Source organism: Tardiphaga sp. 619_E2_N8_4 (genome assembly GCF_051810905.1).
GTDB classification, from domain to species: Bacteria; Pseudomonadota; Alphaproteobacteria; order Rhizobiales; family Xanthobacteraceae; genus Tardiphaga; species Tardiphaga robiniae.
This window is the reverse complement of the sequence record NZ_JBPWQJ010000001.1, coordinates 5,863,277-5,978,619: the sequence shown is the minus strand read 5'-3', so window position 1 is coordinate 5,978,619 and position 115,343 is coordinate 5,863,277. Positions and strand designations below refer to the sequence as shown.

The following is a 115,343-nucleotide window of genomic DNA, read 5'->3' as shown; positions in this document are numbered from 1 at the left end:
CACCAACGAGAACGCCGATGTGCAGGCCGGTATCAACATCGTGCTGAAGGCGCTGGAAGCTCCGATCCGCCAGATCGCCGAAAACGCCGGCGTTGAAGGTTCGATCGTGGTCGGCAAGATCCTGGACGAGAAGTCCGAGACCTTCGGCTTCGACGCACAGACCGAAACCTATGTCGACATGGTCGCCAAGGGCATCATCGATCCGGCCAAGGTGGTGCGTACTGCACTGCAGGACGCCGCCTCGGTTGCCGGCCTGCTGGTCACCACCGAAGCCATGGTCGCCGAACTGCCGAAGGAAGCTGCACCGGCGATGCCGGGCGGTGGCGGCGGTATGGGTGGCATGGGCGGAATGGGAGGCATGGGCTTCTAAGCCCTGCTTTCACGCTCAACTGCATTGTGATCGAAGGCCGCCTCCGGGCGGCCTTCTTTTTTGCCCTGATACAATGCGCCTGCGACTTATGGCCTTTCGCCTTGGTCGCCGTTCTGATTCAATCCCGTGATTAATCTCGCATGGGCGGAATCAGATAAATTCGCCCGGAGACACGTCGATAACGTCCAGGGACTTTTGAAATGCGCGCGCTTCATCTTTGTCTGCTCGGCCTTACGGTCACCGCCTCGGTTGGGACCGTCCACCACGCCTTCGCGCAGGTGAAAGCCGCGCCGAAGAGCCAGCCGGCAGGCCCCGAGACGCGCTATTTCACCTCGATCGACGGCGTCATGAACGGCAATGCCGACGTGATCCTCCGGGAGACGCGGCAGGGCAAGGCCGTCACGGCCGCGACGCTTGATGTCTGCTATCCCGCCGAGAAGGGCAGCGACCGCAAGGATCGCTTCGTCGCCAATCTCACGGTCAGCGGTTCGACGCTGACCGGCGCAACGCAGACCCAGGTCGACAAGCTGCCGGTGACCATCAAGCTGAACCGCCGGCCGACCGGCGACACGTTCGAATTCAAGGGGCAGATCTCGGTCGGTCAGACCAACAACAACGTGACCTCCTCGGACAATTCCGATCAGAGCGAGAAGGAATTCCAGGACAATCAGTCCACCGACGACAATATCGCGCCCGCGCCGAAGGATTTCACCGAAGTGTCGCCCGAAGCGATCGCGGTCAAGATCAAGCTCGAAGCCGCGCTCGATTTCGTGCGCACGCTGCGTGGGCAGAGCGTCGAGGTCGCGTTGAACAGCCTGGCCGTATCGTGCGATGCACTGCGCGCCGGCGAGCAGGTCATCAGCCTCGCCATCGATCCGGAACGCGCCGCGACGTTCGTCGCCAAAACCAAGACCTATCCCGGCGTCGTCAATGTCGGCTGGACCACGGGCGCTATCGACATGGATCGTACCGTGCGCTTTGCAGCCGCCGACTGGCGCGATGGCGACAAGATCAATCGCGACAAGGTTGCGACGGCGCTGGCGAATGTGCTCGCCAGGACCATGTCGGGCAAACCTGCCGCCGCGTCATGGGACGACGAGACCGGAAAGCTCAAGCTGACCTTCAAGCGCCCGAGTCAGGTTCTGCCCGCGCTCGAATTGACGGAGACGGTCGAGGTCAACGCGATCATCGCTCCCGACAAGCCCGGCACGACGGATAAGCTGATCCTGTGGGTCAGCACGCCGTCAGTAACAACCGCGGATGAGAACTCGGGCGCGAAGCTGGCTCTCGCGGATTCGCCGACGGCCGATGAAGAGAGCGATCCGCGCGACGACAACGGCGCGGTTGCGGCCGTCGCGGCGGAGTTCAAGGCACAGCGTTGGGATGCAGATAATTCGAACTGGAAGTGAGTGACAGCATTCTGCTCAGCCGTCGTTAGCAATGCCGAAGCGTAGGATGGGTAGAGCGCCTTCGCGAAACCCATCAACCAAAATCGTCGAAAGCGATGGGTTTCGCTGCGCTCTACCCATCCTACGCGAGCCGCTCTAGTTCGTATTCAGCCGAAACCGCAGCGACTTCGGCCCGACGAACGTCACTGCATCACCGCGCCGCTGCCAGTTGGTGGCCGCACCGAGATCGGCGATCAACTGATCGTCCATCGCGGCCTGTGCGTCCGAGCAGCTGCGTTGCTCCATCGCGCCGGCGACGAAGACGACGGTGTTGCCAGCGACCGAGAACTGGCCCTTGCCGCCCTTGCACCACAACTCCACCCGCGCCTCGCCGGCGTCGCCGATTTCGAGATTGGGAATCCGCTTCGAGCCGGGCTGACGCTGTGCATCCAGAGTCATTTCCATGCCAAATGGAAACTCGTCGGCGGCATGCGCAGGGACGACAATCAGAAACGCAGCACCGGCAAGAGCGGCCCGCAGCAAAGTGGTCATGGCAGTCATACGAATTCTCGGCGTGATGGGATCGGCGACAATGGCCGCGGTTCTACGCGCGGCCACGACGGTTGACCAGAACCGTCGGGAAACAATATGGCGCGACAACGAAAAATCCCCGCGGCCTTGCAGCCACGGGGATTCGTCATTGAGTCGTTGCGTGCGCCCTACGGCGCCAGAACCATCAGCGTGAACGGATAGACATAGGCCTGCAGCATCACGAACAGGCCGACCATGCAGGCCAGCACGATCGAGTGCCAGAACACGAAGCGCAGGATGGTGCCCTCATGCCCGAACCAGTTGGTCGCGGTGGACGCCACAACGATCGATTGCGCGTCGATCATCTTGCCCATCACGCCGCCGGACGAGTTCGCCGCGCTCATCAGGATCGGCGACAGACCGAGCTGTTCGGACGTGATCCTCTGCAGGTTGCCAAATAGCACGTTCGATGCGGTGTCCGAACCGGTGAGCGCCACACCGAGCCAGCCAAGCAGTGTGCCGAAGAACGGGTACAGCACGCCGGTGGCAGCGAAGGCCAGACCGAGCGTCGCGTCGACACCCGACAGGCGCGTGAGCGTGCCGATGGCCAGCATCGCCGAGATGGTGATCAGCGAGTAGGCACAGATCTTGATGGTGCGGCCATATTCCACAATCATCTTCGCAGGCGAAAAGCCCATGATGAAGCCGGAGATGATCGCAGCCAGCAACATGCCGCTGCCGGTATAGGAAACGTAAGTGAACGCGAACACCGCGCCTTCCGGCGTCGGCTTGGCGGCCACCGGCGGCACCTTGTTGATCATGTTGTGCAGTTCAGGCACTGGAAAATTCCAGGAGAAGATCGGGTTGACGATCCCCTTGAACCAGTTGGTGCCCCAGACCAGCAGGATGACGCAGAGGATGATCCATGGGGTCAGCGCGCTCCAGACCTGAGCCGAGGTCAGCTTCTCCGTGCTCATCGGTTTCACCGGCGGCACGGTGGACGCGGAATCGTCGTGCTGGCGCAGCGCGGCCGAGGTCCAGATCGTCTTGGGCTGCCAGACCTTCAGGAACAGGATCAACGCGCCCATCGAGATCAGCGAGGCGCCGATGTCGACGATCCACGGATTGATGAAGTTCGAGATCACGAATTGCGGGATCGCGAAGGAGAGCGCGGTAACGAGGATGGCAGGCCAGACTTCCTTCATGCCCTTCCAGCCGGCAAAGGCCCAGACCACCCAGAACGGCACGATCATGGAGAAGATCGGAAGCTGGCGACCGACCATCGCGCCCAGGATGAAGGGGTCGAAGCCGGTGACGGTGGCGAGGCCCTGGATCGGCGTGCCGAGCGCGCCATAAGCGACGGGCGCAGTATTGGCGATCAGCGACAGGCCCGATGCTGCCAGCGGCGAGAAACCGAGGCCGATCAGCACGGCGCCGGTGACAGCCACCGGCGTACCGAAGCCCGACGCGCCTTCGAAGAACGCGCCGAACGAAAACGCGATCAGCAGGATCTGCAGGCGGCGATCATTGGTGACGCCGCCGATGGCGCGCTGCAGCACCTCGAAGCGGCCGCTGTCGACCGTGAGGCGATACATGAAGATGACGTTGAGGACGATCCAGCCGATCGGGAAGAAGCCGGTGACGACGCCGAGCGCCGATGCGCGAAGCGACATATTGGCGGGCATCGTGAATGCGTAGATCGCCACAAGATTGGCCAGCACCAGCGCAATGATCGCAGCGATATGTGCCTTGACCTTGTTGGTCGCGATCAGCACCAGCAGGACGACCACCGGTATCGCGGCTACAAGCGTCGAGATCGTGGAGCTATTGAATGGATTGTAGACCTGATTCCACATGGCCGTTTTCCCCCTTTATATTATTGCAGCGGCTCGATCGTTATCGATCGGCAAATTGCTGATTGTTCACTTGCGAGGGCATCCACGATCGGTCAAAGCCGATAGCGCCCATAGGCTACGCGAATGCGAGGCCCCCATGCCTCGCTTTTCGTCATGCTAGGGTGAATCACAGTTTCGCGACAAGGTGCCGCAGGCCATCAAACCAGCTACTTTAGTCTAAACGCTGGAATTCATTTTTGATCTTAAGGGCTTAGGGCCCTCCTCCCGGAGACGACCTGTGAATAACATCCGCTCCACGCTCGCGACCGTCTGGCGGATCGCGGTTCCTTATTTTCGTTCCGAGGACAAATGGGCGGGACTCGGACTCCTCACGGCGGTGATCGCCATCGAGCTGGCGGTGGTCGGTCTCAGCGTTTTGTTCAATCGCTGGAACAACACCTTCTACAACGCACTGCAGGACAGAAACCTCGACGTCTTCACCTATCAGCTCGCTTACTTCAGCGTGCTTGCGGCAATCAACATCGCACTCAAGGTCTATCAGCTCTACCTCAACCAGTGGCTCCAGATCCGCTGGCGGCGCTGGATGACCGAGCGCTATCTCGGCAACTGGCTCGCCGACGCCAACCACTATCGCATGCAGCTGCAGGGCGACGCTGCCGACAACCCGGATCAGCGCATCGCCGAAGACGTGAAGCTGTTCGTGGAGAAGACGCTCGACATCGGCATCGGCCTGCTGAGTTCGGTCGTCACGCTGTTCTCCTTCGTGATCATCCTGTGGGGCCTGTCCGACGCGGCGCCGCTGCATGTGTTCGGTCGGGATATCCCGATCCCCGGCTATCTCGTCTGGGGCGCGCTTGTTTACGCCGTGATCGGCACCGCGCTGACGCACTATATCGGTGCACCGTTGATGGCACTGAATTTCCAGCAGCAGCGCTATGAAGCGGACTTCCGCTTCAATCTGGTGCGTGCGCGCGAAAATGCCGAGCAGATCGCTCTGCTGCGCGGCGAGCCGGTCGAGCGCCAGCGACTCTCGACCCGCTTCCAGCTGGTCGTCGGCAATTGGATCGACATCATGCGCCGCACCAAGAAGCTGACATCCTTCACGGTCAGCTATCAGCAGATCGCGATCATCCTGCCCTATGTTCTGGTCGCGCCAGCCTATTTTGCGGAGAAGGTCCAGCTCGGCGCCGTGATGCAGACTGCGGATGCGTTCGGCACCGTGCAGGGTGCGCTTTCATTCTTCGTCACAGCCTATCGCACACTGGCGGAATGGCAGTCCGGCGTGATGCGCCTTGATGGCTTCGAGACAGCCATTGCCAACGTACAGGCGCTGACGACCAAGGCCGATATCGTTCACGCCACTGAGACCGGCACCAGTGACATCGCACTGAGCGATCTGACGCTCACCCTCCCCAACGGCGCTCCCATGGTGCAGACGCCGGGCTTCAGCTTCCGCCGCGGGGAACGCACGCTGTTTACGGGCCCATCGGGCTCCGGAAAATCTACGCTGTTTCGCGCCATCGCCGGCATCTGGCCGTTCGGCAAGGGCAAGATCTCGATCCCCGCGGATGCGGCGGTCATGATGCTGCCGCAGCGGCCGTATTTTCCGGTCGGTACATTGCAGGATGCGGTGGCCTATCCTGCCGGGACCGACGCGTTCAGCCCACAGGAGGTCGCCGATGCCGTCAGGTCCGTGGGTCTGCCTGCGCTGGCGACCCGGCTTGACGAAGATGGCCACTGGAATCGCATGCTGTCGCTCGGTGAACAACAGCGTCTCGGCGTCGCCCGCGCGCTGCTGCAAAAGCCGCAATACCTCTTCCTTGACGAGGCGACCGCGTCGCTCGACGAACCATCGGAAGCGGCTTTGTACCGGCTGCTGGAAGACAAGCTGCCTGGCACGACCATCGTTTCGATCGGCCACCGCAACACGCTCGATGACTTGCATCAGCGCAAGGTGTCGCTAACGCGGTGCGGCGATCACTTCGCGCTGGGAGATGCAAAGGCCAGGACGGAAACCGCCTGAGGCGTGACACGCCCCGCTAAAGCCAGTGCCGCGGCCAGTCGCGGCCTGCCGCATAGCGATGCCAGACAAACGTGAAGCTCGCGAGCAGCAGCGCGCCGACCAGCACCGGCGCGAGCAGGAACGTCCACGGTAGTGCGTGAGACACCACCAGCAGCGGGTTGATCCCGGCGGGCGGGTGGAATGTGCCGGTGACATACATCGCCAGCACAGCGAGGCCGACTGCCATGGCGGCGGCCCAGGCATGGGGGCCGGTCAGCTTGAGCACCGCGAGCCCTACCAGCGTCGCGACGATGTGTCCGCCGACCAACGCGCGCGGCTGCGCCGGCTCGGCTTCGGGTGAGCCGATCACGAGGACGATCGAGGTCGCAAAGGGGATGATGACCAGCGGATAATGCGCAACGGCCGAGAAGAACTCCATCACACCGATGGCAATCCCCGCCCCCAGCCCGGCAACGGCACCAGCCAGCGCATTGCGATGATTGTTGCGACGGATCGTCTTCGCTGCGCGCCGCAACCAGTCCCGATTCATGGAAGCTCTATCCCAAAAGAAAAGGGGCGGCAGATTGCTCTGCCGCCCCTTCGATCTCAGTCGAAATGCTTACTTCAGGTTGGTCATCGCGGTCAGGTCAGCCGACAGCTTGACGATGCCGGTGGCGCCGCACCAGCTCGAGCCAGCGCCCGACGGGTTGATCGCGGTGAAGTTGGTGCCAGCGGCAGGAGCCGTGAAGTCCGAAGTGAAGGCGTTGCAATCACCCTTGGACAGGTTGGTGTCCGAGTAGCGCAGGTCAAGCGTGAAGACCTTGTAGGTGAAGCCGATGCCGATGTTCCAGGTGTTGTAGTCGGCGTACTTGATGCCGTTCGGGAAGGCGACGGTACCGTAGAAGGAATCCGAAGTGCCGAGCCACTGGCGACCGAACTCGCCCGAAACGTAGGAGCCGATGCCGGTCGAACCGAACCAGGTCGACGGCGCGATCACCTTACCGGTGATCGAAGCATAGGTACCTTCGGCGCCGGTGTTCAAGAAGTTCGGCGAGTAGAACGCGTTGCCGCCCAGCGAGAAGTAGTCGTTGAAGGTGTAGTTGAGCTTGGCATAGCCTTCGTAGAAGCTTGCGTTCTTCTTGGCGACGCTGCCGTTGGGCAGCGCGACAGCGGAGAGATCGCCACCGCAGAAGGCGGGGGTGTTGAAGCACTGGCCGCCCGGATAGCCGTAATAGAAGAAGCCGAAGTCGAACGCTGCTGCGCCCCAGGTCGGGCGGATACCGAAGTAGCCATCGAGTTCCATCGACGCGCGGTTCGGGAAGGCGATGCTCTCACCGGAGACACCAGCGTAGATCTGGACGTCCTTGGTGATGTTGTAGCGCGGCTCGAAATAAGCTGCGACCGAACCCTTGTTGCCGTTCGACTGGGTGATACCGCGGAACACGTAGTTGCTCATGACGGCAGCGCCGAAAGCGATGTCCCAAGGATCGTAGGCGGCCACGATCGGCGGCGCCTTCTTGTACATCTTCGCGCCCAGATCGGCTGCGGAAGCCGAGCTCATCCCCATGGCGAGCACCGCAGCAGAGGCGACAACAATTTTCTTCATGACATTCCCCATCACTTTTGAAACCAGAGGCAGTTCCGTGTCTGAAAGACGGCGAGACCGCGAAATTCATCGACTGAACGCAACTTTGAGGCGCAAAGCCGCAGTGGTGAAGGAAAAAAAACGAGCAAGTGCCGCCTAAATAGGCGTTCTGACGTTTCCGTGAGAGGTTGTGGCGCGGTGTTGCAAAAGCACAACGTTTTTGGAGGGATTCCAGCCCGAAAATACCACCACGGGGAATTACTACTGACTGGGAATTGTGGATTGCCGTCCGTGGAGCGGTTAACAGCTGCCCGTCAGAGCCTCCGGGGCCGACGATCACTCGAATCGCCTGCAAATTCAGGACACCCGGGCATCGGTTGAAATACGCATGCGCGACAGAGCCTGACCAAGCAAAAACCGCAGCGGCGAGCGCTGCGGTTTTCCGGAGTTTATTGGCGCGTCAGGAACGCGGACTTGATCCGGTTCGACTATCTGGTTTCGTCGTGATCGGGCGACGTATCGCCAGGAGATTCGATTGCCGTCGTCTCGCCTGAAGAATGCCCTTCGACCGGTGACGGATCAGGCTCCGGCGTCGCCCAGCTCGGTGTCTCAGCGATTGCCGGTGCGACCGGCTTGGGCTTGGGAGCACGCGGCTTGCGCGGCGGCTTCGGCGGCAGCGCGACCGGCGCTGGAGCTTCTGTCATAGCGGGCGCGGGCGCCGTGCTCGACAACAGCGTAGAAGGAACCTTCACTGACTTCTTGGCAGCTTTCTTCGGTGTTGCTTTCTTGGCGGCCTTTTTCGGCGCAGCCTTCTTCACTGCCTTCTTGGCGGGAGCTTTCTTCGGCGCCTTCTTGGCAGACTTCTTCGCGGCCTTCTTGACGGTCTTCTTGGTGGCTTTCTTGGCCGCCTTCTTCACCGTCTTCTTGGCTGATTTCTTCGCAGCCTTCTTGGCCGCTTTCTTCACAGCCTTCTTCGCGGATTTCTTGACTGACTTCTTGGAGGACTTCTTCGCGGGTTTCGCCGCCGTCAAAAGCTTCTTCTGCTTTTTCTTGTCCTTCTTCGACTTCTTGCCTTTAGCCATCGTGGTCCTCCTGTTGGCGCCGATCCAAAAGGGACCGGCGTTTCAAGTCTTCCGCGCCAGCGCGGGGCCAGTTTAACGCGGGGCCGTTGTCACAATTAGATCAGTTCAATCCTGGCCTGGGACCGCCTGTCGCCCAATCGAGTAGCTCAATCGTATGTACGACCGGGACTGACGTCCCTCCGGCGATCTGAACCATGCAGCCGATGTTGCCGGCAGCGATGATATCCGGCTTGACCATCGCGATGTTGGCGACCTTTCGATCGCGCAACCGGCTCGCAATATCAGGCTGGAGAATGTTGTACGTCCCCGCCGAACCGCAACACAAATGGCTCTCTGGGATATCTTTCACCACGAATCCATTCTTGGAAAGCAATTCTTTGGGAGCCTGTGTGATTTTCTGCCCATGCTGCAGCGAACACGCCGAGTGATAGGCGACGACAAGGTCGCTTTGTTTGTCAGGCTTCGGCAGATCCATGGCGCTGACATACTCGCTGATATCCTTGGTCAGCGCAGAGACCTTGGCGGCCGGCGCGGCAAACTCCGGATCCTCGCGCAGCATGTAGCCATAGTCCTTGATAACGGTTCCGCAGCCGGACGCCGTGACCAGGATGGCGTCGAGACCGCCCCGGTCTGCCTCCCCGAGCCAGACGCCGATATTGGCCCTGGCCCGCGCCAGCGCATCCCCGTCGCGGCCGAGATGATGGGTCAGCGCACCGCAGCACTGTTCGTCCCGGACCAGCACGACCTCGACGCCATGGCGGGTCAAAAGGCTGATGGCGGCCTGGTTGATCCGCGGCGCCAGCACCTGCTGGGCGCAGCCCTGCAGGAGTGCGACCCGGCCACGGCGAGCGCCGATAGCGGGAAAAATGCTGCCACCCGATGGACCGGCGGCGGGTAACTGCTTCGGTGCCATCGTCAGCATCGCCTTCACGCGGCTAAGCAGGTTCGGGTTGGATTGCTTGCTGGTCGAAGGCAGCAGCGCCGCCAGCGGCCGCGCCAGCCGGGCCATGGTCATGCTCAGGCGAAACAGACCGGGACGCGGCAGCACCCAGGCCAGCACGTCACGCAGCAACCGCTCGGAGAGCGGCCGGGTGTAGTCCTTCTCGATCTTGACCCGCGCCTGATCGACCAGATGCATGTAGTTCACGCCGGACGGGCAGGTCGTCATGCAGGCGAGGCAAGAGAGGCAACGATCGACATGCTTGACCACCTCCTGAGTCGGCTTCTGGTCCTTTTCCAGCATCTCCTTGATCAGGTAGATGCGGCCGCGCGGACTATCGAGTTCGTCGCCGAGCAGCACATAGGTCGGACAGGTCGCCGTGCAGAATCCGCAATGCACGCATTTGCGCAGGATCTTGTCGGCCTCGGCAATATCCGGATCGGCCAGCTGGGTCGGGGTGAATTCGGTTTTCATGTCGCAAGTCTTTCAAGTACCAAGGCCACGCGACATCCGGCCGCGATTAAGAATAGTCTTCGGATCGAAACTGTGACGCACGCGCTCGCCGAGCGCCGCGATGCCTTTGGGCTGCGGATGAAACACATCAATGATACGGCGCACATCTTCCGGCGCGCGGATCAGCGTCGCATGGCCGCCGGCTGCATTGACCAGCTTGCGGAGCTGCGCTGCCTGCGCATCGGCCGATGGCGGTAGTGCCGCCCAGATCAACCCACCGCCCCAGTCATAGATGACCTCGCCTTGCGAGCCCTTGGCGATAGCTTGGCCAAGTGCACCGCCGGATGCCGGCGGCGTCACGATGCGCCACACCGGCCACATCGCGCGCGGACCGCTGGCTGCGAATGGCGTCACATCTCGGACATCTGCCCACAGTGCCGCGGACTGAGTGTCTTCAAGTATCTCGGCCACGCCGAATGACTTCAGCGTCGTACTCAGTGACACCGCGCGCTGCGACGCGGACGCGGTGATGCCTTCAAGGCGGATCAGCGTGACCGACTGGTCGGGCGCCGCCATCTCGCCAAGCGCCCCGTGCGTGGTGCGCAACGCCGAGCCGGGCAGATGCGCGGCACCTGAGACATCGAAGGGCGAGCCCAGTGCCGCCGTCATTGCCTTGTTGGCTGCGATATCATCGAGCCCGCGCAGCACCAGGGTGCGCTCGCTCTCCGCCCGCGGCATGACCTTGAGGGTCACCTCGGTCATCACGGACAGCGTGCCCCATGCTCCGGCAAGCAGCTTGCAGACATCGTAGCCGGTGACATTCTTCACCACGCGGCCACCGGCCTTGTAGCTGTCGCCAAAGCCGGACACCGCATGCACGCCGAGCAGATGATCGCGGGCGCCGCCGGCCTGAATGCGCCGTGGCCCGGCGAGCCCGGCCGAGATCATGCCGCCGATGGTGCCGATATCCGCCGTGCCCAGGAGCTGTGACGTGTTCATCGGCTCGAACGAAAACTGCTGATTCTTGGAATCGATCAGCGACAGCACGTCGGCCATCGGAGCACCGGCCTGTACGGTGAGGATCAATTCGTTCGGCTCATAGGACGTCACCGCATTCAGCGCCGACAGATCGAGCACCGCATTGGTCGCAACGGGCTGGCCGACCATGCGCTTGCTGCCATGACCTATGATTTCCAGCGGCTGCTCGCTTGCAATTGCCGCGCGCACCGCCTGCTCGACGTCCTGAGCGTCTCTGACTTTCAAAATATCCACGGATGCGTCCAACTAAAATCGCGGCAGATCGGGAAACGCGAGCTTGCCGCCATGCACATGTACGCGGCCAAGTTCGGCGCAGCGATGCAGCGTCGGAAACACCTTGCCGGGATTGAGCAGACCCTGTGCGTCGAAGGCACATTTGATGCGCTGTTGCTGATTGAGATCGACCTCGCTGAACATCTCCGGCATCAGGTCGCGCTTCTCGATACCGACGCCGTGCTCGCCGGTCAGCACGCCGCCGACCTCGACGCACAGCCTCAGAATATCTGCACCGAAGTCTTCCGCGAGCTGCAACTCGCCGGGCTTGTTCGCATCGTACAGGATCAACGGATGCAGATTGCCATCGCCGGCATGAAACACATTGGCGACGCCGAGGCCGTATTTGGCTGACATCTCCTTCATGCGGCGCAGCACCAGCGGCAAGGCCGCACGCGGAATCGTGCCGTCCATGCAGAGATAGTCCGGCGAGATGCGGCCAACCGCGGGGAAGGCTGCCTTGCGGCCAGACCAGAATAGCAGGCGTTCCTGTTCAGAGGTCGATATCTGGCAGGTGGTCGAGCCGCAGCCGAGCGCGATTTTCTCGACGCGCTTGATGAGTTCGTCGACCTCGACGCCTGGGCCGTCGAGCTCGATGATGAGCAGTGCTTCGACATCGAGCGGATAGCCCGCATGGACGAAGGCTTCGGCCGCATGGATCGCCGGCTTGTCCATCATCTCCATGCCGCCGGGAATGATGCCGGCGCTGATGACATCGGCAACGCACTGGCCGGCCTGCTCGACCTCGGCAAAGCCGATCATCAGCGCACGCGCCGTTTCCGGCTTCTGCAGGATGCGCACGGTGATTTCGGTAATGACACCCAGCAGACCTTCGGAGCCGGTTATGATCCCCATCAGGTCGTAGCCCGATGTCTCCGCGGTCTTGCCGCCAACGCGAATGACTTCGCCCGACATCAACACGATCTCGCAGCCGAGCAGGTTGTTGGTCGTCATGCCGTATTTGAGGCTGTGCACGCCGCCGGAATTCTCCGCGACATTGCCGCCGATCGAACAGGCGATCTGGGACGACGGATCCGGCGCGTAGTAGAAGCCCGCATGCGCCACCGCTTGGCTGATGGCGAGATTGGTGACGCCGGGCTCGACGACAACGGCGCGATTGTCGAAATCGATCTCGCGCACACGCTTGAACTTGCCGAGACCAAGCAGCACCGCGTCGGCCAGCGGCAGCGCGCCACCAGACAGCGACGTGCCCGAGCCGCGCGGCACCACCTTGATGCCGTTCTCGTGACAATATTTCAGAACTTTTGAGACTTGTTCAGTCGTATCGGGCAACACGACGACCATCGGCGGCTGGCGATAGGCCATCAGCCCATCGGACTCATAGGGCAGCATTTCCGCAGCGCTGGAGATCACGCCCTCGCCCGGCACCAGCTTGTGCAGCGCAGCGACAATGGCCTCGCGCCTTGCGAGGACAGCCTGATCCGGCGCGGGCATCATGATGGTCATTGAACGCGCACTCCCGAAGATCGCAGCGATCACTCGGCTGCTTTGCCATGAATCAACCACGTCCGTGTGGCTTTGGGTAGCTTACCAAAGCATGACGCGTCGCATGGTGCCGGAACGCGCGGCAGCCGCTATCGCACTTGTGGACTACTCGGAGCGTGTGCAACAAACTAAGCTGGAAAGCCAACCAACAAAAAGAGCCATCCATGAAGTCTGTCACTTTCGGCGCCCTGATCGTTCTTGCCGCCTCGACCGCCTCCTCCTTCGCACTTGCACAGGACGTCGCCGCCGGGAAATCCTCCTTTAACAAGTGCCTCGCCTGCCACGCTGTCGGCGACAACGCCAAGAACAAGGTCGGTCCGGAACTCAACGGGTTGAACGGCCGCAAATCCGGAACCGCCGAGGGCTATTCCTATTCGGACGCCAACAAGAATTCCGGCATCACCTGGGATGAAGCGACGTTCAAGGAATACATCAAGGACCCGAAGGCCAAGATCCCGGGCACCAAGATGGCCTTTGCCGGCATCAAGAAGGAGTCCGAGGTCAACGACCTCTGGGCCTTCCTCGCGCAGTTCGACAAGGACGGCAAAATCAAGCCGTAAGCGCTGAAGCCTTTTGGTTTGGCGCGTTTTCTTGATGCGAACCGGTGCCCACTGCGCTTGAAAACGCGCTAGGCGCCGGCCGCCATCTTGGTCGGAAGCACGGCCTGCACCACAAGCCCGCGGGCGCGGGCATCCATCACGCCGACGGCGCGCAGGGCCAGCAGCGTGACGGTCTGCACCGCGTCGCGCAGCTTGGCTTGATCTTCGAGATTGTCAGGCGCCATCGGCCCGACCAGCGCTTCATGCAACGCGCCGAGCAGTGCGGCGGCTGCGAGCGCCGTGTCCTGCGCTGGCAAATGACCGGCGCGAATAGCGGCCGCAATGCGGGATTCGATTTCGCCGGCGATCTCGCGGCGGCTGGCCAGTCGCGACTCCGTCACATCGACTTCGACCGGCTCGGCCAGGATGCCCCACGACAATTTGCGGTGAGAAACGACATGCACGGCGACCGTGGTCACCGCAGCGGCGAGCGCCGATGACGGACCCGGCGCGGCATCCGCAGCCCGGCGGATCGCGGCGAGTTCGTCGCGCGAGACGTCAGCGATGAGTTCGGAAATCAGGTCGGCCTTGGACGGGAAATACCGATAAACCGTGCCCGCCGCGACATTGGCGCGAACCGCAACCGGCGCAATCTGAACCGCCGCCATACCACCTTCGGCACAGGTTTCGCGTGCTGCCGCCAGAATGGCGCTGCGCCGCGCCGCAAGCCGCTTCACGACTTGATGGGTCCGTCGGTAAACCATGAGCGTCTCATCCCCGGCACCCCTTGGCCAACCTGACGGCTGTCACAAATAAGGTGCGTAACTTCAAGGTTTTGAGCGAACTTCGAGGTGCTCGCGATAAGAACTGAACACTAGTTCAGACTCGTTGACAAGGTGTTTTGCGCATAGCGGGATTCAACTTTTCGGGTAGACCTAGCCGCCAAAACCGAGCGCGCGGGCGGCCGCGGCTACCGCCATGCCGGTGATGACGGCAATGAAGTCGTTGCGGCGGATGATGGTCACCGCCATCGCGGCGAGGATCGCGAAGACCACGACCGGCCCGCCATTGACGGCCACGGGCAGCGCGGCGGCGACGATGATCGAGCCCGGCAATGCATCGAGCATCCGCCGCACCCGCGGCGTGACGTTGACGTAGCCCATCAGCCAGTAGCCTCCGAGGCGCGAGGCCACCGTGACCGCGGTCATGACCGCGAAGGCGATCATCACGTCGCTGCGCAAAAATTCCGTCATGCGGACACACCCGCCGGATGCTGCGGTTCGGGTTCGTCCATGAGCCCGGCACTGATCGCTCCCGATAGCGCGCCGGCGATGATGAACCACCAGCCCGGCACCAACCAATGCACCGCGAGAGCAACGATGCCCGACACAATCCAAGGAATGGCACGGCGGGGGCCCTTCCAGGCAGGCACCAGCATCGCGGCATAGAAGGCCGGCATCACCAGATCGACGCCATACTTTCTCGGGTCAGTGAGTTGCTCGGCCAGTAGGAAACCGGGGATGGCCGAAAACAGCCAGGTGAAATACAGCACGATACCGCCGCCGAGATAGAACGACGCATCGGCCCCGCCATGATCGCGATAGCGCATCGCGGCGAGCCAGCCGCCATCGGTCACGAGCAGCATCGACGGATAGGCCTGCCAGACCGGCAGCGTGCCGAACCACGGGCGCAGCGTCGCGCTCATCAGGAAGAAACGGATATTCACGGTGAGTGTGAGCAGCGCCAGCGTCGCGATCGCACCCGGCGTCAAAACATCAGGCCATGATTGCACCGCAACAAATTGCGATAGCCCGCCATAGACCGTCGCCATCATCACTTCGACTTCGGCAAGCGTGAGGTTCTTCTGCGCACACAGCGCACCGAATGCCATGCCGAAAGCGAGCGTGCCGGGCAGCATCGGACCGATGGCAATGATGCCAGGCACGATGGCGGCCTTCGACCAATAGGCTGGCGCTTTAGGGATGTGGGTGGCGTGCATCGACTGATCCGCGTGATGCCGAAAGGCGAGATCATGCCTGCGGGCATCACGCGATCAGGTCAAGCGATGCGGATTCATATGCGCCATGCAGCGGCGGATATGAGACCAAAGACTACTCCCAGTTCAGCGCGCCGCCATTCTGGTATTCGATCACCCGGGTCTCGAAGAAGTTTTTCTCCTTCTTCAGATCCATGGCTTCCGACATCCACGGGAACGGATTTTCCGTCTCGTTGAACACCGGCGCGAGGCCTATCTGGGCGCAGCGACGGTTGGCGATGAAGTGCATATAGGTTTCGCACAGCGCCGCATTCAGTCCGAGGAAGCCGCGCGGCATGGTGTCTCGCCCATAGGCCGCCTCGAGCTCAGCGGCCGTGCGGATCATGTCGCGGATTTCCTCCTGGAACGCTTTGGTCCAGAGGTGCGGATTCTCGATCTTGATCTGGTTGATGACGTCGATGCCGAAATTCAGGTGGATCGATTCATCGCGCAGGATGTATTGATATTGTTCGGCGATCCCGACCATCTTGTTGCGGCGGCCGAGCGACAGGATCTGCGCAAAGCCCGTATAAAACCACATGCCTTCGAAGATCACATAGAACGCCACGAGATCGCGCATGAAGGCCTGGTCGGTCTCCGGCGTGCCGGTCTTGAAGTCGGGATCGTCGAGATGCTGGGTGTGCTTGAGCGCCCAGGCGGCCTTCTCGGTGATCGACGGCACCTCGCGATACATGTTGAACAGCTCGCCCTCGTCGAGGCCGAGGCTCTCGACGATGTACTGGAAGGTGTGCGTATGCACCGCCTCCTCGAACGACTGCCGCAGCAGATACTGCCGGCATTCCGGATTGGTCAGATGGCGATAGATTGCCAGCACGATATTGTTGGCGACGAGCGACTCCGACGCGGCGAAGAAGCCGAGATTTCGCTTGATCGCGCGGCGTTCGTCTTCGGTGAGGCCATCGCGCGACTTCCACAGCGCGATGTCAGCCTGCATGGAGACTTCGGTCGGCATCCAGTGATTGTTGCAGCCGGCGAGATACTTTTCCCACGCCCATTTGTATTTCAGCGGCAGCAGCTGATTGACGTCGGCGCGGCAGTTGATCATCCGCTTTTCGTCCACCGAGACACGGCCGCCGGAGCGGTCGATGGTGCCAAGGCCGGTGGCGTCGGTGGGAGATTGCGGGATCGGGATGAAGGCGGGGGTCTTGGGAGCGGATGAGGTATCGGACCAGTCGAGCATGGGGTGTTCCTTGCGTATTTGTTCGGCCCTCATGGTGAGGAGCCCGCTTCTTCAGCGGGCGTCTCGAACCACGAGCGTGGGGCCATCCTTCGAGACGCGGCCAAGAGGCCGCTCCTCAGGATGAGGTCAGTGTGTTTGGCGCACCCTTACTGGCACGCCTCGCATTCGGGGTTGTCGATCGAGCATGCCATCGCGACATTCAGCTCCGGCGCCGTGACGGAAGACTGAACGAGGATCGGCGCACCTGCTGTCTTCGCTGCTGCGCCTGTTGCCGACACCGCGTTGAGCTTCCCGTCGGTGCCCTTCAGCGTCGACTTCTCCACATGCGTCGCGCTGCGCGAGCGCAGGTAGTAGGTCGTCTTCAATCCCAGCGTCCAGGCCAGACGGTAAAGCTGATCGAGCTTCTTGCCGGATGGATTGGCGATGTAGAGATTGAGCGACTGCGCCTGATCGATCCACTTCTGCCGGCGCGACGCCGCCTCGATCAACCATGCGCTGTCGATCTCGAATGAAGTCGCATACAGCGCCTTGAGATCGTCGGGCACGCGATCGATCGATCCGACGCTGCCGTCGAAATATTTGAGGTCGGAGACCATCACCTCGTCCCACAGGCCCCTCTTTTTCAGATCGCGCACAAGGAAGGCGTTCACCACCGTGAAATCGCCCGACATGTTCGATTTCACATAGAGGTTCTGATAGGCCGGCTCGATCGACTGCGCGACGCCGCAAATGTTGGAAATCGTCGCCGTCGGCGCGATCGCCATCACGTTGGAATTGCGCATGCCCGTCGTCCTCACACGGTCACGCAGACTGCTCCAGTCGAGCGTCGTGGAGCGGTCCATCTGCACGCCACCGCGCGCCGCCGCAAGGATCTCGATGGAGTCGATCGGCAGGATGCCACGGCTCCACAGCGATCCGTCGAAGGACGGATAGCGGCCGCGCTCGGCGGCAAGATCCACCGATGCCGAGATCGAATGGAAGGCAATCGCCTCCATGCTGGTGTCGGCAAAGGCCACGGCCGCATCCGACGCCATCGCGATGCCCTGCGCCTGCAGTGCATCCTGGAAGCCCATCAGACCGAGACCGACCGGACGATGCTTGAGGTTCGAGCGGCGCGCTTCCGGGATGGTGTAGAAATTGATGTCGATGACATTGTCGAGCATCCGCATCGCCGTGGTCACGGTACGCTTGAGCTGCGCGTGGTCGAGACCATCCTTGCCGATATGATTGAGCAGGTTGACCGATCCGAGATTGCAGACGGCGACTTCGTCGTCCGACGTATTCAGCGTGATTTCCGTGCAGAGATTCGACGAGTGGATGACGCCGGCATGCTGCTGCGGCGAGCGCAGGTTGCAGGGATCCTTGAAGGTGATCCAGGGATGGCCGGTCTCGAACACCATGGTCAGCATGCGGCGCCACAAGTCAGTTGCGCGCACCTTCTTGAACACGCGGATCTCGCCGCGCGCAGCCTTCTCCTCATAGGCCGCATAGCGCTCGGCAAACGGCTTGCCATAGAGGTCGTGCAGCTCCGGCGTTTCGTCGGGCGAGAACAGCGTCCATTCGCCATCGGCCTCGACGCGCTGCATGAACAGGTCTGGCACCCAGTTGGCGGTGTTCATATCGTGCGTGCGGCGGCGGTCGTCTCCGGTGTTCTTGCGGAGATCGAGGAATTCTTCGATGTCGATGTGCCAGGTCTCGAGATAGGCGCAGACCGCGCCCTTGCGCTTGCCGCCCTGATTGACGGCGATGGCCGTATCGTTGGCGACCTTGAGGAATGGCACCACGCCCTGGCTCTCGCCATTGGTACCCTTGATATGCGCGCCGAGACCGCGCACGCGCGTCCAGTCATTGCCGAGACCGCCGGAATATTTCGCCAGCAGTGCGTTGTCCTTCACCGACTTGAAGATGCCGTCGAGATCGTCCGCCACCGTGGTGAGGAAGCAGGACGACAGCTGCGGCCGCTGCGTACCCGAATTGAACAACGTCGGCGTCGAGGCCATGAAGTCGAACGACGACAGCAGGTTGTAGAATTCGATGGCGCGGGCTTCGCGGTCGATCTCGCGCAGCGCGAGGCCCATGGCAACGCGCATGAAGAAGGCCTGCGGCAGTTCGATGCGATTGCCCTGCACATGCAGGAAGTAGCGGTCATAGAGCGTCTGCAATCCCAGGAACTGGAACTGAAGGTCCCCTTCCGGCTTTAGCGCGGCGGCTATGCGCTTGAGATCGAAGCGCGCGAGTTCGGGATCGAGCAGCTCGGCCGCAATGCCGGTCTTGATATAGGCGCCGAAATATTCGGCGTAGCGCGTGGTCATGTCGGCCTGCGACGCGTTGGTCGGAGAGCCGTGCACAAAGGACAGGACTTCGGTGCGCAGTTTGTCGAGCAGCAGGCGGGCGCTGACAAAGGTGTAGTTCGGCTCCTGCTCCACCAGCGTGCGCGCGGCCATGATGCCGGCCAGTGCCAACTCATCCAGCGTGATGCCGTCATAGAGATTGCGGCGGGTTTCCTCCAGCACCGGGGCGGCATCGACGCCATCAAGGCCGGCGCAGGCCTCGTTGACGATCAGCGCGAGACGCGCCGAATCGAGCGGGGCGCGGGTGCCGTTGGTGAGCGTGACATGCAGCACCGGTGCGGTGGAGACGAGCGCCGGCCTGGCGGCCAGTTCTTCGGCGCGAGTGCGAGCGCGCTCCTCGCGGTACAGCACATAGGCACGGGCCACCTTGTGGTGCTCGCTGCGCATCAGCGCCAGCTCGACCTGATCCTGGACGTCCTCGATATGGAAGGTGCGGCCTTCGCCGACGCGGCGCGTCAGTGCGGCCACGACTTCGCCGGTCAGTTGTTCCACCGCCTCATGGACGCGGCGCGAGGCCGCTGCCGTGTGGCCCTCGACCGCGAGGAAAGCCTTGGTCATGGCCACGGAAATCTTGCCCGCATCGAACGGCGACACCGTGCCGTTGCGTCGGATGATCTGCATCGACGGTTCGCGCGCAGGCGCAGCGAGCGTTTCCGGCGAGAGTTGAATCAGCGGCGCATGAGCCGCATCGCGTCCGTTAGACAAAACAGAAGATGAAGTAGGCATCGGCAAGACCCCGTGTGATGCATCAAGCAATGGGGGCTGGGGCCGAAAGGACGCTGCAAAATACACGGCGGAGATCCGCCGGCATTGCCTGCAAGCGACCGCTGGGACACCCCGCCCATGGACGTTCTGGTGTCGCGGCAGGTCTCCTGGCTCGCAGGTCAATGTCTGTTTCAGCCTTCCCGATGCTTGCGCATCAGTGACTTCAATCGAAACAGACTCACTGCTTACAGTTGCGGGGGCAGCGCCGGAATATGACGCAAAACAGCGTCTTTACCGGCTTCCCTCTTAGCCACCAAGTCTTGCGACAGGGCGGACCGTGACGTCTACATTTGGTGTGACCCGCGGTGAAGTGTCAAGCGAGCATTGGCGCCGAACGCAACAAATTCGGTAGGGCTGTTGGTTCAGTGGACAACCGCTTGCGTGGCGGAAACCGCGGGGTCGTTGGCGGTTTCTGCACGATGCGATTCGTTGCCGCCGAGCACCGCGAAGCGCAGAACATCGTGATCAACCGATGGAGGGTGCGATGCGCGACCTGATGACGACCACTGAAAGGATCAACTTCAACGATTTCGTGGAGCACGCAGGCGCGCTCACGGCGTTCGAGACGACGGAGCAGATCGCCCGGCGCCGCCTCGACGAGATGCTGAACGAAGCGCTGATGGACAGCTTTCCTGCGAGCGATCCGATTTCTTCGCTGCAACTCGCCTGAGCAGAATCAAACCGCTCGAAAGCTGGCCCGATACTGGCTGGGCGTCAGACCCAGCCGTCGCACGAAAACCTGACGCATATGTTCGGCGGTGGTGAAACCGGATTCATAAGCCACCACCTTGAGCGGCAGATCGCTGCCTTCGAGACGGTTACGCGCCGTGTCGATCCGGGCGCCTTCGACAAAATCCGCCGGCGTCATCTTTGTTTCCTGCTTGAATACCCGCGCAAAGGTGCGCGCACTCATGCCCGCAACCTCGGCCAGTTCATCCACGCTGTGCGCGTCACGCAGATGGGCCATCACATGCGCGTGGACCCGCGCGATCGGAGAATGCGGCTCGGCCGGCGGTACCAGATAGGGACTGAATTGCGACTGGCCACCCTGGCGCTGCGCCACCACAACCAGACGCTTGGCTACGGCCAGCGCGACATCCGCGCCATGATCTTCCTGGACCAGGGCAAGACCCAGATCGATGCCTGCGGTGACGCCGGCCGACGTCACCAGCGCGCCGTCACGACTATAGATGCGATCGAACTCCACATGCGCTTTGGGGAAACGCAACGCCAATAGCGGCGCATTCTGCCAGTGCGTCGTCACAGTCTTGTCGTCAAGCAGGCCGGCATGACCAAGCGCAAATGCCCCGGTGCACACCGAACCGTAGCGCCCCGCCTCGAGCGCCGCATTGGCCAGCCACTCTGTAAGCTGCGGGTCAGCCTCTGCCGTCGGCAGGCCAGGCCCGCCGGCCACCAGAACCAGATCCCAGGGTTTGTTCGCATCACTGAACGCCAGATCGGCAGATATCCGCAGACCGTTCGATGCACGCAGCGGCGCGCAGTCTGCAGCGACAAGTGTGATGTCGTAGCCGTCGCCCGGCGCGACGAAGCCATTGGCCTCCATGAACACATCAAGCGGACCGGCTACGTCCAGCGACTGGACGCCGGGGAATATCGCAAGAGCAACAGTCTTCATGGTGATGCTTCATTCCATCGATGGCAGCGAACCCAGGCGTTACGGAACAGATAGTCGCCTTCCGGCAGGAAATCACGGACGAATGGCAGCTTTGCAGGGCGCGGCGCGATTGTGAGGACACTGCCCGCCGGCGACAACGGGCGCATCACAACAACCCTGCAAGGAGCATCCCATGAGCAAAACGATTGCCGGCATCAAAGTCCCCGACAGCGCCCTCGCCGGCCAGGTCGATCAATTGGTGCGCGATACCGAAAGCGATCTTCTGTATCATCACTCCAATCGCGTTTTCCTGTTCGGCGCGCTCGCCGGGCAGCGCAAGGGTCTCAAGGTCGATTCCGAGTTACTTTATGTCGGCGCGATGTTTCACGACATGGGCCTGCAGGCGCCCTATGCGAGCAAGGATGAACGTTTCGAAGTCGATGGCGCAAATGCTGCCGCAGAATTTCTGCGCAGCCACAGGATCGATGAGCGCGACATCGACGATGTCTGGGACGCCATCGCGCTTCACACGACACCGGGCATTCCCAAGCACAAGCGGCCCGTGGTGGCGCTCGTCACGGCTGGTGTTGAGATGGACGTCTTGGGTCTGGAGTACGACGCCTTCACCGAACATCAGCGCCATGAGGTCTGTGCCTGCCATCCGCGCGGCCATGACTTCAAGAACGGGATCATCGATGCGTTCGCTGCGGGAACGATCCACAAGCCGGACACGACCTTCGGCAACGTCAAGGCTGACGTGCTCGACCTCCGCGACCCCACCTACAAGCGCGGGAATTTCTGCAGCATCATCCTGAACTCGGCGTGGAGCGAATAGACTCCCGCACGCGCATGGCGATCAACGCTGCCACCAGCAGCGTTGCGCCAAAGCCTGTGGGAGCGCCGAGGAACGGATAGGCGATCAGCAGCGCAGCAGCGAGACCGAGCACCGGCAGTTCGTGACGGCGAAAGCCTTCCGCGAGACCTATACGGGCGATGAAGCCGATAGAAATCGCAAGCACCATCACGTCGTACAGGAAAAGGTAGGGCGTCGTGAGCAAGGCGCCGACTGCCAGCGCAGCGGCTTTCAGTTCATAGCGCACGCTGCTGCGCCACAACGGCACCAGCACCGCTACGACGGCACCAATCATGATCCACTGGAACATCCAGGCCAGCGGCTCGCTGCCGTCGAAATAGCGCACCAGTGCAAAGATGCTCTGCATCTTGCCCCATGGCGCTCGGCCTTCGGTGAGGAAGGCCTGCGAGAACATCGGCATCCAGTGAATAAATGCCTGCCAGCTCTCGGTGCCGAAAGCGAGCCACGACACCGCGGCCAGCAGCACGGTAGTGATGCCTGCGCTGACAAACGCCTTCCATTGCGACGCTGCGATCAGCATCAGCGGAAACAGGAAACCATATTGCGGCTTGTAGCTGAGCAGACCCAGACAGATTCCCGACAGGATCGGCCGCGTCGGCAGCAGCACCAGCATGCCGCCGATCAGCGCCGCGGTCAGAAATCCATTCTGCCCGACAAGGCCGTTGGTCATCACCACCGGAAAAGCCGCAGCCAATAAAAGGCCGAAGGGACGACCGACGATCGCACGCATCGCCGCCAGATACGGCACTAAGCTGACCGCAGCCCAGCCGGCAAAAGCTACAGCATAAGGCAGCTTTGCGAGCAGTGCCGCGATGAACAGGAACGGCGGCGGATAGTGCCAGGCGAAATTGCCGGGATAGCTCTGACCGAGAACCGCAATCTGGACCTTTTTCTGGATGTCCCAGTCATAAGCCCAAGCCGGATGACCATCGAGCACCAATCGCCCGGCAGACCACACATTGACGAAATCGGTGGGCGAGCCGAGGCCGTCTTCATAGATCCAGCCGCGACCGTAGAAGGTCGGGAAGAAGGCGAGATGCAGCATCGTCAGGATCGTGCAGACGATCAGCAGCGCCGGCGGAATAGGGCCACGCTCGGGTGTCGAAGTCATGGTGAGCGGCGCTGGCATAGGGTCCCCAATGCGCATCAAGGGCGCCGGGCGACAGTGCCGATGGAAGTTTGAGGAAGGTTTAAGTGGGACGTGGTCCCCGCATCGGGCCTCGCTCCATTCGAGCTACAGATAACAAAAAACGCGGCCTTTCGGCCGCGTTTTGCATGTTTACGTGTGACGACTTTACGCCTGCGGCTGCGGCTCCAGGCCACCGTCCGGACGCGGGCGCGGCTTGCCAGCGGGCGGCACAGCCGAAGTGCGCGGACCCGACGGCTCCAGCACCGACTCGCGGTTCGGCTTCTTGCCGTTCAGCAAATCCGTGATCTCGTCGCCCGAGAGGGTTTCGAATTCGAGCAAGCCCTTGGCCAGCGTTTCGAGGTCATCGCGCTTCTCGGTGAGGATCTTGGTGGCTTCGTCATAGCCTTCGGCGACCAGACGCTTCACTTCGGAGTCGATCTTCTGCGCCGTGGATTCCGAGACCGCCTGGGTGCGGTTCATCTGCATGCCGAGGAAGACTTCATCGTTGTTCTCGCCATACGACACCGTACCGAGTTCTTCCGACAGGCCCCAGCGCGTCACCATCATGCGAGCCAGCCGCGTGGCCTGCTCGATATCGGAGGACGCACCCGAGGTGACCTTGTTGCGGCCGAAGATCAATTCTTCAGCAACGCGGCCACCCATCATGATGGCGAGGCGCGAGGTCATCTGCTCCAGGGACATCGACATCTTGTCGCGTTCCGGCAGCTGCATGACCATGCCGAGCGCACGGCCGCGCGGAATGATAGTCGCCTTGTGGATCGGGTCGGTGGCGACGACGTTGAGGCCGACGATGGCGTGGCCGCCCTCGTGATAGGCCGTCAGCATCTTCTCTTCCTCGGACATCACCAGCGACTTGCGCTCGGCGCCCATCATCACCTTATCCTTGGCCTCTTCGAACTCGCTCTGCGTCACCATGCGCTTGTTACGGCGCGCGGCAGTCAGTGCGGCCTCGTTGACGAGGTTCATCAGGTCCGCGCCGGAGAAACCGGGCGTGCCGCGGGCAATGGTCTTGAGGTTGATATCCGGGGCCAGCGGCACCTTGCGGACATGGACCTTGAGGATCTGCTCGCGACCGACGACGTCCGGATTCGGTACCACGACCTGACGGTCGAAACGGCCCGGACGCAACAGCGCGGGATCCAGCACGTCAGGACGGTTGGTGGCGGCGATCAGGATCACGCCTTCATTGGCCTCGAAGCCGTCCATCTCGACCAGCAACTGGTTGAGGGTCTGTTCGCGCTCGTCATTGCCGCCGCCGAGACCGGCGCCACGATGACGACCGACGGCGTCGATTTCGTCGATGAAGATGATGCAGGGCGCATTCTTCTTGGCCTGCTCGAACATGTCACGCACACGGGATGCGCCGACGCCGACGAACATTTCGACGAAGTCCGAACCCGAAATGGTGAAGAACGGCACATTGGCTTCGCCCGCGACCGCACGCGCGATCAGCGTCTTACCGGTGCCGGGAGGGCCAACCAGCAGCACGCCGCGCGGGATACGTCCGCCGAGGCGCTGATACTTGCCGGGGTCGCGCAGGAATTCGACGATTTCCTGCAGATCCTGCTTGGCTTCGTCGACGCCGGCGACGTCTTCGAACGTCACGCGGCCATGCGCTTCCGTCAGCATCTTGGCGCGCGACTTTCCGAAGCCCATCGCCTTGCCGGCGCCGCCCTGCATCTGGCGCGACAGGAAGATCCACACGCCGATCAGCGCGATGAACGGCAGCCATGAGACGAGCAGCGACACGAACCACGGCACGTTGTCGCCCGGAGCCTTCGCGGTGATCGAGACCTTGGCGTCATACAGACGCTTGATCAGGGTCGGGTCGCTCGGGGCATAGGTCTGGAAGCTGGAGCCGTTGGTGAAGGTGCCGTGAATCTCGGGACCCTGGATTACGACATCGCGGACGTGATTTTGATCAACTTCGGTGAGGAGCTGCGAGAACGAAATGTCCTGCGAGGCGGTGCGCTGACCAGGATTCTGGAAAAGCGTGAACAGCGCCAGCAGCAACAAAACGATAATGACCCAGAGGGCAAAATTGCGCAGGTTCGCGTTCATCGATCTTCCTTCGTCGCCGCGCGAAATCGCGGCCTTATTCCCTTGTGGGTCGCCACAAGGGTTCACCCTGGGTCGGTCGGATACAATCTAGGTGCGACCGAGGGCGCTGCCAAGGGAACTGGGATGGACTATTTAACGCATCTACGCGCATTTCCGGTTCAAATAATGGCAGTGCTGACAGGGTTTTCCCACGGTGGTTAAGGTACTGTGGGGCCACAGGTAGCTCTTTGCACTCAATCGGCGCGGCGACGCCTGGGCGGCGCCGGAACGATTCTCAGGCGGTCCTGCGTCAGCGTGATCATGGCACCGGCGAGCGTCTGCTTCAGCAGAGTACCTTTCCCGCCCGATCGCGTGGCCTGAACGATGGCGAATACAAGCGTTTCGACCTTGCCGAGCTCGGCCGGCCCTTCGTGCCCGACCTGATCGATCATCCGCAGCAACAATCGAACGCGAATTTCCTCAGCCAGCCCCGCAAATGCTCCCGCATCGATGGCTTCAGGCATCTTGCCCGGGCTGTGCAGCGCCAGAAACCGCTCTGCCCCGTCGACCATCAGTTCCAGCGCCGCGTCGGCACGCCGCAGCCGCGTTGCCAGCCGGCCGAGGTTACGCGAATCGAAGCCCTCGGACGCCAGGGCCGGCATCAGAGCCCGCAGCCGCGGGCGGGTGTAGCTTGGATCGGAGTTACTGGGATCGGTCGCGAAGTCGATTTTCGCTTTGGTCAGTGTGGCAACAAGTTGCGCCTTCGCGATGTGCAAAAAGGGACGCGCGAGCTGGATACCGTCACGCTCGGTCAGCCGCGCCATGCCCGCGAGGCCGGCAATGCCGCTGCCGCGCGCCATCCGCATGAGGAGGGTCTCAGCCTGGTCGTCACGAGTGTGCGCCGTGAGCACATGGGAGGCGCCGGCACTACGCGCGGCCTTGGCGAGCAGCAGATAGCGCGCTTCGCGGGCCGCGGCAGGCAGTCCAGTTTTCGGCTTGGCGCCAGTCCAGCGGAGAGTGCGGTGAGGAATATCGAGAGATGCCGCGAGCCGCTTCACGTCGCGGGCCTCGCGGGCGGCTTCAGGCCGCAAACCATGGTCGATGGTCACCGCAATAAGGTCGGGGCCGCGCTTGAGCGGACGTCGCCAACGCGCGGCGAGCCACATCAGGGCGACGGAATCAGGACCGCCGGACACGGCAAGGACCAATGCTGGCGCGGACGCCCAGTCAGCGAATAGCTGTTTCGCCATCTGGGCCGAAATCGGCGACTGGTCGTCGTCGGACATGCGCATCAGAACCGGTTGCGACCCGGCTGATTGTCCGAGTCGATCACCTAGCACTTAACGCGTTTTTGCTCGCGGTCCACGCCCTGTTTCACGCCGGCCGAGGCGCGGGGATATTTCCGTGTCACTTCACCGAAGGCGGCACAGGCCGCTTCCTTTTCCTTCAGCGCGGCCAGCGACTGGCCAAGCCGCAGCAACGCATCGGGCGCCTTGGCGGAGGTGTCGTATTTCGTGGTCACGCCCAGGAATGTCTCGGCGGCATCGCGATATTTCTGGCGCTGGAAGAAGCTCTCGCCGAGCCAATACTGCGAATCCGCAATCATTGGATCGCCAGGATATTTCTGGGCGAAGTTGCGCATGGTCTCTTCAGCCAGCGCGTAATCACGACGCTGCATATAGCCGATGCCGAGATCGAACTCGTCCTTCGAGGTCGCGCCCGGCGGCAAGGTCGTCAGTGCTGGCGCAGCTCCGCCCTGGGCGGCATTGCCCAGCGGGAGCGGCTCGCCGGCCCCACGACCGCCCTGTGCACCGACCGGTGCGTTTGCCGGCATCGGCTGCTGCCCGCCACCCAGCGCGCGCGGCACGCCCGGCGCATTGGGGTTCGCATTGGGATCGAACGCATCGTTACGACGGCCAGCGCGAGGAGCTGGCGCGGGATCCTGAGCAATTGGTGCAGGTGCCGCGATCTGCGGCTGTTGCTGATTGTAACCGGGCTGCGGCGCCTGCTGCACCGGGGCGGCAGCGATATTGGGCCGGCCGCCGGCAGCACCGGGAGGCGCACCGGCCGGGGCGCCGCCGGCCTGCAGCTGCCGAAGCTGATCTTCGAGCTGGCGGTTACGGAACTGCAACTCCTCGTTCTGGCCGGTGAGCTGCCGCAGTTGGTTCTGCAACCGCTCGATCTGCAAGCCCTGATCGGCATCGTCGTCGCCCGACTGCTGGCCGTAGCCCTGCTGACGGGGAGCCGGTTGACCGAACAACTGCGCCCAAACCGGCGAAGCCGTGACGAGCAGCATGGAGACGAGTGCAGCGCCGGCGAGCGAATGAGATCTGGATGACATTTGAGCCTGAAAATGACCGGTTTCGCGCCCCATTGGCGCGCATCACGATGAGGATTTCACTACGCCAAAAATGTGACTTTCGACAGCGACAAAGGCGCCCGTTGAAAACAAAAACGGCGCCTGCCCCGGGGGCAGACGCCGTTTTGTTTGATATCAGACGTCGCTTACGCGCCGGCGTTCAGCACGGTGACCGCACGGCGGTTCTGCGACCAGCACGAGATGTCGTTACACACCGCGACCGGACGTTCCTTGCCGTAGGAGATGGTGCGCATCCGGCTGGCATCGATCCCGCGCGACGCCAGGAAGGTGCGAACCGACTGGGCACGGCGGGCGCCGAGCGCAATGTTGTATTCGCGGGTGCCGCGCTCGTCCGCATGACCTTCGATGGTGAAGGAATAGCGGTTGTACTGCTGCAGCCACTGCGCCTGCTTGTCCAGGGTCGCGATCGCCTGCGGCGACAGTTCGGTCTGATCGCTCTCGAAGAACACGCGATCGCCGACATTGACGACGAAGTCCTGCTGGCTGCCCGGCGTGGCGGCATTGGCCATCGCGCCATCGGCACCCAAACCATTCTTGTTGGCGCAGGCGCCCATCGACAGCGCCACGGCCAGCACTGCAGCCAGTTTTAATCCCTGGAGGATACGCATCTGATGCTTCATTCCCGGAGCCTCCACGCTCACGCTTTACCCAACTGTCATTCGGTCTACAGGGCGTTGGTTAAGCGAACGTTCCGTCAACCTTGATGAGGTGTTGCCAAAACCGATCAAAAGCCACAGGCCGCGAAAAAGCAACGACGTGGTTAATGGTTGGCAAATGTGGCGCGACGGTGAAGGTTCTGAGAAAGCAGCTGGTTTTAGGCAGAATCCTGCGGCGGAACTGCTGGGATAGTCAGCAATGGCCAGCGATGGGACCGTCGCCCCCTCACCCTCAGGTGCGGGGCAACATCGCGGCCTGGGCGATATGGAACTCGGATGAATGAAGATCCGGCGCCAGGGGCTCGCTCTTGCGCTCGAACAGAGCCCGCTGCTCGAAGAGACTGGAGCGGAAATGCGGGTAGCGCATGAAAATGCGTTCGCGCACCGCGGCGTAGTCGGCCGCCATCAGGCATAGCGGCTTGGTCAGCGTCGGATAGGGCCGCGGCTCGCACATCGGCGTCTGCAGGAAAACCTTGCGATAGAACGCGCGATGCTCGGCGCGCACGGTCGCCGTCCCGATATCGGCTTTGAAATAGCCGCAGGCGACATAGCCCAGCCGAACCGTCATATAGGGCAGTTCAGGAAACTTGGTGCGGTTGTTCGGGTCGGCCACGAAGCGGTTCGGGTCGACGATGATCTTCCCCTTGTCCAGCTCGGGACGCAGCAAGTCTCCGAATGCATCGACGGCAGGCGTTTCCGGATTGTCCGGCGTCGCTACGCTAACGCGCAGCGAACTGGCGAGCTCGCCATCAACGAATATCCCGAAAGTCCATGAATTCGGCAAATCATCGAAACGGTCGGCGAGACGGCGATCCGCCCGAGGCTCGATGGCCCCCTCATGGAGATAGGCTCTATAGCGCAGGCTATAGATCGCCTCTTTCTCAGCTTCGGTTTCGGCAAGACGGTAGTCAACCCGGTCGAGAATATCGCTGCGCTTCGAAGCTTCAGTCGCTTGATCGGCCGAAGCCATCATTCCGTCTCCTACGCACCAACGCCATGACTACGCGAGTAAGGAAAGGTTAAAGCTTTCTTAAAAGTTGTCAAAGGTTCTGCCACAATGTGGTTAACCCTTTTGGCCTATTCGGCGCGCGAAACGAATGGAAATGGAAATTCGAGAGTGTGGCCCGCGGCTGGTCAGGCCGGTGCGCGCGTGGCCTCGACATTGGCGCCGGGCTCGATCACGCGACGTCCGTGGGATGCGTCCAGGAGCTGCCTGATCCGGGTCGCAGGCACCGGGCGGCTGAACAGATAGCCCTGCGCCTCGCTGATCGTGCCGTCGGCACTGATCAGCTCGAGTTGCTCGTTGGTCTCGATGCCTTCGACGACAACCGTCATTCCCAGATCGGCACTGAGGCGCGCAACGCCGCGCAGCAGCGTCAACGGACGGTCCGTATCGATCCCTTCGAGGAATGAGCGATCGATCTTCACCTTCTGCAGCGGGAAATTGTGCAGATAGCTCAGGCTCGAATAGCCGGTACCGAAATCGTCGAGCGAAATCCGACAACCTGCTGCGTGAAGCTGCGCGAGGGCATCGTGGGTCCACTGCGTATTACGCAGCAGCGACGATTCGGTGATCTCGATCTCGAGACGACGCGCCGGCAGCCCGGACACATCGAGGGCGTAGCGTACCTCGCTCAACACATCGCGCTGATGAAACTGCTGCGACGAGAAGTTGACGGCGACGCTGACCGCGTCCGGCCACTTCATGCATTCGATACAGGCCTTGCGCAAAATCCAGCGGCCAAGATCGACGATCAGGCCCATGTCTTCTGCGACGGGAATGATATCGACCGGCGAAACAGTGCCGCGGACAGGATGATTCCAGCGCAGCAGCGCTTCGCAGGTCGAGATGCGTCCCGACTTCAGATTGACCAGCGGCTGGTAGTAAATCTCGAATTCTTCATTGGCGAGCGCCTGGCGCAGATCCAGTTCGAGCACGCGGCGCGCCTCGACCGTCTGGGCCATCTCGTCGCGGAAGAAGCAGAAGGTGCCACGGCCTGAGGCCTTCGCACGATACAACGCCATATCGGCGTTCTTCAAAAGGTTGTCAGCGCTGACATCGGGTTCCGTCAAGGCGATGCCGACGCTGGCGCCGATCTCGACCTGATGATTGTCGACCTCGTAGCGCTCACTGAGCCGTTCGACGATGCGACGCGCCAGATCGGCTGCATCATGATTTGTCTTGATGGCACGTTGGAACACGACAAATTCGTCACCGCCAAAACGAGCCACGAAGTCATCCGCGCGCAACATTTCGCGCAGCCGATCGGCGACCATGCACAACAGCTGATCGCCGCATGGATGACCAAGCGTATCGTTGACCTGCTTGAACTGATCGAGATCGACGAACAGCAGGGCCGACAGCGTGGATTGGTCCGAGCTCTTCAGCATGCGGCCGATTTCGTTCCGGAAACTGACCCGGTTCGGCAGCCCCGTCAATTCGTCGAAACGCGCCATGTGGCTGATACGCGCTTCGGAATTGCGGCGCTCGGTAATATCTTCAAGCAGAACGACCGTGCCGCCGCCGACCATCGGCTGAAACTTCCACGACAATGCACGTTCACTCTCGTGGGCATGATCAAGGGTCGTGATTTCGGCTGCCTTCGAGCTTTCAATCTCGGTGATGATGGTCATCGCGCTGGCCGATGACACTGTCCCTGCATTGACGCAGAGCGAGACGACTTCGCGAGCAGTCACGCCGCGCTGCACGAGATCCTCTGAAATCTCCATCATCGCGGTAAAGCGATTGTTGAGCACCGCCAACCGACCATCGGCGCCGAACATGCACAGGCCGTTGGGCATATTGTTCAGCGCCGTATCGAACTGGCCGGCGATGGAGCCGACCCGCTCGGTGGCCAGCAGCGCTTTGACGTAGACGTCATGCAGACGAAGCGTGATCCGGCGCAGGCCGACAAAGAACAGGACGTTCAGAAACGCAAAGCCGATATAGTAGAAGTCACCGTGGATAATCAGCGCCAGCGCCATCGGACCGCACGCCAGCAGCACCTGCAACTGCGCGATCTTCGGACGGCCATAGGTTCGGCCGGCGCCGGCCGCGATATAGGCGACGGTCACTGCCGTACCCAGCATATGCGCGACCGGATCATCGCTGCCGAGCAAAACGACCCAACACCACAGGCCCAACGCGGCTGCATAGAGCGAGCCGCCAACCATGTAATTGAATTCCCAGCGGATCGCCTCGTCAGGCGTCAGCGCGGTCTCGCGCTTTTCATAGCGGCTAAGCTGAAGGGCCCGCAAAGCGCCAATGACGATGATCAGGGCGGCGCATGGCCACAGCAAAGGGTTGCCGGTCTTCACCGCAGTCATGACTGCGCCGGTCCCGGCGCAGACCGCACCGGCCAGCATCGGAATCGGGTTTTCGAACAAGGAATCGACGAGCGCCGTGTAGATCGACGGCGACATCGATTTGCTGTTCGTCCGGTTGTGGTCGGCGAGCTGCATCGGGCGTAAATGCGTCCTGTTCAGGCGCACATTGGTACCGGGTCCTGATGAAGTCTTTCTGAGGGAACATCGTTAGCGAACTGTTTACGCATTCGCATAAACAGCAAATCTGCTCGTGATTTCAGCGCGGTGGGCAAAGTTTGCCGGGAATAGCCGGTAATCCGCCGGTCGCCGCCAATCGTTTGTTTACGATAGCAACGGCGACCAGGCCGGGTCGGACGCGAAGCCGGGCGTCGGGACCTTGAGTTCGTTACGACCCGAAACGTCGACCGTAAACAGGGACGGGCCCCCGCCCGTATCGCGGAAGAACATGATCACGCGGCCATTGGGCGCGAAGGTGGGACCCTCATTATGATAGCCGGACGTCAGCAGCCGTTCGCCGGAGCCATCGGGCTTCATGATGCCGATCGAGAACTGACCACCACCCTGCTTGGTAAAGGCGATATAGTCGCCGCGCGGCGACCAGACCGGGGTCGAATAGCTGCCTTCGCCGAACGAGATGCGCTGGGCACCGCCGCCGGTTGCCGCCATCGTATAGATCTGCGGTTTGCCGCCGCGATCGGATTCGAAACAGATCCGTGCCCCGTCCGGCGAATAGGACGGCGAGGTATCGATCGCCGGCGTATCGGTGAGCCGCGTCGTGGACTTCGACCGCAGGTCCATGACGAAGAGGTTGGAATTGCCGCCCTGCTGCAGGCTCATGATGACGCGCTGGCCATCCGGCGAGAAACGCGGCGAGAACGACATGCCCGGGAAGTTGCCGACAACCTCGCGCTGGCCTGTCTCGATATTGAAGAGATAGACCTTGGGATCACCCTGACCGAATTCCATATAGGTGATCTCTTGCGTGGACGGCGAGAACCGCGGCGTCAGCACCAGATCCGCCCCGCGCGTCAGGTAACGCACATTGGCGCCGTCCTGATCCATCAGGGCCAGTCGCTTGACGCGGCGCTCCTTGGAGCCCGTCTCGTCGACAAAGACCACGCGGCTATCGAAATAGCCCTTCTCGCCGGTCAGGCGCTCATAGATTTGGTCGGAAATGATGTGGGCGATACGACGCCAGTATTCCGGCGAGGTGAAATATTGCTGGCCAGCCAATTGCTGACCGGTGGCGACGTCCCACAGCCGGAATTCGGCCTTCAGGCGACCATCGCCCTGTCGGGTCATGCGGCCAGTGACCAGCGCCTGCGCATTGACGGTCTTCCAGTTCACGAAGTTCGGCGGCGCGTCGATATTGATGGCCTTCTCGACGAAGGCGGCCGGATCGATCGGCGCGAACAGGCCGCTGCGCTTCAGATTGTTGGTGATGACCTGGGAGACGCCGACGCTGACTTCGTTATCCGCACCGGTGCCGGCGGAGAAGTTCGGGATCGCGATCGGCAGCGGCGCGACATTGCCTTCCGTGATCTGCACGCGCGCCTGCCCGAAGGCGGTTCGCGCACTGGTGCCCATCAGCAGACCTGTCGCCGCCATTCCTGTGATGATCTGTCGGCGGCTCGGGCGAAACAACATCGGGGGCAATCCATTCTTGTCGGTCATTATTGCGGGCTTTGCTCGGTATTCGTGATCGTCACCAGGAGTGACGTGCTCATGACCGTCGTTCGGTGAAAACGGGTTCGAAAAACTTCCATTCGTCAAAAAACGCCGTAGGCAGTTTATACGGCGCACATTCGATAATCGCACGCAGCGCGCTCTCCTGATAGACGCGGAAATACGGCGTCGTTGGATTGCTGATGGCAACCGGCGTCGTTTCCAACGACCCGTCACGCTTCAGCTTGACGCTGAAAATCGACTCGGTCATCTGCGCTTCGATGCCGCCATAGGGCTTCTTCCAGCAGCGCTCGACCTGCGACTTGAACATTGCGCCCCAAGTGGCGACGTTGTTGCTCGCACTGCCTTTCGCCAAACCCAGAGCCTCGTTCGGATTGAGGTCGGACCCCGTCACCGAATTCCGGGTCGGATCGCGCTTGTCGATCAGCGCCGCGATCTTTGACTGATCGAACACGCGCTCGGCCTTCTTGGCCTCTGCTGCCTTGGCCTGTGCTTCGGCCTTGGCTTTCGCTTCGGCATCAGCCTTGGCTTTGGCCTCAGCCTTCGCTTTGGCTTCTGCTTTAGCCTTGGCTTGCGCTTCGGCCTTCGCCTTGGCTTCTGCCTGCGCCTTGGCGTCAGCCTCGGCCTTCGCTTCAGCCTCTGCCTTGGCGTCGGCAACCGCCGCCGCTTTGGCTTCTGCCTTTGCCTTGACATCGGCCGCGGCTTTCGCTGCAGCCTCGGCTTTTGCCGCAGCCTCCGCCTTCGCCGCTTCGGCCGCCGCTTTCTCGTCAGTCTTCGGCTGTTCCTTCGGCGCCGTCTCGGTGATCACCGGCGGCTTCTTGTCGTCGATCTTGCCGACGGTATCCTCGACCGGCGGCTTGGCCTCGGCGACCTTCTCCACCTTCGGCTTCGGATTTTCCTTCTTGCCGGTCTTTTGACCGACCATGGACTGGCTTTCGACGCTGATGTCGACCCCGACGGAATCCTCCGGCATCACTTCCAATGCCCTGGAAGAGAACGTGAAGAGGCCCCACCCGATCACGAACACATGGAGGATCACCGATGCGACGAGTGTCTTGTCGACTCTCGCGATCAGCTCTCCAATCCTGCTCGTCTCCGGTTGTTGCTCCACGATCTTAAGTCCCCTGCTCCGGCAGGATCACGATATTGGCCTTGAACCCGGCCGCCCGCACTGTGCCGAGCAATTTCATCATGTCCGTGTAGCAGACGTCGCGGTCGCCGCGCAGAAACACGGTATTGTCCGTCTCCGACCGCGTGGCCCGGATGGCCGTGATCTTGGCGGAGAGTTCGCTTGCCGGTACCAGAGCATCGCCAACATAGGTTTCGACAGCCGAATTGCAGCCGCCGCCGGTACGCTTCACCGATACGGTGAGCGGCGGCGTATTTGCTGACACCGACTTGCCGCCGCTTGCGATCGGCAGGTCGATATCGATGGTCGAGGTCATCAGCGGCGCCGACACCATGAAGATGATCATCAACACGAGCATGACGTCGACCATCGGGGTGACGTTGATCTCGGCCATGACGGCAGCACGCCGGCGCCCGCGCCGACCTCCGCTACCACCGCCCGAGCCCATATTCATCCCCATGACAGGGTGCTCACTTCAAGGTTCAATTCGTCATCCATCAGACGCGCTCGTCGATCTGGCGCGACAGGATCGCTGAAAACTCGTCGGCAAACCCCTCCAGGCGCTGGGCCTGTTTGTTCACTTCTGACGTGAATTTGTTGTAGAAAATAGTCGCCGGGATGGCGGCGATAAGGCCGATGGCCGTGGCAAACAGCGCTTCGGCGATACCAGGTGCGACCACGGCGAGCGACGTGTTCTTCGAGGCGGCAATCGCCTGGAAGCTCGACATGATGCCCCAGACGGTGCCGAACAGGCCGACGAAGGGGCCGGCCGAACCGACGGTCGCCAGCACCAGAAGGCGGCGCTCGAGGCGCTCGACCTCGCGGGCGATGGAGACGTTCATCACCTTGTCGATGCGCATCTGCAAGCCGGTGAAGGAGCGCGCCTGGCTTTCGAAAGACCGCTTCCACTCGCGCATCGCCGCGACGAAACACGCCGCCATCGACTGCGTCGGCTTGGCGGACAGCGCGCGGTACAGATCCTCGATGGACTCGCCGGACCAGAAGGCCTGCTCGAACCGGTCCATGGCGCGGCGTGTGCGCGCATACAGGAACATCTTGTCGATCGCGATCGCCCAGACCCACACCGAACAGCCCAGCAGTCCCAGCATGACCGCTTTCACGATCCAGTGGGCCTGCAGGAACAGCGCGATCAGCGAAACGTCGGATGAAGCCAGCGGCAGGGCTGACTGCGCCACATCGGCCGGATTCATGAACGGTATCCTCTCAACGCAAAAATCCTCAATTTGCCAGCGACTTGCTCATCGCTGATGCCGCGGCCACGCATCGCGCGCGGCGCGGAACGCCAGTGCAATGTTCTTGTTGTGTCGCATGGAGGGCTTGTCCGAAGCCGAGCCCTAAATTCCCTGCCAACATGTCAAAACAAGGGCTTGCACGCGTTTCTGCGGCTTTTACCAGACGCCAGTCATGGTTAATGCGGAGTTACCAAAGCGTGTTTTGGCCGAGAAATGAAGCGGTATTCGCTTGTTCGTGAAGGGCCCGTGACAAAGCAAAACCGCCCGCCTGAATGATCAGACGGGCGGCGATGTCGGCATCGGGCGAAGGGGGCGCTACCGCCTGACGCCTATCAGTTCCGGGCTGTTAGCCCTGCGGCTGATTGTTATCCGATGGCGGGGTCGGCTTTGGGCGGTGCTGCGCCATGAACTGGTCGAACTCTTCCTTGTCCTTGGCGTGACGCAGACGATCGAGGAAGTTCTTGAACTCGTGCTGTTCTTCCTCAAGGCGGCGCAGGGTTTCGACGCGATATTCGTCGAAAGCGCGGTTGCCCGAGGTCGGCGGGCCGAAGCCGAAGCCCGACCCGAAGCCTGAGCGCTCCATGCGGTTGCGCATGCGCTCCATCTTGTACTGCATCCGCTCCATCTTGTTCTCGAAACGGCCGTGACGATCCCAGCAACCCATTTTTCTGCTCCCGAGTGTGAAGAAGAGAAGTGCGAGGCCAACCGGCCACCAGATGATAAAACCGAGCACGATCAATACGATGTGCCATGGTGAGCGCATCTGGTAGGACACCCGATCATCGGCGGGTGGACCCCATCGATTGTAATCTGCAGCGTTGGCCATTTTCCTCTCCATCAGCGGCACCATGCCGCTTGTGAATGTAAATAACATTTACATACCTAGCTCACGGCCGGATTTTGTCAAGACGACCGCAAGGGGAGCGCCGCGAATTATTTTGGGGCGGTTCCCCAAGGACCCGATTTGGGCGCTGTAGATGTGTCGGACTTGTGGACGTTTTGGTCGGTTGGAAAGCCCAGTCCGCGCAAATAAATCAGCGCGCCGGCTTCCAGCAGATCCTCCGGCGACATCGGCAGCTTGCGCCGCGCAGCATCGCCGCGGCCGAACAGCGAGGCCACGCCATGCGCCAGCGACCAGATATGCAGCGCCATCATCATCGCCGGTGGACGCGTCACGCCCGGCGGCGTCAAGGCGGCCAAACGTTCTGCCGCCGCACGGATCACACCGAAGGCACGTTCTCCCGCCGCGGCCAGTTCAGGACTGGAATCTACGGGGATTCCGGATTCGAACATCGCCGAATAGAAGGCCGGTTCAGTGCGGGCGAAAGCGAGATACGCCTTGCCGATCCGCTCGAAGGCCGTGACCGTATTCGGACGGCCATCATCCCACGCCGCCGTCAGCACCTGCTCGAACTGCTCGAAGCCACGCTGCGCGATGCTGGCGAGGAGGTCGTCGCGATCGCGGAAATGGCGATAGGGCGCGGCCGCGCTGACGCCGGCCGTGCGCGCGGCGTCGGCGAAGGTGAAACCCGCGGGCCCCTTCTCCGCAATCAGCCCGAGCGCTGCCTGCAGCAGCGCCTCTTTCAGATTTCCGTGGTGATAACCGCGCTCGCCGCGGCTGTCTTTGCGCCAGCTCATGTGAAGGGCTTTAACATGAGCCGGGCCAAAAGGTCACACCAAAACGGTGTGACCGGCACAAATTCCCTCAACAAATCAACGCCCGCCGCATGCGGAAATCCTGCGGCAGGCACGCGGCCGTGTTGCGACACGACCGTTTCATGCCCGTCGCAGTGATTTTGCCTCAGCCGAGCCGCTTTGCGGTGGTCTGCATTTCCTCGAATCCCGAGGCGACGGCCTGCACGTCCTCCGGATAATCGGCCATTTCCTGCACCTGGCGGATCTCGATCACCTCGTTGGGCGTCGCCGGGCAGCGACTGGCCCAGGCGATGGCCTCATCGCGCGAGGCGACGTCGATCATCCAGTAGCCGCCGAGCACTTCCTTGGATTCCGCGAACGGCCCGTCGGTCACCACCGGCTTGCCGGATGGAAAGGACACCCGCGCGCCCATCGATGGCGGGTGCAGTCCATCGCAGGTGATCAGCACCCCGGCATCCATCAGCGCCTTGTTATAGGCCATCATCGCCGCGACGCGCTCGACGTCCTCCGGCACGGTGCCCGGCGCCGCAGTCTCATAGCCGCCAGGGATCATCAGCATCATGAATCGCATGGTCATTATCCTCGTTGAACTCGTCGCTTATTTCTTGGCGGCTTGCGCGCGCAGCCGCTCTTCCTTCTCACGCAATTCGGGGGTGAGGGCGTCGCCGAAATCCTCGGCCGCAAACACCTGACGGATCTCGATCTCGTCGCCGGCCGCAAATGGCGCGCGCTTCATCCACGCGATCGCCTCGTCCTTCGAGGCGACGTCGATCAGCCAGAAGCCCGCTATCAGATCGCGCGTCACATCGAACGGCCCCTGCTTCACCACTGGCTCACTGCCGGTAAAGGCGATGCGCGCGCCTTTCGACGTCGGGTGCAGCCCCTCGCCGGCCTGCATCACGCCGGCATTGCACATCTCCTCATTGAACTTGCCCATCGCGGTCAGCAGTTCCGTCGTCGGCATCACGCCGGCTTCGGTGTCCTTGTTCGCATGCACAATCACCATGAAACGCATCGGTCTTTCTCCGTTGGAACATTCGACTGCAAATATGACGAAGCAGCTTTTGCCAGTCCGACATGATCGGTGAAATTATTTCAGACGTCATGACCGATGGATTTTTTCCTTCAACCATAGTCAGCGGCAATCCCGCTACAAACGTTCAGCTGCGCAAGCTACGCAATCATCCTCCAACTAGCATTTCGAATGATTGACTAGCGCGACGCCCGATCATCTTTCAGCGCATCTGCGAATTCGGTCACGATTGCCTTTATCAGGCGACCGCTGAATCTGTCCTTTTGCCACAGCGCCGTCATCTCGACAGGAGATGGCTCCCACCCCGTCAGGACGCGAACAAGCGCACCGGATGTCAGTGCGGCTTCAACCAAAAAGAATGGCAGGTTGGCAATCCCGAGGCCCGCAATTGCGGCGTCCACCAATATCGTCTGCCGGTTGGCCGCAAAACCGATTTTGGGATGGACGGTCGCAGTCACGCCTTTGTCGTTTCGCAGGTCCCATTCGACCAGATCGCGACGGATCGCAAGTGCGGGAATTTCCCTGACGTCCTGCGGCTCTTTCAAACCGGAGTGTGCCGATAAAAAGCCCGGACTGGCGACCAGCACTCTCGGCAAGGTGGCAATTCTCCTGAAGATGAGTTCGGAGTCCGCGACCGGCCCCATCCGAACCACCAAATCGTATCCTTCCTCAATCAGCGACACTCTGCGATCGGCAAGGGTTATCTCAATCGCGACATCGGGATGTCTGGCCCCGAACCGGATCAACGCAGGCGCAAGCACTGCAGTGGCGATATCGGGCGGCAAGGAAAGACGAATGTTGCCCGACAGGGCTGCGCGCTCGTCCTGAACCTCGGCTACGGCCTCTTCAGCGAGCGAGAAGGCCGCACGGCTTCGTTCGAAAAGTTGCTGCCCCTGCTCTGTGAGCACGACGCCCTTCTTCGTTCGCCGGACGAGTCGGACGTTCAAGGTATTTTCCAGCACCGACAGTCGCCGGGACAGCGTCGCTTTCGGAATGCCCGTCGCACGCTCGGCCGCCGCAAGCCCTCCGGCCTCGACGATACGAGTGAACAGCGCAAGGCCGTCGAAATCTCCGAAGACTGTCATGTTCCATTTATGAAACATGATGAGGTCATTTTTCAAGCCTGCCGCTGGCTTTGTTTCATTTCTACACTTATGGGCGAGCAATGACGCTCTTTGAGCCAAACGAGGTCAGATCATGCCCAATTACTTCACCCCGGAAAATTCCGCGCTTCTGCTCATCGATCATCAGATCGGCACGATGCAGTTGATCAAGAACATCGACGTCGCCAGAGCCAAGCGCATGTCGCTGGCACTGGCGAAAACAGCGAGCATCCTGAACATTCCGACCGTCCTGACGTCGAGCCAGGAAGATCGCCTGCAGGGGCCGCTGTTGCCGGAGCTGCAGGAGATCCTGCCAGACGCCTTCAAAGCGCGCGTCAAGCGCGAAGGCATCGTCAACGCCTGGACCGACGTCAACTTCAAGGCGGCGGTGGAAGCAACGGGACGAAAGAATCTGATCATGGCCGGTGTCACGACCGATGTCTGCCTTGTCTTCCCGGCGATCGATGCGGTGACCGAAGGCTACAGCGTCCAAGCGGTCATGGACGCTTCGGGGTCTCCATTCGAGCTCTCCGAGGATATGTCCCGCCGGCGCATGCAGGATGCTGGCGTTGTTTTAACAGCGACCAACACGATGATCGCCGAACTCGCTCAGAACTGGGGAACGCCCAATGGGCAAAAACTCATCCAGTTGCTGTTCAGCGAAGTGCTTCCGCCGATCAATCCGTAACGCCATCGCGCCCGCCGAAGCTGGAGCCTCATTGGTTCTGATGGAAGCAGAACCGAGCTCCAGCTTTTTGTTTGAAGCGTTTTCTTGACGCGAACCGGCATCCACTTCGCTCGAAAACGCGATAAGGAGAAAAAACATGACCTCAGCACCAACTATCGCAGGGATCGGTGTCGTCTCGCCTGAAAGCCATCAGGTGCGGTCGCAAGGGCCATTCCAGTTGCGTCGCATCCGTCCCGGCATCGCTCTGGGACAGCCAAACGACGCAGGCTTCGGCGGGCTTGGCGTTATCGACCACGCCCGGCTGCAACCCGGCCTCGTCGTGAGGATGCACGAGCATCGCAATGACGAGATCATAAGCTACATGCGCGCAGGCCGCATGCAACACACCGACTCCGCCGGAAAGAGTGAACTTATATCGCCCGACCGGTTGATGGTGATGAACGCAGGCCGCGGTTTTCATCATGAAGAACGAGTTGTCGGAGACGACCAGATCGAAATGCTGCAGATCTTCGTTCGGCCTGAAGCCGCAGACGAAGAGCCAATCGTTCAATTTGTCGAACTCGATGAGATCGAGCGAAACGATCAATGGCGGTTGCTGACCGGACCGAAAGTATCCGACGCACCGACCTTCGTACGTCAGGCCGTCTATTTGTACGATACCCACCTATCGGCGGGTCGAAGCATCGACCTCCCGTCCAAACCCGGGTTTGATCGTTGGCTATATGTTTTTCAAGGCAGAATATCTGCGGGACAGCACGACGTCGGAACGCACACCGCGCTGATGCTTGCCGCGGATCAGGCCGAGATGAATGTTACCGCTGTCCAGGAAACAGATCTTGTTGTTTTCCTCGTTGATCGGAGCGCTAAGTTCTCGCGTGGAGGGACTATCAGTGGCTGAATCCGAATGGATGGTTCGGATCTTGTCCGCACTCGTATGATTACGCCCTTACGACACCTGCTTCTGAAACACCCCGTTCTTGTAACTCGCGCCGAAATACACATCGATCGACCGGATGAGATCGCCCTCGAAGCCGAAGACTTCGGTGTTGCGAAAACTCTTGCCGTCCTTCGCCACGCAACGATAGGTCACGAACGCCGTATCGCCATCGACGGCGATACGCTCAAGATCATGCTGCGCGATCCAGTTGGCAACACGCCAGCAGCGGGCGAAATAGGTCGCCTTGTCGATCCCGTCATCGAACGGGCTCGTAAAGGTGAAGTCGTCCGTGAACGCATCTTCGACGGCCCCGCGGTCATTGCGCAGATAGGCTGCAAACAGGTCTCGGATGGCGTGGGTCTTGTCAGCGCTCATATGGATCACTCCTGCGGAAACATGTGCGCGTAGGGCTCCGCCTCCTTCACCACCCGTGCGAATGATGGACGCGCCAGCAGCCGGCCAAGATAGGCCGAGACGTTGCGATGTGCGTCTCCCGAACGGATGCACCTTGTTCGCGTAGTACAACGCCGGAGCCGCGGCGCAGTCGGCGAGCGTGAACGCTGCGCCCATCGCCCACGCGTTCGTCGCCATCTGCTTGTCGATCATGCCGTAGGATGTGGTGAGCAACGCCCGCGCCATGGCCACACCATGCGGATCCTTCTTGTCGGCCGGCACCAGACGGTCGCCGACGATCTTCTGCGTCGGCGTGTGCACGTAGAGATCATAGAAGCGGTCGCGTAACCGCATCTGCAGGCCGGCGTCGCCATCGGGGATGAAACGCGTGCGGCCGGGAAAATGCCGGTCGAGAAACTCGATGACAATGGAGGACTCCGGCACGATCGCGCCGCGCTCATCATCTTCCAGCACGGGGAATTTGCCGATCGGCCACAGTTTCAACAGCGCCGCGCGCTCAGCTTCGTCGCCGAGATTGACCATATGCGGCGTAAACGGCGTGTCGTTCTCGTACAGCGCGACCAGCGCCTTCCAGCAATAGGACGACAGCGGATGGAAATGCAGTGTGAGGGACAAGGGAACCTCCTGTCGGGATGGATGAAATACATCGCCGCTACATGAGCCTGGCGAATGACGTCAACCAAGGACGAATGGGCTCTGCGTATCCCGACAACTACTGGCCCATTTTCGCTACAGAGGAGCCAAAATCCATCCATACAGGCCTTGGGCATATTCAGAGATCGAAAAGTAGAACGATACTAAGCTGGCAACCTGTGGAAATGGCCATTTGCCGTTCACACCGCTTCACGCGCGCGTTACCGACTTAGCTGAAAATTAGCTAAGGAGCGTAAGCGTGGCCATTTCCCAAACCTCACAGCGACTCTTCGGAGCGTCTATCGCAGTTCTTATGACCTTCGCGATCGAAGCTCCGGCGCAGGCGCAGAGCCAGCTTCCGCCCGTCGTTGTCGAGCAGGCCAAACCGCGCGCCACGCCGGCACGTCCGCAGCGGTCGCAGGCGGCGCGCTCCGCCGCCAGCCGTCGAACTGCAACGCGGGGCCCGACGGCGCTGGCCGCGACCGCCGCTCCGGCTGCTGCAGCTTTCGAATCCGGCACGGGTCCGGTCCAGGGCTACCTCGCCGGGCAGAGCACCACTGGCATGAAGACGGACACGCCACTGCGCGAGACGCCGCAGTCGATCACGGTGGTCACGACCGATCGCATGGCCGATCAGGGCGCGACGAGTGTTCAGGATGCCCTGCGCTATATCCCGGGCGTCTTCGCCGACGCCTACGGTGTGGACTCACGCGGCGACTATCCGCGCATCCGCGGTCAGGACCCCAATATCTATCTCGACGGTACACGCGCGGCGGACGCCTATCGGTTCAACGAATGGCGGCCCGATCCCTATACGGCCGAGCGCATCGAGGTGATGCGCGGACCGGCGTCCGTACTGTACGGCGACACGTCCACGGCGGGCCTGATCAACCTGATCTCGAAGCGCCCGCAGGCGGAAGCGGCGAGCGAGATCGGCGTTCAATTTGGCAGCTTCAACCGCAAGCAGGTGCAGATCGATACGACCGGCAAGCTGACCAAGGATGGCGAGTGGTTGTATCGCTTCGTCGGCGTCTTCCGCGACAGCAACATGCAGACCGACTTCACCAAGGACGACCGCATCGTGCTGGCACCGTCGCTGACCTGGCGGCCGACCAACAACACCAGCTGGACTGTGCTCGGCACCTATCAGAAGGACACGAGCGGCAGCTCTACGGCGTTCCTGCCGCATGAAGGCACGCTGTTCGCGGGGCCGAACGGCTTCATTCCGGTGAATCGCTTCGCGAGCTATCCCGGCTACGACAAATACCAGACCGAGACCGGTGCTTTCAGCAGCCTGTTCGAACACAGCTTCAACGATGCCGTGAAAATCACCCAGAACCTGCGCTTCACGCATGTCGAAGGCATCTATCGGACGGCCTACCCGGATTCCTACTCAAATCCCTCGAATCCGTTTCTGGATCCCGAGCACCGAACGGTGGCGCGCTACATTTCCAGCCAGGAAGTGGCCAAGGACAGCCTGACCATGGACAACAATGTCCAGCTCAAGCTGCTGACCGGACCTGTTTCGCACAAGATGCTGTTCGGCCTCGATTATCGCGACCTGAACCAGCGCACACGTTCAGGCGGTGGCTTTGATCCAACACCGTTCGATCTCTATGCTCCCGTCTACACCAGTCTTACGGCGCCTGTGTTGTCCGACACCCCCGCGGTGCGGCAAAGCCAGCTCGGCCTGTACGCGCAGGACCAGATGCGGCTCGGCCCCTGGCTCGCCACGGTCGGCGTTCGACAGGACTATGTCAGCAACCGCGTCGCAGGCAGCCCCGACGAAGACACCAAGGCCACAACGGGCCGCGTGGGCCTGATGTATGAAACGCCTGTTGGCTTCAACCCCTACGTCACCTACGCGCAGTCGTTCAATCCGATCTTCGGCGCCAATGTCTGCGCCGAGATCTGCAAGGCGCAGCGCGGCGAGATCTACGAGGTCGGTTTCAAGTACAATCCATTCCCGGGCACCGCGATCAATGGCGCTATTTTCGACACAGTTGAGAAGAACCGGCTGGCCTCGGGATCCGTGCCCGATGCAAATGGTTTCATCGCTTCGATCCAGACCGGACAGGTGCGTATCCGTGGCGTGGAGCTCGAGGTCATCACCCAGGTGACGCCCGACCTCAGACTGATTGGCAGCTACTCCTATCTCGATGCCAAGGTTGAAAGCGGCGACAATGTCGGCAAGCATGTGGAAACCGTGCCGGATCACCAGGCATCGCTGTGGGGCACCTATCGCTTGACGTCGCTGGGTCTGCGCGACGTCACCCTCGGCGGCGGCGTGCGTTATATCGGCCAGTCCTGGGACGGCACGGATACGCTCCGCACGCCGGACTACACGCTGTTCGACGCCATGATCAAATACGAGACAGGCCCTTGGCGTTTCCAGGTCAACGCCAGCAACATCACCGACAAACGGCACCTCGCCACCTGCCTCGCGCGTGGCGACTGCTTCTACGGCATCGGGCGCACAGTGTTGGGGTCAGCGACCTACCGGTTCTGAGTGGTCAGACCTGCCACAACCAGTTCGCGGCCGGGCTTGTCCCGGCCGTTTGCGTTCTCTAAACAGCCCTGCAACGATCAAGAACGACAGGGCAGGACATGACCAAAGCTGACGGCAAGGAACAGATTCGCAAGGTTGCACTCGTCACCGGCGCCGCGCGCGGCATCGGCCTTGCCGTGGCCAAGCGCTTTCTCGGCGAGGGCTATCGCGTTGCGCTGCTGGATATCGAACGCGAGCTGCTCGATGCCAGCGTCAAGGCACTGAACGATCCCGACAACACGCTGGCGCTGCATACGGATGTCTCCGACACCGCTGCTGTCGACAAGGCCTTTGCCGCCACGCAGGCCCGCTTCGGCCGGCTCGATGCGCTGGTCAACAATGCCGGCATCGCGAATTTCAAGCCTCTGCTCGAGACGACGCTGGAGGAATGGGAACGCATCATGGCCGTGAACCTTACCGGCCCGTTCCTGTGCACCAAGGCGGCGGCCCCCTTGATGCGCGAGCATGGCGGCGGCGCCATCGTCAACATCGCCTCGATCTCGGCGCTACGCGCGTCCACGCTGCGCGTCGCCTACGGCACCAGCAAGGCCGGCATCATTCACTTCACCAAGCAGTCCGCTGTCGAGCTCGCGCTGCTCGGCATCCGCGTCAATGCGGTGGCACCGGGTCCGGTGGAAACCGCGATGGCCAAGGCCGTGCATACGCCGGCGATCCGTGCCGATTATCACGATGCCATTCCGCTCAATCGTTACGGCGGCGAGGACGAACTCGCGGACGCGATCTTCTTCCTGTGCAGCGACCGGTCGAGCTACATCACCGGCCAGATGCTGGCGGTCGACGGCGGTTTCGACGCCACGGGCATCGGCCTGCCGACACTGCGGCGCGAAGGCATCAACGGCTAGCGAAGGTCCGTGCCCGGATGACGTGCAGCATCATCCGGATTGCGCGGCTGCCGATTCGATCGCGCAGCTTTGCCAACTTAGAGAGATACTAATTCCAGACTAATTGTATGACGCCCCGGACGTCTTTCGGCTGCGTCGCTGCGTGATAAGTCGCCTGCATCACTTGGTAATGGGGTGCGGGCAAATGACATTCAAATCTTCCACACATCTGGGATGGCTGGTCGGGACGGCACTGCCGATGCTGGCGCTGATTACGACGCCATCGCAGGCGCAATCGCCGCAAGGCAGCACTGCATTGCCAGCCGTGGTGGTGGATCAACCCGTTCGACCGGCCGCGCGTGCGCGCGCGACCCGCCCATCGACGGCACGCGCGCGTGCAACACGCCAGGCCGCGGCCCGCAACAATGCGCCCGTTGCGGCAGCCACCGCGGCTGCCGGCATTCGCGCGGAAACGGCCACCGGGCCGGTGCAGGGCTATCTCGCCAATCGCGGCATGGGCGGCACCAAGACCGACACGCCACTCCGCGAAACGCCGCAGTCGATCTCGGTCGTGACCGCCGATCGCATCACCGACCAGGGCGGCCTGTCTGTGCAGGAAACCCTGCGCTATGTACCAGGCGTGACCGCCGATCCGTTCGGCGGCGATGCCCGCGGCGACTACACGTTGATCCGCGGCCAGGAGCCGAGCCGCTATCTCGACGGCATGCAGGGCTCGCGGCTCAGCCAGGTGCTGGAATGGCGCCGCGATCCCTATGCGCTGGAGCGCATCGAAGTGCTGCGCGGGCCATCGTCCGTGCTGTATGGCGGCTCTTCCACCGGGGGCGTGCTCAACGAAGTATCGAAGCGCCCGCAGGCCGAATCCCGTAACGAGATCGGCGTGCAGTATGGTTCCTTCGACCGCAAGCAATTGCAGATGGACTCCACCGGCAAGCTGACCAAGGACGGCGAGTGGCTGTATCGTTTCGTCGGCGTATTGCGCGACTCCAACTCGCAGGTCGACTATGTGCCGAACGACCGCATCCTGCTGGCGCCGTCGCTGACCTGGCGCCCAACTAACGACATCTCCTGGACCGTGCTCGGCAACTACCAGAAGGACAGTTCCAGCTCGTTCAGCGCCTTCCTGCCCATCGAGGGCGTGCTGAAGCCCGGCCCCAACGGCTTTATCCCGGTCAACCGCTTCGCCGGCGAACCGAATTACGATCGCTACAACATCACCACCGGCGGCGTCACCAGCCTCTACGAGCAAAGCTTCGGCGATGTGCTGAAGATCAAGCAGAGTTTCCGCTACAGCCACACCGACGGCGATTACGCCATCATGTATCCGGACCTGTATTCCAACCCCACCAATCCATTCCTCGACGCCGGCCGGCGTACCGTGCAGCGGATCTATTATGCCCGTCAGGCCGCGAAGGACGCCTTCACCTCCGACAGCAATGCCGAAATCAAGCTGCAGACTGGCGCGGTGTCGCACAAGGTGCTGGTGGGCATCGACTATCTCGGCCTGCACGAGAAAACCCGCAGCGGCAGCGGCCTCGATCCGCGGCCGTTCGACCTGTATGCGCCGGTCTATAGCAGTTTCTCGGCCTCGCTGACCGACGATCGGCAGGCACAGCAGGGCCAGACCGGCTTCTATGCACAGGACCAGATGCGGCTGGGACCATGGCTCGCACTGCTCGGCGTGCGGCAGGACTATGTCAGCTATAGTATCGAGGGACTGCCCACCCAGAACGACAGGGCCACCACCGGCCGCGCCGCGCTGATGTACGAATTGCCGTTCGGCGTGACGCCCTATGTGTCCTGGGCGCAATCGTTCAATCCGATTTTCGGCGCCGGCACCTGCGCCACGTTCTGCAAGCCGGTGCGCGGCGAGCAGTATGAGGTCGGCGTTAAGTACAATCCGTTCGCCGGCACAGCGATCAATGTCGGATTTTACGATACCACCGAGAAGAACCGGCTGTCCGGCGACCCGTCCAATCCGATCTTCTCGATCCAGACCGGCCAGGTGCGGATCAAGGGCGCCGAACTGGAAGTGCTGACCAGCGTCACACCCAATCTCGACCTGATCGGCGCCTATGCCTATACCGACGCGCGGATCGAGTCCGGCGACAATGCCGGCAAGCGCGTGGCCAGCGTGCCGCAGCAGCAGGCCTCATTGTGGGGCAAATATCGCCTGGCCTCGCTCGGCCTGCCTGAGGTCACCGTCGGCGCCGGCGTGCGTTACATCGGCGAATCCTGGGACGGCATCGACGTACTGCGCACGCCGGACTACACGCTGTTCGATGCCATGGTGCGCTGGGACAACGGCCCGTGGCGGCTGCAGTTCAACGCCACCAACATTGCCGATACCCGCAACATCGCCACCTGTCTGTCGTTCGGCGACTGCTTCTACGGCATGGGCCGCACGCTGCTGAGCACCGCGACGTATCGGTTCTGAGGCGACGAGGCAGCAGGTCTGCACTAGAGAACGCGGAGCCCCAGCATAAAAAAGGCCAGCGCGCCGGTGGATGCCGCCGTGCGCACGTGGTTCCAGCCGGTCCAGACCGACAGATAGCGCGTCCACAGACTTGCAGTCTCGGCGCTGTCGGCCGGCGCGGCAGCGAGCGCGTCGTTCAGCGGCACGTTGAAGACAACGGTGACGAGGAAGGTACCGACGGTATAGAGCAGCGCACCCGTGACGAGATAGGGTGACGCCGGATGCGACCAGTTCAGTACCGCGATCACAGCGATGATGACGCAGAGCAGCACCGTGCCCATAAAAGCGGTGAGGAACAGCGGGCTGAGAATCGTGCTGTTGATCGACTGCATCGCGGCAATACCGGCCGGCGCTGGCAGCTTGCCGAGCGCGGTCATCACCGTGACCGAGAATACGAAGAACAGCCCGGCCATCAGGCCGGAGCCTATCGCTGCCGCAAATGTCAGGCCGAACGACATTCGTCCCATCCTCACCTCGACCCTGTCGGCGCTCAGCCTAGCAGTTTTACTACTCCGCGAGCTGCGGCGAAAATTCGCGCGGTCGTAGCGTGGCGATACTGACGGCAAGCGCACCAACCGCCGTGCAGGCGATGGTCGCCACCATCGGCAGCGAGGTGCCATCGAAGAACAGGCCGGACACGCCGATCATCAGACCACCGGTGACCATCTGCAGCGTACCGCCCAGGGCGGAGGCGATGCCGGCGATGGGGCCGTGGTTCTCCAGCGACAGCACCATGGTCGACGGGATCACCAGACCGAGGAAGGCGAAGGACACGAACAGCAGCGGGATCAGCACGGCAAGGCTGGTGAAGCCGGCCAGTGTCAGCGCCAGCAGCACGACTGCGAAAAACGCATAGGCCGACACCGCAGCCATCACCACGCGGCCCATGCCGAAGCGGCCACCGAGATAGCCCGCGAATTGCGAGGCGCCAATGAAGCCGATGGCATTGACCGAGAAGGCCAGGCTGTATTGCGTCGGCGTCAGGCCGTAGTGCCCGATATAGACAAAGGACGATGTCGCAAGGAACGCAAAGAAGCTCGCCATGCCGAGGCCACCGATGAAGGTGAGCCCGAGAAAGTGCCAGTCGCGCAGCAGCTCGCCGAAGCTGCCGAGCACATTGCGCACACTGCCCGAGATGCGCTCATGCGCGGGGCGCGTTTCCGGCAGCAACGCGGCCACCAGCACAAGGGCAATGACGGCTGCGATGGTCGTTGCGACGAACACCGCACGCCAGCCGAACGGCACGATCAACGCGCTGCCGCCGAGCGGCGCGAGGATCGGCGATACCGAGAATACCAGCATCACCAGCGCCATGAGTTTCGTCGCCTCAGGGCCGGTGTGCAGATCGCGAATGATGGCGCGCGGGATCACGCCCATGGCGGCGGCGCCGAGTCCCTGGACGAAACGGAACGCGATCAGCCACGCCACACCCGGCGCCAGCGCGCAACCGATCGAGCCGGCGATGAACAGCGTCAGACCCGCATAAAGCGGCGCCTTGCGGCCATAGACGTCGGACAGCGGGCCATAAGCGATCTGGCACAGGCCGAAAGCAATGAAGAACGCAATCAGCGTCATCTGCGTCGCCGAGGTCGTGGTGCGCAAATCGGCGGTGATCGCCGGCAGCGCCGGCAGATACATGTCGATGGCGAAGGGGCCGACGGCGGAGAGCAGGCCGAGCACGACGGCGTTGCGGGTAAAGGCGGACATGGGATTTTCTTTTCTTGTTCAACGTGGCCGCGACGCATCTTCGATCGCTGATCGTGACACGCCGGCTGGGATGAGGAGCAAGGCACAGCCTCTCACAACACCAATGATCTGACGGGGCGCCTTGTAGCGGAAGCGAGCCCTACACGCCAATCAAGCGGTTGGCATCGTGCCCCGCCCCTCACCCGCCGCGAAGACGCGGCGACCTCTCCCCGCGCAGGTGCGGGGAGAGGTAAGAAAGCGGCGTACGCCTCACATCACTCCATCGCGCAGTTGATCATCCAGGGCGCACCGAATTTGTCGACACACATACCAAATCCCTTTGACCAGAACGTGGCGCCGAACGGCATCTTGATGGTGCCGCCCTCGGACAATGCCGCGAAGACCTTGGCGCCATCTGCAGGATCCTTGATCTGCAGACAGACCGACATGCCCTGCATCTTCTCGAAATAGTCCGGCGGCGCGTCCGAGGCCATGATGACCTCGCCATCGACCGATATCTGGCCATGCAGCACCTTCTTGGCCATCGACGGCGGCATCTGTTCCGCCGCAGGCGAGCCTTCCACATGCATGATGACATCGATCTTGGCCCCGATCGCCTTCACATAGAAATTGAGGGCCTCTTCGCAATTGCCGTTGTAGTGAAGATAGGGATTGACCTGCATCGCTCTTTCCTCCGGTTAAAAACTCTGGTTTCGGATCGGGATCATCGCGCGCAAACGGGGATCGCGCAGGTACAGCCCACCCCATGCCATCACGCCGATGTAAAAGCCAAACAACAGATGCGTGAACAGCGGGCTGTCGACACGCAGATGCGTCGCCATCGCGCCGCCGAGAAGCCCGGTGAGCAGAATGGCGCCGAAAACGGACGTGCGCGGGATCGCGTACAGCAATGCGCAGAGCAGCGTGAGAACGCCAAGGCCGCGCGCCTGCGCCATACTGCCGCTATAGCCGAGCTGCTGCATGGTCTCGGTAACCTCCTTGATCGGCACCAGCTTGATCCCGCCATCCATCACAAGAAAGAGAATGACGAGGCCGCTGAGAATGCGGCCGATCCAGAGCGCGGTACGGGAAACGGGCATGAAATGGGTCCTGTGGTTCGAATAGAGAGTGCTGTCTCCAAGACGAACGGCATCGGCGTCATCCGACAGCGCCATAGAAATTATTCGCGGTGTGCTTTCTTCCCTCCCCCCTTGCGGGGGAGGGTGGCGCGCAGCGCCGGGAGGGGGGTGCCACACACGCCATCGCTTGTAGTTACCCCCCTCCCCGGCCCTCCCCCCCCCCCGGGGGGGGGGGGGGGGGGGGGGGGGGGCCCCCCCCCCCCCCCCCCCCCCCGCCCCCCCCCGCCCCCCCCCCCCCCCCCCCCCCCCCCCCCCCCCCCCCCCCCCCCCCCCCCCCCCCCCCCCCCCCCCCCCCCCCCCCCCCCCCCCCCCCCCCCGCACCCCCCCCCCCCCCCCCCCCCCCCCGGGGGGGGGGGGGGGGGGGGGGGGGGGGGGGGGGGGGGGGGGGGCCCACCCCAAGCTCCGGCGCTTGCGGCTACCCCCCTCCCGGCGCTAACGCGCCACCCTCCCCCGCAAGGGGGGAGGGGACCATTGGCGCCGGTGCTAGCTACAATTGGGCATACTGCGGAGCCACCTCATGACGCCGCATTTCCTCACCCGCACGCTCGACCGCAGCGCGACGATTTTCCTGCTGATCGTCGCCGCTGTCGGCATCCTCATTCCGCTGTCGAACCTGCTGCTGCCGGCGGACTCGCCGCTGCAGGTGCCGACCTATCTGATGGCGCTGTTCGGCAAATATGTCTGCTACGCCATTCTCGCGCTCTCGATCGATCTGATCTGGGGCTATTGCGGCATTCTCTCGCTCGGCCACGGCGCCTTCTTCGCGCTCGGCGGCTATGCCATGGGCATGTATCTGATGCGTCAGATCGGCTCGCGCGGCGTCTATGGCAACCCGATCCTGCCGGACTTCATGGTGTTCCTGAACTACAAGGCGCTGCCCTGGTACTGGTATGGCTTCGACATGTTCTGGTTCGCGGCGGCGATGGTGCTGATCGCGCCGGGCATCCTGGCTTTCGTGTTCGGCTGGCTCACCTTCCGCTCCCGCGTGTCAGGCGTGTATCTGTCGATCATCACGCAGGCGATGACCTATGCGCTGCTGCTGGCCTTCTTCCGCAACGATTTCGGCTTCGGCGGCAATAACGGCCTGACCGATTTCAAGGACATCCTCGGATTCAACGTGCAGGCCGACGGCACCCGCGCAGCGCTGTTCGCGCTGAGCTGTCTGGCGTTGATCGTCGGCTTCCTCGTCTGCCGTGCCATCGTCACCTCGAAGCTCGGCAAGGTGCTGATCGCCATACGCGACGCGGAGTCCCGCACAAGGTTCTTGGGCTACCGTGTCGAATCCTACAAGCTGTTCGTGTTCACGCTGTCGGCCTGCATGGCCGGCGTTGCGGGCGCGCTCTATGTGCCGCAAGTCGGCATCATCAATCCCGGTGAATTCGCCCCGGCCAACTCCATCGAGGCCGTCATCTGGGTCGCGGTCGGCGGTCGTGGCACGCTGGTCGGCGCGGCGCTCGGCGCGGTCGTGGTCAACTACGCCAAGACGGTGTTCACATCGGGCGCCCTTGCGCCCTACTGGCTGTTCATGCTCGGTGCGCTGTTCATTCTCGTGACGCTGTTGCTGCCCAAGGGCATCATCGGCACCTTCAATGCATGGTCGGAAAGCCGCAAGGCCCGCAATAGCGCGAATGCCGATAGCGCCGCAGCGGAAGATGGCGTCACCAAACCCCATCTGGCGGAGAAGGCGTGATGACCGTGATTGAAACGCCAGCCCCGGCAACACCTGCGTCTCACGCGCTCGCTATCATTGATCCCGTGGTGGCGGCGCGCGAAGCCGAGGCCCGGCAGAAGCGCATCACCTCCGCACAGCTCTATCTCGACGGCGTTCATGTGTCGTTCGATGGCTTCCATGCGATCAACAATCTGTCGATGGTGCTGGCGCCCGGCGAGATGCGCGCCATTATCGGCCCCAATGGTGCCGGCAAGACCACGATGATGGACATCATCACCGGCAAGACAAAGCCGGACGAGGGCGATGTCTATTTCGACGGCATTCACGACCTGACGCTGCTGGACGAGACCAAGATCGCCGAGCTCGGCGTCGGTCGTAAATTCCAGAAGCCGACGGTGTTCGAGAGCCAGACCATCTATGACAATCTTTTGCTGGCGTTGAATGTCGATCACTCCGTGCGCGGCACGCTGTTCTGGCGCAGCAATCGTGCCGAAGCCGAGAGCATCGACAAAGTGCTTGAGACCATTCGCCTCACGGACTCGCGCGATAGGCTCGCCGGCAATCTCTCGCATGGCCAGAAGCAGTGGCTCGAAATCGGCATGCTGCTGGCGCAGGACCCGAAGCTGCTGCTGGTGGACGAGCCGGTGGCCGGCATGACCGACGTCGAGACGCATCAGACCGCCGAATTGCTCAAAGCGATCAACCGCGACAACAAGACCGTCATGGTGGTCGAGCACGACATGACCTTCGTGCGCGAACTCGGCGTCAAGGTGACCTGTCTGCACGAAGGCACGGTGCTGGCCGAAGGCACCATCGATCAGGTGTCGACCAACGACCGCGTGGTCGAAGTGTATTTGGGGCGCTGACGCATGATCCCGAAAAGTGGAAACCGGTTTTCGGACCAGATCATGCGCAAGGATTAGGTCATATGCTGAAAGTCGATAATATCAGCCTCTATTACGGTGCAGCCCAGGCGCTGCGCGGCGTCACCGTCTCGGCGGAGCCCGGCAAGGTCACCTGCGTGCTCGGCCGCAACGGCGTCGGCAAGACCTCGCTGCTGCGCGCCATGGTCGGCCAGCAGGCGATCTCGTCAGGCTCTATTACTTTCGACGGGCAGGACATCTCGACGCTGAAGCCGTTCGAGCGGGCGCGGCGCGGCATTTCCTTTGTGCCGCAGGGGCGCGAGATCTTTCCGCTGCTCACGGTGGAAGAGAATCTAAAAACCGGTTACGCGCCGCTGAAGCGCGTCGACCGCAACATTCCCGACGACGTGTTCTCGCTGTTTCCGGTGCTGAATTCGATGCTGGGGCGGCGCGGCGGCGATCTGTCCGGCGGTCAGCAGCAGCAGCTCGCCATCGGCCGTGCGCTGGTGATGCGACCGAAGCTCCTGTTGCTGGATGAGCCGACCGAAGGCATCCAGCCCTCGATCATCAAGGATATCGGCCGCGCCATCTCTTATCTGCGCTCCCTCGGCAATATCGCCATCGTCCTGGTGGAGCAGTATCTCGACTTTGCCTGCGAACTCGGCGACAACTTCGCCGTGATGGATCGCGGCGCGGTGAAATACACCTGCGACCGCAGTACGCTCGATCCCGCCGAGATCAGCCGCCAGATGGCGCTGTAACGCGGGCTCAAAGCCGGAGAATGCATGCAGGCTGACAACACCACGCTGTCGTCATCGGCGATCTCATCGTCCTCGGCGATTTTTGCGGCCAACCGTGCCCGCGGTGCGGTCAAGTTCGACGTGCATCTGGCGGAGGGCAAGACGCGCCGCCGCCAGCTGCATGAATCCGGCTCGCTGCGCGTGCGCTTTCCGTCCCCCGAAGATCACGGCCTGTCTGCGATGTTCGTCAATACCGCCGGCGGTGCGGCAGGCGGCGACCGTTTCGATATCGACATCGCGGCCGGCGAAGGCACCAGCCTGACTGTGACGACCGCCGCCGCCGAGAAGGTTTATCGCTCCCATGGTCCCGCGGCCGAAATCAATATCGCGCTGAAGGCCGAGGCCGGCGCGCATCTGTCCTGGCTGCCGCAGGAAACCATCCTGTTCGACCAGGCCCGCACCATCAGGCGCATCGATATCGATCTGGCCGATCGCGCGACGCTTTTGCTTTGCGAGATCGTGGTGTTCGGTCGTGCGGCCATGGGTGAGGTGATGCAGACGGGGTCTTTCGTCGATCGCTGGCGCCTGCGTCGCGGTGGCAGGCTGGTGTTCGCGGAAAACGTGCGGCTGGATGGCGATATCGCCGCGAAACTGGCCCGGCCGGCAATCGGCAATGGCGCGGTGGCCATCGGCACGGCGCTGATCGTGCCCGGCGATGAAGCGCTCATCGAGCGGCTACGCGAAGCCACGGATGGCGCTGGCGGTGAAGTTGGTATCTCCTGCTGGAACGGCTTTGCAATGGCCCGCTTCTGTGCACAAGATGCGGCCAAGCTGCGCGCCGACATGATGGCGGTGCTTGGACGATCATGCGCGATGCTGCCGCGCATGTGGCTCAACTAAACCTATCAGAGTGTTCGCATGAATCTCTCCCCCCGCGAAAAAGACAAGCTCCTGATCTCGATGGCCGCAATCGTGGCGCGCCGCCGGCTCGAGCGCGGCGTCAAGCTCAACCATCCCGAAGCGATCGCCATCATTTCCGATTTCATCGTCGAGGGCGCACGCGATGGTCGCACCGTTGCCGAGCTGATGAAATCCGGCGCCGAGGTCATCACCCGCGCGCAATGCATGGACGGCATCGCCGAGATGATCCACGACATTCAGGTGGAAGCGACATTCCCCGACGGGACGAAGCTCGTCACGGTGCACGAACCGATCCGCTAGTTCAAACTCCGTCATGCCCGGGCTTGACCCGGGCATCCATCTTCAGCGCTCTAAGGCGTGGATGGCCGGGTCAAGCCCGGCCATGACACCGAGAAAATCGAGAGGTCACATGATCCCCGGCGAACTCTTCATCCAGGACGGCGAGATCGAGCTAAATGCCGGCCGCAAGACCGTCACGCTGACGGTGGCAAATTCCGGCGACCGGCCGATCCAGGTCGGCTCGCACTATCATTTCTTCGAGACCAATCCCGCGCTGAAATTCGACCGCAAGAAGGCCCGCGGCATGCGTCTCGACATCGCCGCCGGCACTGCGGTGCGTTTCGAACCCGGCCAGAGCCGCGACGTGCAACTGGTCGAACTCGCTGGCAAGCGCACGGTTTACGGCTTCCGCGGCGATGTGATGGGGAAGCTCTGAGCGCCTAGCCGCCGGCGCTGTCCATCATGAACGAGCGGAAATATCGATCGATGGTCAGCGATATCAGGACGACCGATACGAACAGAAGACAGCTGTACAATGACCAACGTCCGACATCGTCACGGAACGATCGGATGCCGAGGATCACGAACCAGATGCCCAGAGCGATGCTGAACCAGTTGAACCAGGTGACGAGGATCGCTTCGGCAGCGTCCAGTTCGGGAATGAAGCCGTCCGGAAATCCGAGCCACATGACGCGGGTCATGTATAGCCAGAACGTCAGCGCGAACAGCAGGCATGCCGCAGCAAATGGATAGACGTTCTTCCATCTCACGATATCGGTCTCCGCTTCAGATCCCGACGCCGCGCGCCTTGTTGGGGTGCGTGAAGCTATGGAAGTGGCGGGCGACGCCGTCAATGAACGAAGGCGCAGGCTGCACACTGATCGGGATGTTTGCGTTCCCGGCGGCATCGCTGCGTTCGAATCCACTCTCCTCATCTTCCACCGTTGGGAAGGCCTGATCTCATGCCCGTGAAAATCAAACGCTCCGTCTATGCCGACATGTTCGGCCCGACCACCGGCGACCGCGTGCGGCTCGCCGATACGGATCTGATCATCGAGGTGGAGAAGGACTTCACCATCTATGGCGAGGAGGTGAAGTTCGGCGGCGGCAAGGTGATCCGCGACGGCATGGGGCAGTCGCAGGCGACACGCGCGCTGGGCGCGGTCGATACCGTCATTACCAACGTGCTGATCGTCGATCACTGGGGGATCGTGAAGGCCGACGTGGCACTCAAGGGCGGCCTGGTCCACGCCATCGGCAAGGCCGGCAATCCCGATATCCAGCCGGGCGTGACCATCAATGTCGGTCCGGGCACCGATGTGATCGCGGGCGAGGGCAAGATCCTCACCGCCGGCGGCTTCGACAGCCATATCCATTTCATCTGCCCGCAGCAGATCGAACACGCGCTGATGTCCGGCGTCACCTCGATGCTCGGGGGCGGCACCGGCCCGTCGCACGGCACCTTCGCGACGACCTGTACGCCCGGTCCATGGCACATTGCGCGGATGATCCAGTCCTTCGATGCGTTCCCGGTCAATCTCGGCATTTCCGGCAAGGGCAATGCCTCGAAGCCCGCGCCGCTGGTGGAAATGATCAATGCCGGCGCCTGTGCGCTGAAGCTGCACGAGGACTGGGGCACCACGCCCGCCGCGATCGACAACTGCCTCAGCGTCGCCGACGACTACGACGTGCAGGTGATGCTGCATTCCGACACGCTGAACGAGTCTGGCTTCGTCGAGGACACCATCAAGGCCTTCAAGGGCCGCACCATCCACGCTTTCCATACCGAAGGTGCCGGCGGTGGCCATGCGCCCGATATCATCAAGGTCGCGGGCCTCAAGAACGTGCTGCCGTCATCGACCAATCCGACACGGCCATTCACGCGCAACACCATCGATGAGCATCTGGACATGCTGATGGTCTGCCACCATCTCGATCCGTCGATTGCGGAAGATCTGGCATTTGCCGAAAGCCGCATCCGCAAGGAGACGATCGCTGCCGAGGACATCCTGCACGATCTCGGCGCGCTCTCGATGATGTCGTCGGACAGTCAGGCCATGGGCCGGCTCGGCGAGGTGATCATCCGGACCTGGCAGACCGCCGACAAGATGAAGAAGCAGCGCGGCTCGCTCAAGGAAGACAAGGGCAACAACGACAATTTCCGCGTCAAGCGCTACATCGCGAAATACACGATCAATCCGGCGATCGCCCATGGTGTGTCGAAGCTGATCGGCTCGGTGGAGAAGGGTAAGATGGCGGATCTGGTGCTGTGGTCGCCGGCGTTCTTTGGCGTCAAGCCGGATCTGGTGATCAAGGGCGGCTCCATCGTCGCGGCGCCAATGGGAGATCCCAACGCGTCCATTCCCACGCCGCAGCCGGTGCGCTACCAGCCGATGTTCGGCGCCTTTGGCCGTGCGCTGACGCAATCGTCGGTGGTGTTCACATCGGGGGCGGCGGTGGCCGGCGGTCTCGCCAAGAAGCTCGGCATTCAGAAGTCGCTCTATGCGGTGGAAAATGTCCGCGACGGCATCTCGAAGAAGAGCATGATCCACAACGGCGCGACGCCGAAGATCGAGGTGGATTCGGAGACCTATGAGGTGAGGGCCGATGGCGAGCTTTTGACCTGCGAGCCGGCAGAAGTGCTGCCGATGGCGCAGAGGTACTTTATGTATTGAGATGAGCTCATTCATCGTCCCCGCCTTCGCGGGAACGATGAATGAGAGGTCTTCGAAAGCCCCCTTCCTCCCCCTCGCATTCCCCCCTAATGTCCGTCCCGGCATTCTTAGCCACAACAACAAACCGGGAGGACTCCCCCTTGATCTACGTCGTTGCCACTTTGTCCGTGAAACCCGAAGCCCGTGCCGAACTGATCGAAGCTGCCAAGGCTTGCATCGCCGAGACCCGCAAGGAAGCGGGTAACATTGCCTATGATCTGCACGAGAGCGTCACCGATCCGACCCGCATGGTGTTCGTCGAGCAATGGGAGAATGCCGAGGCGCTGGTGCCGCACCGGACGCAGGAACATATGAAGACTTTCGGCCGCGTCGCGGTGAAATGCTTCAACGCGCCTCCGAAGATCGAAATCATCACCCCGGCTGACGTCGTGGTGCGTTAAACCAAACGAGAGAGTTCATGATCCGCGCGACTGAGGTCAAAGGCCAATACAACTGGACAGAGGCGGCGGCAGATACCGTCGTTCTCGATTTCGACGATCGTCATCGTCGCCGCATGGCGATGACGGGGACGCGCGGACTGGAATTCCTGCTCGATCTCGAAAACGCCGTCGCCCTGCGGGGCGGCGACGCTTTGGTGCTGGAAGACGGCCGCCTGATCGAGGTGGTCGCAGCGCCGGAGCCGCTGATCGAAATCCGGGGTACCGATCCCGGCCATCTGGTGCGGCTCGCCTGGCATCTCGGCAACCGCCATCTGCCGACGCAGATCATGGCCAAGGGGCTGCGTATCCGCAGCGACCATGTGATCGAGGAGATGGTCAAGGGCCTCGGAGCCAAGGTGATCGAGATCGACGCGCCGTTCGATCCCGAAGGCGGCGCCTATGCCGCTGCGCATGAGCCGGCGGGTCATGGACATCATGATCATGCTCATCACGATCATGGACACAGTCACGACGATCATGGGCACGACCACCATGGCCACAGCCATGACGCGCACGGTCATGCCGGTCATGGCCATGACCAGCATGTCCATGACGAGCATTGCGGTCACGATCACGATCATCATCATGATCACGACAGCAAGCACGACCACCACGGTCATTCTCATGCTCATGACCACAAATAAAGCGGCGGACGACAGCCCGCCGAACGACTCTCCCGCCTTGTCTGCCGACGAAGGCGCTGCGCTGTACCGGCTGATGACCTGGCTGTCGCCGGCTTTTCCGGTCGGCGCGTTTTCCTATTCCAGCGGTATCGAATGGGCGGTGGAAGCAGGCGACATCACCGATGCTGCCAGCCTGCAGGACTGGTTGTCGGCGATGCTGTCCGATGGCGCAGGGTTTTGCGATGGCGTGTTTCTCGCGCATGTGCACCGCGCGGCATCTGACGGCGACGACAAGGCATTGCGCGAGGTTGCCGAACTCGCCAGCGCCTTCGTGCCGTCAAGGGAACGTCAGCTGGAGACCACTACGCAAGGCAAGGCCTTCATCGAGATCGCGCGCAATGCCTGGTCGCATGAGGGTATGGAGCGGCTGATCGGGACATGCGACAGCCCGATTGTCTATCCCGTTGCCGTCGGACTTGTGAGCGCTGCCCATGGCGTTCCGCTGTCGGCAACGATGCATGGTTTTTTTCACGCGGTGGTCTCGAACTGGATTTCCGCTGGCGCGCGGCTGGTGCCGCTCGGTCAGACCGACAGCCAGCGCGTGCTGGCTGCGCTTGAGCCCGTCGTCGTCACCACAGGCCATCGCACCATGGCCGCATCCCTCGACGATCTCGGCGGCGCGACGTTCCGCTCTGACATCGCCAGCATGCGTCACGAGACGCAATATACGCGGCTGTTCAGATCATGATGGCTCCAGCTCAAATCACACACCTGACCCCTCATGGTCGCCTGAACGCAATCGCGTTCCGGCTGGAGGAGCGCGCCGCTTGGCGCGCGTCTCGAACCATGAGTTGCTTGGCACATCCTTCGAGACGCGGCGAAGCCGCCGCTCCTCAGGATGAGGGCCGTCGCTTCATCCTCAACCGAAAGCACCCCTGACATGTCCAGTTTTCACGGTCCGCTCCGCGTCGGCATTGGCGGTCCCGTCGGCTCCGGCAAGACCGCGCTGATGGATTTGCTGTGCAAGACCATGCGCGAGCGCTACGACATCGCGGCGATCACCAATGACATCTACACGAAGTGGGATGCCGAATATCTGGTGCGCTCGGGCTCGTTGACGGCGGATCGCATTGCTGGCGTCGAAACTGGCGGCTGTCCGCATACGGCGATCCGCGAGGACGCCTCGATGAACCTCGCCGCCGTTGCCGACATGCGCGTCAAGTTTCCCGATCTCGACATGGTGCTGATCGAGTCCGGCGGCGACAACCTCGCGGCGACCTTCTCGCCGGAACTGGCCGATATCACCATCTATGTCATCGACGTTGCGGCCGGCGACAAGATCCCCTCCAAGGGGGGGCCGGGTATCACGCGCTCCGACCTGCTGGTGATCAACAAGATCGATCTGGCGCCCTATGTCGGGGCTTCGCTCGAGAAGATGGACGTCGACGCCAAACGGATGCGCGGGGTCAGGCCCTTCGTGATGACCAACATGAAGACGCAGGAAGGTCTCGACCGGATTATCTCATTCATTGAGAGCAAGGGCGGCCTTAAGGCCAAGGCGGTCGCCTGAGACTTGTGAATAAGGCCTCTGCCGTAGTTCTCACGAGCGGGCTTCGACTTGAGGCGTTCATATTGGGTTGGCTATAACGACGGGCTGGTCGATGCCCGTCGGCTAATGTGTCGTGTGATATTGCGTTAAGCCTGTTTTTCAAGATTTGTCCGGTCCGGAAATAATTTCCATCGGGCTGGAACCAAATTGTTCCGGCATGATTGGCATACTCCTGAGCCGCTGACCCGGCAGCAACGTCCTAATTTCCCGAGTATCCGTGTGGTCCGGCTTGGTTTCATCATCGCATTACTGGCACTGGTCGGAGCTCTGCTCTCCGGCCTTGCGGCCTATCGCGTGCATGACCAGGAGCTGGCGATCGAGAATATCGCGCTGGGCCGGGCCGTGGATATCCATGCCAGCCTGGTGCAGGAGCGTTTGACCGAGCGCGAACTGCTGGCGCGCGTCGCAGCCGGGCTGTTTCGTGCGCCGACGGTCATGAAGGCCAATATGCTGCAGCCGTTGCGGGCCTCGATCTACGCCTTCAAGACCGATTTCGCGATTGCCGCCTGGATCGCTCGCCTGCAGCCGAACGAATTCGCGGCCGCCAGCGCGGAGCTAGCCAGTGCCGGCTACCGCAATCCTACGATCCGCAGCTACAACGACGATCGCCTGGATGCCAGGGCGCTGGGGCAGCCGCTCGACGTGCTGATGGATGTGGAGCCGCGCAATTCCGTCACCGAAGGCTTCGCCGGTCGCGCCCTGAATTTCTCTCCCGTCACAGGGCCAACGCTGGTGCGCGCCGTGAACGAGGGCAAGCCGGTCGCCTCCAGCCCCACGCCGCTGCAGCAGCCCGATGGACCGCTGGGATTGGTACTGGTGACGCCAGTTGTGCCCGAAGGTGATCCCGCGCCGGCCGGCTTCGTGTCGTTCTCCTATGAACTTGGACCGTTGATGCTGGCCAATGACGAGATGTCATTGTTCTCGGTGGCGCTGAAAGATCCGCGCGTCGCTGACGGCGAAATCGTCGCCGATGACGATGGCAGGGTAACGGCGCGCCCGCTGGTGGCGAATGGTCCTGCGCTGGCAGTCCTGCGCACGGTTTCGTTCGGCGGGCGTGACTGGTCGCTGGGCTATTATCCGAAGGTCAATACCGAGCTGCGCGCGCAGCGCACCGCGATCATCGTCGGCGGGTTTGGCCTGGCGCTGACGGCCATTGTTTGCGGGCTGTTCGGCTATGTCTCCTACGCCAATCTGCGGCTGCGGCGCGAGGTGGAGATACGCATTGGCTTCGAACGTCGCCTGACCGCCGTCATCGACGAGCTCAATCATCGCGTGAAGAACATCCTGGCGGTGATCCAGTCCATCGTGACGCGCACGCTGCGCCACGGCTCCGACGTGGACAATGCGCGCGATCTCCTGATCGGCCGTATTCACGCGATGTCGAATGTCGTGTCGCTGCTGAGCGAGAGCCAGTGGCAGGGCGTGCAGCTCAAGGGTCTGTTCGAGGCGCGTGCGATCCCGCATGCCGACCGTATCGCACTGGAAGGGCCGGACATCGTTGTCAGCGCGCGCGCCGCGCAGAGCCTGTCGCTGCTGTTCTTCGAACTGGCCTCGCATTCCGACGAGGGCCTGTCGCTGGTGGGCAAGCATCCGCATATTGTTGCGCATTGGGAGATTACGGGCAGCGAGCCGGATGGGCTGTTCAATTTCCGCTGGGAAGAGTTCAACACCAGCGAAGCAACGCGGCGCCCGGACAGCGATTTCGGTCTGGTGCTGCTCGATCGCGTGGCGCCGGAAGCGCTGGGTGGTACGGCGAAGCGCTACTTCACCGACGTGTCCTATGTCTATGAACTGACGGCACCCGTCGAAACGGTAATCGACATGACCGAGCGCGACCGGACAGAAGCGCTGGCGAAGCCGATCAGATAATTGACCCCAACAAAAAAGCCGGCGTTTCCGCCGGCTTTCGTATTTGTCGTATCAACCGCGCCTGTTAGTGCGCAGCTTCCAGAGCGGCAGCTTCCGCCTTGGCGATGGTGCCCTTGACCGCGGTCTGCACCTTCTCGAAGGCACGGACTTCGATCTGACGGACACGCTCGCGCGAGACGCCGAACTCCGAGGCGAGATCTTCCAGCGTCATCGGTTCATCGGCGAGGCGACGGGCCTCGAAGATGCGCCGTTCGCGCGGGTTGAGGACACCGATGGCGCCGTTCAGCGCCTGACGGCGATGATCGAACTCCTCGTGCTCCGCCATGATGGTTTCCTGATTGGGCGAGTTATCGACCAACCAGTCCTGCCATTCGCCGGCTTCGCCGTCGTCACGGATCGGTGCGTTGAGCGACGCGTCGCCACCGAGGCGGCGGTTCATGTCGATCACGTCCTGTTCCGTCACGCCGAGACGCGTGGCGATCAGCTTGACCTGGTCGGGGCGAAGATCACCTTCGTCCAGGGCGGAAATCTTGCTCTTCGCCTTACGCAGGTTGAAGAACAGCTTCTTCTGGTTCGCGGTGGTGCCCATCTTCACGAGCGACCACGAACGCAGGATGTACTCTTGAATCGAGGCCTTGATCCACCACATGGCGTAGGTGGCCAGGCGGAAGCCTTTCTCCGGCTCGAAGCGTTTCACAGCCTGCATCAGACCGACGTTGCCTTCCGAGACAACTTCGGAGATCGGCAGACCGTAGCCGCGATAGCCCATGGCGATCTTGGCGACGAGTCGCAGATGGCTGGTCACAAGGTGATGTGCCGCGTCGCGATCGTCGTGCTCGCGCCAACGCTTGGCAAACATATATTCCTGCTGAGGTTCCAACATCGGAAACTTGCGGATCTCGGCGAGGTAATGCGAGAGGCCGGATTCTCCATTGAGAACCGGAAGGGTAGCTGTACGGGCCATTATGATGCCCTCCAGTGGTTCAGACCCCCGATAGCGGCGGGCCAGGCAGCGAGCGCTTTGTTAAAGCCGCCCTGGCTGCGATGTTCCGCGTCTCATTTGACGCAGGTGCAACATACACCCTACTACAAGCGTATTGAAAGTGAATTCCCTGTCACGTTCCCGTGGGGCCAATATAAGCGTTTGGAAAGGCTTACTTTTTTATATGCATCTGCGTCATTCTGGCACGGCCATATGGGCTCTCAGAACCGCCAGATCGTGAGGAAGCTCGCTGGTCCACTCCAGAATCTCGCCCGTGCGAGGGTGCTCCAGAGCCAGCAAATAGGCGTGAAGCGCCTGCCGGTCGAGCGCTTCCAGCGCGGCGCGGCTCTTTACGCCCAGCGACGACGCCTTGGTCTTGAAATGCGAGCCATAGACCGAATCCCCCATCAGCGGATGCTGGATATGCGCCAGATGCACGCGGATCTGGTGCGTCCGCCCGGTCTCCAATTGGCAAGCGAGCAGGGTGGCGATCGGCTTGCCGTGGCGGTCGGGGAATTCCTGCAGCACTTCCCAGTGGGTGACGGCATCGCGGCCGCCTTCGCGGACGGCCATTTTCTCGCGGGCATGGGGATGCCGGTCGATCGGCGCTTCCACCGTGCCGCGCGGCCGGTTTGGGATACCCCAGGCAAAGGCCATATAGCCGCGCCGCATCTCGTTGGTGCGGCCGTGATCGGCGAATTGCGCCGTCAGCGACGCATGGGCGGCGTCGTTCTTGGCGACCACCATCAGGCCGGTGGTGTCCTTGTCCAGCCGGTGCACGATGCCCGGCCGCTTGACGCCGCCGATCCCCGACAAGGATGCCCCGCAATGGGCGATCAGCGCGTTCACCAGCGTGCCCGTCTCGTGGCCGGCGGCGGGATGCACAACGAGCCCCTTGGGCTTGTTGATGACGATGATGTCCTCGTCCTCGAACACGATATCGAGGGCGATATCCTCGCCTTCGGGCTCCGGCGCGATGGCGGGCGGCACGTCGATTGTGATCGTATCGCCGGCAGCGACATGATAAGCGGGGTCGCGCACGGGGGTGGGGTCTTGCGAAGACCGGGTGATCGTCACCTGGCCGGCGAGGATCAGCGCCTTCAGCCGCGACCGCGACAAAGCCGGGCTGCGCACGGCGAGCACGCGATCGAGCCGGGTCGAGCCTTCATCGCCCTGCACGGTGACATCCAGCCGTTGATCGTTCATTCCGTAAAGCCTTACCTGACAGAAGCGTGTTGCTTCGAGAGCCGTGAATTAAGAGACGAGTGTTTGCATGACCCAGCCCGCCGCCGATAGCGCGCCCGAACCGACCCTTGAACAGGCCGCCATGATCGCGCGCGTCCGCCGCATGATGCTGATCGCGGGCCTGACCACCGCCTTGGGCGTCGGCGCGCTGCTCGTCGTGATCGGCTACCGCCTTTTCCGCACGGATGGAAGCACTGTGACGTCGGCGACGACCGCGACTCTGCCGAAAGGCGCCAAAATCCTCTCCGCGGGGGTAGCCGGCGACCGGATCGTGCTGACGCTGGACGTCGGCGGCAGCACCGAAATCCGCACTTTCGACGCCAAGAGCCTGAAACCCGCTGGAACGCTGAAATTCGCCAGCGAGCCCTGAGGTTCGCTTGCGAACCCCAAGGGGTCGCCAAAACGAACCCCAAGGGTTCGCCTGCGAACCATAACCATATAAGTGGGCGAGGGGGCGACAGCATCTTGCAGCCACCGCCATTCCCGGCTATCCCCTCCCGCGCACGCTCCGTTCGTCTAACGGTTAGGACATGGCCCTCTCAAGGCTAAAATAAGGGTTCGATTCCCTTACGGAGCGCCAATGATTTCAATCGCTTACGTGCCTATCATAAAATCTGTCGAATATTCGCCAAATAAGCGTGGTGACGCTTGGGCGGACGTCGGCGATCGGATCTATGCTCCTGTCGCGTTGGTAGCCGCGAACGCATAGAGTCTGCGTGCCGAATTCACACGTTGTGGGTCAGGCCTTCCGGATAACTTCATTCAGGAGTCGTGCATCGCTCGGCATCCTCGCGCCAGAGCGCCACCGCTGGCTCTCCGCCGGTGCTCCTCGACAACGCCCCACTTTTCAACATGCGGTGTTTCAGCGACATCGTGATCGGGTCGGCATCCCGTTTCCAGCGTCGCATTATGTTAGGCGCTACAGCCCTTGACAGCGAGCGCCAAGTTCAAAGAAACCGGAGTGCTTCAGCTATTCATATTTTGCGCGTGTATAGCGCCGGCTTGGCAACGGAAGGCGGCTTCTTAAACGGCTGCATCTTTAGTTTTCCAGCCCCAGATTCGCCGGATACTCGAAGGCGAAGAACTACTGCCGCCCGCCATTGCGGGCACCATCAAGAAAGCAGTCGATAACGATAAGAAGCCCTTACAGACGACCATCATCGTCGGCTTGCTCAAAGCCCTCCAGGGCGACGACAAGTGGGGCAAGCTTCTGTGGGAGTGGGGATACGGCAAGGTGCCGGACAACGTGGTGGTCGGCGGAGATTCCGAGAAGCAAGTCGAGCATACATTTACACTGAGGCTCTACAACAGCCAGCTACGCCCGGCCTAAGCTCTAGATATCTGGCGTGAGAGCTGCTTTCCGTTGGTCAACTGCATAAGAAACTGCATTTTTCTATCCAATCATTGGGCGTGCAGCCGGCTGTATAAGAAAGAAACAAGAAGATATCCGAAGCGCGGACTGTATAAGAAATACGCATTTCTTATACAGTCCGCCGGCCGACTTCGAATGGCAGCTTCTGGGCGCAAAGAAATCATTGGTATCAGTGCAAAACTCCTCGTCGTTTTCTGCCATTATTCGCGATAAAATCCTGCGTCACTTCTTAAAGTCTTCATGGCAGGCTATGACCCTTGAGAGGGGGCTTCGTCACACTACCAATGTGTCTAGCCTTGTTTTGAATATTTCTGGCATGGAGCAGCACTTGTGATGGCGCGAGGCGTTTCTCAGATCAATCCCCGATTGTCGATACTACGCAGTCATCCATTTTTCATTGATCTCGACGCCAAGGCATTAGATCAACTATGCCAGTATGCGAGCTTCCGAAAGTTCAAACGCGGGGCGACCGTCTTTGTGAGAGGAGATCCCGGCAATAGTCTCTTCGTCGTGGTGAGCGGCGCCGTCAAGATGAGCGTCGCCTCATCTGAGGGACGCAGCGCCATCCTCAATCTTGTGACGAAAGGTGAGGTATTCGGGGAGATCGCGTTGCTCGACGGGCTTGCGCGAACGGCCGATGCGATTGCTCACACCAATTGCGAGCTTATCGTGATCGACCGGCGAGATTTCTTTCCATTTATCGAATCCCAACCGATGCTGGCCATGAAGTTCATTCACTTGCTTTGCGCCCGTCTGCGCTGGACGAGTGAACAGGTCGAGCATGTCATTCTGCAGGACCTGCCTGCGCGGCTAGCGAACCTGCTGATCGGTTTGGCCTCGAAGCACGAGCCTTCCGACGTCGGCCGTCCTTTTATCGTCACTCAACAAGAGATCGGCGAGATGGTCGGAGTGACTAGAGAAAGCATCAACAAGCAACTTCGTGCCTGGTCCTTGAAAGGGTGGATCCGCCTTGAGCCCGGCAGCATCGCCATCCTCAAGCCGAAGGCGCTAGCGGCTGTTGCCGAAGCCGAGCCTGCAACCCTTGATGCGTCGGGGCGGCCGCTCAAGGTGTGATGTGGTTCACATGACTTCGCTGGTGTTTGGCCCATTAGTGGCCGGGTATCAGGAGGTATTCGGCATGGCATCCGTCGACGAATTGGAGCAAACCTATCGCCGCATTTACCGGCGCCTCACACTCGGGGTGTTTATCCTCTATGGCGTCGTTGTAGTGTTGGCTGTCACGGTGCTGCTCGGCAACCCGATAAAGAGCTTCTAGACGCCAGATCGGTGGGAGCCCCCATCCCGAATGGGCGGCTCGTCTGCGTGTGGCGACAGTGAGCTCGCTAACGCGAAGGGTTGGTTCCCCTTAAAGGTGAAAGGTGAGGGGCGTCCGCTATGGGCTCGATAGATCCGAGAAATCGTATGGGATGACGTTCACGCAGCGGACGGGCTGATTCAGCACGTGCTCGGCGGCCAGGGCAAAATCATCCGTGTGAACCGCTTCGATCTCCGCTGCGCAGGCTTCATTGGAGACAAAGACGTAGAGGACGTCCTCATCCATTCCTCCGACTTTCATACCCAGGCACAAGCGGTCGTAAACACGCGGCCCCAGCAGACTGTTGAGCATGGCTTCGATGGCAAGTTGTTGTGTTGTCGTTGGTCGCATTTGGCCTCCATAAGGCTACTATGCGAATGAATGGACGGCTGTCTGTGATCTAGTTCACTGACGCGGGGAAATGCGGCAGCTAACGTGTCGGCCATGATGGCGCTGGCCAGCGGCTGGTTGTTGCGGCTTGCAAATCTGACAACAATCCTAGTTTTGGCGAGCTATCTTCGATGGAATATAGATAGTTCTACAACTACAAACGCTCTTGTTCTAATGCTGAGCACTCCAACCCGAGCCGAATAGGCGCACCGATGCATGGGATTCGCGAGACCAAGGATCTGGTGCTGCCGGCAGACGGCCAGGATCAACATTCATTGAAATTATTCCGGGATCAGGTGGTTGGCGACGATACGCCGGATCAGTCGGCAACCGGCACATCCGGCTCGAAGCTGACTGATCCCAATGGACTCGATCCAGGTGGCGCCAGCGCTGTGGATCGCTTCGGACGACGCCTGCGTATGTGGGGCGAGCTCGTCAAATATCGGCTGTCCTGCCACGTGCTCTCCCATCTTCGGTTGTTCAAGGCGGTCTTCGCGGTGCTGCGCGTCGTGCGGCCCATCGCGGTCGTCGGCAACGTCCTTGTGGCGACAAAGGCCAGCGATGTACGCGAGGTGCTCGAACGCTTCGACGACTTTGAACTGGGCGACACCATCGAGCCCGGAATGCCCTGGGGACCGTTTCTGATGACGGTCGATGGGCGAGAGCAGCATGCCCGCGAGAGGGAAATGCTGCAGAGCGTGGTCGAGAAGACTGATGCCCGGCTCATCCGGACGATCGCTTCCGAGAATTGCCAGTCCTGCATCGAGGCATTGAAGGACTCGGGCCAGATCGACGTTGTCGCCGATCTGGCGGAGCCGGTGATGGTTGCCGTCCTGGCCGAATACTTTGGCGTCCCTCCACTGAATGGAGACCGGCAGCGAATGGCAGGCGTCATGCGGAATCTGGCCGGCATCATTATGGTCAACCCGCCAGTTGGTTCGCTTCCGTGGAGCCGGTCTCGCGCCGATATCGCAGATCTGACCTGTCAACTGACGCAGCAGCTTGGATCCGGCGGCCCCACTACTGCCGCCGCATCGCACCCATCCATTCCAGCTCACAGCCTGCTGGCACGGTTGCAGCGCCGCCATGGTCAGCCGGGCAACCCGCCCTGGTTTGATGAGGAATGGATTCGCTGCTATCTGACCGGGCTGGTTGCGACGGGCGGAGCCACCATTATCCGCGGTGTCACCCATGCCGTGGATCAGTTGCTGGAGCAGGCCGGGGCTTTGGCGCATGCTCAGGCACTGTCCGCTGCACTCGAGCGTGCGATCCACACCGATCAAGGATCGGTCGCCGCTGATGCGCCGAATGGCCAGCTCGCAGCGGCGCGGGAGGCGTTACGTGGCTGCATCTATGAAGCCATGCGGTTTCGTCCGATGCTGCCTTTGCTGGTGCGAACATGCCCGCGTGATACGATCATCGCCAACGGCACCCCGCGGGCCCGGCGGGTGCCTGCCGGGACGCTTGTCTTGGCACCGCCGCTGGCGGCCATGTTCGATTCCGAAGCATTTCCAGACCCGCTCACATTTCGCGATCGTCCCATCGAGAGTTACTTTCATTTCGGTTTCGGGCCGCGCCACTGTTTCGGCAAATACATTGCTGACGTGGTCATGCTGGAGATCGTCCGCGCGCTGATGCGCCTGCCGGGTCTGGCGCGCGCGCCCGGACAGGGCGGTCAGGTCGGCTACGACGGGCCAGCACCTTGCTCGCTGCGCGTGACGTTCAATGCGAATGGATCGGAGCCCGTCCATTGAATCCGAATTTCACAACGATCATCACGCCGATCGAACCGTCCAAAGTTGAATGGTGCAGGGGCTATCTTCGCGACAATGCCGACCCGCAGTTTGGCGGTGAGGCAGCGTTTCTTGAGTGCCGCCCATTGTTTCCATTCGACAAGATTGCAGGTCTGCATTTTTGTAGTTTTGTCATCCTGGACGCTGCCGACGGGGGCGGGCCTTGTCTCGTATTCGAGGCAACGTTCGATGGCCCGAGAGCGGGTTTTCTGGATGAGCTGTTAAAGTATGCACCAATTGGTTTCGACGAGGTCTACCGCCGGTGTGTCGGCTATCCCTTGTCAGGAACAACGACCCCAAATCTGGTCCGGGAGTATTGGGAGCGCCAAGACGTCGGTGCGAATACGTTCTTTAGTGGCAGTCCCGGCCGCACGGTGGTGCAGGTCAAAGGCGAGAACAGCGTTCGGAAGGGAATCGTGTCGTTTCTTTCGGCGCGATTTCTCGTCGATGCGATCTTGCCCGGTCGCCCGGCTGGGTTGCTCGATCACGTGACACGAGAGTGCATTCGCGGCAGTGCCGACAATCGCTGGGCAGAGCAGCCGGCGCAATTGCCATGGCAGATGACGCTTCGAACCCAGATCGCCGTTGCGGCTGGTATCGTCGTTGCGCTGCTGGCATGCGCTCTGGGCGCACTCGTGTGCTGGGCTTTGGGCTATCGACCATCAGCGCTCTACGCGGTGCTGCCGCTATGGCTTGAGACGGTCGGTCACGCAACGCAGCATCTCGATACAAAGGTATCGGCATTGCCGTGGGTCTCACAGCTCACCGAAGTCATACAGCCGGCAACGCTGACCGGCTTGATGCTATTGAGCGTGATGTGGCTGGTGGTCCGGGCGGCAGAACTTCTTCTCCGGAGTGCGAGCAAAAATACCCGCGACCAGCATCTGTTCTGGCGCTTTCCGCTGCAATTGGCGGTCGTTACACGATACGCGCTGCTCGGTGTGCTCATCGGTGTTGTCACGCTCGCGGTCATCTCCGGCGTTGACAGATCACCGACATGGGCCGGGATATTGGTGGATGGTCCGAGTGGGATCCTGATGTCGCTGGGTGCGGTGCTGGTGGTCATGTTCCAGCTTGTCTGTATTGGGGGGCTGTTGCTCGTCGGCTGGTATTGCACGACATCGCTGCAGTTGATGGTCGAGCTTCAGCCTCTCAGCAAGACGCGCGAGAATCTGCGGCGTATGGCATTGGATGTTATCCAGTTCGCCATGTTCCTTCTGGTCTCGGTCGGCGTCCTGCTCGTTGCAGCGCTGCTGCCGGAAACGGTCATCAGCAACGTGGCTGGAATGGCCAGATCGCTCACTTACGGCTGGCTTCTGATGGTTCTGTTGGGATGGAGCGGCGTGATGGCCGGCTATCTCGTCGGACTGCTGGCTCTGTGCGCGGTTGGGGCACTCGAGTATCGCGACAGGACGACGTTTGAACATCCCGCGGGTCTTTTAATCCGGGCTCGCGACAACGCGCGCAAATATGCGCGCGAGGAAGCCGGAATTAACCGGTACCAGAATCATCTGGCCAGCATCACCTGTGTGAAGCCGGGTGTCCTTCGATACTGGATCCTTCGACTGGCCCTGTTCGCCGTCAATGTTCTCGCGAAATTCTGGTTCAACAAGGGCGAGCTTGGCGGCATCCCAACCATCCTCTCGGCGCGCTGGGTGCTGATCGATGGTGGCCGGCGTCTGCTATTTCTCGACAATTTCGGCGGTGCCTGGGAGAGCTACCTCAACGAGTTCATCGATCTGGCCGCCGTGAAGGGGCTGAATGCGATCTGGACCAATACGTTCGTGAACGCGGCAGGGAAACGCTACGGTTTTCCGCCCACGCGTTTTCTGTTCTGGCAAGGCGCGCAGGATGCGAGGCCGTTCAAGGCCTATGTGCGGCAGAGCCAAGTGGAAACCATCGTCTGGTACGGCGCCTATCCTATGCTCGGTGTTGTCGGCATCAATGCGAACACCGATACCAGACAAGATCTGTTCGCTCCGTTGAGTTCGCCGGCTATCGATCGATTCCTCCAACGTCTTTGAAAAACCATGAACACGGAAAAAATCGAATGGCATGATGTGCAGGGGCTGCTGTTAAGCGGCTATCCGCAATTGCCGTACTCCGCCTATGTGGCCTGGCACTTTCTTCCAGGCCAGCGGGATGCTGCCAAGCGCTGGCTGCGCGATCTGGCCGAGCGATTGATGCGCGCGGACAGGATTGAGGGGGAAGATGACGGCGCGACGGATCTGCAGTTACCGCCGACGAACATCCGGGCACTTAAGGCCATGCGTGTTGGCGATCGGACGGCGATCAATCTGGCCATCACTGCCAGCGGCCTCCAGGAGCTAGATCTCGACGAGTATCAGCTGTCGGACTTCTCCGTGGAATTTCTCGAAGGCATGGCGCCGAAGCCGACGTCTGGCAGACGGATGCCCCGACGCTCCGGCCTTCTCGGCGACGCGGGAGAAAGCTCACCGTGCCGATGGGAGTGGGGTGGATGGGGGCCGTCCGCCGAGGTGCACGGCATGCTGTTGCTTTATGCATCCGAAGAACATGTGTTGCAGGCCCTAGTCCAGGCGGAGCAGCGCGCGATGAACGGCGTTGCCGACGTTGTTGTGACTGGTGACCAAGGCAACGGCCGGCCCGTCATCGTCCATGGCCGCCTCTATGACGATGCCAAGGAGCATTTCGGCTTCGTCGACGGCATCTCGCAGCCGATCATCGAGGGGTCGCCCCTGGCTATCCGAAGCGAGGAAAACGCCAAGAACGAGAAAAAAGCCAAGTCTTGTCACACCCCCGCGGGCAGTGGCGAAAGAGACAAGGTCCTGAGCGCAAAAGACCGCCGCATCTCCCTGGTCAAGCCAGGCGAATTTGTGCTCGGCTATCGCAATGAACGTCGGGAGCGCATCAGCAGCCAATCCGTGAAGCCCGGCTCCAATCTGCGTGATCTGCTGCGTAACGGAACCTACCTGGTGTTCCGGCAACTGGAGCAGGACGTGGACGCCTTCGAGAAATTTGTTGCCAGCATCGCTACCCGAATGCATGGCAAAGCCGATGTCGAGGCGACAGAGGAGGTTGCGGCACGGCTGATCGGTCGGTACCGCAACGGTGCGCCGCTGGTGCGTGCCGGCGCCGATTCACCGTCGGCACCCGAACGCAATGATTTTCTTTACGCCTACGAAGACGAGTCAGGGATGGCCTGTCCGATTGGTGCGCATATTCGCCGTGCCAATCCGCGCGATGCCATTGGCTCCGACCCGGATGTCGCACTGAAGCTGTCCAAGATGCATCGCATTATCAGGCGCGGCCGGCCCTATGGAGCCAGGCGCGGCGAGCAGGACGAGACAACCGGCAAGGGTTCTCGGCGCGGGACGGCGTTCATCGCGTTGAACGCCGATATCGCTGGCCAGTTCGAGATGATCCAGCATTCGTGGCTGAACAATCCTCAGTTCGGGGGACTGCCCGTCGGGACCGATCCGATTAGCCATGTTGCCCATGACGGAGATGAACTCGTCATTCAGCAGAGACCGTTCAATCTCCATATCGGAAAACCTCGCCCCTTTGTCACGGTGCGCGGTGGGGCGTACTTTTTCCTGCCGGGTATCAATGCCATCCGCACCCTGGCCGATTGAGCTCGCAGCCAGGGTCTGATTTCAGGCAACCAAGGTGGCAAGCGCATCGTTGCAGAGCGTCGTGTAAGGCTGCATGGAGCACTGTTCGGCGAGACCGAGCGCTTCGCGATAGTATCGTTCTGCGGTGGTCGTGTTGCTCGTATCGAGAATATGGGCAATGTCGCCCAGAAGCTTCTTGGCGTAGACTTGCTGCGGCAATTCTCCGCGCTCTTCCGCCAGTGCTAGCGCTCTTTCAGCTACGGCTTTGGCTTCCTTGCTGCGGCCGGCGGCAAGGAAAGCACGACCTTGAGCGATGAACAGAAAGCGCCAGCCGAATGCGTGTTCAGCGAGCGGAATATCCAGCTTTTCAGGCACTGCGAGGATGTTGAGCGCAGATTCGACATCGCCCAATGCGAGATAGGCTTCGCCCATCCGGGACGCGAAGACCGGGTACATCTGTTTCATCTCAAGATCGAGGCATGTCTGCCAGCTCTCATTCAGCAGCGCGAGCGCTTCGACAGGGCGCCCTTGCGCGATCCGGAGCCGACCAAAAACATGATTAATGTTGGCGCGTGAATACGAGTGGTTCGCCGCCACCGCCAACAGCCTTGCCTCTTTTGCAAGAGCCTCTGCGCGAGAGAAGTCACCGAGATCGATCAGTGAATCGGCCATGAAGGTCCGAAGCATCACGCTGGGAAGCGCGGCCCATCCAGCGCGCTTCTCGTCGATCTCTGGCGTTTCGATCGCGAGACATTTTTCGTGATACGCAAGCGATTGCGTGAAGTCGCCGGTTTCATGGTGGATGATGCCCACATTGTGGAGAGCGGCAAAGGTCAGGACGGGTTGGCCGATCTTCTCTGCGATCGACTGTGCCGTTTGGGCAGCAGTCATGGCTTCGACGTGATAGCCAAGTCTCCAGAGTGCGACTGTCAACTGACAATTCACCGCCGCAATCCGCCATGGTTCCCGGGATTCTTCGGCCAGCCGGCGCGCCTCACGCAAGACGTCGGCAATACGTTGATGCATGCCGATTGGTTCGAGCGCCGTAATCACCGTCAGATGCAGATCTATTTCAGAGATGGTTTTCTTCGATGACGGCGGCCAATGCGCCAGCGTTTCGCGGCCACGCTCGTAAATGGCGATCGCATCCTGATTGGCGCCACGCTTGATTGCTCGACGGCAGCTCCGCAACTGATACGGAACTGCCTTTTGCCATAGCTCAGCGAGAAACGCGTGGTCGGCAAGTCGGTCGATATACTCGTCGAGACGGTCGGCGAATCGAAGCTCGATAATTTCGATCGCCTTGGCGTGGAGATAGCGACGGACGCTGAGTAGCATCATGCCGTAGGCCACTTCTCTCGTGAGCTCATGTTTGAACGAATATTCGACGGTGCCGGAGGCAGTGGCCATTCTGAGAAAATCCCCCGACTCCAGCGCCAGAAGACGAGGAGCCAGTTCGTCGGGATCAGTTCCAACCATGCCGGACAGCAGGATCAATGAGATGTCTTTGCCGATCACGGCGGACATTTGCAAAAGCGATTTCGTCGCTTGATCGAGTAGGTCGATACGCGATGCCAGAACGGAATGAATGGTCTCGGGGATTTTGATATTAGACGATCCATCGCTGACTTTGTAGCGGCCCGGATCGCCGACTAGCACCTTCGTATCTTTGAGTGCCTGGGCCAGTTCCTCCACGAAGAGTGGATTGCCTTGCGCTTTCGCGAGGACACGTCGTCTGATGTAGCCCAGACTTCCGTCATCGCCCAACAGCGATACAAGCAGTTGATCACCGTCCGGCTCGCTGAGCGGCGCGATGTCCAGGCGTTCAACCGCTCGACCGGACCAGATGCGTTCCGGGCGTTGCGTGACGACCACGAGGACCCGGGCGCTATCGAGCATCCCCATGATGCTGTTCAGAATGAGCTGGGTTTCGGCATCGACCCAGTGGATGTCCTCGATCAGGATGAGCAAGGGCGTCAACCGTTCCTGCGAGAAGACGAGCGTCTTCATGGCGTCGATGACCTTATTGCGTCTTTCGGATGGCTCAAGCTTTTTCCAGTCTTCGTCCTCGCTGTTGAGATCCAGGAGCGAGAGGATGGCCGGAAGATGTGGGGGCAGATTTGGATCGAGGCGGGCAACACGGGTGCTGGTCCGGCTGGCAGCTGAGGCGGGGCTATCCTCGGCGCGTACGCCGAAGAGCTCACGTATCAACGTGCTGACGGGATAGTAGCTGGAGTTCGCGCGTTGAGAAGCGCAGGTCGTCTGCAGGACGAGCCATTCTTCTGGAACGCTGGCGATGAACTCATGGACCAGACGCGATTTGCCGATCCCGGCAGGGCCGACAATGGTCACCGCGCGTCCGTGTCCCGCAGCGGCGTTATCCAGCAGTTTCTTGAGGGAATCTAATTCTGTCCGACGTCCGATCAGCGGACTGAGGCCGCCGGATGAGCGAGCCTGCCAGCGTGTGCGCGGCCGCATCGACACCAGTTCATAGGTCTCCACCGGCTCGGCGACCCCTTTGGCTTTTTCGGGCCCGAGCTGCAATGCGCTGATGAAGCCCTTCGCGAGTTGGAAGGTGTCGGACGACAACTTGATCGAGCCAGGGGAGGCAAGCGCTTCCATTCTGGCGGCGAGGTGAACCGTTTTTCCGACGGCGTCATAGTTCATCGCCAGATTGTTGCCGATCGAATGAATGATGACCTGTCCGGAATTCAGGCCAATTCTGATACTGATCGAGCGCTGATGCAGACGATTGAATTCGATGATTGCATTTCTCGCAGCCAGTGCTGCGCGGCAGGCCTGGACGGCGTGGTCTTCGCTCGCAATGGGGGCGCCGAAGAGCGCCATAATGCCGTCACCGCGCGTCTGATTGACCAACCCATCGTGCTCATGCACGGCGTCCATCAGCCGCTTGAGCACTGGGCCAATAACTTCCAGCGCTTCTTCTGGATCCAACTGGTCGATGAGTTCGGTCGACCGCTGGATATCGGCAAACAGGACAGTGACACGTTTGCGCTCGCCCAGCATGGATGTGCCGGACCGCATGATACGCTCAGCGAGTTCTGGCGGGATTTGCGATTGCAGGAATGAGAGTGCATGAACGCCAAGCGCAGTTGGAGCAGCCCTTGGCCGCCCGCAGCCACCGCAAAAGCGTGCATCCAATTGCATCGTGAACCCGCAATACGCGCATTGGGTCGCGGAATCGTCCAATAGGTTGTGCCCTTCTTTGGATGCCACCTTTCACCCTTTCCGGCGGAGCAAGCAATCTATCCAATTGCGCGATCATGGCAATGTCGGGAGCTATGTCTCAGGCCAGGGTGAGCGTGGTGTGATCTGGAAAGCATCGGCCGGTTGCGCCTAATACCAAATCGGACGGTTCGCGCGATCCGGATGGGGACAGCGCAATAGGCGCGCCATGCTGCAAGCGTCGACGAACATATGAGTGACAGCAATTGGCGCAAAGCGGACGCCCCACAGCGACGGCTCACAGGGATGCAAAATCCGGAGGGGCGATCTCGCCGGTCCGATGGCAGGCGATGAAGTGTTCCTCGGCCTCGACCTGAAGGATAGGCAATTCGTCACGGCACCGCTCCACCACGAACGGGCAGCGCTGCGCGAAGCGGCAGCCGGGCGGTGGATCCACCGGACTCGGTGGATCGCCCTTGACCAGATAGTCCTTCTTCAGCCGGTCGCGCAGCGGGCCGGGCGGTGCGGCGGCTGATATCAGCGACCAGCTATAGGGATGCAAGGGTGCCGAGAAGAACACCTGCGCCGGCGCCTGTTCGACGATGCGTCCGAGATACATCACCGCAATCTCGTCGCAGAAATGCTGGATCACGCCGAGATCGTGCGAGATGAAGATATAGGTCAGGCCGCGCTCGCGCTGTAGCTTCTTCAGCAGGTTCAGGATCTGCGCCTGGATAGCGACGTCGAGTGCCGACACCGCTTCGTCGCAGACGATCAGGTCGGGTTCTGGCGCCATCGCACGTGCAATGCACAGACGCTGGCGCTGGCCGCCGGAAAACTGATGCGGAAACAGATCAGCCGCCTGCGGCGGCAGGCCGACTTCCTCCAGAAGCTGTTTGACCCGGACCTCGCGCTCGCGTGGCGAGCCGATGCCGAGCAGGTCGAGCGGTTCGCGGATCAGATCGCCCGCGCGGCGCCGCGGATCCAGTGCCGAGAACGGATCCTGGAACACGATCTGGAATTTGCTGCGCGCCAGCCGCAGTTTCTCGCCGCGGAAGTCTGCGATGTTCTCGCCGCCGAACACGATCTGGCCGGAGGTCATCGGGATCAGCCGCATCACCGCCTGCGCAGTGGTCGATTTGCCGGAGCCGCTTTCGCCGACGATGCCGAAGGTGGTGCCGCGGCGGACGCGAAAACTCACGCCGTCGACCGCGTGGACCTTCGAGGGTCGACCGAACATGCCGCGGCGTCCGGCCGGGAAGTGCACCACGAGATCGTTGACGTCGAGCAGGACGTCTGCGGGCGCAGATATATTCAAGCCATCGCTCACGGTGTGATCTCCTGATGACGCCAGCACGATACGGCGGCACCGGCATCGATGCGATCGAGCGGCGGCTGCGGCTGTGCGCGACAGATCGCGCCGGCAAAGGCACAGCGCGGCAGGAAAGCGCAGTCCGGCCCGCGTGCGCCGAGCGGCGGCACCATACCTGGGATTTCGTCGAGCTCGGCCGAGGCATGGTTGCTCATGCGGCCGAGCTGCAGATGTGGCACGCAGGCCATCAGCCCGCGCGTATAGGGATGCCGCGCACGGGCGATGATCTCGTGTGCGGCGCCCTGTTCGATGCAGCGGCCGGCATAGAGCACGGCGACATCGTCGGCGAGTTCGGCGACGGCGCCGAGATCATGGGTGATCAGCACGATGGCCGTGTCGGTGTCGTCCTGCAATTCGCTGAGCAGGTCGAAGATCTGCGCCTGCACGGTGACGTCGAGCGCGGTGGTCGGCTCGTCTGCGATCAGAAGCTTCGGCTTGCAGGCCAGCGCCATGGCGATCATCACACGTTGCCGCATGCCGCCGGACAATTGATGCGGATAGGCATCGACGCGTTTGTCAGCCGCGGGGATCTGCACCGCCTTGAGAAACTGTATCGCTTGCGCATGGGCATCGCGGCGGCTCAGTCCGCGGTGCTGACGCAGCACCTCGCCGATCTGGTCACCGACCGTGTAGAGCGGGTTGAGCGCCGTCATCGGCTCCTGGAAGATCATCGACATCTTGTCGCCGCGCAGGCTGCGCAACTCCTTGGGTGATGCCGATAAAACCTCGACGCCATCCAGCAGAATGCTGCCGGAGGTGACGCGAAAGTCTTCGGGCAATAGCTGCATTATCGCGAGCGCGGTCATGCTTTTGCCGCAGCCGGACTCGCCGACCAGCGCCATGGTCTTGCCTTGCGCGACGTCGAATGACAGATGCTCAAGCACCGGCACCATGCCCTTGGTGCCGTTCATCGAGACACTGAGATCCTTGACGGAGAGAACGGGGGGCATCGCTCAGCCTCGCTTCCGCAGGCGCGGATTGATGGCATCATTGACGCCGTCGCCGATCAGGCTGATGGCGAGCACCGCGATGAAGATCGCCGCACCCGGAAACGCCACGGTCCACCAAGCATTGAGCACATAATTGCGGTTCTGCCCAAGCATCAGGCCCCAGCTCATGGTGTTGGGATCGCCGAGGCCGAGGAAGCTCAATCCGCCCTCGAACAAGATGGCCACGCCGATCGCGAGCGTCGCCGAGACGATGATCGGCGGCAGTGCATTCGGCAACACGACGCGCAGGATGAGGTGACCATTGCCAGCGCCGGCGGCGCGCGATGCCTTGACGAAATCGAGATTGCGCAAGCGCAGGAACTCCGCGCGGGTCAGGCGCGCGGCAGACGGCCAGCTCACCACGCCAATCGCGATGGTCACGGTGGTCAGCGTCTGCCCGAACAGAGTGACCAGCACCATGGCGAACAGCAGCGGCGGCAGGATCTGGAAGAACTCGGTGATCTTGGTCAGTGCCGTGTCGATGGGGCCGCCGAAGAAGCCGGCCAGCGAACCGATGGTGACGCCGATCACGATGGTGATGATCGCGGCCACGCCGCCGACAGTCAGAGTGGCACGGCCGCCCTGCAGCAGCCCTGCCAGGATATCGCGGCCGAGATAGTCGGTGCCGAGCCAGGTGTCCGCATCCGGCGGCGTGAAGGGCGCGCCGGCAATGTCGAGCGGATCGACGCCGTAGATCGACGGCCCGAACAGGGTGGCGAGCATCAGAAACAGCAGCACAACCGCGCCGACGACGCCCGCCGGGCTGCGGGCAAACTGGCGCAGCGCGGCCATCATGGGCGATGCTGCGGCGCTCACGGGCAGCGCAGTCTTGTCGGGCTTGATGGCAGTGGATTCGATCGTGGTCATCGGGCCCCCGAACGGATGCGCGGATCGACCAGGCGATAGACCAGATCGGTGATGATATTGGCGGCCATGACCAAGACTGCCGAGAAGAACAGCACGGCGAGCAGGGTCGGATAATCTCGGCGCAGAATGGATTCGAACACCAGCCGTCCCATGCCGGGCCAGCTGAACACCGTCTCGACCAGCACGGCGCCCGCGAACAGATGGCCGAATTGCAGCCCGGCGACAGTGACAATCGGGATCAGCGTGTTGCGCAGCGCATGTTTGCCGATCACGATAAATTCTGGCAGGCCCTTGGCGCGGGCGGTGCGCACGTAGTCAGCCGTCAGCGCATCGATCATGTTGACACGGGCGAGCCGGCTATATTGCGCGATGAAGACGAGTGCGAGCGTGGTCGCGGGCAGCACGAGATGCTGCAATATATCCACGACATGCGCGAAGCCGACCTTGGGCCGCGCGACGTCGGTCATGCCCGTCACCGGCAGGATCGGCCACACCGATCCGAACAGCAGCAGCAACATCAGCCCGGTCCAGAACACCGGCGCGGCATAGCCCGCAAGCGAGATGATGGTGACGCCCTGGCTGAACAGCCCGTTCGGCTTGCGGGCGCTGACGACGCCGAGCAGCGTGCCGATCACCACCGAGATCGCCAGCGCCGACAGCACCAGATACAGCGTCGCCGGAATGCGCTGGGCGATCAGGCCGGTCACGGGGGCATTGAAATAATAGGAATAGCCGAAGTCGCCGGTGGCGACGCTGCCGAGATAGGTGAAGAGCTGTTCGAGCAGGCTCTTGTCGAGGCCGTATTTGACCCGCAGTGCAGCGATGACGTCGGCCGACGCACCGCCCATCTCGCCCGCGATCACTAGAGCGGGATCGCCGGGCGCAGCATGGATCAGGCAGAAATTGAGGACCAGCACGGCGATAAGGAGGCCAACTGCATTGGCCACCTGACGCAGAATGTGAAGAGCGAGGTTCATGGTGCTGGACCGTCAGAGTGAGCCGAAGACCATCAGGTCTTCGGCGGCACTTCCCAATAAAGCTCGTCGAGCGGCGACATCATGCCCCAGATCGACGTCGGCAGACCGCCGAGGCCCTTGCTGAAGGCGTTGCGATAGGGCGCTCCGTTAATGAAATAGATCGGCACGTCGTTAACGACGATCTTCTGGAATTCCGAATACAATGCCTTACGCTTCTCGGGCGACGTCTCCTGCGCGCCTGCGGCGAGCAGTTCGTCCACCTTCGGGTTGCTGTATTGCTGGGTGTTCGACCAGATGATGCCCTTGCGGATGTTGCTCGAAAGGTACGTGCGGTTGACGCCGATCACCGGATCACCCCAGTTGAACACGTTGTCCATCGTCAAGTCGTAGTCGAAATTCGAAATACGCTGCGCCCAGGTCGGGAAGTCCGGCGCGGCACGGACTTCCAGATTGATGCCGACGCGCTTGAGCTGCGAGCGCAGATATTCGGCGACATTGCGCTGCTGTTCCTCGTCACCGGGGATATAGTCGATGGTGAGGCTCATGCGCGTGCCGTCGGCAGCCTTCGGATAGCCGGCGTCGTCGAGTAGCTTCGCCGACTTCGCGAGATCGAGCTTGTACATCTCGACGCCGGGCTCCAGCAGCAGCGATCCCGGGGCGATCGGGCTGGTGGCGGTCTTCGCCTTGCCGCCCATCAGTTTGCTGGTGATGAACTCGCGATTGGCTGCGTATGCTATCGCCTGACGCACGCGCACGTCATCGAGCGGCTTCTTCTTGGTGTTGAAGGCGAGCCAGTTGATCGGACCGACGCCGGCAAAGCCCTTGTCGATGACCATCACGTTCGGCATCTTCTCGATGCGCTCGATGTCGCGGGTGTTTGAGACGAACGGCAGCACGTTGACGTCGCCGCGCTCAAGCGAGACCACAGCGGCATTGGAATCCGATACCAGCTTGACGACGATCTTGTCGAGCTTGGGCTTGCCGGTGATGAAGAACTTGTCGAACTTCTCCAACGTGTAATATTCGCCCTGCTTGTATTCGGTGAGGCGATAGGGGCCTGAGCCGACCGGCTTCAGATTGGCGGGATGCGCCTTGATATCCTGGCCGTCGCCATAGACGTGTTTCGGCAGGATCGGCATCAGTGCAGGCGACATCGCCAAAAGCAGCGCCGGGTGCGGATGCTTCAGGCGGATGATAGCGGTGAGCGGGTCGGGCGTATCGACCTTATCGACAGCGGCCAGCATGCTCTGAAAGGGATGGTTCGCCTTGATGGTCATGATTGAAAAGGCGACGTCTTCGGACGTGACCGGCTTGCCGTCGTGGAACAGGGCATTGTCGACCAGCTTCAGCGTCACCGAGAGGCCGTCCGGCGCGACCTCCCACGACTTTGCGAGATAAGGCTGCGGATTCCAGTTGTCGTCATAGCGCAGCGGACTGGCGAAGATTTGCGTGGACGGCATCGCGGTGGCGAGGCCGGACTGCACGGCGCCGTTGAAGTGGCGTGGCACCTGCGTCGAGGCGATCACCAGCGTGCCGCCGTCGGCGGCAAGTGCCGGCTTGACGCTTGGCGCGATGGCGGTTGCGACGAGGGCAAGGCCCAGAGCGCAGGCCAGAAGAGACGCTTTCAGCGAACGGGGTCGTCGTGACCAGATCGAAGACATCTTGTCGGTCCTTCTCTCAGAGGGTGAATGCAGCGTGCCGACGGTTGAGGTCCGCCGTTGTCGGGTGTGTTTGTGAAACCTGGATCAGCGCGCCATCGAGAATGGCATCAAGCGCGGCGGCATCGGGCAGAGCGTCGGTGCCGACGCCGACCAGCATGATGTCGTTTTGAGCCGTCATATCGGCGGGAGCGGGTGTCAGCGCCCAGTCTTGCCCGACCATCTGCAGCAGCGCTGGCGACGCATCACCGGCGATCCGGCATTGTCCTTTGAGGCGCAAAAGCTGCGGCGGCAATGCGGCTAGTGCTGCTGTAAGCTGGCCACGATCGAACGTGCCGCTGCGCCGATACGACCAGCGGTGGAACGCGCCTTCATGATCGGCGCGGTCGTTCACGGCGGTCGCGGCAAAGCGCGATGTCGCTTTGACCTCGCCGTCCGGCAGGACCGGCAGCGTATCTTCCGTCGTCTCGATGATCTGGATGTCGGGACGCAGCGCCGCGACCGTGGCGCGGGCCGCATCGGCGGCGGTGCGGTTTAGCAGGTCTACCTTGTTGAGCAGCACGAGACTGCAGCGATCGAACTGGCCGCGCACGGTGTCGCCGACGTGACTGTCGATCAGCAGTTTTGAAATGCGGGATGCATCCGCGACCACGATCACAGCATTCAGGCGCAGGCTCGGCTCCACCAGTGCGATCTCGGCGATGCGCCAGGGATCACCGACGCCCGACGCTTCGATGATGATGTGATCGAACGGGATGGCGTCGTCGAGGATCCGGCCCAGCGTATCCAGAAAGCCGCCGCCGATGCTGCAGCAGACGCAGCCATTGGTCAGCGTCATGGTGGTGCCGTCGTGCTGCGCGATCAGGCCGGCGTCGATGTTCACCGCGCCGAAGTCGTTGACCAGAACGGCATAGCGGGCGGAGCCGGTGCGAAGGAGGTGATTGAGATAGGTCGTCTTGCCGGCGCCGAGAAAGCCGCCGACCACCGTCACGGGAATTTTCGCTGATGACGCTGCCGTCATGCCCGTGGCGCCTCCCGCACGTGGCCGCCGACCACGGTGCCCCAGATGGCAATATCCTTGAGCTTCTTCGGCGCGACTTCAAATGGATCTTCATCAAGTACCGCGAAGTCCGCATATTTGCCGGCCTCGATGCTGCCGACGATGTGATCGAGCTTCAGCGTATAGGCAGCGTTGATCGTGATCGCGGCAAGCGCCTGTTCGACGGTCAGCGCTTCGGTCTCCTTGCCGAGCACACGTCCGCTCGACGACACGCGGTTGACGGCACACCAGGCGGTGAACAGCGGGCTCAGCGGCGTCACCGGGGCGTCGGAATGGATTGCGAAGGGAACGCCGACGCGCAGCGCGGTACCGGTGGCGTCGAGTCTGTTGGCGCGTTCCGGACCCATGGTCAGCTCATAATGCGAGTCACCCCAGTAATAGACGTGATTGGAAAACAAGTTGACACACATGCCGAGCGATTTCATGCGCTTGAACTGCGCAGCATCCGCCATCTGGCAATGCTGCAGCGTATGGCGGTGATCGGGCCGCGGCCTTGCGATCTGCGCGGCCTCGACGGCATCGAGCGCCACTTCGGTGGCTTCGTCGCCATTGGTGTGGATGTGCAGCTGGATGCCCGCATTGTGGTAAGCTGCGACGATGGACGGCAGTTCTTCCGGCGCGATGTACCACAACCCGTTGGGTGCGCCGTTGTGATAACCCGGCCAGCGCAGCCGCGCGGTAAAGCCCTGAATCGAGCCGTCGACCACCAGCTTGACGATGCCATAGTGAAGCTTGTCATTGTTCGACGCCTTCAGTGTCTTGATCTTCTCGACGCCCTGTTCCGGGCTGTGCGACACCGAGGCCATGGCCGGGACCAGGCGCACCGAGAAATCATCGCGCCGACTTGCGGCGCGATAGACCTCGATGGTCAGGTCAGCAAGATCGTTGTGCAGGTCGGTGATGGTAGTCACGCCCTGAATGCACGACGATGCCGCGTAGCGGTTGACGTCATCGGCTGTGAGATTGCCAGACAGTGGATTGGTGCCGAGCACGCGGAACACGCGAAAGCGAGCGGCAATGCCCTGGACTTCGCCGGATGGTTCGCCGTCCTTGCCCATCACCACGCCGGAAATATTGGTGGTGCGATCGAGCTCGGCGCGCTGCAGCACGATAGTGTTGACGTTGCTGATGTGGAACGATGCATGCACGACCATGATCGGCCGCGTGGCCGATACGCGGTCGAGATCCTGCCGCGTGAGGGACACGCTGCCGATATGCAGGGGATCGAAGCCCCAGGCGAATAGCGGTGCCTCGGGATCTGTCATCGCTGCCTCGGCTTCCTGCAGCCGCCCGACGATGGCATCGATATCCGGCAGGCCCTGGACGAGTTTGCCTTCGGGCGAGCGGCGGTCGAAGGCGCCGACATAAGGCAGCGACCACATCATGCCTTCCATGATGTGGCTGTGGCCTTCAACGAAGCCGGGCAGCAGCACCTTGTCCTTGAAACGGTCGTCGACCTTGGCGCCGCTGGTACCGACGATCTCGTCGAAGCTGCCGACTGCGACGATCCGGCCGTCCCGCACTGCGACATGCGTTGCCGATGGCCGCGACGGGTTCATGGTCACGATCTTGCGGGCCGAAAAAACAATCGTATCCTGGCTCAATGGACCACCCTCAAAATTCCGTCATCGAAGCGTGAGGCCTCGCATCGCTCCGAGCCAGCGCCAGATCGGATGCACGAATGGGGCCAGTCCCGCGGTGCCGACGGTCCACCTTGGCGCGGCTTTTGCTTAGTATCTGCTTGGTCCGGATACGGGTGCAGCAGTGGTTTCGGGATGAGTGTGGAGCGCGCGATGGGTAATCCCGGAGGTTCAGTGAAAGCCGCCCGTGCAGACGGACGTCCGGCAGCGTCTGGCATCGGGGATGCCCTGTTCTGGGGATCTCTATTCCAGGGGCTGGACCGGCGCGGACCGTTCCTGCAGCTCCAGATCCGCCAGTTGATCTGTACCGCCATCGAAGAAGGCCGTCTGGCGCTTGGTGTGCGCATGCCGTCGAGCCGGGAACTGGCCACACTGCTTGAAGTGTCGCGCAATACCGTCGTGATCGCCTATGAGCAGCTGGTCGACCAGAATTTCCTCATTTCGCGCGAACGGAGCGGCTTCTTCGTGGCCGGCCTCTCCAAGCATCTCGGCACCCAGCGCGACGACCGCGCGGCGCCCGACGAGGCCGGCGCCGCGCGCTGGGCCGGGCGCTTCGCAGTGCGGCCGTCGGCCAACCGGAACATCGTCAAGCCGCTCAACTGGCAGGACTATCCGTATCCCTTTATCTTCGGGCAGTTCGATCCAAGCCTGTTTCCGACCAATGACTGGCGCGAAAGTGCGCGCGCCGCACTTAGCGTGCCCGAGATCAACAACTGGGCCCGCGATCTGATCGACGAGGACGATCCGGCGCTGATCGAGCAGCTCCGGCTGCAGGTGTTGCCGCGCCGCGGCGTTCGCGCGCGGCCGGACGAGATCATGATGACCATCGGCGCCCAGCATGCGCTGTATCTGATCGCCCGATTGTTCGTGAAGCAGGGCACCCGGGTCGGCATGGAAGATCCCGGCTATCCCGACGCCCGCAACATTTTCGGTATGCAGACCGACAATATCGTGCCGCTCGCAGTCGACGGCGAGGGCATGGTGCCCGATGCGAACTTCGAGAGCTGCGATCTCGCTTACGTCACCGCAGGTCATCAATGCCCGACCACGGTGGCGATGCCCGAGCAGCGCCGTCTCGAAGTGCTGCGCAAGGCAGAGGAGAGCGACATCATCCTGATCGAGGACGATTATGAGAGCGAGCTGATCTCGGAGGGGCCGGCACTGCCGCCGCTAATGAGCCTCGATCGCAACGACCGCGTGCTTTATGTCGGCAGCCTGTCGAAGGCGCTCGCGCCCGGCCTACGGCTCGGCTATGTCGCCGCACCAGCGCCGGTGATCCGTGAATTGCGCGCGCTGCGGCGCCTAATGCTGCGGCATCCACCGCTCAACAACCAGCGCGTTGCGGCGCTGTTCATCGGCCTTGGCCATTACCGCTCGCATCTGCAGCGCGTCTCACGCGTGCTACTGGAGCGCGCACGCATTCTCGATCAGTTGCTGCCCAAGCATCTCGCCGGTTGCGATTTCGTGCGCGGCGTCGGCAGCACCAGCTATTGGGTGACATGTCCGGCGGCCTGCGATGCCACCGAACTTGCCACGGCCGCGTTGGCAGAAGGCGTGGTGATCGAGCCGGGCGACGTATTCTCGATGACGAAAGGTACCCATGCCAATTGCTTCCGGCTTGGCTTCTCGTCGATCCGCAATGACCGGATCGAACCGGGCATTGAACGTCTCGGTCGCATCATCGCACGCATGAGCTGACGCGGCTCAGGTCAGCTCGCTCACGCCCTTGACGGCGCTGACGAGGGCAATCGCGCCGAGGCTGATGATCGAGACCTGGCGATGCATCGCGTCGTTGCCGCGCCGGAATGCGATTTCGCCGAGTCTGGTGCCGAGCCACATCACCGGCAGGCCGAGCAACGACAGGCCGATGGTGTGAGCGTTCAACAAGCCCACGCTGACGAAAGTGATCGTTGCCGTGATCGAGGTCATCAGGAAGAACACCATCAGCGACGCGCGCGTTGCCAAGCGTGGCAGCGGAACCGACATATAGTAAGCGACCACCGGCGGTCCGGGCATCGCGGCTAGCCCGTTGAACAGACCGGAGAAGAAACCGGTGATCGACGTCACCGGGCGTGGCGGGATGGCGGGCAACGCGAAGCCGCGGCCCAGCGCGAACACCGCCAGGAGAGTGATCGAACTGATCACCAGCCGCGAGATTGGCGCCGGGATTTCCGTCAGGATCAGGGTTCCCAGCGGCGATCCGATCAGCGCGCCGATCATCAGCCAGCGCAGCGAGGGCCAGTCGCAGCTCTGCGATGCCTTGCGGAAATCGAGCAGGCTGCCGGCAAGCTGCAATCCGATCGCCACCGGAACGGCCTCGGTCGGCGCCATGAACAGGCCGAGCAGCGGCACAGCGGCAAGGGCAAAACCAAAGCCGGTAAAGCCGCGCAGCACCGCGGCGACGAAAATCGAGGCAATCGACAGCAAAACCAGTTTTGGCGTCAGCGCCGCACCGAGATCGCCGATCGCGATCGTCAGGTCATGCATGTCACGTGGGTCCGTCGCTCCGTCATGCCGCCACCATGGCAACATCCGCCAGCCCGGGGAGGGCCAGCGTGTCTCAATCTTTGGGCCAGATCGCCGGTGCGAACCGTTCCGCTCTGGACAGGTGCTTCGCCGCAACTGGCCCTAATCGCGTGGCCTGGCCACTGGCAGTTTCACCACCATGGCTGGCCACCGTGCCGGCCGTTGTTGAAATGATCGAGAGAGTCTTGCAATGTCCGAGCAGCAGACCCAGCGCCACCAGCTTCTCGTTACGCTATTCGAGGCGTTCAACCGTCACGACGTTGACGGCGTCATGGCCTGCATGACCGCCGATATCGTGTTCGATACCGCCGCCGGGTCGGAGATGTATGGCAACCGCATCATTGGCACCGCCGACGTGAAGGCGGCGTTCGAGAAGGTCTGGGGCGGTATGCCGGATGTGAGCTGGACCTGTACGTCGCACAGCGTATTCGGCGATCGCGGCCTGTCGGAATGGATTTTCCGCGGCACAGCGGCGAATGGTGCCCGCATCGAAGCCGAAGGCTGCGACCTGTTCACCTTCAAGGGCGACAAGCTCTCGCGCAAGAGCGCATTCCGCAAGGACCGCCCGCCGCTACCGGCTCAGTCTTGATCGCACCGTGATAGAGGCCGCGCCGATGTCGATTGCTCCCTACGATCAGCACTACGATCCCCTGGTGTCCCCCGGTCCCGGCACCCACCGCGACTACGCCCCGACTTATTGGGCCGCCACGGCAGGAACACCGCCGGACGATGATGGCCCGATCTCCGGCGACGTCGATGCCGACGTCGCGATCGTCGGTTCGGGCTATACCGGGCTCGCTTGTGCGATTTTTCTGGCGCGCGAATTCGGCATCAAGGCCGTGGTGCTGGAAGCCAATCGCGTCGCCTGGGGCTGCAGCACACGCAATGGCGGGCAGGGCCAGAACGCGTCGGGCCGGCTGTCGCGTTCGCAGTGGATCGCGCGCTGGGGCCGCGATGTGGCGCTGCGGCTGCACGCGGAAATCAAGGACGGCTTCGAGACTTTCGAGGATCTGATCAAGACCGGAAATATCGATTGTGAACCGCAGCGCGGCGGCCACCTCTATCTCGCGCATCGCCAGCGGATGTTCGAGAAGATCGCAGCCGAGTCGAAAGTCCAGAACGAGGTGTTCGGCTACAAGACACGCGTGCTGTCCGCCGAGGACGTACGCCGCGACTATGTGAACGAGGCAGAATGTGTCGGCGCTGTACATGAGCCGCTGGGCACTGGTGTCCATCCTGCCAAACTCGCTTTCGGCTATCTGCGCATGGTGCGCGAACTCGGCTCCAAGGTGCATCCCGGCAGTCCGGTGCTGGAGATCACGACGCGCAATAGTGTGCATCATCTGCGCACGCCCAGCGGCACCGTGCGCGCCCGCGCGGTTGGCATCGCTACCGGCGCCTATACGTCGCTCGGCCTGACGTCGATGCTGCGTGGCCGCTGCATGCCGATTATGTCCAACTCGATTGTGACGCGGCCGCTTACCGAAGCAGAGCTGGAGGCGACCGGCTTCAAGACCACCGAAGTCATCACCGACACCCGCACGCTGCGCTTCTATTATCGCCGGCTGCCCGACAACCGTGTGCAAATCGGTAGCCGCAGCGCCATCACCGGCGCGGACGCTGCAAATCCGCGGCATCTGCAGCTCCTGATCGACGGGCTGCACCGCAAGTTCCCGGCGCTCAAGGGAATCGAGATCGACTATTCCTGGTGGGGCTGGGTCGATGTCAGCCACGACATGATGCCGCGTATCTTCCGGCCCGATCCTTCGCAAACTCTGTTCTATGCGCTGGGCTACGGTGGCAATGGCGTGTCTTATTCGGCGCAGGCCGGCCGTCGCATGGCCGAGATGATCGCGGGCAAGAACTTCAAGGGGCAGGACCTACCGATCTTCGCGTCGCCGCTGCCGACGCATCCGTTCTCGCCGTTCCGGCGTATCGGGCAACGCATGCTTTACAAGCTCTACCAATCGCGCGACGAAGCCGCGTAGGTCTTTCTAGCGGTCGCCCAGACGTTGATTGTGAGCTCATAGATCACGGGGCACGCAGGAACAATCGATGTCCGCTGTTAGCGCAAAGCGGGCGCTTCGGTCATCGATGCATAATTTGTTTGAGGAATGCACGGGTTCGATCCTGTTTCGGATCCGAAAAAAAACCGGCCGGCGCGCCTTCTTCGATGATCCGACCGGCGTCCATGAACACCACGCGGTCGGCGACCGTACGCGCGAAGCCCATCTCGTGGGTGACGCAGACCATGGTCATCCCTTCGCGGGCGAGGCCGACCATGACGTCGAGCACCTCCTGGATCATTTCCGGATCAAGCGCCGAGGTAGGCTCGTCGAATAGCATGATCTGCGGCTTCATGCACAGCGCACGCGCGATGGCGACGCGCTGCTGCTGGCCGCCGGAGAGCTGGCTCGGATATTTATCGGCCTGTTCGGAGATCCGTACGCGCTCAAGAAAATAGCGCGCGACCTCGTCGGCTTCCTGCCTCGTTGCGCCGCGGATCTTGCGTGGCGCGATGGTGAGGTTCTGCAGCACGGTCAGATGCGGAAACAGGTTGAACTGCTGGAATACCATGCCGACATCGCGGCGGACCACGTCGACATTGCGCGTCGAGTGATCGAGCTCGACGCCATTCACGACGATGCGGCCGTCGCGATGTTCTTCCAGCCGGTTAATGCAACGGATCATGGTCGACTTGCCGGACCCCGAAGGCCCGCAGATCACGACGCGCTCGCCGCGCGCCACCGTGAAGTCGATGCCCTTGAGCACCTGGACGTCGCCATACCATTTGGTGACGCCGGACATCTGGATGATCGGCGCGGATGTATCCGCAGGCGCTTGCCCCATGGTGCTCTCCGAAACGTCGCTCATGACGCCATCCAGCCGCCATCGACGAGAATGTTTTCGCCCGTCATGAAAGTTGCCTCGTCTGAGGCCAGAAACAGCGCTGCATTGGCGACGTCGTCGGGACGGCCCAGCCGCGGCATCGGCGTGCGGCTGGTGGAGTAGTCCATCCAGCGCGGCTCCGCGGCGCGGCCCGGTTTGCCGGTGACGATCTTGCCGGGCGCGACTGCATTGCAGATGATGTGATCCTTCGCGTAGTCCGCCGCGATCTGCCGCGTCATGTAGACGACTCCGGATTTGGAGGTGCCATAGGCGATGTCTTCCGGGCAGGCGATCATGCCGTGTTGCGAGGAAATGTTGACGAGGCGGCCGCGGGCCTCGTTGCGGATATCCTGCGTCAGCATCTGGTTGACGGCGGCGCGGGACATCAGGAATACGCCGGTGAGGTTGACCGCCAGCGTCCTGTCCCATTCGGCGAGGCTGGTGTCGGTCAGACGCTTGCCGGTGCCGATGGCGGCGTCGTTGACGAGCACGTCGAGGCGGCCGTAGCGCGCAACGGTCTGTTGGACGGCGCGGATGGTGTCGTCCTCCGAGGCGACGTCGATCTGGATGAAATCAACCTCATAACCGTCTGCACGCAGCAGCTCCAATGTCGGAGTGCCGCCTTCGCGCACGTCCATGGTGAGATCCGCGAGCATGAGCTTCGCGCCCTCGACAGCAAACCGGCGGGCGATGGCGCGGCCGATGCCCGAGGAGGCGCCGGTGATCAGAACCGACTTTCCAGCCAGACGTTTGCTCAAGCGGGTTCTCCTGCCTGCGGCAACCAGCCGAGATAGTCGCGCGCCGCATCTTCCAGATGATACTGAGGCGCGAAGCCGGCATCCGCGGCCAGTCGCGCAATGTTCAGCGGCGCACGGTCCTTCGGCAGGCCGTAGATCACGTTGCCCTCCGCCTCGATCTCCGCCATCCGCCAGCGGAAGCCGGGCATGTGCGTCGCGATGATCTCGCACCATCGTGGCAGATCGGACAACACACCGCCGCTGACGTGATAGGTGCGGTGCTTCAGCGCGTCGGAGGCGCTCACCCTCGCGACGCCGCGGGCAGCGTCGCGAGAATAGATCCAATCGCCGGCCATGCTGCGCGGGAGAATCGCTTCACGGCCGTCGAAGGCCATACGGAGCACCTGATAATGCGGACTCAGCGCATCGCGGACACCGGTCTGCAATTCCCATGGGCCAAAGACCGGCCCGAGCCGAATCACGCGCACATCGAGCTTGTGAAGGTCGGCGATCCGCAGCGCCGCCTGTTCCGATGCAAGCTTTGTGATGCCGTAGAGCGCGGCTGGCGCCGGCGGCGACAAATCCTCCTCGAACAGGCCCGACGCGGCCGGTTGCGAGAAGCCGTACACTGCGACCGAACTGAGCACGGTGACGCGCTTGATGGCGGGTCGCAATGTTACGCGTTCGAGCAGATTGACGGTGCCACCGATATTGACGTCGACGATCTGGCGCGCAGCGTCATGCTCGCGCTGGGCATTCGGCGTCATCGCGGCGGTGTGGATCACGCGGTCGATGCCGGCCGTGTTCAACGCGCGGTCGACGTCGTCGGCGCTTGTGACATCGCCGGTGACCAGCGTAGCGCCGGCAAGCTCGGCGCGCATCAGCATGTCGTGGCCGGGGGCTGAGAGGTCGAACAAGATAACGGTCTCGCCGTCAGCGATCAGGCGTTCGGCGAGCGCGAGCCCGATGAAACCGCTGCCGCCGGTGATCAGTGTGGCCATGTCAGCGGGCTTTCAGTGCTTGCCGTTCCAGCCGCGCCACCCAGCGCGCGAACGGATACAGAATGACGAAGAAGATCACCGCGGCCGCCATCAGCGGCGTCGGGTTGTAGGTTTGCTCCTGGGCGACGCGGGCTGAGCGCAGCAGTTCAGGCAGCGCGACCAAGGCGGCAATTGGTGTCGCCTTGACGAGTTCCAGCGAATTGCTGGCGAGCGGCGCCAGCACGTTGCGGATCGCCTGCGGCAGCACGATGGAGAACACCACATGCAGCGGCTTGAAACCGAGCGCCCGGGCAGCCTCGGTCTGGCCGTGGGGCACGGACAGGATGCCGGCGCGGAAGATCTCGCCATAGTAGCCGGAATTGTTGAGAACGATGGCCAGCACCGCTGCCGTGAAGCCGCCGAGCGTCAGGCCGAGAAACGGCATGCCGTAGAAGATCAGGATCAGCAGCACGACAACGGGGAACGACCTGAACAGATCAATATAGATCAGGAGAGCGACATTCACCCAGCGGTTCTTGAAACTATAGAGCACCGCGATGGCAAGCCCGGCCAGAATGCCGAGTGGCAGCGCGACAATCGACAGCCAGATCGTGTAGATCAATCCCTGCAGCAGCAGCGGATAGACCCGCAGCAGCGAGTCCCAGTTGGCGAAGTTGTCGAGGAAATCCTGCATGAGACCCGCTCACCGCCCCGTGCTGGTACGATATTCGATCCACCGGCTGGCGATCACCAGCGGAAGAAAGAAGGTGAGATAGAAAGCGGCGGCCAGCGTCAGCGGCGAGGGATTGGCGACCAGCGCCATCACGCTCTGCGCCTGTCCGAGCGTTTCCGGCAGCGACACCGCGGTGCCGAGCGCTGTGCCCTTGCTGATGGAGATGGCGCGGTTGGTCAGAAGCGGGATCGCGAGGCGAATGGCCTGCGGCAGGATGATGGTGACCAGTGTCCGCAGCCGGCTGAAACCGAGTGCGCTGGCGGCGTCCCATTGTCCGCTCGGCAGCGCCATGATTGCCGACCAGAAGATCTCGGTGGAAAAGGCCGACAGCACCATGCCGAGGGCCAACACAGTGGTCGCGAAGGGGGACAGCGCCGGGCCCAGATAAGGCAGGCCGAAATAGATGAAAACGATCACGACCAGCTGCGGCAGCGTGCGCAGCACATCCACATAGGTTGTGATGGCAAAATTGACCGGGCGCAGGTTCGCACATCGCACCAGCGCGAGCAGCAGGCCGAACAGCGTGCCGCAGACAATGACGAGCAGCGAGACGATGACAGTCGTGCGGAAGCCCGCGAGCACCTGCGGGAAGGCAGTCGCGATGACCTGGGCGTTGAAGTAATATTCGACGATCCGATCCATTGGGTCTCCGCTCCAAGAACTGGATCGGAGCGGTGCCGATCCAGTTCTGGCAGCTATCTTGTCAGAGCAAGTGCCTTACTGGCACTTCGGAACATGCGAGGTCGGCTCGAAACCCTTGAAGCCGGGAGGGCCGTAGCCGAAATACACTGTGTCGATGGCTGAGCCGGCATCGGGCGCCGCGCCATACCATTTCTCGTGCAGCTTGCGCAGGCGGCCGTCCAACTTCATGCATTCGATGACTGCCTCGACCTTGTTGCGATACTCAGTATCTTCCAGGCGGAATGCATAGGCGAAGTTTCGCCCGTTGAAGTCCTTGAAACCGACCTTGATCGCCTTGTTCTGGCTGGCGGCATAGACGGTCGTCGGGATCTCATTTAGCGCTGTGAAGGCGCGGCGCGTCAGCACGGCCTGTACCGTGTCGGGGAATACATCGTAGCGCTGCACTTCGAAGCCGTATTTCTCGGCATTGGTGGTGGCCCAGGTATCCGAGATGGTGCCGCGGTTGACGGCGACGGCCTTGCCCTTGAGATCCTCGAAGCCCTTCATCTCGTCGGCGGCGCGGACGATGAAGCCGTTGCCGGTGGAGAATAGCGGCTCGGTATAGAGCATGCGCTCGGAGCGTTCGGCAGTGAGGTTGAGCGGGTTGACGAGGAATTCGGCGCGCTTGGCGAACAGCGCCGCGAATAGGCCGGAGAAATTGATGTCGACGATCTCGACCTTCGGGCGGCCGAGATCTTTACCGATCTCGTTGATCAGGTCCGCACCGAAACCCTCGGGGCCGTTGGGGCCGCGCACCATCCATGGCGCGACGCCGAAGTCGGACGCGACCACCATCGGTTTGTCGGAGGGATGATCGGCTTCCTGCGCGCTGGCGCCGCCGGCGAATGCCGCAGTCGACAGCATCAGCGCGAACATCCAATGCGTGGGTTTCAGTTTCATGGGAACGTCCTTTCGGGTGCGGATGTGGTGGAGATCAGGGCGTGGGGGGATGAGTGGCCTGCCAGTGACGGGCGATGTCGCTGCGCCGGCAGACCCAGGTGTTGTCGTGCTTGGCGACGTGATCGAGGAAGCGCTGCAGGCCGGCGGCGCGGCCGGGATGGCCGATCAGGCGGGTGTGCAGTCCGACCGACATCATCTTCGGCGCGGTGGCGCCTTCCGCGTAGAGCATGTCGAAGGCGTCGCGCAGATAGACGAAGAAATCATCCGCCGTTGCCATCGCGCCGCGGCTGAACTTTGCGTCGTTGTTGGCAAGGCCGTAAGGCACCACGAGATGCGGCTTGCCGAGCACACGTGTCCAGTACGGCAATTCGTCATTATAAGCGTCGGAGTCGTAGAGGAAACCGCCTTCCTCGACCACGAGGCGCCGCGTGTTCACGCTCGGCCCATAGCGACAATACCAGCCGAGCGGACGCTCGCCGGTGGTGCGCGTGAGGCTCTCGACGGTCTTGCGTATGCGCTCGCGTTCGTCGGCCTCGGACAGCAACGGATGCCGCTCCCAGCGCCAGCCATGGGCGCAGACGTCGTAGCCATATTCCTGAATGGCGGCGCAGGCCTCGTTGTTGCGTTCCAACGCCAGCGCGCAGCCCATGACGGTGGCGATCATGCCGCGCTCGGACAGAAGGCGCAGCACGCGCCAGAAGCCTATGCGGCTGCCATATTCGAACATCGACTCGGCGGCGAGGTCGCGGCCCTCGAAGCCGCCACCGCCACCTTCGGTCAGGGCTGCTTCGGTGACGCCGTCGCCATCGGCGAACGACGGCTCGGAGCCTTCTTCGTAGTTGATGCAGAAGTTGAGTGCGATTCTTGCTGCGCCCGGCCATTGCGGATGCGGCGGGGTGCGGCCGTAGCCGACGAAGTCGCGGGTGAGGTGATCATCATGCGGCATCATTGCGATCCCTATGCGCTCGGCGGCATCACGGCGCGAATGTCGCCAGCGATATCGACGAACACGTCGTCGTCCTGCCGGCCGGTCATGCCCATGGCGACGGCAAATTCCATGGCCGCGCCGAGAACGGTCATGGGATGATGCCAGACATTGCGGGCGAAGGTGATGCTTTGATGCGCTCCGGCGATGAAGCACCGCAGGGTGGCCACATCAGGCAGGCCATCCGGGCCGGCATTGCACACGATCGCCAGGTATTGGCTGCTGCCGAGCGGGATGAAAGTCTGGGCGGAGAACGGATGACGCTCCAGCGTCGTGATTGGCAGGGGCAGACTGCCGAGCCTGGCGGCGCTGCTGATCCAGAAGGAAAAGGTGGCGGCGTCCTCGGTGCGATCGTCCGATGTCGGAAGATAGCGCCGGCGCACGTCGATCGGTCGCTCAGCTACATCGCCGAAGGCGGCAAAGGCGGCCGGGGACAGCGATTCGGCCGCGACGGTGTGGGAAGCAATGTGGTTTGGCGTCATTCAGGCGGGACATCTGGTTGGTCGGCGTTGCGGAGCGGCTTGATATTCCACTGGTATACCAGTGAACCGCCCATGCTGATTTCAGTCAAGCTGCGAAGCCCGGGAAGCTGCGTCAAATTTGGACGGAGTCCGACAAAATTGCGGGCAGCTGCAGAATTTTCGGACATGCACCCGCAGGGATTCTGCCTGATCTCGACCTAACCGTGAGGCTCGGGCAGGAAGATCCCGAACCGTTCGAGCAATCCCTGCCGCACATTAGTGAGATGCAGGATCATCGCCTGACGGGCTGCGGCAGCATCACGATCGATGATGGCATCGATAATCGCCAGATGCTCGCGGGTGGCGGGAAGCAGCCGGCCAGGCTGGCGCTCTACATTGCACATCCGGATCTTTTGCCGGATTTCTCCAATCAGCTTCTCAAGCGAGCGATTGCCGCAATGCCGCGCGATCTGGTCATGAATTTCATCGTCGAGGGTCCAGTGAGCCGTCCCGGACACTGTCGACGCAGCAATGATCTTCTCCAGCGCAGCCCTGATCGGTGCAAGGATATCCAGCGCGATGCGGGTCGCCGCAATGAACGTCGCTTCGCTCTCCAGCACCATGCGAAGATGGACCAATTCGAGCAATTCCGCCATCTCGATTGTGCGGACCACCACAGTGCCGTTGGACAATTGCTCGAGCCTGCCTTCGCCCAGCAACCGGCTGATGCCAGCCCGCAGCGGTGTCCGCGAGACTTTCAGCCGCAGTGCAAGCCGGCGCTCTTCGATCACCTCGCCGGGCTGCAGCTGTCGCGACTCGATCAGGTTGTGCAGCTTCAAATAGGTTGCGTCTGTTATGCTGCCATTGGTCCGTGCCGGGCGTTTGCTGGTTGATTTCTTTGCTTTGTTGACAGAAGGCACGGACGTTGCTTTCGACGATTGGATAGAAATGCCGCCATATCGGTAGACGTACGGTACGTTCTCGCCGCTGGCCGAGCCGAAGCTCTGGATGAGCCATCCATTCTCAATTGGTGTCACCTTTTATGCAAGACTTCGCGAAATTCCGCTGTCTTTGGATCTCCACATGACCGCTTCTGGCGCAAAGCCGCACTCTCCACGACATGGTCGACCATCCACTTCTATTCCGGAACCAGCTCTCAGTTTCTTGCGGGTTTGCCGCCGCCACTTGCGGATATATCACGTCCGATGGAGTTGACGTTGCTCCCGCGCCGCGACAAGACCTCATCGCTGTGTCCATCGACGACATAAGGTCGTTTATTGAATGCATCCCCACGGGCTGAACCAGAGAATATCGCTCGATACAATTCATGTGGCACCCCTACGCTACAGTATCCCGCGACACAGGTGCGCCGTAAGATAATTTGGATCCCTCCGGCATAGACAATTGCGATCCCGCTGAGAATTGTGTCGATTAGGCCGATATGATTTGCACAAGAGCAAACGCTGCATTCTGCCATCAATCACGGGCGCAATCATCGACGGTCGCTTATGGATCCGGGACGCCGGTGGTTTAAATAATTTTACAGACCCAGCCCGAATCTTCCTGCGCACGTCAACCTATCGACAATTTATCGATATGAAATGCCTGCATCGGACGACGCGTGGCTACGTAACGCGTTGCGCAGGGGCGAGGCAGATTATGGGTGGCGAGACAATACCGCGAAGCTTGTTGTTCGAGCCAGAATACGATTATCGCAGAAATTGCATCAGTTTTGAGTTCTGGAATTGTGGGAAGAGGCAGTCGGCTATCGTAAAGGTCGAGTCGCAGCTACCTCCAGATATTGCTGTGAGGTTATTCAAGATCGCTTGGCCAAAGCTCTGGCTCAGTGCTGCTTGCACGAAACCGATCGATGGCGTCGTAGAGCTGGATTTCAAGCTGTAACGAAGCCTCTCGGCAGATGCGCTTGAGGCGGTGAGCGTATCGTCAGACCTAAGATCAGCGGACCGGACTCGTCCCATCGCTATCAAATGCAATTGCGTTATCGCGTGCCTGGCGACCGGCGGATGTCGCGGTCCATAAATGGTCGAGTACGAGTGAGCCCGCGTCCTCATCAAATTCCTGTTCATGTGGCGGTGGCAAGGGAGTCGCCTGCAACAGAGCGCGGGCGAACAGATCGGAAGCTTCCTCCCCGCCGACGAAAATGCCGCCGCCTACGGGAATTTCGATCTTCGCATTCCAGCCTGGAGCCGGGCCGACTACTTCCGTCGCCAGGAGCTGAAGTTGACCTGGTGTCAGAAAGTGCGAGCTGCTCAAAGTTCCAATCCCGACGCTAAGTTCAACGCAGTCTCAACTGAAGAAATCTGCTGTATCTGGTGTCACATGAGGCGGGTGATGAATCGTGGCGACATGGGGAGTATCCAGGGATGAAGGTGAAGTGAAGCGGCCGGACAATACATCTTCGTCATCGCAATAGGCTGTCAGCACCATCAGACATAGTGCGGTAAAGGCCATGAGAAGAAGTAGAAACTCCGGACTCATCGTTTCTGACTCATCAGTGCGTATTTGGCCAATCGACGCTCGCAGAGATCTCAATGTAATCGCAATGGTCGCGCATGGGCGACCATATCGGTGGCCCTCAATCAAAATCTCGCAGGCACTTTATAAGTAGAACGTTGGCGCAAAAGTTATTGCTCAACGAAAATTCAGATTTGACGGCTGTCAACTCGCACCGGGTGATGCTGCCTATCCTGCCAATAAGGTCATCTGCACATCGGACGGTATCCGATGTGTGAAATCAGACGATGGCGACCAAAGGACAGGAGAGAATAATGAAGGTGGTGATCCTTGCAGGCGGCTATGGCACGCGCCTCAGCGAGCATACGTCGGTCGTTCCCAAGCCTTTGGTCGAAATCGGCGGGCGTCCAATACTCTGGCACATCATGAAACTCTACTCGCATCATGGTCTGAACGAATTTGTGATCTGCTGCGGCTACAAGGGCTCGGTGATCAAGGACTACTTTCTGAACTATTTGCCGCACCAGGGTGATCTCACCGTCGACCTGCAGCGTAACGACGTCGAGATCCATCGCAATGCAAGCGAGCCGTGGAAGGTCACGCTCGTCGATACCGGCGAGAAGACCATGACAGGCGGGCGATTGAAGCGCGTGAAGGATTATATCGGAAACTCGACGTTCTGTCTCACTTACGGCGATGGCGTAAGCGATGTGAATGTGCAGGAGCTTATCAAGTTCCACCACGAGCAAGGAGCGCTCGCGACGGTGACAGCGGTCCAGCAGCCCGGTCGCTTCGGTGCGATTAATTTGTCGTCAGAGCGTCCACGTGCGGCCCGCTTCCGGGAAAAGGATGCGCGAGACGGGCAGGTGATCAACGGAGGTTTTTTTGTCGTCGAGCCTGAAGCACTCGACGTGATCGATGGCGACAGCACGAGCTGGGAGAACGAACCGTTGGCTCAACTTATCGATCGAGATCAGCTCGCGGTCTATCGACACCACGGCTACTGGCAAAACATGGATACCTTGCGCGACAAGGCCGTCCTGCAGGAGTTATGGGATACGGGGAATCCCCCATGGTGTGTCTGGGATAAAAAATCCACAGCTCCGACGTTCAATGCTGCTCGTATGTCTGATCCGGCATTTGCCGGTCAGACCGCTAAGTGAGGGCGAGATCATGCGCGTCCTATATACAGGAGCTGACGGCTATATTGGCGCAGTACTTGGGCCAAAGCTTCTTAGCAACGGTCATGATGCAGTTGGCATCGACACAGGCCTTTATCGCCGGGGCTGGTTGTTTGATGATGGCTGCACACGGCCAATGGTCATTTCGAAGGACACGCGCCAACTAACGACGACTGATCTTACTGGAATTGATGCAGTCGTGCACCTTGCCGAGCTGTCGAACGATCCTCTCGGCGAGAATGACCCTGGCATGACCATGGAGATCAATCACGAAGGCTCGGTCGCCTTCGCAAAGAAATGTAAGGATGCCGGCGTTCGACGATTTGTCTACGCGTCGTCATGCAGCATCTATGGCGCGTCCGGCGATGAGCTGAAGACCGAGACGTCATCGGTAGACCCGCGCACTGCTTATGCCAAATGCAAAGTTCTAGTTGAGCGCGACGTAAGGGCAATGGCCGACTCGCGCTTCACGCCAGTGTTTCTTCGCAACGCCACGGCATTCGGCGCTTCGCCACGGCAACGTTTTGACCTGGTCTTGAACAACTTGTCCGGCTTCGCATACACCTCTGGAACAGTGCGTGTGATGAGTGATGGGTCGCCTTTACGACCGTTGGTGCATATCGATGATATTTGCCAAGCGATTGTGTGCGCATTGGAGGCGCCCCGCGAAGCGGTGTGGGGCGAGGCCTTCAATGTCGGCGACGAGACGCAGAACTATGCGGTCCGTGACATTGCGAATATCGTCAATGAGACATTCGCCGGCTCCGTATTGACCTTTGGGCCTGCTGGAGCAGACGATCGTAGTTATCGCGTTTCATTCGCAAAGATAAAAGAGCATCTGCCAAGCTTTTGTTGCAAATGGGATGCGCGATTGGGAGCGCTGCAGCTAAAGAGCGTCTTTGAGCGCATTCAGCTTGACGAGAAAGTTTTCAATGCGGCGCCCTTTACGCGATTGGCTGAACTCCGGCATCTGCGGGATACAGAGCAATTGGATCCGCGGCTTCGTTGGACGCCAATGAAGGACATGTTCCCTGCAGTCGCGGCGGAATGACTGCAAACTAACCGCGACGTTTCCGCGCAGTCTGCATGTGTGCACTCTCGTTCCGAGTATAATAAAGGTATTGCAATCCAGCCGAGTGCGCGATTGTCGATATTGCGAGTGCATAATTTATGCGCGTGTACCCAGATTTATACGGGTCATCGAAAAGTTCCATTTGATTCAATGAGTTGACACGGGGGCGTTCGTAGGTATTCTTGTTGCATTGCAGAATATTAAAGTGAGCGGCGGTAGAGGGCGCCCGAAGCAGAATTATCGCCGCATAAATTTGGATTACGCATACCAGGGGTTGGTGTCGTGTCAGTAATCTTAGTGGTCGACCAGCACAGCGTCTATCGAGCCGGCCTCAAGGACGTTATTGAGGCAAGACTTCCACACTCCAGAGTAATCGAGGCGTCTCGCCTCGAGGTTTTCGAAGCGGATGATTGTTTCGACTTGATCCTGATGGATCGAGCAAGCCTCAACGACCTTTCGCTTGAGGTGCTCGCGCAGGTTTATGAGCGAAGACCTGCAACGCGCGTTGCAATCATGTCGACGTCAAATACCCGCGCTGACGTATTTGGCTGCCTCTCGGCTGGGTTTCACGGATTTGTTTACAAGCTGCAATCCGACGAAGAGTTGCTGACGGCTATCAGCGATCTGCTCACTGGACGCATCTATGTTCCACGATGGCTCGCAGATGGCGATCATGGCAGCATTGGCAGTCAGCGTACGATGACGGTCGATGTCGACAAACTTCGTTTGACGCGTCGCCAGCATGACGTGCTGCCGTTGCTGGCGCAGGGAATGTCGAACAAAGAGATCGCACGTGAGCTGAGCATCGCCGAGGGCACGAGCAAAATTCATACAGCTGCACTTCTTCGGGCGCTTGGCGCTCGCAATAGAACCGAGGCGGCGTTCATGGCCGCAAAGATTGTTGGACCGAAAGAACGTACTGCTAGCCGCGCTTCCAGCACTCGTTTCATGATCGAGGGGATGGGTATGAATGGCGGCCGATCACGCATGAGATTTCCGGCATAGAGCTGGCTGTCGTTGATCCTGGGTAACCTGGAGCTATCCCAGCGCTGGCGACTTGCTCGGCGCAGGGTCATACAGCAACGCGCCGCGCCAGATTGTGATCGCCCCAAACGTGATGATCATAGCGGTCCCGGCGCCATAAAGCCCCATGAGTGGCAGACAGAGCGACTGGGCGACGATCAGCCCAGTAACCGATGCGAGATTGGTGAGCGTCATAACGCCATCTCGGCGAGCCGTAAACAACGCCATGGCTCCAAAATCTGCGACGTTGCGCACTGCCATACCCGCCATGATAAGCCAGAATGCCAACAGGAAGTTTCCGATGGCTGGTTGCTTCAAATACGGCAAGACGAGATAGAACGCCAATCCGGTCGCTGCACCCAATGCGATTGTCGAGAGCAATGTCGTGCCTAGAAACGGCATCAGCAGCTTCTGGTGTTCTGAATCGCCGCCATGATGGTGTGCCTTGATCAATATGGGACGCTGTACCTGCAGGACGGCAATGCTCACGAAGGTGCTCACGGCGTTTGCGGCCGACCAATAGAGAAAGTAAATGCCGGTTAGCTCCAGCCCGAGGAAAAATGAAACCAGATAGCGATCGATATATTGGCTTGCAACAAAACCGAGATCGCTCAGGTAAATGACGAAACCTTTCATGATCGTGGAGAAAATTCGTTGTGGGTCGATCGCCGCCAGCGAGGTTGCTGTCCACGGCCACAGTCTGGTTGTCCAGAAGAACAGAGCCAAAGCCACGATACTGCCGGCGAGCCAGAAGCACAGCAACGCGGACATGGATCTGAGTTCCGGATACCAGATGGCCAGTGGGGTATAGACCAAGACCCAGAGGGCCCCGCGAATGAAGGCGCTTATGTTGGCCAGAAGGGGCTTTTGCAAATTTGATAGTAACTGGAAAGCGTCGTTGCCGAAGTGCTCTAGCAGCGTAATCGCGATGACCAGCGACCATATGCTTGATCCGTTCAGAAGGTGCGTGACCGGAAAGGAAACCGCCAGCGCTAGGGCGTAAACGATGGTGACAAAGGACCAGTAGTGCCGCAGCAGGTCGATCAATTCAGCGAGCGGCAGCGTAACTGCATCCCGCACGATGAGATGGACCATGCCCATCCCGACCAGGCTCGGTCCCACGGCGACAACGCCGGCGCAGAGTCCAAAGACCCCTAGCGATGAAAGATCGAGATAGCGGCCAACAAAGATGGCGAGCCCGAACTTGCATGCCAAGATGGTTACCCGCATCCCGAGGATAGCGACTGAGGTGGCGAGAAGCCCCGTTCTGACCAATGGCATGCGCTCTTTCGATTGGTGAAAGGGCTTCACTCTCAAGCGATATGCCGCTTCACCCAGTCACGTCTCTGGATGACCTTGAATAGCAGCGTGAGCCACTCGATGGGGCCATCTGTGAAGTCCGCATTCAATCAAAAAAGGTCAGTGCATAATTGACGGTCGTCACAGAATTCGAAGATGACATCGATGCGTGAATCGCGCATATTCCATGCGTGATAGTAAATACGTAGAATGCTGCGCTCGGTGGCAATACGCCAGTATTATAGGCGCTATCATAACCAAAAATGTGCGCCAGCTAAGCGCAGTATAGTTTTCCTGACATTCGGTCTAGACCATCAGGCCGAGTTGGAACCATAGAAAACTTAGCGCACGAGCCTGAATTTTCTTAAAGTTGTCTGCATGCCACCTTCAACGCACGCTTAACGTTGAGGGTTGGACCAATGCCGCTAGACATGGTTTCCCTAAAGCCGTCCTGCACACGCGCGCCGATTGGCCTTACTGTGCTGCCCAGCAAGATAATGCTGGATCGTACTCCCACTCCGACGATTGTTCCGCGGGGCAGGGCCCTGTTCTGGGAGGGAGAGCAACAAAACCAGAAGATCGAAATCATGGAAGGCGTCGTGCGGGCAGTGCGTCTGCTCCCCGACGGCAACCGGCAAATCCTTGCCTTTTATTGGCCAGGCGATGTTGTCATGCCCACCCAGCAGGCTTGCCAAGAGTTCACAGCCGAAGCAGTTACCGACTGCCGAGTCATTCGCACCACCGTTGCCCGCGTTTGTCATCAGGGCGAGCCATGCGGGACTCATCAAGTTCTGTCGGAAACACTCTCTCTTGTACTGACGATGAGCCAGCGAACCTGCGTCGCCCGGATTGCGTGGCTTCTGCTTCGCATTCAACCTCATTTGCGCGAGGATCCGAAGCGTCCCAAAGCGCTTCGGCTGCAACTATCTCGGGCCGATATCGCCGATCATGTCGGAACGTCAATTGAGACTGTCTGTCGGGCACTCGCTGATTTCAAGGCGAAAGAGCTAATTGATCTGCCAAGCCGGAAGACCATTCGCTTCGTCAATCAAAATGGGTTGATGAAGATCGCAAGCGCAAGGGCGCAGAGATAGCGGATAGTGTGGTGAAGCTCTCAAGATTTGATAGGAGCAGATTCAATGGATCCGGTGGGCGGTCGAAAGGCGGCAGCGAGACTGGAGCGACCGCACGGTCAGCACGAGTTCGGCGTACCGTCCTCCTTGTCAGTGATTTCCCCGCTCGTCGCGGCGCTTGACCTGGTATGGATTGTAATTCTGTCGGTCGCGACGGGCATCATTTATGATGCTACCGCTGTCGCTGGCTATAGCAGTGCGGAAAACAATCTGGGCTCGGGAATGGCTGTCGGCATTCTGTATTCCGCTATTGCTCATGTTTCGAAGTTGTATCAAGCGTCCAATCTTCTGCGAGGCCGGTGGCAGGTTGGCAGATCCGCACTGACATGGTTGGCCGTATTTGCGTCTCTCGCGGCTCTCGTTTTCTTGCTCAAGAGCGGCTCGACCTTCTCTCGTGGCTGGGTTTTACTTTTCTTTGCAAGCGGCCTTGTTGTTTCTTCGGTGTTGAGAGTCATCGTCGCGGAACTCTGTTCCTATGTCATCCGCTCGAAGCTTATTCGGCCGAACCGGATCGTTTTGGTCGGTCTAGAGGAGGAGCTCATCGGTAACGCAACGCTGAGTAAGCTTGAGTTATATGGCTACTCTGTTTGCAAAATCGTATCGCTTCCAATGGGGCCCGGCCAATTTCTCGATCCCGCTATCCTCAAGGAACGCATGCGCGAGCTCGTTCGCTATGTCCGCCAAACCGGGGTGGACGAGGTCGTGATCGCAATGCCCTGGGCATTTCTCGATGCGGTCGGGCAAGTCGAAAGCGAGCTGCGTGTTCTCCCGATTCCAATCAAACTCGTTTCGGATCAAAGGACAGCTCGCCTGCTGGATCGACCACTATTCGATTTTGGCCCGACAAAGGCCCTGCAGTTGCAGCGTGCGCCCCTGAGTGCCATGCAGCGGACAATGAAACGATCCATGGACCAGCTGTTGGCCGCATCGGGACTCATTGTCCTGCTGCCAATGTTTGCGATTGTCAGCATAGCAATACGCCTGGAGTCGCCGGGCCGGTCGTTATTTCTGCAGCAGCGAGCAGGCTTCAACGGAAGGCCGTTCAAGATCTATAAGTTCAGGACGATGAACACGCGAGACGACGGACCGGTCATTGTTCAGGCCAAGAGGAATGATCATCGTATTACGCGGCTGGGAGCGCTGCTGCGAAAGCTCAGCATTGATGAGATACCGCAGCTAATCAACGTACTTCGCGGGGAAATGTCGCTCGTAGGGCCTCGGCCGCATGCATTGGCACACGATTCTGAATACGATCAGCTCATTGCAACCTATGCCATGCGGCACAAGATCAAGCCAGGAATTACAGGCTGGGCTCAGGTCAATGGATTCCGAGGCGAAACCCCGGAGATCGGCATGATGAAGAAGAGGGTCGAAAGCGACCTGTGGTATATCGAATCGTGGTCGATCTGGCTGGATCTTCGCATCCTGGTTTTGACGGTCTTTCGGGTGTTGAAGACTGACAACGTTTATTGATGTGTTGGTGAAGCTTGTTGCACGGGCGGCAACGAAACCTCAGAACACCACGCCTAGTGACGGCCAGTTCGGAGAAGCCGCAAGTTTACTTCCCGACCGCGTCGCTGGGATGTCGGGCGCCTTAGTACTGAAGCGAGATTGCGGGCACCCCCCCGTCATTTGATGAGCGCTGCTGTGCGAGCCGCATTGAGCGTAAGCGCGATTGTCATTGCGCTATCAGGGCAAAGTCTCGTTCAGCTATAGGACGTCAATGCGCCTCTGTGCACAAGATCATCGAAGGTACCTGTATCGGCATAGCCTCCGAACAACTGTGGCTAGGATGATCCAAATCGAGACGCCGCGCTGCTGAAGGGCCGCGACGAAGGAGAGTCTCGATCTCCCACCACTAAATAGCAACTAACCTGTCGAATCACGCAGAAATCTGCCATTTTTGTGTTTTATGGTGTTTGCGTGATGTGGACTGTCGACGTATGTGGTACGCCGCCAGCGCGGCCGTGGTGGTCTATCCACGATGTCTTTGCTCCCTTAAGCGGATCTGCAAACTATGTCTTTGATGCAGCACATCTTCGCACTTTGGCTTATCGCGCATTTGGCGTGGGCGGCACTTGTGTTGCAGAGGGAGTTGCAGAGGTCGCGGACGACCTTCTGTGGGATCGGTGGTCGCGCGGGCGAAAATGTCTCGAACGCCTCACGGGGCAATCTGTAAGTTTCGACTTTATCCTATCGTGGATTCAGCACAACGTGAGTTGCGCCGATTTCCGGCTGCAGTGTTGGAGGCTCGTGGTTTGCGTCGGGGTCTAAGCAGAGTCTTGGTGATCTGAGCGCCAGTCGGCGCGGTCGTCCCGCTGCTTGTTCTATCGCCATATCGATTGAACACGGGGCGGACGGGTCGGCCGATCAGATATGTGTCAATGCCGTCCTCGAGCGCTTTGCGATACACGTGGAGCGCTTGATCAACCGCATCGATCGTTTGATCGATATCGTCGTCGGAATGGGAATAGCTCGTCACCAGCGAAGGCGCGATAATTCCGTGGCGGCAAAGTTCTTGCAAGAACAAGGTGCGGTATGGCTGCGACGGTATCCCGTCTCCATCGCAGCAACTGTATACGAGATTGGACGGGCGCCCGGCCAGCTTGAATAACTGGCTCAAGCCATGGCGTGCCGCTGCGGCATCCACGCCGGCTTTCAATCGATCGCCTTGACGTTCCAATGTCTCAATCACGGCTTCTTCACGATAGACTTTCATCACAGCGAGCGCGGCAGCAAGTGCATGCGTTTCAGCGCCATGTGTCGTGGACAGCAAAAAGACGCGTTCTTTGTCGTGATCGCGGCCACCCTGCATCATAATCTCGCGCTTGCCCGCCAGCGCCGAAATGGCAAAGCCATTTCCAAGGGCCTTGCCGAAAGTGCTCAAATCCGGCGTTACCTTGTAGAAGTTTTGCGCCGTACGCGTCGGCCATCGAAATCCCGTGATCATCTCATCGAGGATCAGAAGCGTTCCGTTGCTCGTGCAGAGCTGGCGAATTCCCTCCAAGAAGCCTTCGGTTGGCGCAACATCCTTTTCGGCCTCTAGAATGATGGCGGCAATCCTGCCCGGATAGAGCGCAAACAGCACTGCCACCGATGTCAGATCATTGTAGCGGAACGTCAATGTGAGGTCTTTTGTCTCTTCAGGAATGCCGGCGGGCATCTGTGACGTGCCGATCGCCCAGTCATCATAGGAGTAGAACGGATGGTCGGAGCAGAGCGCAACAATGTCCCGTCCTGTGTAAGCTCGCGCGAGGCGGATTGCAGCCGTGGTCGCCGTAGATCCGTCCTTGGTGAATTTTACCATCTCGGCGCCTGGAATGACCTCCAGCAGGCGTTCCGCGCATTCGACTTCGAGTGGCGACGGTCGGGTAAAATTCGACCCATGTTGTAACTCAGCCGCCGCAGCTTCAATAACGGGGGGGAAGGCATGCCCCAACCCGACGGAGCGAAGCCCCATGCCATATTCGATGAATTCCGTCCCCTCGGTGTCCCACACGTGGCAGCCTAATCCTTTGGCAATGAAGGCTGGCGCGGAAACTGGGAACTGGTCGTCGCCCTTCGCATAAGTGTGGGCTCCGCCGGGGATTGCTGCGTGTGCTCGGATCCGCAATTGCTCGCGAACGGACGCGTCAGTGGATGAAACTCCATTCTCAAAAATGCTGTCGGACATGACGGTAACCTCTATCGACGCGACAATACAAAAGTATCCAATGATAATTTGTCGCAGCCAGATCGGGGAGGAAACTTGCGCGTCGTCAAGTCCGAACACGTTTTCGACGAAATTAACGAGCGATCGCTGATGGGTCATAGCGAGCACGACGCTGTATAAGACCCGCTTAAGCCGGTCTGGAAGGGGGGCCGCTGCGGAGACCGACCGATGTTCACGTTGCGGCATTGGGCACGCGACCATGATGGTCTTCGACTATTGAGCATTGTCATGTTCAGGCGAGTTGAGAGAGTTAGCATCCATACTGCTCACGACGATCAGATGTGGATGACGCATATGGATAAGCTGAACTCACAAAATATCTTGGCTGACACCGTGATCTCGAAGGGCGAGCGCCGGAGGCTCGATTGGCCAACGGCCGTTGTCTTGCTGGCAACCGGGGCAACCATCGCCTGGATCTATGTGCTGGGCAGGGCATGCGTTACGGCTATCCAATTTGCTATCTTATAGGACGGCTAGTCATCCGCGTGTTTGCACCACCAAGCGGAGCTCTCGACGCGCATAGCTGTCGTGTGCCGTTCCAAGTGGGTATGAAACTATCTTATTCGCAGGCCTAAATGATCCTTACTGAGACAGATCTGGCAGGCGCTTTCGTCATTGACGTCGAGCGGCACGAGGATAGACGTGGATACTTCTCGCGTGTGTTCTGTGTTGAAGAGCTGTCCGCTCGCGGGCTGGAAACCTCAATCCGGCAAGTGAACCTGAGTTATAACTGCAAGGCAGGAACGCTAAGAGGACTGCATTTCCAATATCCGCCGTACGCAGAAGAGAAATATGTTCGCTGTGTCAGGGGCGCCGTTTTGGATGTCATCGTGGATCTTCGTCCTGAATCCAATACCTACTTGAGGCATGTCTGCCTCGAACTTTCCGCCGAAAACGGTCGCGGGCTTTATATTCCGAAGCGGTTCGCGCACGGTTTCATCACCCTGACTGATGATACCGAACTTCTTTACTTCATGAGCACGTCTCACATGGCCGGCGGCGAGGGAGGCATCGGATATCAGGATCCGGTCCTCGGCATCAGCTGGCCGGCTGTTTCGGTAATCTCCGAGCGGGATGAGGCCTGGGCGCCTCTCAAAGGCCGCGAAGCGGAAATGCGGGCGCGTATGTCTACGCCTGCGAGCAGCGAATTGGCGCACAGTCTCATTCCGATGGCCGACTAACATCGAGAAAACGATTGCCGCAACGCGCGCGCCAATCCGCAATCCCATCCGTCAAATAAAGTAGTTGTGATAACTTGACAGAGGTCAAGTGAACGGGTGCGCAGACAAATACGGTTCCGGTGCGAGATAACGCGAACGCGCATCAGGAGCGTACCCATGTTGAATCAAGAAGTCGCTGTGCAGTCCTTCAATTCGGCGGCGACACCGTCGTCGCATTCGGATGAAATATGTAGCTGCAGATTCTGTAGCGCTCCTCTGGAGAACGTGTTTCTCGATCTTGGGATGTCTCCTCTCGCAAATTCCTATCTGAAGAAGGATGACAATGGAGAAAAGGAGAAATTCTTCCCGCTGAAGGCCTATGTATGCAGCGAGTGCTTTCTTGTTCAGCTGGAAGAGTGGGAAAGCCCGGAGAACATCTTCGGCGATTACGCGTATTTCTCGTCATACAGCGAATCATGGCTTCAGCATGCCAAGAAGTATGTCGACAACGTCATCACTCGCTTTGGCCTCGGTCCAGATACGAGCGTCGTCGAGATCGCAAGCAATGATGGATATCTCCTGCAGTACTTTGTCGAGCATGAGATCCCGGTCCTCGGAATCGAGCCGGCGCAGAATGTTGCTGCGGTCGCCAGAGCGCGCGGTATTCCCACGCGCGTTGATTTTTTCGGTGAGCGGTCAGCCAAGACGCTTCGCCGCGAGGGGCTGCGTGCCAATCTTCTGATTGGAAACAACGTGCTGGCGCATGTGCCAAACCTGAATGATTTTGTCGGCGGGATCAGCATTCTCCTCGATGATCGTGGCGTGGCAACAATGGAATTCCCGCACCTCATGCGGCTTTTTGACGAGTGCCAGATTGATACGATTTATCATGAGCACTTCTCCTACTTCTCGTTTCTGACCGTTGAGAAGATCTTCGCATCCCACAGTATGACGTTGTTCGATGTTGAAGAGCTATCGACCCACGGCGGTTCGCTTCGGATCTATGCACAGCACACTGGTCGCGGACGTCATGCGATGTCGAGCCGGGTGTCAGCGTTGCGAGAAAAAGAGATCGCAGCGGGGTTCGCCAATCTGGAGCATTATCAGGCCTTCGAGGAGCGCGCCCTGGAGACGAAGCGGAAGCTGATCGAATTTCTGGAAACAGCAAAACGTGAAGGTAAACGGGTCGTCGGATATGGAGCGCCGGCCAAGGGAAACACTCTGCTGAATTACTGCGGTGTCAGCCCCGACCTCATCGAGTACACGGTCGATAAGAACCCACATAAGCAGGGGCATTTATTGCCCGGAACGCACATCCCAATCTATGAGCCAGAAAGGATAGGGATGACAAAGCCGGACTATATCCTGATCCTGCCTTGGAATCTGCAACAGGAAATCATCAGCCAGCTGTCATTTGCCCGCAGTTGGGGAGCAAGATTTATTGTTCCTATTCCGGAGCCCGTTGTCATCGCGTGACGATCAAAGCATCAGAATAGAGAGTGGAATGAGACCAGGCGATGCATGATATTGTTCGGAAGGTGGTGTCGGGTCGACTCGAGAGGGGCGCTGCGACGACGGAGTTGTCGGCCGATCGCAGTGGCCAGGCCATGCATGACTTCATTGCAGATCTCTATCCGATATGCAGGAGCATTACCGGCGAGGGAGTTCGCGAAACCCTTCGTCATATTCAGAAATATGTTCCGCTTACCACTTGTGAGGTGCCGTCCGGTTTGAAAGTGTTCGACTGGACGGTGCCATCTGAGTGGAATATCCGCGATGCTTACATCAAGAACAGCGCGGGAGAGCGCATCGTAGATTTCCGAGCGTGTAATCTTCATGTGGTTAGTTACAGCGTGCCTGTTCATGTGCGCCTTAATCTTGAAGAACTGAAGAAGCACCTCTTTTCAGATCCAGATCATCCGGACGTCATTCCCTATCGCACGTCGTATTATCACGCCGCCTGGGGATTTTGCGTCACACATACGCAGTTGTTGGCGCTCAAAGAAGACGAGTACGAGGTTTGTATCGACTCGATGCTTGAACCCGGGCATCTTACATATGGCGACTTGCGGCTGCTGGGAAGTTCATCAGAAGAAGTCCTCATATCTTGCCACCTGTGTCATCCGTCTCTTTGTAATGACAATCTGTCCGGAATTGCCGTGGCGACAGCACTCGCCCAGTATTTGCGCAACATGGATCTACGCTACTCTTATCGATTTGTGTTTATCCCAGGCACGATCGGATCGATCACTTGGTTGGCGTTGAATCAGGCGCATCTCAGCCGGATCAAGCATGGCTTCGTTTTGACGTGTGTGGGCGACGCTGGGAGCCCGACATACAAATTAAGCCGCCAAAGCAATGCCGAAATCGATCGTGCGTGGACCTATGTATTGAAGCAAGGTGGCGAGCCCCACACAATTCAGCCTTTCTCACCATTTGGCTATGACGAGCGACAATACTGCTCGCCTGGCATCAATCTCCCGGTCGGCTCGTTCATGAGGACACCGCACGGGAAATTCCCTGAGTACCACACATCGGCCGACAATCTGTCATTCGTGAAACCAGCGGCTCTGCGCGATTCATTGGACAGGGCGATCGCGGCGATCGATGTGATTGAGAATAATCGAAAATATACCAATCAGAAGCCGATGTGTGAGCCGAAGCTCGGTGACTACGGTCTTTACAGCACCATTGGCGGGCGTCCTGCTGGTGAGTACCAGTTGGCGTTGCTATGGATTCTGAATATGTCGGACGGTGCAACCTCTCTGCTCGATATCGCCGAACGCTCAAGCCTGCCCTGGGGGACCCTCAAGGAGGCGGCTTCTGCATTGCAGTCCGCCGGCCTGGTGCGCTGAAGGGGCAGCGTTTGCCCCGCGCAAGCGAGTTAGCGCGGTATATGCTGGGTTCCGAGCTGTGGAGAGTACGGCGGTCGTAATTAAATCATGGTGCTACCGCTCGCGCAGACTTTCTTGTTTGTAGCGCAGCAGCGGGGACATGATGTAGCTGATAATCCGACGTGATCCGATGTTGATCTCAGCGGTGACAGCCATGCCGGCCGAAAGATCTACGGTTCTATTTTCTACATCCATCTGTTTGCGATCCACCGATATGCGTGCGGAGTATACGAGCTCCTGACCGGTCGGTTCGCTGCTGGCAGTGTCTGTAGCAGATGAAGAATCGACGCCCCGGGCAGGCGGCTTGCTGCGGGTGATGGCATCCTTCGAGATGCTCAGAATCTTGCCGCTCAGAAGGCCGTAGCGCGTGAAATTGAACGTATCGACCTTGATAGCCACGTCTTGGCCTGGTTCAACAAACCCGATGTCCCTGTTGGAAATATTGGCTTCGATCTCTAGGCGGCTGTCCTCCGGGACAATCAGCATGAGCGTTTGGGCAGGAGTGGCGACCCCGCCAACAGTGTGAACGGCCAGTTGCTGGACGGTACCGTCGATAGGAGCCGTCAAGGTCTGTAGCGCGGTGCGGCGCTCCGCCTTGATGACGTCCTGCGTGAGCCCCGCGACCTTCTGTTCCGCCTTGGCCAATTCCTCGAAGAGCGACCTTTCATATTCTGCGACGGCCTTTGTTCGCATTTCGACTAACACCGCAATTGCAGCCTCCGCTTCGCTATGGCGGCTGTCCTGTACGGTCAGCTCCTGGCGTTGGGTAACCAAGTCCTGCAATTCGGTGAGATAATTGATCTTCGAGCCCAGGCCCTTCTGAAACAGCTGCTCCCGGATTTCGACCCTTTGCTGCAAGGGATTCAAGACGGCGCGTAATTTCTCGCTCAATGCCTTGGAAGTTGCTCGTTCGGCCTCCTTTTGCGCAATCTGGCCATTGATGGTTGCGAGTTTGGCAGCTTGCTCGGCGGTCTGGCTGATAAGAAAGCGCCGGTGCATCTCAACGAGGGCCAAGGACGCATGGTCCGGCGGGGCAAAGGCAGTCAGGGGATTCTGCGCTTTATTCAAAGCCGCCTTCAGCCGTGCCACGTCAAGCTCCGACCCAAGGAGGTCACTTTTGAGGTGGCCAAGTTCTGCGGTGCTCATCGTGGCATCGAACGCGATCAAAGGATCGCCGCTCCGCACGGCCTGGCCGTCCGTGACGCTGATCGCTCGAATGACGCCGGCTTCGAGAGGCTGGATTGATTTCGTGCGTCCGCTCGGGACGAATTTCCCCGGTGCGGTGGCCACAATATCGACGGTGCCGAATGTTGCCCAGATGAGCGCAAATGTGAAGATGGAAGCAATAGTATACGCAACCGCGCGCCCGATTGGAGACGGAGGGGTTTCCACGATTTCGAGGGCAGCGGGCAAAAATGCCAGTTCATGAACTTGAGACGCCTGATCCCTTGGCTTCAGGCTGGCCACAGCGCTACCGAATTTTCGAGCTTGACTGGACACTGCGGCGGCGCCCCGTCGTGCAGTGACCAGAGCCGCGACCTGGCCCGGGGGGCTATGCGACGCGGCCTGGTCGAGCCGGCGTGGCTTCTGGAGGATTCGTGTCAGCAGCTTGCGAATCCTCAGGGTCGATGCGGATACTGGAGATAACCTTTGGATCAGAAGGAGGCGTCCGTCCCAGAGTGAGGTGAATTGTGCCTCACTCAGAACGCTTGGACGAGATGCACCAGCATGGAGAACGACGACCTTCTCGCCGGCGACGCTGCCGACAATCGAGAAACTGCCATTGCGAAGAGGAATGATGCCCGGCAGCGCATATTTGGGAAGGTCAATCCACCTTGTCTCGATACATCGTGCGGACAGCTCGGCCTTCCGTGCGTAAGCTAGGATGCTTGCAACATCGATGGGACCGTTGTTGCTGATGCTACGCAGCAGGGCAACGTCGACCTCTAATCCGGCCAGGCGTAACAGCATCTCCAGGGCAAAGAAGCCAGGATCGTCGCTGCTGTGCAAGGATGTGGTCTCAAGTACGGTCAAACCGCGTCTCTCGTTCTTGGGAAAATTCGAATCCCGAGTACAGAATAATCTGGCAATGCGTCGAGACAGGGATCAAGCCGGGTCATGAAACCCCGCCTGTAAACGATAAAGCTTGGCATAGCGCCCGCCGGCTTTTATGAGCTCCTGATGGGTGCCGTCCTCGACCAGCCGTCCATTCTCGATCGTAATGATGCGATCGGCCATGCGGAGGGCGGAAAGGCGATGAGCAATAATGAATACTGTACGCCCCTTGGCGATCTGCGCCATATTCTTTTGGACAATCCGTTCGCTTTCGTAGTCGAGCGCGCTTGTAGCCTCATCGAAGATTAGAATACGGGGATCAGTTATGAGCGCGCGCGCGATGGCGACGCGTTGGCGCTGGCCGCCCGACAATGTGTTGCCCCGCTCGCCGACGACAGTATCGTAGCCTTCCGGAAGCTCGATGATAAAGTCATGGGCGCCCGCGAGAGCGGCAGCTTCGACAACTTTTCCCGCAGGTGTCGCTGGATCAACCAAAGCGATGTTTTCGCGAATGGAGGCGTTAAGCAGAACGCTATCCTGCAGGACAACGCCAATCTGTCGACGAAGCCAACTTGGATCGACCTGTGCGATGTCGACGCCGTCGACCAGCACCCGGCCTGTTTCGGGGACATAGAGGCGCTGAACCAGTTTCGCGAGCGTGCTCTTGCCCGACCCGGATGGGCCAACCACTCCAATAACCTGTCCAGCAGGACAATGGATGTTGATGTCGTAGAGGATTTCCGGTCCATCGATGCGATAACGGAACGTTACATGTTCAAAGCGGACGTCCCCTCTGATGGCCGCAAGCGACATCCGACTGGGCATATAGGCTGGCTCTGGAGCGGTATTCAGGATGTCACCAAGCCGGGCAACCGAGAGGCGTGTTTGCTGAAAGTCCTGCCAGAGTTGGGCCAGTCTGAGAATTGGTGCGTTGACACGACCCGCGAGTAGATTGAAGGCCACCAGTTCGCCAACGGTCAGGTCACCACTGATGACCAGTTTGGCGCCAAAGTATAGAATCAGCGCACTCACGATTTTGCTAATGAACTGAATAAACTGGCTGGTGAAATTGCCCAGACT

General features: G+C 60.8%; 101 protein-coding genes, 1 tRNA gene, 2 pseudogenes and 1 riboswitch (2 of these 105 running past the window's edge). Of the genes and pseudogenes, 42 read left to right on the top strand and 62 right to left on the bottom strand.

Annotated features, from left to right (window positions below; genetic code table 11):
- Together groL and AB8A23_RS28365 are read left to right on the top strand one after the other, a co-directional pair.
- Positions 1–370 carry the final stretch of a chaperonin GroEL gene (gene groL / locus AB8A23_RS28370; RefSeq protein ID WP_068733597.1) on the top strand. The gene continues 1,286 nt to the left of window position 1, outside the view, so the window shows 370 of its 1,656 coding nt (coding positions 1,287–1,656); its start codon lies beyond the left edge, outside the window; its stop codon occupies positions 368–370.
- A 200-nt stretch (positions 371–570) separates the two neighbouring features.
- Positions 571–1,779: a hypothetical protein gene (locus tag AB8A23_RS28365; RefSeq protein WP_439057271.1), complete on the top strand. Its 1,209-nt coding sequence runs from the start codon at positions 571–573 to the stop codon at positions 1,777–1,779.
- Positions 1,780–1,914: 135 nt separating this feature from the next.
- Here AB8A23_RS28365 and AB8A23_RS28360 read toward each other — a convergent pair whose 3' ends face one another.
- Both AB8A23_RS28360 and AB8A23_RS28355 read right to left on the bottom strand, forming a co-directional pair.
- Positions 1,915–2,310, bottom strand: coding sequence for an META domain-containing protein (locus AB8A23_RS28360; protein WP_439060427.1), 396 nt, complete (start codon positions 2,308–2,310; stop codon positions 1,915–1,917).
- A gap of 167 nt (positions 2,311–2,477) precedes the next feature.
- Positions 2,478–4,145: an L-lactate permease gene (locus tag AB8A23_RS28355; RefSeq protein ID WP_089261934.1), complete on the bottom strand. Its 1,668-nt coding sequence runs from the start codon at positions 4,143–4,145 to the stop codon at positions 2,478–2,480.
- Between the two features lie 277 nt (positions 4,146–4,422).
- On the opposite strand from AB8A23_RS28355, the gene AB8A23_RS28350 reads away from it, so the two are divergent.
- The gene (locus AB8A23_RS28350) at positions 4,423–6,168 is read left to right on the top strand and encodes an ABC transporter ATP-binding protein/permease (RefSeq protein WP_439057270.1); all 1,746 of its coding nucleotides are present in this window, start codon (positions 4,423–4,425) and stop codon (positions 6,166–6,168) included.
- A gap of 16 nt (positions 6,169–6,184) precedes the next feature.
- On the opposite strand, the gene AB8A23_RS28345 is transcribed toward AB8A23_RS28350, so the two are convergent.
- The 6 genes from AB8A23_RS28345 to AB8A23_RS28320 all read right to left on the bottom strand — a co-directional run bounded on the left by AB8A23_RS28345 (position 6,185) and on the right by AB8A23_RS28320 (position 12,985).
- A complete protein-coding gene (locus AB8A23_RS28345; protein WP_089261937.1) occupies positions 6,185–6,697 on the bottom strand; it encodes an HPP family protein in 513 nt (170 codons plus the stop codon).
- A gap of 69 nt (positions 6,698–6,766) precedes the next feature.
- Complete coding sequence (locus AB8A23_RS28340) at positions 6,767–7,753, bottom strand: TorF family putative porin (protein WP_089261939.1); 987 nt, start codon at positions 7,751–7,753, stop codon at positions 6,767–6,769.
- A 467-nt stretch (positions 7,754–8,220) separates the two neighbouring features.
- Positions 8,221–8,814, bottom strand: a complete 594-nt coding sequence (locus AB8A23_RS28335) for a hypothetical protein (RefSeq protein ID WP_439057268.1) — start codon at positions 8,812–8,814, stop codon at positions 8,221–8,223.
- A gap of 100 nt (positions 8,815–8,914) precedes the next feature.
- Positions 8,915–10,228 (bottom strand): glycolate oxidase subunit GlcF, encoded by a 1,314-nt coding sequence (glcF, locus tag AB8A23_RS28330; RefSeq protein WP_439057266.1) that lies wholly within the window; start codon positions 10,226–10,228, stop codon positions 8,915–8,917.
- Between the two features lie 12 nt (positions 10,229–10,240).
- Positions 10,241–11,479 (bottom strand): FAD-binding protein, encoded by a 1,239-nt coding sequence (locus AB8A23_RS28325; protein ID WP_439057264.1) that lies wholly within the window; start codon positions 11,477–11,479, stop codon positions 10,241–10,243.
- A gap of 12 nt (positions 11,480–11,491) precedes the next feature.
- Positions 11,492–12,985, bottom strand: a complete 1,494-nt coding sequence (locus AB8A23_RS28320) for an FAD-linked oxidase C-terminal domain-containing protein (RefSeq protein ID WP_439057263.1) — start codon at positions 12,983–12,985, stop codon at positions 11,492–11,494.
- Positions 12,986–13,188: 203 nt separating this feature from the next.
- Between AB8A23_RS28320 and cycA the strand changes: the two genes are divergently transcribed.
- Positions 13,189–13,584, top strand: a complete 396-nt coding sequence (cycA, locus tag AB8A23_RS28315) for a cytochrome c-550 CycA (protein WP_089261949.1) — start codon at positions 13,189–13,191, stop codon at positions 13,582–13,584.
- 68 nt (positions 13,585–13,652) lie between these two features.
- On the opposite strand, the gene AB8A23_RS28310 is transcribed toward cycA, so the two are convergent.
- The 5 genes from AB8A23_RS28310 to AB8A23_RS28290 all read right to left on the bottom strand — a co-directional run bounded on the left by AB8A23_RS28310 (position 13,653) and on the right by AB8A23_RS28290 (position 19,876).
- Complete coding sequence (locus AB8A23_RS28310) at positions 13,653–14,327, bottom strand: TetR/AcrR family transcriptional regulator (RefSeq protein WP_092139147.1); 675 nt, start codon at positions 14,325–14,327, stop codon at positions 13,653–13,655.
- Positions 14,328–14,498: 171 nt separating this feature from the next.
- Positions 14,499–14,816: an AzlD family protein gene (locus AB8A23_RS28305; protein WP_068733575.1), complete on the bottom strand. Its 318-nt coding sequence runs from the start codon at positions 14,814–14,816 to the stop codon at positions 14,499–14,501.
- The gene (locus AB8A23_RS28300; RefSeq protein WP_439057261.1) at positions 14,813–15,562 is read right to left on the bottom strand and encodes an AzlC family ABC transporter permease; all 750 of its coding nucleotides are present in this window, start codon (positions 15,560–15,562) and stop codon (positions 14,813–14,815) included. Before AB8A23_RS28300 ends, AB8A23_RS28305 begins: the two co-directional genes overlap by 4 nt.
- Positions 15,563–15,674: 112 nt before the next feature.
- Complete coding sequence (locus AB8A23_RS28295; RefSeq protein ID WP_439057260.1) at positions 15,675–16,799, bottom strand: ribonucleotide-diphosphate reductase subunit beta; 1,125 nt, start codon at positions 16,797–16,799, stop codon at positions 15,675–15,677.
- Positions 16,800–16,945: 146 nt separating this feature from the next.
- Positions 16,946–19,876, bottom strand: coding sequence for a ribonucleoside-diphosphate reductase subunit alpha (locus AB8A23_RS28290; protein ID WP_439057259.1), 2,931 nt, complete (start codon positions 19,874–19,876; stop codon positions 16,946–16,948).
- Between the two features lie 119 nt (positions 19,877–19,995).
- A riboswitch (cobalamin riboswitch) is annotated at positions 19,996–20,210 on the bottom strand.
- Positions 20,211–20,399: 189 nt separating this feature from the next.
- Here AB8A23_RS28290 and AB8A23_RS28285 point away from each other — a divergent pair.
- On the top strand, positions 20,400–20,585 hold the full coding sequence (locus AB8A23_RS28285) for a hypothetical protein (RefSeq protein ID WP_175366381.1): 186 nt from the start codon (positions 20,400–20,402) through the stop codon (positions 20,583–20,585).
- 6 nt (positions 20,586–20,591) lie between these two features.
- Here AB8A23_RS28285 and AB8A23_RS28280 read toward each other — a convergent pair whose 3' ends face one another.
- Positions 20,592–21,557, bottom strand: a complete 966-nt coding sequence (locus tag AB8A23_RS28280; RefSeq protein WP_439060426.1) for a GlxA family transcriptional regulator — start codon at positions 21,555–21,557, stop codon at positions 20,592–20,594.
- 166 nt (positions 21,558–21,723) lie between these two features.
- On the opposite strand from AB8A23_RS28280, the gene AB8A23_RS28275 reads away from it, so the two are divergent.
- Positions 21,724–22,365, top strand: coding sequence for an HD domain-containing protein (locus AB8A23_RS28275; protein ID WP_439057258.1), 642 nt, complete (start codon positions 21,724–21,726; stop codon positions 22,363–22,365).
- Here the strand turns inward: AB8A23_RS28275 and AB8A23_RS28270 are convergent.
- From AB8A23_RS28270 to AB8A23_RS28195, 16 genes are all read right to left on the bottom strand, one after another.
- Positions 22,337–23,533 (bottom strand): glycosyltransferase family 87 protein, encoded by a 1,197-nt coding sequence (locus AB8A23_RS28270; protein WP_439057257.1) that lies wholly within the window; start codon positions 23,531–23,533, stop codon positions 22,337–22,339. The genes AB8A23_RS28275 and AB8A23_RS28270 overlap by 29 nt on opposite strands.
- A gap of 165 nt (positions 23,534–23,698) precedes the next feature.
- Positions 23,699–25,615 (bottom strand): ATP-dependent zinc metalloprotease FtsH, encoded by a 1,917-nt coding sequence (gene ftsH, locus AB8A23_RS28265; protein WP_093759402.1) that lies wholly within the window; start codon positions 25,613–25,615, stop codon positions 23,699–23,701.
- Positions 25,616–25,848: 233 nt separating this feature from the next.
- Positions 25,849–26,880, bottom strand: a complete 1,032-nt coding sequence (tilS, locus tag AB8A23_RS28260) for a tRNA lysidine(34) synthetase TilS (protein WP_439057256.1) — start codon at positions 26,878–26,880, stop codon at positions 25,849–25,851.
- 47 nt (positions 26,881–26,927) lie between these two features.
- Positions 26,928–27,935, bottom strand: a complete 1,008-nt coding sequence (gene ybgF / locus AB8A23_RS28255; protein WP_439057255.1) for a tol-pal system protein YbgF — start codon at positions 27,933–27,935, stop codon at positions 26,928–26,930.
- Between the two features lie 164 nt (positions 27,936–28,099).
- Positions 28,100–28,594 (bottom strand): peptidoglycan-associated lipoprotein Pal, encoded by a 495-nt coding sequence (gene pal / locus AB8A23_RS28250; RefSeq protein ID WP_068733555.1) that lies wholly within the window; start codon positions 28,592–28,594, stop codon positions 28,100–28,102.
- A gap of 268 nt (positions 28,595–28,862) precedes the next feature.
- Positions 28,863–29,603 carry an N-acyl amino acid synthase FeeM domain-containing protein gene (locus tag AB8A23_RS28245; RefSeq protein ID WP_439057254.1) on the bottom strand — a complete coding sequence of 247 codons (741 nt, stop codon included), beginning with the start codon at positions 29,601–29,603 and terminating at the stop codon, positions 28,863–28,865.
- A gap of 161 nt (positions 29,604–29,764) precedes the next feature.
- Complete coding sequence (locus AB8A23_RS28240) at positions 29,765–32,092, bottom strand: putative bifunctional diguanylate cyclase/phosphodiesterase (RefSeq protein ID WP_089261975.1); 2,328 nt, start codon at positions 32,090–32,092, stop codon at positions 29,765–29,767.
- Between the two features lie 186 nt (positions 32,093–32,278).
- On the bottom strand, positions 32,279–33,604 hold the full coding sequence (gene tolB, locus AB8A23_RS28235; RefSeq protein WP_093760005.1) for a Tol-Pal system beta propeller repeat protein TolB: 1,326 nt from the start codon (positions 33,602–33,604) through the stop codon (positions 32,279–32,281).
- 76 nt (positions 33,605–33,680) lie between these two features.
- Positions 33,681–34,754 carry a cell envelope integrity protein TolA gene (gene tolA, locus AB8A23_RS28230; RefSeq protein WP_439066035.1) on the bottom strand — a complete coding sequence of 358 codons (1,074 nt, stop codon included), beginning with the start codon at positions 34,752–34,754 and terminating at the stop codon, positions 33,681–33,683.
- Positions 34,755–34,758: 4 nt separating this feature from the next.
- Complete coding sequence (locus AB8A23_RS28225) at positions 34,759–35,232, bottom strand: biopolymer transporter ExbD (protein WP_439057253.1); 474 nt, start codon at positions 35,230–35,232, stop codon at positions 34,759–34,761.
- 37 nt (positions 35,233–35,269) lie between these two features.
- The gene (gene tolQ / locus AB8A23_RS28220; RefSeq protein ID WP_089261977.1) at positions 35,270–35,983 is read right to left on the bottom strand and encodes a protein TolQ; all 714 of its coding nucleotides are present in this window, start codon (positions 35,981–35,983) and stop codon (positions 35,270–35,272) included.
- 388 nt (positions 35,984–36,371) lie between these two features.
- Positions 36,372–36,851: a DUF2852 domain-containing protein gene (locus tag AB8A23_RS28215; protein WP_093760009.1), complete on the bottom strand. Its 480-nt coding sequence runs from the start codon at positions 36,849–36,851 to the stop codon at positions 36,372–36,374.
- 107 nt (positions 36,852–36,958) lie between these two features.
- Positions 36,959–37,663, bottom strand: coding sequence for a TetR/AcrR family transcriptional regulator (locus AB8A23_RS28210; RefSeq protein ID WP_439057252.1), 705 nt, complete (start codon positions 37,661–37,663; stop codon positions 36,959–36,961).
- A gap of 163 nt (positions 37,664–37,826) precedes the next feature.
- Positions 37,827–38,252 (bottom strand): YciI family protein, encoded by a 426-nt coding sequence (locus AB8A23_RS28205; RefSeq protein ID WP_089261981.1) that lies wholly within the window; start codon positions 38,250–38,252, stop codon positions 37,827–37,829.
- 27 nt (positions 38,253–38,279) lie between these two features.
- Complete coding sequence (locus AB8A23_RS28200; RefSeq protein WP_089261983.1) at positions 38,280–38,696, bottom strand: YciI family protein; 417 nt, start codon at positions 38,694–38,696, stop codon at positions 38,280–38,282.
- Positions 38,697–38,893: 197 nt separating this feature from the next.
- Positions 38,894–39,880 (bottom strand): LysR substrate-binding domain-containing protein, encoded by a 987-nt coding sequence (locus tag AB8A23_RS28195; RefSeq protein ID WP_439061200.1) that lies wholly within the window; start codon positions 39,878–39,880, stop codon positions 38,894–38,896.
- A 31-nt stretch (positions 39,881–39,911) separates the two neighbouring features.
- Between AB8A23_RS28195 and AB8A23_RS28190 the strand changes: the two genes are divergently transcribed.
- Together AB8A23_RS28190 and AB8A23_RS28185 are read left to right on the top strand one after the other, a co-directional pair.
- Positions 39,912–40,505 carry an isochorismatase family protein gene (locus AB8A23_RS28190; protein ID WP_231077984.1) on the top strand — a complete coding sequence of 198 codons (594 nt, stop codon included), beginning with the start codon at positions 39,912–39,914 and terminating at the stop codon, positions 40,503–40,505.
- 136 nt (positions 40,506–40,641) lie between these two features.
- Positions 40,642–41,403, top strand: coding sequence for a pirin family protein (locus AB8A23_RS28185; RefSeq protein ID WP_231077985.1), 762 nt, complete (start codon positions 40,642–40,644; stop codon positions 41,401–41,403).
- 48 nt (positions 41,404–41,451) lie between these two features.
- On the opposite strand, the pseudogene AB8A23_RS28180 reads toward AB8A23_RS28185, so the two are convergent.
- Together AB8A23_RS28180 and AB8A23_RS28175 are read right to left on the bottom strand one after the other, a co-directional pair.
- Positions 41,452–41,784 (bottom strand): annotated as a pseudogene (locus AB8A23_RS28180) (nuclear transport factor 2 family protein); the annotation flags it as partial.
- 38 nt (positions 41,785–41,822) lie between these two features.
- Positions 41,823–42,471 (bottom strand): annotated as a pseudogene (locus AB8A23_RS28175) (glutathione S-transferase family protein).
- Positions 42,472–42,802: 331 nt separating this feature from the next.
- On the opposite strand from AB8A23_RS28175, the gene AB8A23_RS28170 reads away from it, so the two are divergent.
- The 3 genes from AB8A23_RS28170 (at position 42,803) to AB8A23_RS28160 (ending at position 48,334) form a co-directional block, all read left to right on the top strand.
- Positions 42,803–44,998, top strand: coding sequence for a TonB-dependent siderophore receptor (locus AB8A23_RS28170; RefSeq protein ID WP_231077988.1), 2,196 nt, complete (start codon positions 42,803–42,805; stop codon positions 44,996–44,998).
- A gap of 98 nt (positions 44,999–45,096) precedes the next feature.
- Positions 45,097–45,900 carry an SDR family NAD(P)-dependent oxidoreductase gene (locus tag AB8A23_RS28165; protein ID WP_320446928.1) on the top strand — a complete coding sequence of 268 codons (804 nt, stop codon included), beginning with the start codon at positions 45,097–45,099 and terminating at the stop codon, positions 45,898–45,900.
- A gap of 184 nt (positions 45,901–46,084) precedes the next feature.
- Positions 46,085–48,334: a TonB-dependent siderophore receptor gene (locus AB8A23_RS28160; RefSeq protein WP_439057250.1), complete on the top strand. Its 2,250-nt coding sequence runs from the start codon at positions 46,085–46,087 to the stop codon at positions 48,332–48,334.
- 23 nt (positions 48,335–48,357) lie between these two features.
- On the opposite strand, the gene AB8A23_RS28155 is transcribed toward AB8A23_RS28160, so the two are convergent.
- The 4 genes from AB8A23_RS28155 to AB8A23_RS28140 all read right to left on the bottom strand — a co-directional run bounded on the left by AB8A23_RS28155 (position 48,358) and on the right by AB8A23_RS28140 (position 51,159).
- A complete protein-coding gene (locus tag AB8A23_RS28155; protein WP_093759414.1) occupies positions 48,358–48,840 on the bottom strand; it encodes an anthrone oxygenase family protein in 483 nt (160 codons plus the stop codon).
- Positions 48,841–48,880: 40 nt separating this feature from the next.
- Positions 48,881–50,080 (bottom strand): multidrug effflux MFS transporter, encoded by a 1,200-nt coding sequence (locus AB8A23_RS28150; protein WP_439057249.1) that lies wholly within the window; start codon positions 50,078–50,080, stop codon positions 48,881–48,883.
- Between the two features lie 254 nt (positions 50,081–50,334).
- Complete coding sequence (locus AB8A23_RS28145) at positions 50,335–50,742, bottom strand: VOC family protein (protein WP_116661152.1); 408 nt, start codon at positions 50,740–50,742, stop codon at positions 50,335–50,337.
- Between the two features lie 15 nt (positions 50,743–50,757).
- The gene (locus tag AB8A23_RS28140; protein ID WP_439057248.1) at positions 50,758–51,159 is read right to left on the bottom strand and encodes a DoxX family protein; all 402 of its coding nucleotides are present in this window, start codon (positions 51,157–51,159) and stop codon (positions 50,758–50,760) included.
- A gap of 556 nt (positions 51,160–51,715) precedes the next feature.
- Here AB8A23_RS28140 and urtC point away from each other — a divergent pair.
- The 6 genes from urtC (at position 51,716) to AB8A23_RS28110 (ending at position 56,109) form a co-directional block, all read left to right on the top strand.
- Positions 51,716–52,888: an urea ABC transporter permease subunit UrtC gene (gene urtC, locus AB8A23_RS28135; RefSeq protein WP_309947091.1), complete on the top strand. Its 1,173-nt coding sequence runs from the start codon at positions 51,716–51,718 to the stop codon at positions 52,886–52,888.
- 8 nt (positions 52,889–52,896) lie between these two features.
- Complete coding sequence (gene urtD, locus AB8A23_RS28130) at positions 52,897–53,736, top strand: urea ABC transporter ATP-binding protein UrtD (protein ID WP_374725690.1); 840 nt, start codon at positions 52,897–52,899, stop codon at positions 53,734–53,736.
- A gap of 62 nt (positions 53,737–53,798) precedes the next feature.
- Positions 53,799–54,494 (top strand): urea ABC transporter ATP-binding subunit UrtE, encoded by a 696-nt coding sequence (urtE, locus tag AB8A23_RS28125; RefSeq protein ID WP_115033620.1) that lies wholly within the window; start codon positions 53,799–53,801, stop codon positions 54,492–54,494.
- Between the two features lie 24 nt (positions 54,495–54,518).
- Positions 54,519–55,373, top strand: a complete 855-nt coding sequence (locus tag AB8A23_RS28120; protein ID WP_309947088.1) for an urease accessory protein UreD — start codon at positions 54,519–54,521, stop codon at positions 55,371–55,373.
- An 18-nt stretch (positions 55,374–55,391) separates the two neighbouring features.
- Positions 55,392–55,694 (top strand): urease subunit gamma, encoded by a 303-nt coding sequence (locus AB8A23_RS28115; RefSeq protein ID WP_068733936.1) that lies wholly within the window; start codon positions 55,392–55,394, stop codon positions 55,692–55,694.
- A gap of 109 nt (positions 55,695–55,803) precedes the next feature.
- Positions 55,804–56,109 (top strand): urease subunit beta, encoded by a 306-nt coding sequence (locus tag AB8A23_RS28110; protein ID WP_231077862.1) that lies wholly within the window; start codon positions 55,804–55,806, stop codon positions 56,107–56,109.
- A gap of 4 nt (positions 56,110–56,113) precedes the next feature.
- Here AB8A23_RS28110 and AB8A23_RS28105 read toward each other — a convergent pair whose 3' ends face one another.
- Positions 56,114–56,443 carry a hypothetical protein gene (locus AB8A23_RS28105; RefSeq protein WP_439057444.1) on the bottom strand — a complete coding sequence of 110 codons (330 nt, stop codon included), beginning with the start codon at positions 56,441–56,443 and terminating at the stop codon, positions 56,114–56,116.
- A gap of 192 nt (positions 56,444–56,635) precedes the next feature.
- Here AB8A23_RS28105 and ureC point away from each other — a divergent pair, with 192 nt between their 5' ends.
- From ureC to AB8A23_RS28075, 6 genes are all read left to right on the top strand, one after another.
- Positions 56,636–58,348 (top strand): urease subunit alpha, encoded by a 1,713-nt coding sequence (gene ureC / locus AB8A23_RS28100; protein ID WP_439057445.1) that lies wholly within the window; start codon positions 56,636–56,638, stop codon positions 58,346–58,348.
- A gap of 140 nt (positions 58,349–58,488) precedes the next feature.
- Positions 58,489–58,788: a putative quinol monooxygenase gene (locus tag AB8A23_RS28095; RefSeq protein ID WP_439057446.1), complete on the top strand. Its 300-nt coding sequence runs from the start codon at positions 58,489–58,491 to the stop codon at positions 58,786–58,788.
- A 17-nt stretch (positions 58,789–58,805) separates the two neighbouring features.
- A complete protein-coding gene (locus AB8A23_RS28090; protein ID WP_439057447.1) occupies positions 58,806–59,471 on the top strand; it encodes an urease accessory protein UreE in 666 nt (221 codons plus the stop codon).
- A complete protein-coding gene (locus tag AB8A23_RS28085) occupies positions 59,458–60,198 on the top strand; it encodes an urease accessory protein UreF (RefSeq protein ID WP_439060438.1) in 741 nt (246 codons plus the stop codon). Before AB8A23_RS28090 ends, AB8A23_RS28085 begins: the two co-directional genes overlap by 14 nt.
- Positions 60,199–60,390: 192 nt before the next feature.
- The gene (gene ureG, locus AB8A23_RS28080) at positions 60,391–61,020 is read left to right on the top strand and encodes an urease accessory protein UreG (protein ID WP_068733948.1); all 630 of its coding nucleotides are present in this window, start codon (positions 60,391–60,393) and stop codon (positions 61,018–61,020) included.
- A gap of 258 nt (positions 61,021–61,278) precedes the next feature.
- Complete coding sequence (locus AB8A23_RS28075; RefSeq protein WP_439057448.1) at positions 61,279–62,928, top strand: CHASE domain-containing protein; 1,650 nt, start codon at positions 61,279–61,281, stop codon at positions 62,926–62,928.
- Between the two features lie 64 nt (positions 62,929–62,992).
- On the opposite strand, the gene rpoH is transcribed toward AB8A23_RS28075, so the two are convergent.
- Positions 62,993–63,892 (bottom strand): RNA polymerase sigma factor RpoH, encoded by a 900-nt coding sequence (gene rpoH, locus AB8A23_RS28070; protein ID WP_089261507.1) that lies wholly within the window; start codon positions 63,890–63,892, stop codon positions 62,993–62,995.
- Positions 63,893–64,105: 213 nt separating this feature from the next.
- A complete protein-coding gene (locus AB8A23_RS28065; protein ID WP_175366979.1) occupies positions 64,106–65,116 on the bottom strand; it encodes an RluA family pseudouridine synthase in 1,011 nt (336 codons plus the stop codon).
- A gap of 67 nt (positions 65,117–65,183) precedes the next feature.
- Between AB8A23_RS28065 and AB8A23_RS28060 the strand changes: the two genes are divergently transcribed.
- From AB8A23_RS28060 to AB8A23_RS28040, 5 genes are all read left to right on the top strand, one after another.
- Positions 65,184–65,525, top strand: a complete 342-nt coding sequence (locus AB8A23_RS28060) for a hypothetical protein (protein ID WP_439057449.1) — start codon at positions 65,184–65,186, stop codon at positions 65,523–65,525.
- Between the two features lie 135 nt (positions 65,526–65,660).
- Positions 65,661–65,735: transfer RNA gene (locus AB8A23_RS28055), tRNA-Glu, on the top strand.
- Positions 65,736–66,323: 588 nt separating this feature from the next.
- Positions 66,324–66,485 (top strand): hypothetical protein, encoded by a 162-nt coding sequence (locus tag AB8A23_RS28050; protein ID WP_439057450.1) that lies wholly within the window; start codon positions 66,324–66,326, stop codon positions 66,483–66,485.
- A gap of 375 nt (positions 66,486–66,860) precedes the next feature.
- Entirely contained in the window at positions 66,861–67,601 is a 741-nt protein-coding gene (locus tag AB8A23_RS28045; RefSeq protein ID WP_439057451.1) for a Crp/Fnr family transcriptional regulator, read from the top strand.
- Between the two features lie 10 nt (positions 67,602–67,611).
- Positions 67,612–67,803, top strand: a complete 192-nt coding sequence (locus AB8A23_RS28040; protein ID WP_089267543.1) for a hypothetical protein — start codon at positions 67,612–67,614, stop codon at positions 67,801–67,803.
- A gap of 117 nt (positions 67,804–67,920) precedes the next feature.
- Here the strand turns inward: AB8A23_RS28040 and AB8A23_RS28035 are convergent, their stop codons facing one another.
- A complete protein-coding gene (locus tag AB8A23_RS28035; protein ID WP_147421613.1) occupies positions 67,921–68,193 on the bottom strand; it encodes a hypothetical protein in 273 nt (90 codons plus the stop codon).
- 251 nt (positions 68,194–68,444) lie between these two features.
- Between AB8A23_RS28035 and AB8A23_RS28030 the strand changes: the two genes are divergently transcribed.
- From AB8A23_RS28030 to AB8A23_RS28020, 3 genes are read left to right on the top strand one after another with little or no spacing between them, the layout of a single operon-like run.
- Positions 68,445–69,986 (top strand): cytochrome P450, encoded by a 1,542-nt coding sequence (locus AB8A23_RS28030; RefSeq protein ID WP_439057452.1) that lies wholly within the window; start codon positions 68,445–68,447, stop codon positions 69,984–69,986.
- Positions 69,983–72,049, top strand: a complete 2,067-nt coding sequence (locus tag AB8A23_RS28025; RefSeq protein WP_439057453.1) for a hypothetical protein — start codon at positions 69,983–69,985, stop codon at positions 72,047–72,049. The genes AB8A23_RS28030 and AB8A23_RS28025 overlap by 4 nt, the downstream gene beginning before the upstream one ends.
- A 6-nt stretch (positions 72,050–72,055) precedes the next feature.
- A complete protein-coding gene (locus AB8A23_RS28020) occupies positions 72,056–73,639 on the top strand; it encodes a Dyp-type peroxidase (RefSeq protein ID WP_439057454.1) in 1,584 nt (527 codons plus the stop codon).
- 21 nt (positions 73,640–73,660) lie between these two features.
- Here AB8A23_RS28020 and AB8A23_RS28015 read toward each other — a convergent pair whose 3' ends face one another.
- The 8 genes from AB8A23_RS28015 to AB8A23_RS27980 all read right to left on the bottom strand — a co-directional run bounded on the left by AB8A23_RS28015 (position 73,661) and on the right by AB8A23_RS27980 (position 85,331).
- A complete protein-coding gene (locus AB8A23_RS28015) occupies positions 73,661–76,855 on the bottom strand; it encodes an ATP-binding protein (protein ID WP_439057455.1) in 3,195 nt (1,064 codons plus the stop codon).
- Between the two features lie 247 nt (positions 76,856–77,102).
- The gene (locus AB8A23_RS28010) at positions 77,103–78,134 is read right to left on the bottom strand and encodes an ABC transporter ATP-binding protein (RefSeq protein WP_439057456.1); all 1,032 of its coding nucleotides are present in this window, start codon (positions 78,132–78,134) and stop codon (positions 77,103–77,105) included.
- The gene (locus AB8A23_RS28005; protein WP_439057457.1) at positions 78,131–79,126 is read right to left on the bottom strand and encodes an ABC transporter ATP-binding protein; all 996 of its coding nucleotides are present in this window, start codon (positions 79,124–79,126) and stop codon (positions 78,131–78,133) included. The genes AB8A23_RS28010 and AB8A23_RS28005 overlap by 4 nt, the downstream gene beginning before the upstream one ends.
- 3 nt (positions 79,127–79,129) lie before the next feature.
- Positions 79,130–80,032 carry an ABC transporter permease gene (locus AB8A23_RS28000; RefSeq protein WP_439057458.1) on the bottom strand — a complete coding sequence of 301 codons (903 nt, stop codon included), beginning with the start codon at positions 80,030–80,032 and terminating at the stop codon, positions 79,130–79,132.
- The gene (locus AB8A23_RS27995) at positions 80,029–81,009 is read right to left on the bottom strand and encodes an ABC transporter permease (protein WP_175366953.1); all 981 of its coding nucleotides are present in this window, start codon (positions 81,007–81,009) and stop codon (positions 80,029–80,031) included. Before AB8A23_RS27995 ends, AB8A23_RS28000 begins: the two co-directional genes overlap by 4 nt.
- A gap of 32 nt (positions 81,010–81,041) precedes the next feature.
- Positions 81,042–82,670: an ABC transporter substrate-binding protein gene (locus tag AB8A23_RS27990; RefSeq protein ID WP_439057459.1), complete on the bottom strand. Its 1,629-nt coding sequence runs from the start codon at positions 82,668–82,670 to the stop codon at positions 81,042–81,044.
- 16 nt (positions 82,671–82,686) lie between these two features.
- Complete coding sequence (locus AB8A23_RS27985; protein ID WP_439057460.1) at positions 82,687–83,688, bottom strand: CobW family GTP-binding protein; 1,002 nt, start codon at positions 83,686–83,688, stop codon at positions 82,687–82,689.
- Complete coding sequence (locus AB8A23_RS27980) at positions 83,685–85,331, bottom strand: amidohydrolase (RefSeq protein WP_439057461.1); 1,647 nt, start codon at positions 85,329–85,331, stop codon at positions 83,685–83,687. The genes AB8A23_RS27985 and AB8A23_RS27980 overlap by 4 nt, the downstream gene beginning before the upstream one ends.
- Positions 85,332–85,520: 189 nt before the next feature.
- On the opposite strand from AB8A23_RS27980, the gene AB8A23_RS27975 reads away from it, so the two are divergent.
- On the top strand, positions 85,521–87,065 hold the full coding sequence (locus AB8A23_RS27975) for a PLP-dependent aminotransferase family protein (RefSeq protein WP_439057462.1): 1,545 nt from the start codon (positions 85,521–85,523) through the stop codon (positions 87,063–87,065).
- 6 nt (positions 87,066–87,071) lie between these two features.
- Here the strand turns inward: AB8A23_RS27975 and AB8A23_RS27970 are convergent, their stop codons facing one another.
- Positions 87,072–87,854 (bottom strand): sulfite exporter TauE/SafE family protein, encoded by a 783-nt coding sequence (locus AB8A23_RS27970; RefSeq protein ID WP_439057463.1) that lies wholly within the window; start codon positions 87,852–87,854, stop codon positions 87,072–87,074.
- A gap of 229 nt (positions 87,855–88,083) precedes the next feature.
- Between AB8A23_RS27970 and AB8A23_RS27965 the strand changes: the two genes are divergently transcribed.
- Both AB8A23_RS27965 and AB8A23_RS27960 read left to right on the top strand, forming a co-directional pair.
- The gene (locus AB8A23_RS27965; RefSeq protein WP_439057464.1) at positions 88,084–88,482 is read left to right on the top strand and encodes a nuclear transport factor 2 family protein; all 399 of its coding nucleotides are present in this window, start codon (positions 88,084–88,086) and stop codon (positions 88,480–88,482) included.
- Between the two features lie 25 nt (positions 88,483–88,507).
- Positions 88,508–89,881, top strand: a complete 1,374-nt coding sequence (locus AB8A23_RS27960) for an NAD(P)/FAD-dependent oxidoreductase (RefSeq protein WP_439057465.1) — start codon at positions 88,508–88,510, stop codon at positions 89,879–89,881.
- 100 nt (positions 89,882–89,981) lie between these two features.
- Here AB8A23_RS27960 and AB8A23_RS27955 read toward each other — a convergent pair whose 3' ends face one another.
- The 9 genes from AB8A23_RS27955 to AB8A23_RS27915 all read right to left on the bottom strand — a co-directional run bounded on the left by AB8A23_RS27955 (position 89,982) and on the right by AB8A23_RS27915 (position 97,098).
- The gene (locus AB8A23_RS27955) at positions 89,982–90,767 is read right to left on the bottom strand and encodes an amino acid ABC transporter ATP-binding protein (protein WP_439057466.1); all 786 of its coding nucleotides are present in this window, start codon (positions 90,765–90,767) and stop codon (positions 89,982–89,984) included.
- Positions 90,764–91,540, bottom strand: a complete 777-nt coding sequence (locus AB8A23_RS27950) for an SDR family NAD(P)-dependent oxidoreductase (RefSeq protein ID WP_439057467.1) — start codon at positions 91,538–91,540, stop codon at positions 90,764–90,766. The genes AB8A23_RS27955 and AB8A23_RS27950 overlap by 4 nt, the downstream gene beginning before the upstream one ends.
- A complete protein-coding gene (locus AB8A23_RS27945; protein ID WP_120288726.1) occupies positions 91,537–92,520 on the bottom strand; it encodes an NAD-dependent epimerase/dehydratase family protein in 984 nt (327 codons plus the stop codon). Before AB8A23_RS27945 ends, AB8A23_RS27950 begins: the two co-directional genes overlap by 4 nt.
- 1 nt (position 92,521) lies before the next feature.
- On the bottom strand, positions 92,522–93,193 hold the full coding sequence (locus AB8A23_RS27940; RefSeq protein WP_439057468.1) for an amino acid ABC transporter permease: 672 nt from the start codon (positions 93,191–93,193) through the stop codon (positions 92,522–92,524).
- Between the two features lie 9 nt (positions 93,194–93,202).
- A complete protein-coding gene (locus AB8A23_RS27935; RefSeq protein WP_439057469.1) occupies positions 93,203–93,874 on the bottom strand; it encodes an amino acid ABC transporter permease in 672 nt (223 codons plus the stop codon).
- A 75-nt stretch (positions 93,875–93,949) separates the two neighbouring features.
- The gene (locus AB8A23_RS27930) at positions 93,950–94,813 is read right to left on the bottom strand and encodes a substrate-binding periplasmic protein (RefSeq protein ID WP_439057470.1); all 864 of its coding nucleotides are present in this window, start codon (positions 94,811–94,813) and stop codon (positions 93,950–93,952) included.
- A gap of 34 nt (positions 94,814–94,847) precedes the next feature.
- Complete coding sequence (locus AB8A23_RS27925) at positions 94,848–95,759, bottom strand: allantoinase PuuE (RefSeq protein WP_309947053.1); 912 nt, start codon at positions 95,757–95,759, stop codon at positions 94,848–94,850.
- A gap of 11 nt (positions 95,760–95,770) precedes the next feature.
- Positions 95,771–96,280 (bottom strand): ureidoglycolate lyase, encoded by a 510-nt coding sequence (locus tag AB8A23_RS27920; protein WP_231077836.1) that lies wholly within the window; start codon positions 96,278–96,280, stop codon positions 95,771–95,773.
- A 197-nt stretch (positions 96,281–96,477) separates the two neighbouring features.
- Positions 96,478–97,098, bottom strand: coding sequence for a GntR family transcriptional regulator (locus AB8A23_RS27915; RefSeq protein WP_231077835.1), 621 nt, complete (start codon positions 97,096–97,098; stop codon positions 96,478–96,480).
- A gap of 1,950 nt (positions 97,099–99,048) precedes the next feature.
- Between AB8A23_RS27915 and rfbF the strand changes: the two genes are divergently transcribed.
- From rfbF to AB8A23_RS27900, 3 genes are all read left to right on the top strand, one after another.
- Positions 99,049–99,897: a glucose-1-phosphate cytidylyltransferase gene (rfbF, locus tag AB8A23_RS27910; RefSeq protein WP_439057471.1), complete on the top strand. Its 849-nt coding sequence runs from the start codon at positions 99,049–99,051 to the stop codon at positions 99,895–99,897.
- Between the two features lie 10 nt (positions 99,898–99,907).
- A complete protein-coding gene (locus AB8A23_RS27905) occupies positions 99,908–100,966 on the top strand; it encodes an NAD-dependent epimerase/dehydratase family protein (RefSeq protein ID WP_093760308.1) in 1,059 nt (352 codons plus the stop codon).
- A gap of 303 nt (positions 100,967–101,269) precedes the next feature.
- Entirely contained in the window at positions 101,270–101,992 is a 723-nt protein-coding gene (locus AB8A23_RS27900; RefSeq protein ID WP_439057472.1) for a LuxR C-terminal-related transcriptional regulator, read from the top strand.
- Between the two features lie 33 nt (positions 101,993–102,025).
- Here the strand turns inward: AB8A23_RS27900 and AB8A23_RS27895 are convergent, their stop codons facing one another.
- Positions 102,026–103,291 (bottom strand): lipopolysaccharide biosynthesis protein, encoded by a 1,266-nt coding sequence (locus tag AB8A23_RS27895; RefSeq protein ID WP_439057473.1) that lies wholly within the window; start codon positions 103,289–103,291, stop codon positions 102,026–102,028.
- A gap of 515 nt (positions 103,292–103,806) precedes the next feature.
- On the opposite strand from AB8A23_RS27895, the gene AB8A23_RS27890 reads away from it, so the two are divergent.
- Positions 103,807–104,403 (top strand): Crp/Fnr family transcriptional regulator, encoded by a 597-nt coding sequence (locus tag AB8A23_RS27890; protein WP_439061201.1) that lies wholly within the window; start codon positions 103,807–103,809, stop codon positions 104,401–104,403.
- Between the two features lie 45 nt (positions 104,404–104,448).
- Entirely contained in the window at positions 104,449–105,915 is a 1,467-nt protein-coding gene (locus AB8A23_RS27885; protein ID WP_309947046.1) for an undecaprenyl-phosphate glucose phosphotransferase, read from the top strand.
- Positions 105,916–106,630: 715 nt separating this feature from the next.
- Here the strand turns inward: AB8A23_RS27885 and AB8A23_RS27880 are convergent.
- Complete coding sequence (locus AB8A23_RS27880) at positions 106,631–108,115, bottom strand: glutamate-1-semialdehyde 2,1-aminomutase (RefSeq protein WP_439060439.1); 1,485 nt, start codon at positions 108,113–108,115, stop codon at positions 106,631–106,633.
- A gap of 614 nt (positions 108,116–108,729) precedes the next feature.
- Here AB8A23_RS27880 and AB8A23_RS27875 point away from each other — a divergent pair.
- The 3 genes from AB8A23_RS27875 to AB8A23_RS27865 all read left to right on the top strand — a co-directional run bounded on the left by AB8A23_RS27875 (position 108,730) and on the right by AB8A23_RS27865 (position 112,169).
- Positions 108,730–109,335 (top strand): dTDP-4-dehydrorhamnose 3,5-epimerase family protein, encoded by a 606-nt coding sequence (locus tag AB8A23_RS27875; protein WP_439057474.1) that lies wholly within the window; start codon positions 108,730–108,732, stop codon positions 109,333–109,335.
- A 156-nt stretch (positions 109,336–109,491) separates the two neighbouring features.
- A complete protein-coding gene (locus AB8A23_RS27870; protein WP_439057475.1) occupies positions 109,492–110,790 on the top strand; it encodes a methyltransferase domain-containing protein in 1,299 nt (432 codons plus the stop codon).
- Between the two features lie 41 nt (positions 110,791–110,831).
- The gene (locus AB8A23_RS27865) at positions 110,832–112,169 is read left to right on the top strand and encodes a DUF4910 domain-containing protein (protein WP_439057476.1); all 1,338 of its coding nucleotides are present in this window, start codon (positions 110,832–110,834) and stop codon (positions 112,167–112,169) included.
- A gap of 93 nt (positions 112,170–112,262) precedes the next feature.
- On the opposite strand, the gene AB8A23_RS27860 is transcribed toward AB8A23_RS27865, so the two are convergent.
- Together AB8A23_RS27860 and AB8A23_RS27855 are read right to left on the bottom strand one after the other, a co-directional pair.
- Complete coding sequence (locus tag AB8A23_RS27860) at positions 112,263–114,242, bottom strand: HlyD family type I secretion periplasmic adaptor subunit (protein WP_439057477.1); 1,980 nt, start codon at positions 114,240–114,242, stop codon at positions 112,263–112,265.
- 72 nt (positions 114,243–114,314) lie between these two features.
- On the bottom strand, positions 114,315–115,343 hold the end of the coding sequence (locus AB8A23_RS27855) for a type I secretion system permease/ATPase (RefSeq protein WP_439060440.1). The gene runs 1,116 nt beyond the window's last position; 1,029 of the gene's 2,145 nt are visible here — the last part of the coding sequence; its start codon lies beyond the right edge, outside the window; its stop codon occupies positions 114,315–114,317.

Bases quoted from the DNA above. Each gene is read 5' to 3' on its own strand.
- AB8A23_RS28365 (WP_439057271.1), top strand. From the start codon at position 571: ATGCGCGCGCTTCATCTTTGTCTGCTCGGCCTTACGGTCACCGCCTCG.
- AB8A23_RS28360 (WP_439060427.1), bottom strand. From the start codon at position 2,310: ATGACCACTTTGCTGCGGGCCGCTCTTGCCGGTGCTGCGTTTCTGATT.
- AB8A23_RS28355 (WP_089261934.1), bottom strand. From the start codon at position 4,145: ATGTGGAATCAGGTCTACAATCCATTCAATAGCTCCACGATCTCGACG.
- AB8A23_RS28345 (WP_089261937.1), bottom strand. From the start codon at position 6,697: ATGAATCGGGACTGGTTGCGGCGCGCAGCGAAGACGATCCGTCGCAAC.
- AB8A23_RS28340 (WP_089261939.1), bottom strand. From the start codon at position 7,753: ATGAAGAAAATTGTTGTCGCCTCTGCTGCGGTGCTCGCCATGGGGATG.
- AB8A23_RS28335 (WP_439057268.1), bottom strand. From the start codon at position 8,814: ATGGCTAAAGGCAAGAAGTCGAAGAAGGACAAGAAAAAGCAGAAGAAG.
- glcF (WP_439057266.1), bottom strand. From the start codon at position 10,228: ATGAAAACCGAATTCACCCCGACCCAGCTGGCCGATCCGGATATTGCC.
- AB8A23_RS28320 (WP_439057263.1), bottom strand. From the start codon at position 12,985: ATGACCATCATGATGCCCGCGCCGGATCAGGCTGTCCTCGCAAGGCGC.
- cycA (WP_089261949.1), top strand. From the start codon at position 13,189: ATGAAGTCTGTCACTTTCGGCGCCCTGATCGTTCTTGCCGCCTCGACC.
- AB8A23_RS28310 (WP_092139147.1), bottom strand. From the start codon at position 14,327: ATGGTTTACCGACGGACCCATCAAGTCGTGAAGCGGCTTGCGGCGCGG.
- AB8A23_RS28305 (WP_068733575.1), bottom strand. From the start codon at position 14,816: ATGACGGAATTTTTGCGCAGCGACGTGATGATCGCCTTCGCGGTCATG.
- AB8A23_RS28300 (WP_439057261.1), bottom strand. From the start codon at position 15,562: ATGCACGCCACCCACATCCCTAAAGCGCCAGCCTATTGGTCGAAGGCC.
- AB8A23_RS28295 (WP_439057260.1), bottom strand. From the start codon at position 16,799: ATGCTCGACTGGTCCGATACCTCATCCGCTCCCAAGACCCCCGCCTTC.
- AB8A23_RS28290 (WP_439057259.1), bottom strand. From the start codon at position 19,876: ATGCCTACTTCATCTTCTGTTTTGTCTAACGGACGCGATGCGGCTCAT.
- AB8A23_RS28285 (WP_175366381.1), top strand. From the start codon at position 20,400: ATGCGCGACCTGATGACGACCACTGAAAGGATCAACTTCAACGATTTC.
- AB8A23_RS28275 (WP_439057258.1), top strand. From the start codon at position 21,724: ATGAGCAAAACGATTGCCGGCATCAAAGTCCCCGACAGCGCCCTCGCC.
- AB8A23_RS28270 (WP_439057257.1), bottom strand. From the start codon at position 23,533: ATGCCAGCGCCGCTCACCATGACTTCGACACCCGAGCGTGGCCCTATT.
- ftsH (WP_093759402.1), bottom strand. From the start codon at position 25,615: ATGAACGCGAACCTGCGCAATTTTGCCCTCTGGGTCATTATCGTTTTG.
- tilS (WP_439057256.1), bottom strand. From the start codon at position 26,880: ATGTCCGACGACGACCAGTCGCCGATTTCGGCCCAGATGGCGAAACAG.
- ybgF (WP_439057255.1), bottom strand. From the start codon at position 27,935: ATGTCATCCAGATCTCATTCGCTCGCCGGCGCTGCACTCGTCTCCATG.
- pal (WP_068733555.1), bottom strand. From the start codon at position 28,594: ATGAAGCATCAGATGCGTATCCTCCAGGGATTAAAACTGGCTGCAGTG.
- AB8A23_RS28245 (WP_439057254.1), bottom strand. From the start codon at position 29,603: ATGATGGCTTCGGCCGATCAAGCGACTGAAGCTTCGAAGCGCAGCGAT.
- AB8A23_RS28240 (WP_089261975.1), bottom strand. From the start codon at position 32,092: ATGCAGCTCGCCGACCACAACCGGACGAACAGCAAATCGATGTCGCCG.
- tolB (WP_093760005.1), bottom strand. From the start codon at position 33,604: ATGTTGTTTCGCCCGAGCCGCCGACAGATCATCACAGGAATGGCGGCG.
- AB8A23_RS28225 (WP_439057253.1), bottom strand. From the start codon at position 35,232: ATGGGGATGAATATGGGCTCGGGCGGTGGTAGCGGAGGTCGGCGCGGG.
- tolQ (WP_089261977.1), bottom strand. From the start codon at position 35,983: ATGAATCCGGCCGATGTGGCGCAGTCAGCCCTGCCGCTGGCTTCATCC.
- AB8A23_RS28215 (WP_093760009.1), bottom strand. From the start codon at position 36,851: ATGGCCAACGCTGCAGATTACAATCGATGGGGTCCACCCGCCGATGAT.
- AB8A23_RS28210 (WP_439057252.1), bottom strand. From the start codon at position 37,663: ATGAGCTGGCGCAAAGACAGCCGCGGCGAGCGCGGTTATCACCACGGA.
- AB8A23_RS28205 (WP_089261981.1), bottom strand. From the start codon at position 38,252: ATGCGATTCATGATGCTGATGATCCCTGGCGGCTATGAGACTGCGGCG.
- AB8A23_RS28200 (WP_089261983.1), bottom strand. From the start codon at position 38,696: ATGCGTTTCATGGTGATTGTGCATGCGAACAAGGACACCGAAGCCGGC.
- AB8A23_RS28190 (WP_231077984.1), top strand. From the start codon at position 39,912: ATGCCCAATTACTTCACCCCGGAAAATTCCGCGCTTCTGCTCATCGAT.
- AB8A23_RS28185 (WP_231077985.1), top strand. From the start codon at position 40,642: ATGACCTCAGCACCAACTATCGCAGGGATCGGTGTCGTCTCGCCTGAA.
- AB8A23_RS28170 (WP_231077988.1), top strand. From the start codon at position 42,803: ATGACCTTCGCGATCGAAGCTCCGGCGCAGGCGCAGAGCCAGCTTCCG.
- AB8A23_RS28165 (WP_320446928.1), top strand. From the start codon at position 45,097: ATGACCAAAGCTGACGGCAAGGAACAGATTCGCAAGGTTGCACTCGTC.
- AB8A23_RS28160 (WP_439057250.1), top strand. From the start codon at position 46,085: ATGACATTCAAATCTTCCACACATCTGGGATGGCTGGTCGGGACGGCA.
- AB8A23_RS28155 (WP_093759414.1), bottom strand. From the start codon at position 48,840: ATGGGACGAATGTCGTTCGGCCTGACATTTGCGGCAGCGATAGGCTCC.
- AB8A23_RS28150 (WP_439057249.1), bottom strand. From the start codon at position 50,080: ATGTCCGCCTTTACCCGCAACGCCGTCGTGCTCGGCCTGCTCTCCGCC.
- AB8A23_RS28145 (WP_116661152.1), bottom strand. From the start codon at position 50,742: ATGCAGGTCAATCCCTATCTTCACTACAACGGCAATTGCGAAGAGGCC.
- AB8A23_RS28140 (WP_439057248.1), bottom strand. From the start codon at position 51,159: ATGCCCGTTTCCCGTACCGCGCTCTGGATCGGCCGCATTCTCAGCGGC.
- urtC (WP_309947091.1), top strand. From the start codon at position 51,716: ATGACGCCGCATTTCCTCACCCGCACGCTCGACCGCAGCGCGACGATT.
- urtE (WP_115033620.1), top strand. From the start codon at position 53,799: ATGCTGAAAGTCGATAATATCAGCCTCTATTACGGTGCAGCCCAGGCG.
- AB8A23_RS28120 (WP_309947088.1), top strand. From the start codon at position 54,519: ATGCAGGCTGACAACACCACGCTGTCGTCATCGGCGATCTCATCGTCC.
- AB8A23_RS28115 (WP_068733936.1), top strand. From the start codon at position 55,392: ATGAATCTCTCCCCCCGCGAAAAAGACAAGCTCCTGATCTCGATGGCC.
- AB8A23_RS28110 (WP_231077862.1), top strand. From the start codon at position 55,804: ATGATCCCCGGCGAACTCTTCATCCAGGACGGCGAGATCGAGCTAAAT.
- ureC (WP_439057445.1), top strand. From the start codon at position 56,636: ATGCCCGTGAAAATCAAACGCTCCGTCTATGCCGACATGTTCGGCCCG.
- AB8A23_RS28090 (WP_439057447.1), top strand. From the start codon at position 58,806: ATGATCCGCGCGACTGAGGTCAAAGGCCAATACAACTGGACAGAGGCG.
- AB8A23_RS28085 (WP_439060438.1), top strand. From the start codon at position 59,458: ATGACCACAAATAAAGCGGCGGACGACAGCCCGCCGAACGACTCTCCC.
- ureG (WP_068733948.1), top strand. From the start codon at position 60,391: ATGTCCAGTTTTCACGGTCCGCTCCGCGTCGGCATTGGCGGTCCCGTC.
- rpoH (WP_089261507.1), bottom strand. From the start codon at position 63,892: ATGGCCCGTACAGCTACCCTTCCGGTTCTCAATGGAGAATCCGGCCTC.
- AB8A23_RS28065 (WP_175366979.1), bottom strand. From the start codon at position 65,116: ATGAACGATCAACGGCTGGATGTCACCGTGCAGGGCGATGAAGGCTCG.
- AB8A23_RS28060 (WP_439057449.1), top strand. From the start codon at position 65,184: ATGACCCAGCCCGCCGCCGATAGCGCGCCCGAACCGACCCTTGAACAG.
- AB8A23_RS28045 (WP_439057451.1), top strand. From the start codon at position 66,861: ATGGCGCGAGGCGTTTCTCAGATCAATCCCCGATTGTCGATACTACGC.
- AB8A23_RS28040 (WP_089267543.1), top strand. From the start codon at position 67,612: ATGACTTCGCTGGTGTTTGGCCCATTAGTGGCCGGGTATCAGGAGGTA.
- AB8A23_RS28035 (WP_147421613.1), bottom strand. From the start codon at position 68,193: ATGCGACCAACGACAACACAACAACTTGCCATCGAAGCCATGCTCAAC.
- AB8A23_RS28030 (WP_439057452.1), top strand. From the start codon at position 68,445: ATGCATGGGATTCGCGAGACCAAGGATCTGGTGCTGCCGGCAGACGGC.
- AB8A23_RS28020 (WP_439057454.1), top strand. From the start codon at position 72,056: ATGAACACGGAAAAAATCGAATGGCATGATGTGCAGGGGCTGCTGTTA.
- AB8A23_RS28005 (WP_439057457.1), bottom strand. From the start codon at position 79,126: ATGCCCCCCGTTCTCTCCGTCAAGGATCTCAGTGTCTCGATGAACGGC.
- AB8A23_RS28000 (WP_439057458.1), bottom strand. From the start codon at position 80,032: ATGACCACGATCGAATCCACTGCCATCAAGCCCGACAAGACTGCGCTG.
- AB8A23_RS27995 (WP_175366953.1), bottom strand. From the start codon at position 81,009: ATGAACCTCGCTCTTCACATTCTGCGTCAGGTGGCCAATGCAGTTGGC.
- AB8A23_RS27990 (WP_439057459.1), bottom strand. From the start codon at position 82,670: ATGTCTTCGATCTGGTCACGACGACCCCGTTCGCTGAAAGCGTCTCTT.
- AB8A23_RS27985 (WP_439057460.1), bottom strand. From the start codon at position 83,688: ATGACGGCAGCGTCATCAGCGAAAATTCCCGTGACGGTGGTCGGCGGC.
- AB8A23_RS27975 (WP_439057462.1), top strand. From the start codon at position 85,521: ATGGGTAATCCCGGAGGTTCAGTGAAAGCCGCCCGTGCAGACGGACGT.
- AB8A23_RS27970 (WP_439057463.1), bottom strand. From the start codon at position 87,854: ATGCATGACCTGACGATCGCGATCGGCGATCTCGGTGCGGCGCTGACG.
- AB8A23_RS27965 (WP_439057464.1), top strand. From the start codon at position 88,084: ATGTCCGAGCAGCAGACCCAGCGCCACCAGCTTCTCGTTACGCTATTC.
- AB8A23_RS27960 (WP_439057465.1), top strand. From the start codon at position 88,508: ATGTCGATTGCTCCCTACGATCAGCACTACGATCCCCTGGTGTCCCCC.
- AB8A23_RS27955 (WP_439057466.1), bottom strand. From the start codon at position 90,767: ATGAGCGACGTTTCGGAGAGCACCATGGGGCAAGCGCCTGCGGATACA.
- AB8A23_RS27945 (WP_120288726.1), bottom strand. From the start codon at position 92,520: ATGGCCACACTGATCACCGGCGGCAGCGGTTTCATCGGGCTCGCGCTC.
- AB8A23_RS27940 (WP_439057468.1), bottom strand. From the start codon at position 93,193: ATGCAGGATTTCCTCGACAACTTCGCCAACTGGGACTCGCTGCTGCGG.
- AB8A23_RS27935 (WP_439057469.1), bottom strand. From the start codon at position 93,874: ATGGATCGGATCGTCGAATATTACTTCAACGCCCAGGTCATCGCGACT.
- AB8A23_RS27930 (WP_439057470.1), bottom strand. From the start codon at position 94,813: ATGAAACTGAAACCCACGCATTGGATGTTCGCGCTGATGCTGTCGACT.
- AB8A23_RS27925 (WP_309947053.1), bottom strand. From the start codon at position 95,759: ATGCCGCATGATGATCACCTCACCCGCGACTTCGTCGGCTACGGCCGC.
- AB8A23_RS27920 (WP_231077836.1), bottom strand. From the start codon at position 96,280: ATGACGCCAAACCACATTGCTTCCCACACCGTCGCGGCCGAATCGCTG.
- rfbF (WP_439057471.1), top strand. From the start codon at position 99,049: ATGAAGGTGGTGATCCTTGCAGGCGGCTATGGCACGCGCCTCAGCGAG.
- AB8A23_RS27905 (WP_093760308.1), top strand. From the start codon at position 99,908: ATGCGCGTCCTATATACAGGAGCTGACGGCTATATTGGCGCAGTACTT.
- AB8A23_RS27895 (WP_439057473.1), bottom strand. From the start codon at position 103,291: ATGCCATTGGTCAGAACGGGGCTTCTCGCCACCTCAGTCGCTATCCTC.
- AB8A23_RS27890 (WP_439061201.1), top strand. From the start codon at position 103,807: ATGCTGGATCGTACTCCCACTCCGACGATTGTTCCGCGGGGCAGGGCC.
- AB8A23_RS27885 (WP_309947046.1), top strand. From the start codon at position 104,449: ATGGATCCGGTGGGCGGTCGAAAGGCGGCAGCGAGACTGGAGCGACCG.
- AB8A23_RS27880 (WP_439060439.1), bottom strand. From the start codon at position 108,115: ATGTCCGACAGCATTTTTGAGAATGGAGTTTCATCCACTGACGCGTCC.
- AB8A23_RS27875 (WP_439057474.1), top strand. From the start codon at position 108,730: ATGATCCTTACTGAGACAGATCTGGCAGGCGCTTTCGTCATTGACGTC.
- AB8A23_RS27870 (WP_439057475.1), top strand. From the start codon at position 109,492: ATGTTGAATCAAGAAGTCGCTGTGCAGTCCTTCAATTCGGCGGCGACA.
- AB8A23_RS27865 (WP_439057476.1), top strand. From the start codon at position 110,832: ATGCATGATATTGTTCGGAAGGTGGTGTCGGGTCGACTCGAGAGGGGC.